The organism is Parvibaculum sp. MBR-TMA-1.3b-4.2, from assembly GCF_053628815.1.
Map to the genome: position 1 here is coordinate 3,478,063 of NZ_JBRJHC010000001.1, position 110,762 is coordinate 3,588,824.

The following is a 110,762-nucleotide window of genomic DNA, read 5'->3' on the forward strand; positions in this document are numbered from 1 at the left end:
TCGGCATCAGCGCGGCATAGGCGTCCGACGTATTGTCGCCCAGCATGGTGTAGGCGCGGGCGCGGGCCACCGTTTCCGGGTCGGAGAGGAGGCGGCGTCGCGTGCTGTCGTCGCCGTCATTCAGGCGCATGCTCTGCTCGTCGGGATTGTCGACGAAGCGCTCCGGCTTAATCGAGAAATCCACCTTGCCGTACATTTCCGGCAGGTTTTCGCGTTGCGCGGCGACGCGCGCTTCCAGAGCTTCCAGGCTCTCCATCCCATCCTCCAAAACTTACAATTCATAAGTTACAGATTGTAAGTTATGCTTTCCGGGTCAGCGGAGCAAGTATGCAGCAAACAAAAAATACAAGTCAGGCCACACGCCGCCAGCGCATGAATGTGGAGGACCGGCGCGAGCAAATCCTCGATGCGACGCGGGATATGGTCGATGCCGAAGGCTTTTACGCGGTCACGCTGGACCGGGTGGCGGGGGAATGCGGCATCACGCGGACCGTGATCTACCAGCAATTCGGCAATCTCTCCGACCTGCTGCTTGCCATGGTGGACCGGGAATATGAGCGGGCGGCGCGGAGTTTCGACAGTGCCGCCGAGCGGGCGCCCGCCAAAGGACAATCGCGCTACGGGGCCGGCGTTGCGGGCATGCTGGAGGCGGTGGACGCCTCGCCCGCAACCTGGCGGATGCTGCTCATGCCGAGCCAGGGCGGACCGCCGGAGCTTTATATCCGGCTGGAGCAGGGCCGCGCGCTGGCGCGGGCGCATTTCGCCGATGCGCTGGAGAAAGAGGGGATGAGTTCATCGTCCCGGGCCAATCCGGACTCGGAACTTGCCGTGCATATGCTGCTCGCGGTGTCGGAAGAGCTGGTGCATCTCAGGCTGACGGACCCGGAGGCCTATACGACCGAGCGCCTCATCGCGCAGGCGGAATGGCTCTTCAAGGCGATGTTTCCGGGGTAAAAAGGAGGTGGATGAGGAGGAAAGCCGCTCTCGTTGCCTGTCTGCGGTAGAAAGCGAGTAGAACGGCGCCCGAGGGGATGTTTCCGGGGAGGAGCGAGGAAGTGCAATATTTTCGTGCGAGTAGTCTGCCTGAGGGAGGCAGGAGAGAAACCGAATCCGAAGAGAAAGCACTTACGGAATTCGCCTTCATCAATGATGTCAGTGATCGTGGGATCGAGGAGGATGACTTCCACTGGATCGAAGGCGATGCCGGTAATGGCTGCGCAGTTGCCTTTCTCGTACCCTATATGGCGGGACGGTTGCATACGGTGAAATGCCGGCTGAAGCCCGGGTCGGTGCAGCGATTCCGGTTTGAGGTGCACGGCTTCGTCAGCCGCATGCAAAAAGCGGTGGCCGCGATCTCACGCGAAGGCGAGGTGCTTCATGACGCCGAGGAGATGGTCAGCGTCTCCGTGCAGCAGGTGTCATCCGACGGTTCGTTGGAAGTGACCCTTCAATTCGTTCCGTTTCGCTCTGCGAATGAATGGTTCTACATATTTCCTTTCGCCGATACGTCAGATGGGAAAGGGGAGAGCGATATCTCCTTCGGGTGGAAGGATGTCCGCTTTTCGGTGGATGCCTCCACGACGGAAAGACGGTCCGCAGCTCATCTGCCGATCCAGTTTGTGGAGGGAACGGCGGTTTCGTGCCAGCACATGTATTTCTTCCGGAACAGCCTTCATCTTCAGTTCGAGGTTTATCGTCCGGGGACAGATCTTGTCGCCTTGCGTGTCGAATTTCCCATGGCGATCGATCATTGCCAATGGTGGACGTCAAAGGAAGTACCCGTTCCCCGTGGGGAGGCCGTGGGAGGTCGGTGCATCAAGCTCGAGCCCCAGCTGGCGGCATCGCCCATCGCTTCGCCAGCCCTCATGGATCATTTCGGACCGGGTTTCGCCAATCGCGGACATGAGTTCGTTGCCTTGTTCAAGGACTATCGCGACCTTTCCCGTCTTTCCATGCAGGAGTCGGACGCGGTGCGAGACATCACCATTCACGCAAGATTTTCAGATCGAACCTCGCTTGCCGTGAAGCCGTTCACGCTGTTGCGGGCAAGCGACGAGAGCCTGGTCTGGTGGGAAGATGTCGTCGGGTATCTCGACAAGGCGAGCCCTTGCTGGCCGGGTGAAGACAACATCTTTCTTGAAGTGGGCGCGCGCGGAGAGAGGAGCCGGAGCTTGAAAACACGAGTCCCGGACTCCTGGCGATATATAGGAGTCGATACCGAAAAAGACGGCAATGTCGAACTCGTTGCCGATGCTCACAGCCTGTCTTCCTATCTGCAAGCGCAAAGCGTTGCTGCCATCTACTCGGCGGACGTGATGGAGCATCTGATGTCGCCGGCGTCGTTTGTCATCGAGGCGAACAAGGTGCTTAAAACCGGGGGCCTCTTTATCGCGAAGGCTCCATTCGCCTGGCCCCTTCATGCCGAGCCGCATGATTATTGGCGGTTTTCGTCCCATAGCTGGGTCAGTCTGCTGAACCGGCATACGGGCTTCGAAATCCTGGACGTAAGCGAACTTGGCGAGGCCTCGGTCGTGCCGGCGGCGCCGACAATCGATGGCATGACGCGAGCGCAATACGATCTGGCGCCGATGTGGACCTGCGTTGTCGCGCGCAAGATTTCCGAAAGTTCAGCCGATTGGCGGGGGTGGTCGCCCGATCTTGCTTTCGGGCAATACGATCCTGCCTTACGGGACTAGGCGCTTCGGGCGCGAATTTTTTCTCGAGAGTCTCGTAGCTCTCCGCGGAAAATTTCATTCGCGCTCCACCTAATCGTCCGGTAGGGGAGTGGCGGATTACCGAATTGCAACCAAATGTCACATTGCAAATGAGAGGGGCTTGCATTTAAGTGCCTTCAAAACTGCCCGCAGGCGGCAGGATGAAGGGCAGGCGCCATGACACTCGAGACCGCTGACCAACCCACCGTTCCCCATTGGCCGCTTGGCGAAGGCCGGGTGGGCGATGCCGGGATCGTGACCGATATCGTCACGGCCGACGATCAGCCCGAGCTTGAGCGCCTGTTGCTTGAAATGGGCTTTGTGGAAGGCGCGCGGGTGGAACTCATTCATGAAGGCCCGATGGGCCGCGATCCCATCGCCGTGAAGGTGGACGATATGCGCGTCGCGCTGCGCCGCCGCGAGGCAGGTTGCATCATGGTCGCTTCGGATAGCCGCCCGTCATGACCTCCGCGACGCTGCATCTCGGCCTTGTCGGCAATCCCAATTGCGGAAAGACGGCTCTCTTCAATGCGCTGACCGGCAGCCGGCAGAAGGTTGCGAACTATGCCGGCGTGACGGTGGAGCGCAAGGAGGGCAAGTTCGTTACGCCCGCGGGCCGCGAAGTCGTGCTGCTTGATCTGCCCGGCACCTATTCCCTGCGCGCGCGCAGCCCCGACGAGCAGATCACGCGCGACGCGGTTCTCGGCACGCTTGAAAACGAGTGCACGCTGGACGCCATCGTCTGCGTGGCCGATGCGACCAATCTTCGGCTGATGCTGCGGCTGGTGCTGGAGTTGAAGCAGACGGGACGCAAGCTGATTCTTGCGCTCAACATGTATGACATCGCGAAGCATCGCGGCATCGATATCGATATCGACAAGCTGTCCGGCGAGCTCGGCATTCCGGTGGTGCCTTCGGTGGCGGTGCGTCGCAACGGCACGAACGCGCTGCTGACCCTTCTCGACAAGATGCAGCCGGATGAATCCGATGCGGCGGCGGGCGCTCCCCTAAACACGAGTGCTCCCGTGAATACATGGGCCGCGCCCGATGCGAAGACCGTGCGCGAGATGCATCGCACCGCAGACCTCATTCTCAAGGATTGCGTGACGCGGCCCGAAGACAGCGACGAATGGACGGCGCGTGTGGACCGCGTGCTGCTGCATCCGGTTTACGGCATTACGATCCTGCTTGGCGTTCTCTTCCTGATGTTTCAGGCTGTGTTCAGCTGGGCGACGCCGCTGATGGATATGATCAGCGCGGGCTTCGAGTGGCTGTCGGCCCTGGTGCAGACCACGCTGCCGGACGGGATGCTGCGCAGCCTGATTTCCGATGGCATCATTTCCGGCGTGGGCAGCGTGCTCGTTTTCCTGCCGCAGATCGTGATCCTCTTCCTGTTCATCATCCTGCTTGAGGATGTGGGCTATATGGCGCGCGCGGCCTTCCTGATGGACAAGCTGATGGGCCGGGCGGGGCTTCACGGGCGGGCGTTCATTCCGCTGCTGTCGAGTTTTGCCTGCGCCATTCCCGGGATCATGGGCACGCGCGTCATCAATAGCTGGCGGGACAGGTTAGTGACCATTCTGGTGTCGCCGCTGATGACCTGCTCGGCGCGCATTCCCGTCTATACGCTCATCATCGCCGCCTTCATTCCGCGCGGCGCGGTGTTCGGCGTGGTCGACCGGCAGGGTCTCGTCATGTTCGGTCTTTATGCAGCGGGCATTGTGAGCGCGCTGGGCGTCGCCATGGTGATGCGTCTCTTCTTTCACCGGCATGCGTCCGAGCCCTTCATCATGGAGCTGCCCGACTACAAGCTGCCGAGCGTCAAGAATGTCGCCTGGGGTGTGTTCGAGCGGGCACGCATCTTTCTGCGCCGGGCCGGCACGATCATTCTCACCATGATGATCGTGATCTGGTTCCTGAGCAGTTTTCCCGCCCCGCCGCCCGGCGCCACGGAGCCGGCGATCCATTACAGCCTCGCAGGCATGATCGGCCATGCGGTGGAGCCGATCCTGAAGCCCATCGGGTTCAACTGGCAGATCGCGGTGGCGCTCATCACCGGCATGGCGGCGCGCGAGGTGGCGGTGGCCGCGCTCGGGACCGTCTATGCGGTGGGCGGTGAGAGCGGCGGATCGCTCACCCAGATTCTGTCCACGCACTGGTCGCTTGCCTCGGGGCTCGCCTTTCTGGCGTGGTACGTCTTCGCCCCCCAATGCGCCTCCACGCTTGCCGTGGTGAAGCGGGAGACGAATTCATGGCGCTGGCCCACGGTCATGTTCGTTTACATGCTGGTCATGGCCTATATCGCGGCGATGATCGTCTATCAGGCGACGGTATTTCTCGGCGGGTAGGCCCTGGCCCTATCCATGTCCGAAACTTCGGACGAGGCTGCCCGCGATCAGCGCCCATCCATCCACCAGCACGAAGAAGATGAGCTTGAACGGCAGTGAGATGATCACCGGCGGCAGCATCATCATGCCCATGGACATGAGGACGGAAGCGACCACCATGTCGATGACGATGAAGGGCAGGAAGACGAGGAAGCCGATTTCGAAGGAGCGGCGCAGTTCCGAAATCATGAAGGCGGGGACGAGTACCTGAAGGCCGATATCCTCCGGCTTGTCGGGTTTGCCCGCATCGGAGAGGTCGACGAAGAGCTGCAGGTCCTGATCGCGGACCTGGCTCAGCATGAAGGTCTTGAAGGGCTGGCTCGTCTTCTCGAAGGCTTCGCCGAATTCGATCTGCTGGTTCATCATCGGCTCGATGCCCTCATGATAGGCCGCCTTGAAGGTCGGCGTCATGATGAAGGCGGTGAGGAAGAGCGACAGGCTGATGAGGACCGCATTGGGCGGCGATTGCTGCATGCCGAGCGCGGTGCGCATCAGCGACAGCACCACCACGATACGCACGAAGGACGTCACCATGATGAGGATCGACGGGGCGAGGCTCAGAATGGTGACGAGGGCGACGATCTGGACGATGTGATCGGTCAGGCCGAGATCGCCGCCGAGATTGACGGTGATCGGGTCGGCGGCCATGGCCGGGCCCGCCGCGAAGAGGGCGAAAACAAAGGCGAGGGCGGCACGCCAAAGCGCCTTGCGGTCGACGGTGCTGCTCATGCCCGGCGCTCCTTCAGGCGCTGCACCAGACGGTGCATGTGCTGGGCGGGCACGGGAAGTTGTGCGACGAAGCGCTCGTTTGCGGTTGCCGGTGCGGTTTCCAGTGCTGTTTTGGGGGCCGGCTTTTCATCCGCGCCTGCATCATTGGCGGGCGCCGCAGCGGTTGCTTCGACCTTTCGGTCTTCAACGGGTGCGTCGATGCCGCTCTCTATGACGAGGCTTTGTTCCGCGCCGAGCAGGATCAGATGTTCCTTGCCGTCGCGACGAATGAGGACGATGCGGTTCTTCGTGTCGAGCGGTTTCGTTTCCACGATGGCGAGGCGCTTCACTGCGCCCGGCATGGTGTAGCCGCCGGTGAAGAGGCCGTATTTGCGCGCAGCAAAGCCGCACAGCCCGATCAGACCGATGATGAAAACGAGCGCGCCGACGAAGCGCAAAACTTCGGTGATGTCCATTGAATGCCCAAGCCCCACCCGACGATCCGAAGCTGCCCGCTTCGTGTCATCGTCCTTTCATTGCGGCGGTTCATCCTTGCAGGTGAACCACCGGGTGGCCTTCGCTTGCCCAACGCGCGACGCCACCGCCCATAGGCAGAATTTGCCGTGTCAGACTTAATGACGGGTTAAACGAACGGCGGCTCGCGGGTTTTTTAGGTAAATGCGAAATGAAGCGCCCGGCAGAATTTGCCGCTCGTTAGGGGCTTCTTAAGAACCGGAGGTCAACACTGCCCGTGCCGCCAAGGAATGCGTGGCTCTTTTTTCCGGCAGTAGCGGGCTTCAGAAGGAAGCGCGTGACGAGTTCCCCGGGCAGGGAACGCCGGTTGGTGGGGCAACGCACATGGCTTTGGGCGATCTTCCTCTTTTGTCGATGATGAAGCTGCGGCTGCAATGGCTCGGCGAGCGCCAGCAGGTGCTTGCGCAGAACGTCGCCAATGCGGACACGCCGGGCTACGACGCGAAAGATCTCAAGGAACTCGATTTCGGCGCGCTGGTGAAGCAGCAGAGCGGTATGCTGTCGCCCGTCGCCACAAATTCAGGACATATCGGTACGCCGGTCGTCGGCGCGTCGCTGACGGGCACCGCGGCAGGGCGCGCGGCGATCAGCCATGCGCGCGGCGGCGAAGTGCAGCGCGCACCGGACTTCGAAACCTCGCCGACGGGCAATTCCGTCGTGCTTGAGGAGCAGATGATGAAGGCCGCCCAGACACAGATGGACTATCAGGCGGTCACGGGGCTTTACGCCAAAAGCGTCGGGCTTATCAAAATCGCGCTGGGACGTGGCTAGGACGCCGGGCGCGGCCAGGGGATAAAGGAGAGACGGGCATGAGTGCGATGGATCTCATCAAATCGATGATGGTGGCGGCATCCGGCCTCAAGGCGCAGAGCGGCCGTATGCGCATCATCGCGGAAAATATCGCCAATGCGGACTCGACCGGCAACACGCCGGGCGCGGACCCGTATCGCCGCAAGATCGTGACCTTCGAGGATACGCTCGACCGGCAGATGGGCGTGGACAAGGTGAAGCTCGGCCGGCCGGAAACCGACAAGTCGGACTTCAAGCTCAAATACATGCCGGACCATCCGGCGGCTAATGCCGACGGCTATGTGAAGTTTCCGAATGTGAACGGCATGGTCGAGGCGATGGACATGCGCGAGGCGCAGCGCAGTTACGAAGCGAACCTGAACATCATTCAGGCCTCGCGCCGCATGATTTCGCAGACCATCGATATTCTGCGTGGATAAGGGGTAGGGGACCATGGCAACACCGGCTTCTCTTGCAATGAACGCCTATGCCCGCGCCGCGGGCATGGCGTCGAAGGGACCGCAGACGCAAGGCCCGAATGCCGGGCAGGCGGCGGGCGGTTTCGACAACATGCTGAAAAGCGCGCTCGACGAGGCGGTCGATACCGGCAAGGCGAGCGAGCAGAAGGTGGCGGCAATGACCGGCGCGAGGCAGGGCAACCTCGTGGATGTGGTGACGGCCGTTTCCGAAGCCGAGGCCACGTTGCAGACGGTGGTCACGGTTCGCGACAAGGTCATTTCGGCCTATCAGGAAATCCTGCGCATGCCCATCTGAGGGCGTGCGTTCCAGTTTTTAGTGGGGTGGGGGCATGACCGGACCTGAAGTTCTCGATGTTGGGCGGCAAGCGATCTGGGTGATGCTGGAAGCATCGGCTCCGATGATGATCATTGCGCTGCTGGTGGGCCTCGTCATCGCGCTCTTCCAGGCGCTGACGCAGGTACAGGAAATGACGCTGGTCTTCGTGCCGAAGATTGTCGCCATCTTCGTGACGCTGCTGATCTCGCTTCCCTTCATGGGCAGCGTCATGAGCGGGCTGATGCATCTCGTCGCCCAGAAGATCGTTTCGGGCTGACGATCCCGATGACCGGCGCTCCCGTCCTCACCATCAACCTCCTGCCGGATACGGCTTTCGTGTTCCTGCTCGTCTTTTCGCGGCTGGGGGCGATGGTGATGATGATGCCGGCGATCGGCGAAAACGGCATTCCGGCGCGGGTGCGCCTCATCATGGCGCTGCTGCTGACGATGATCCTCATGCCGCTTGTCGCCGACAGCTACGGCAAGCTGCCGGAAAGCGTGGTCGGCATGGCGACGATCATCGTCTTCGAGATAGCGGTCGGGATTTTCATTGGCATGGCCGCGAAGATCATCATGTCGGCGCTGCATGTGGCGGGCAATATCATTGCGCTTCAGATGAGTCTGGCCTTTGCGCAGAATGTCGATCCCACGCAGGGTCAGCAGGGCGTGCTGATCGCGAATTTTCTTAACCTGCTCGCCGTCGCGCTGATTTTTGCGACGGGTCTCGATCATCTGCTGATCGCGGCGATGCGCGACAGCTACGACCTGTTCAAGCCGGGCCATTACCTGCCGGTCGGCGATTTTTCGCGCATGGCGGTGGAAACCTTTTCCCACGCCTTTCGCCTGGGGTTGCAGCTTTCCGCGCCCTTCCTCGTTTTCGGTCTGGTCTTCTATATGGGCATCGGCGTGCTTTCGCGCCTGATGCCGCAGATCCAGATTTTCTTCATCGCCATGCCGGCGAACATCATGCTGGGGCTGTTGCTCCTCATGGTGCTGCTCGGCGCCATGATGACGTGGTTCCTCGATGCTTTCGAGTCCACGCTCACCCTCTTTCTGCATTAGGGGTGACGCATGGCGGAAGAAAACGATTCAGAAAAAACAGAAGAACCAACACACAAGAAACTCGAAGACGCCGCCAAGAAGGGTGACGTCCCCAAAAGCCAGGAGATCAACGCCTGGTTCGTGATGCTGGGCGGGGCGCTTGCCGTCATGATGCTGGGCAATTCCACGGCCGGGGCGCTCATGGACCAGTTGCGCATCTTCATCGCGCAGCCCGATGCGATCCCGATGGATGCCGAACATTTGCGGCTTGTCTGGCTTGGGCTTGGCAAGACGGTGCTGGGCGCCATCGCCATGCCGCTGCTGATCCTCATCGTCGCGGCGGTCGCGGGCAATGTGGTGCAGCACATGCCGGTGTTCAGCGGCGAGAACATGAAGCCGAGCTTCTCCAAGATTTCGCCGATGAAGGGGCTGGAGCGACTGTTCGGGCCCAAAAGCGTCATGAACCTGGTCAAGGGCATCGTGAAGATGGCCGTGGTCGGGCTCGTCACCTTCCTTATCGCCTGGCCGGAGCGCGACCGGCTCGGCCTGATGATGACATGGGATGTGACGCTGCTGCTGCCCGCGGTGCAGACCATGGCGCTGCGCATGCTGGGGGGTGTCATCGCCGTGATGACGGTGGTCGCCGTACTCGATTACATGTTCGAGCGCATGCAATGGATGAAGAAGCAGCGCATGTCCGTCCAGGAAGTGAAGGACGAGTACAAGCAGATGGAAGGCGACCCGACGGTGAAGGCGAAGCTGCGCCAGATCCGCGTGGAGCGCGGCCGCAAGCGCATGATGGCCGCCGTGCCGGAAGCGACCGTCGTCATCACCAATCCGACCCATTATGCCGTCGCGCTCAAATACGAGCAGGGCATGGGCGCGCCTATCGTGGTGGCCAAGGGTATGGACGCCATCGCCTTCAAGATCCGCGAAATTGCGCAGGCGCACGATATTCCCGTGCTCGAAAACCCGCCGCTCGCCCGTGCGCTGCATGCCAGCGTCGAGGTCGACCAGCCGATCCAGCCCGAGCACTACAAGGCCGTGGCCGAGGTGATTGGCTACGTGATGCGTCTTAAGGGTAAATTCGCTAAAAATTGATCCTATTCGCGATAGACTGCGATTCGGGCAGAGTGGTTCTGGGCGGGAGAATACAGCGCATGGCTGACGCGCCGGCCGACATGGCGAAGGGCGAGGAGACGCCCGGCGAGGGGATCGAGAAGGCCGGGTTTCGCCCCGGGCCTCGCAATTCCCTGCTGACGCCGCGTCTCGTCATCATCATCGCCGCCGTTTCCTTCGGTATCATCGCTACGCTTCTGGACCTTGCAGGCGTGCGCCTGTTCGATATGGGCGGCGCACTGATGGCGATGGGGTTGATCGCCATTGCGCTTGCGGCGTTTTTCGGTTTCGTCTCCGCGGGGGCGAACGATCTTACGCGCTCGCCGCTCGCGGCCGCCGAAGCCTTCAATGCGCTGCCCGATCCCTGTTACGTGACCGACAGGCGCGGCGCGGTGCTGTTTGCCAATGAAGCCTATCGCCATCTGGCGGGCGCCTATGCGCAGGACGAGCGCCCGGCCTCGCTTGAAAGGCTGCTGGCGGGGCGGACGGACGCAGCCGAGACCGCGTTCCGGCTCGCGCAGGCCGCGCGCACCGGTTTTGCGGCGGATGAAGAAGTGCGACTTGCGATTCGGAGCGGCTTTACCCGTATCTACAAGGTGATCGTGCGCCCCATGAGCGGAATGCGGGGCGGGGCGGTCTGGCTTTTCCGCGACCTCACCGTGGAGCGCGAGCGCCTGGAAGTCGCCGAGCGCCGGCTCATGGCCTTTACCTCCTATCTCGACGGGGCGCCGGCGGGGCTTTTCATCGTCGGGCCGACGGGCGAGATCGATTATGCCAATGCCACGCTGGCAGGCTGGCTGGGGCTCGATGCGGGGCATATTTCCGAACAGGGCACGACGCTCGATACGATCGCGGCAAGCGCGTTCTCCGACATTCTCGTCGCGGACGAAAACGGGCCCGGTTTCGTGGGGCCGGTGGATGCCGAACTGAAAAAGGCGGACGGTACGCTGCTGCCGGTTCGCGTGGTGGCGCGGCCGATCCGGCAGGATGGCGCGGAGAGCTGGTGCGTGCTGACGCTCGACCGTGGCATGTCCGGCGCGGGCCAGGACAATGCGCGGGATGCGCAGCTGCGCTTTGCGCGCTTCTTCAACAATGCGCCGATCGGTATTGCGACGGTCGATACGCAGGGCCGGATCGAGAATGCGAACAGCGCCTTCGTCGCCTATGTCGGCGGCGAGGCGGTGCGCGGGCAGGAGCTGGCCGAGCTGCTGGTCGAGGAAGACCGGCCCGGGGTGCTGGACACGCTGTCCGATACGGCTGCCGGGCAATCCGCCGGACCGGCCGTCGATATTCACCTGCAGAGCCATCCCGACCGCGTCGCGCAGCTTTATGCCGCGCGGATCGATACGGGGGAGGATGCGTCGCTCGTCGTTTATCTGATCGATGCGACGGAGCAGAAATCGCTCGAAATGCAGTTCGCCCAGTCGCAGAAGATGCAGGCGGTCGGCCAGCTCGCGGGCGGCGTGGCGCATGATTTCAACAATCTGCTGACCGCGATCATCGGCTTTTGCGACCTCTTGCTGGCGCGCCATCAGGCGGGCGATCCGAGCTTTGCCGATGTGGTGCAGATCAAGCAGAACGCCAATCGCGCGGCGAACCTGACGCGCCAGTTGCTTGCGTTCTCGCGCCGCCAGACGCTGCGCCCCAAGGTGCTGTCGCTGACGGACTCGCTTGCCGAACTGCAGAACCTGCTGGCGCGGCTGCTGACGGAGCAGGTGGAACTGAAGATCGTGCATGGGCGCGATCTCGGCCTTGTGAAGGTCGATCAGAACCAGCTCGAACAGGTCATCATGAACCTCGCGGTGAATGCGCGGGATGCGATGCCCGAGGGTGGGCGGCTTACCATCCGCACCGCCAATGTGAGCGAAGAGGACAGCCGCGCGCTCGACCATGCGCTGATGCCGGTGGGCGAATATGTTCTGATCGAGGTGTCGGATACGGGCGTCGGTATCCCTAAAGAAAATCTCGGCAAGATTTTCGAGCCTTTCTACACGACCAAGGATCCCAGCAAGGGAACGGGGCTCGGCCTTTCCACCGTCTATGGCATCGTCAAGCAGACGGGCGGTTACATCTTCCCGTACTCCACGGTGGGCAAGGGCACGAGTTTCCGCATCTATCTGCCGCGCCATGTGGAGACGGCAGCCGAGAAGGCGGCCAGCGAAGAGGAAGCCGCCGCGGTGCCGCAGGAGGCCGCCGACCTGACCGGCAAGGGAACGATCCTGCTGGTGGAAGATGAGGATGCGGTGCGCACCTTTGCCGCCCGGGCGCTGGAAACGCGCGGCTATGAGGTGTTGCAGGCGGAAAGCGGCGAGGCGGCGCTGGACCTCGTGGCCGGGTTCGACGGGCGGATCGACCTCGTCGTTTCCGACGTGGTGATGCCCAATATGGACGGGCCCACCATGGTGAAGGAACTCAAGGGCAGGATCCCCGATACGAAGATCGTTTTCGTCTCCGGCTATGCGGAGGACGCCTTCGCCAAGAGCCTCGACCCGGACCAGGAGTTCCACTTCCTGCCCAAGCCCTTCTCGCTGAAGCAGCTCGCCTCGATGGTCAAAGACGTGATGAACGGCTGAAACGGCGGCATTTCGTCCCGGTAGCAGCGTGTTTCATCGTCGAGACTGGTTCTTTAGGGGCAGCTGGCCTATTTTACTGGAACAGCCATGTATTCGGCCGGGCGGGCCGTGGATTGGCGGAGGGCTCTTTTGGCAATGACGACACTCGAAGCAGTGGAAGCGGGCAGTTCGCGCCCCGTGGCCGCGGCGTCGGACGCGCATATGGAACATCACCGGGCGGCGCTGACGATCGCGCGGCGCTATATGGGCGATGTCGCATGGGGCACGGTGGCCACCTCGCTGGGCTCGCTCGCCGCGCTGGGGCTTTCGACCTATGCCGCGCTTGCCGGCTGGTGGCCCTATTGGGCGGCGATGCTGGCCAATGGCTATCTGCTGCTGATGCAGTTCATGGCGGTTCACGAAGGGCTTCACCGCGCGATCGGCGGGGACGACCCGCGCTGGAAATGGCTGAGCCCGGCGCTCGCCTGGATTGGCGGTATCGCCACGCTCATTCCCTATCGCGGCTATGACACGATGCATATGGTGCATCACCGCTATACGAATGATTTCGAGCGCGACCCCGATACGTGGTGCTCGGGCCGCAACCCGCTGCTGCTTATCCTGCGCTTCTTCACCCAGACGCCGCATTACATCTATCTGATGACGAAGTTCGGTTTCTGGAAGGACCCCAAGGAGCGGACCGGCTACTGGATCGCGGCGGCGCATCACATCACGGCGTGGTCGCTGGTCGCCGCCGGGTTCTGGTTCGGCTATTGGCGCGAGATCCTGATGCTGTGGATCGTGCCGACCTTTCTCAATGTCGCGTTTATCGGGCTGATCTTCAATTACCTGCCGCACCATCCGCATGTGTCGCGCGAGCGCTATACCGATACCGCCGTCTTCCTGCTGCCCCGGCCCATTCACCGGCTGGTGACGGCGCTGGACATGTTCCAGACCTACCACCTGATCCATCATCTCTTCCCGCGCATTCCGTTTTACCGGATCGGTCGGGCCTTCGACGAGATGCGGCCCATTCTGGAAGCCGAGGGCGCGCCGATCCACGACTGGAGCGACGCCTGGAGCCGGACGCGGAAGCGGGCCCGGGCCTGACGCGGACCGGGCGCGGACCCGACGTGGAATCGGGGTGGCGGACAGGCATGTGCCGCCGGTGCTCCGGACGCGGGGCTGGCGTAGCGGGGCGGGCCTTTCGAGTCCGCAATTATATACTTGACGAAAGTGACATGACGACTCACATCCCCACAGACAGGACAGCGCTAGAAGTAGAGGAAGAGGGCAGGGAAGGTGTGACCGTAACGCCGGAGATGGTGGAGGCTGGCGCAGAGGTTATTTGGCGGGAGCTTGGTGACATCATTCCGTATCGGAATTCTTTTGGCCGAGACTTGGCATTGTGGGTTTTTCAGGCCATGAGCCGGGCCGTCCATCCATGAAGATTGATACCTCTTTCGCATACTCTGAAAGGGTGTCCGCGTAAGCCTCGTACCACTTGAAGTGCCGAACCACGTCCTTGTCTTTTAGTTTCATCGCTCGCGGGTTGCCGTAAAAATAAAATGGAGCGATCTCAAGCCCGTCGTATCCGGCAGCCATAGAGCACGGAGCATGGATGGCGTCGTTCCGTTGATCTGCTAGGGAGTTAGCTTTGTTGATGAGCCAGGTTAGGCCCTCGCCGACATATTCTGGATGTTCCCAATATTCCGACTTTGCATTGACCGCTGCTCGCAGCATTTCGCGTTGAGCGCGATCATTATTGGTTGAGTACCAAATGGCATACGCCACGCTATTGTCCATGCCTGTGACGCAGGCGAATAGAAAAGCCAGCTGCTCTTGCAGGTTGTTCCAAGAATGCGCTACACGCCCGAGAGCATTGACGTATTCGTTGTAAGTCGCCTCAATTTCTTCCTTTAGGAATTGCGGAATTTTGACCATGTGGAGCCTCGTGAGCTGATGGGCAAGGAAGATCAAAAATATTCAGAGGAAGAAGCGGCTAAGCGGCGCGACGATGCATTGCGGCGCGCGCTATCGACTCCCCCCAAACCAAAAAAGACTGACTCGGACGGGAGCAAAAAGAAAGACGGCTCTAAAAAGGAGAAGCCCGCCAAATAGGCGGGCTTTCTGATTCATGGTGCGGGAAAATCCTTATTTGCCGGAAGCTCTTAAGTCTCGCCTCGAAGATGATTGGCGTCGTATTCAAAATATTCCATTGAAAGGACGCTGTTCTTTCCGACGTAAATTGGTGATCCGCGCAAAACGCCTCTGTCTGCTAAGCAAACACAAATTGGATCGTTGCCAAGTATGGCAACGACTGGGCCGCCTGCTCTGAAATAGTCGGGCGCGGGTTGTCCGACTTCAACGTCATAGCGCACACCGTTGTGCTTAAACGAGAGCCGAAAGATGCGCCGTTCTGGCAGTGGCAGGCTGTTGAACTTGGCGATGGCTTCTAGAACAACATCTGCTTCCGCATCCGATTGCGCGGCAGGAATAAAGAATTTCATTTTTTGGCCCTCGGGTTGAAGTGCCGTTTCTTCCGAACGCGGAAGGGAGCCTTCTTCTTAGGCTTAGGCGGATTTGAGACTAGTTTGATGATAGACGAGCCGCTTGCCTTCCGCGCCCTTTAGCGCGAGGTCGGCCCGCTCCCTGTCGCTCACCTTTCGATAGGTGTAGCGGAAGTCAAACTCGCTCAGGTAGCGATGGACGTGCTGTTCTCCGCAGTGCTGGTAAACACCGTTCATGCCCCGTTTGAAGATCGAGAAGAAGCCTTCAACGGTATTTGTGGTGATGAAGCCCTTGGCGTATTCGTTCTTGGCATGGTTCACCGCGTAGTGACCGCGCAGCTTCTTACCGGGCTGGCGGTAGTGTCCCGCCTCGTCGGTCATAAGGAAGCTGTCGGGGTGAACTTGACGATTGATGAGCGCGCCTATGGTGCCGGAGTGAAGGCGATCCACAACGGTAGAGCGGGCCGCGCCATCACGTTCAACGAAGGTCACGATCTTGGATTTGTCGCCAAGGCCACGCTTTTTGCGCCAGCCCTTGTCATTGATGAACTCGTCGCCAGAGTTGCCATAGAAGGTTTCGTCAGCCTCAACGATCTTGCCCTTGCCGCCGATAGGGTCGGGGCTGTCATTGCGCATGGCTTCCCTGATCCGGTGGGCCATGAACCACGCGGATTTATAGGTGATGCCGAGCATCCGATGCAGTTGATGTGCGCTAATGCCCTTCTTGCTGGATGCCATGAGATGAAAGGCGAGAAGCCACTTGTTCAGCGGGATTTTGGAGCGCTCGAAAATGGTCCCGATGGTGACTGTGAACTGCTTCTTGCACCCGTTGCAGTAGTAGAGGCCCGGACGGTGGGACTTACCCCTGACCGGGCTTGTGTTCTCTGTCTCTCCACAGTGGGGGCAAAAGCGGCCTTCGGCCCAGCGGATAGACTCAAGGTGTTCCCGCGCCTTGGCTGAGTCCTGAAAGATGGGGTTAAGAAGGTCGGTCATGTCTGTATTCCTAAGCTGTTGAAACCAACTTAGGAATCACCGCCACTTGCGTCAAGTATATAATTGCGTTTCGAGTCGGCTCCGTTTTCGAGAACGTCACGCGAACTTGTTCTGAAAATTCCTTATAAAACAATGGCTTGAAAATACCATTGTCATTGAGAACAAAATAAGTACATTAACTGAAATTGCGCGGGACAATTCGGTATGAAATAAGGGGTGCAGGTCCATGTCCAAGAATGTTGTAGACCTCGTGGCAAAAGACGATTCAGAGAAGAAGAAGGCGCTCGATGCGGCTCTAAGCCAGATCGAGCGCAATTTCGGCAAGGGTTCCATCATGCGGCTCGGCAAGAACGAGCAGGTGGTGGAGATCGAATCCATTTCCACGGGCTCGCTCGGCCTCGACATTGCGCTCGGGATCGGCGGTCTGCCGCGCGGTCGCGTGATCGAGATCTACGGGCCTGAAAGCTCCGGCAAGACGACCATGGCGCTGCATACGGTGGCCGAAGCCCAGAAGAAGGGCGGCGTCTGCGCCTTCGTCGATGCCGAACATGCGCTGGACCCGGTCTATGCCCGCAAGCTGGGCGTGCATCTCGACGACCTTCTGATTTCGCAGCCCGATACGGGCGAGCAGGCGCTGGAAATCGCCGACACGCTGGTGCGCTCCGGCGCGGTGGACGTGCTGGTGGTGGACTCCGTCGCCGCGCTGACGCCCAAGGCCGAACTCGAAGGCGAAATGGGCGACTCGCTGCCCGGCCTGCAGGCCCGGCTGATGAGCCAGGCGCTCCGAAAGCTCACCGGCTCGATCTCCAAGTCCAACACCATGGTGATCTTCATCAACCAGATCCGCATGAAGATCGGTGTGATGTTCGGCAGCCCGGAGACGACGACCGGCGGCAATGCGTTGAAATTCTACGCCTCCGTCCGTCTCGACATTCGCCGCATCGGCGCGATCAAGGATCGCGACGAGGTGGTGGGCAACCAGACCCGCATCAAGGTGGTCAAGAACAAGGTCGCGCCGCCCTTCAAGCAGGTCGAATTCGACATCATGTATGGCGAGGGCGTGTCCAAGACGGGCGAGCTGATCGATCTTGGCGTGAAGGCCGGGATCGTGGAGAAATCCGGCTCGTGGTTCTCCTATAATTCCCAGCGCATCGGGCAGGGCCGGGAGAATGTGAAGAAATTCCTGAAGGAAAATCCGGATATGGCCGACGAGATCGAAGCGGCGATCCGTCAGAATGCGGGTATCATTGCCGAGAAGATCATGGATGTCGGGCCGGATACGGACGACGATGACGATCTGGACGATGCCGCAGGCCTGGAGGCCAACGGCTAGGCGACGGGCCGTCTTCGGCAAGTCCCATGAACAGAGCGGCGCCGGAGCTTCGGCGCCGCTTTTTTCGTCTATTTCGTTTCTATTTCACCTTTGGGGCCTTTGCTGGACAGCGCTGAGGGCGACAGGTAAAAGCGTGGGCCCTATATTGCCTTTAGAGAGAGGCAGTTAGCCCGTAGCGGGCGCAGCGAAGCGTATAATTTGCGAGACCCATTCCCATGTCCGGCCTAAACGAGATCAGAACCAGGTTTCTCGACTATTTCGCGTCGAAGGAGCACGAGATCGTGCCCTCCGCCTCGCTTGTGCCGAACAACGATCCGACGCTGCTCTTCACCAATGCGGGCATGGTGCCCTTCAAGAACGTCTTCACGGGGCAGGAGACGCGGCCCTATAGCCGCGCCACCAGCTCGCAGAAATGCGTGCGCGCGGGCGGCAAGCATAACGATCTCGACAATGTGGGCTATACGGCGCGCCACCACACCTTCTTCGAGATGCTCGGCAATTTCTCCTTCGGCGACTACTTCAAGGCCGAAGCCATCGAATTCGCCTGGGAGCTGGTGACGAAGGAATTCGGCCTGCCGAAGGACAAGCTCCTCGCGACCGTCTATTCGGAAGACGATGAGGCGTTCGAGCTGTGGAAGAAGATCGCCGGTCTTTCCGACAGCAAGATCATCCGCATTCCGACATCGGACAATTTCTGGCAGATGGGCGATACCGGCCCCTGCGGTCCCTGCTCGGAAATCTTCTACGATCATGGCGACCATATTCCCGGCGGCCCGCCCGGCAGCCCGGATGAGGATGGCGACCGTTTCATCGAGATCTGGAATCTCGTCTTCATGCAGTTCGACCAGCAGGGCGACGGCGAGCGGCTCAACCTGCCGCGGCCGTCCATCGATACCGGCATGGGGCTTGAGCGGATCGCGGCCGTGCTGCAGGGCACGCATGACAATTACGCGACCGACCTGATGCGCGCGTTGATCGAGGCGTCGGCCCATGCAGCCAATTCCGACCCGGAAGGCCCGCATGGGGTGAGTCATCGCGTGATCGCCGACCATCTGCGCTCCTGTTCCTTCTTGATCGCCGATGGCGTGATGCCGTCGAATGAGGGGCGTGGCTATGTGCTTCGCCGCATCATGCGCCGCGCCATGCGCCATGCGCAGATTGTGGGCGTGAGCGAGCCGCTGATGTGGCGTCTCGTGCCGGCGCTGGTGCAGCAGATGGGCGCGGCCTATCCGGAATTGCGCCGTGCGGAAGCGCTCATTACCGAAACGCTGAAGCTGGAGGAAACGCGCTTCCGCGAGACGCTGGCGCGCGGGCTGAAGCTGCTCGACGAGGAAGTGGAGAGCCAGGCGGCGAAGGGCGTGCTGCCCGGCGAGGTGGCCTTCAAGCTCTACGATACATACGGCTTTCCGGTCGACCTCACCCAGGATGCGCTGCGCGCCAAGGGAATGACGGTCGATATGGACGGGTTCGACGCCGCCATGCAGCGCCAGCGCGAAGACGCGCGTAAAGCCTGGGCGGGATCGGGCGAGCAGGCGACGGAGACGCTCTGGTTCGAGCTGCGCGACCGCGTGGGCGCGACCGAGTTTCTCGGCTACGAGACCGATGACGGCGAAGGCAAGATCGTCTCCATCATCATGAACGGGCAGGAGGTGGATGAAATCTCCGCCGGGGCGAGCGCGCAGATCGTTACCAACCAGACGCCTTTCTATGGCGAGTCCGGCGGTCAAGTCGGCGATACAGGCGTCATCTTCACGCCCAAGGGTGCGGAGTTCCCTGTCAGTGATACGCAAAAGAAGCTCGGTGCGCTGCATGTGCATGTGGGCGAGCTGACGCGCGGCACGCTGAAGGTCGGCGATGTGGTGGAAATGAAGGTCGATACGGCGCGGCGCGATGCGACGCGCGCGAACCACTCCGCGACGCATCTGCTGCATGAGGCGCTGCGCCGCGTGCTGGGTGATCACGTGACGCAGAAGGGCTCGCTTGTCATGCCGGACCGGCTGCGCTTCGACTTCAGCCACCCCAAGCCGATGACGCAGGAGGAGATCGGCCAGGTCGAGGAAATCGTGAACCGTATCGTGCGGCAGAACTCCGATGTCAGCACACGGATCATGACGCCGGACAAGGCGATCGAGGCGGGTGCGCTGGCGCTTTTCGGCGAGAAATACGGCGATGAAGTGCGCGTCCTCTCCATGGGGCTCGACGACGAAAAGGCGAACGGGGTCTACTCCGTCGAACTTTGCGGCGGCACCCATGTGCGCCGGCTTGGCGATATTGCGATCTTCAAGATCGTGGGCGAAAGCGCGGTGGCCTCCGGCGTGCGCCGTATCGAGGCGCTGACGGGCGAGGGCGCGCGGCGCTATCTGGCCGATCAGGAACGCATCGCGCGCGAGGCGGCGGGCGCGCTGAAAACGACGGTGGACGACCTGCCGGCGCGGGTGCATTCGCTGGTGGAAGAGCGGCGGCGCCTGGAGCGCGAGCTGGCGGACGCCAAGAAGAAGCTGGCTCTTTCGGGCGGCGGCGCCGGTGGCGGCGAGCGCCCGGCCGTGAAGGAAGTCAATGGCGTGAAACTGCTGGCGCGGCGCCTCGACGGGGTGAACCCGAAGGATCTGCGCGGGCTTGTCGATGAAGGCAAGAACCAGCTTGGCTCTGGCATCATTGCCTATGTGGCCGTGTCGGAAGACGGCAAGGTGGGCATCGCCGTCGGCGTGACGGACGATCTCACCGAGAGATACAATGCGGTCGACCTCGTGAAGACGGGCGCTGCGGCGCTTGGCGGCAAGGGCGGCGGCGGGCGGCCCGACATGGCGCAAGCCGGCGGGCCCGATGCAAGCAAGGCGGATGCGGCGCTCGACGCCGTCAGCGCCGCTGTCGGCGAGTTGGCGGGTGCCGCCTGAGCCGGGGCATACGCCCCCCGGGACCTCCGGCGGGGCGGATGATGGCAGGGAGCCTGCTCCCGGTCTCCTGAAACGATTGCGCAGCCGCCTCTACGTCATTCTGGAGGCGGGTCGTACAAGCGACTGGCCGAGCCAGGTCTTCGACTTTTTCATGGTGTCGCTGATCCTGGCGAATGCCGCGGCCTTCGCGCTGGAGACGGTGGACTCCCTCGCCGCGGCCTATGGCCCGTTCTTCGCGATCTTCAACATCGTTTCGGTTCTGATTTTCACGATCGAATATGCGGCGCGCATATGGGTCTGCGTGGAACATAGCGAGGATGAGGGCATACCCTCGTGGCGCATCCGGCTGCAATTTGCGCGGACCTGGCCGATGCTGATCGATCTCGCGGTCGTTCTGCCGTTTTGGCTGGGGATCTTCGTTCCGCTGGATCTGCGCATCCTGCGTGTTTTCCGGCTGATCCGGTTCCTCAAGCTCGGGCGCTATTCGCCTGCGCTCTCTTCGCTGGCCCGTGTCCTCTACAATGAACGCCACGCCATTACGGGCGCGCTCATCATCATGGGCGGTTTGCTGCTTTTGTCGGCGACGGTGATGTACGAGCTTGAAAAAGACGTGCAGCCGGAGGCCTTCGGCTCCGTGCCGGCGGCCATGTGGTGGGCGCTCGCCACGCTGACGACCGTCGGCTATGGCGATGTCGTGCCGGTGACGGTGCTTGGCAAGATCGCCGGCGGCATGGTGATGATCTTCGGTCTGGGCATGTTCGCGCTGCCCATCGCCATCGTGTCGGCGGGCTTTGCGCAGGAAATTCACCGGCGCGAATTCGTGGTGACCTGGGGCATGGTGGCGCGGGTGCCGCTGTTTTCGAAGTTCGACGCGCTCACCATCGCGCGGCTGGCGGAACATCTGAATGCGCGCGTGGTGGAGGCGGGCACGGTGATCGCGCGGAAGGGGGAGGAGGCGGATGCGATGTATTTCCTGCTCTCCGGCGAGGTGCAGCTCGACTTTCCCGACGGTCCGATAAAGCTGGAGGACGGCGCCTTTTTCGGCGAGATGGCGCTGCTTTATCAGCGGCGCCGGGCGGCGACGATCACGGCGCTCACGCGCTGTTCGCTGCTGACGCTGCAATCGGAAGATTTCGCGCGCTTCATGCGCGGTCACCCGGATGTGCGCAACACGGTGGCGCAGATTGCCGAGCGGCGGCTGACGGAACTCCGGCAACGCAGCGAGGCGGAGGCCGAAAGGCAGGAAGCGGAGCGCGCCCAGGAGGCGCACCCCGCTTCGGAGTAGGTTTACCTGATTTCGCGCCTGAGCCCGAAAGCTTCAATCCCCTCTATCTGTCATTGCCGGGCTAGGCCCGGCAATCCAGCGCATCATGTGCCGCAGGCACAGAACTGGATGCCCGGATCAAGTCCGGGCATGACATTGAGGAAGCGCTTACTTCTTCAGGGCTTTGGCGAGGTTTTCCGCGACCTTGTCGAGGAAACCTTCGGTGGAGAGCCAGGACTGCTCGGAGCCGACCAGCAGGGCCAGGTCCTTGGTCATGTGGCCGCTTTCCACGGTCTGCACGCAGACCTTTTCCAGCGTATGAGCGAACTCTGCCAGCGCCGGGGTGTCGTCCAGCTTGGCGCGATGGGCAAGACCGCGCGTCCAGGCAAAGATGGAGGCGATGGAGTTGGTGGAGGTCGCCTCGCCCTTCTGGTGGTTGCGATAGTGACGCGTCACCGTGCCGTGCGCGGCTTCGGCTTCCAGCGTTTCGCCATCCGGGGTCATCAGCACCGAGGTCATGAGGCCCAGCGAGCCGAAGCCCTGCGCGACCGTGTCGGACTGTACGTCGCCATCGTAGTTCTTGCAGGCCCAGACATAGCCGCCCGACCATTTGAGCGAAGACGCGACCATGTCGTCGATCAGGCGGTGCTCGTAGAGCGCGCCGACCTTTTCGAACTCGGCCTTGAATTCATTCTCATAGACCTCGGCGAAGAGATCCTTGAAGCGGCCGTCATAGGCCTTGAGGATCGTGTTCTTGGTCGAGAGATAGACGGGGTATTTGCGGGGCAGGGCGTATTTGAAGCAGGCGCGGGCGAAATCGCGGATGCTGTCGTCCAGATTGTACATGCCCATGGCGACGCCGGAACCGGGGAAGTCGAAGACTTCTTCCTCGATCGTCTCCGAGCCGTCTTCGGACACCCATTTCATCATCAGCTTGCCCTTGCCGGGCACGCGGAAGTCGGTGGCGCGATACTGGTCGCCATAGGCGTGACGGCCGATCACGATCGGCTCCGTCCAGCCGGGGACGAGGCGCGGAATGTTGCGGCAGATGATCGGCTCACGGAACACGGTGCCGCCCAGGATGTTTCGGATGGTGCCGTTGGGCGAGCGCCACATCTTCTTCAGGCCGAATTCCTCGACGCGCGCCTCATCGGGAGTGATGGTCGCGCATTTCACGCCGACGCCGTAATGCTTGATGGCCTCGGCGGAGTCGACCGTCACCTGGTCGTCCGTCTCGTCGCGGTGCTCGATCCCGAGATCGAAATATTTCAGATCGATGTCGAGATAGGGAAAGATGAGTTTGTCCTTGATCAGCTTCCATATGATCCTGGTCATCTCGTCGCCATCGAGTTCGACGACCGGATTTTTCACTTTGATCTTGGACATGGAGTTACCCTTCGAAACATAACGGACGGGGGGTCGGCGAGGACCTGCGGGGGCGGCCTTGAAACAAGACCGGGCGTGGCTCTCCTATAACACCGCTGGCGGATTGATTAAAGACAGGCGATCCCTTATTGACGCAGGCTTGTTTGATCAAAAACGCATGTCGGAGCAATGGCCGGAACGGATCGTAGAAAGTCGGGTATGACGCTGGGTGAAGAAGGCCCCGCCATTGTGCTGGTTGCGCCCCAACTTGGCGAAAATATCGGCACGGCTGCCCGCGCCATGCTCAATTTCGGGCTCACCGATCTGCGACTCGTCAGCCCCCGGGACGGATGGCCCAACAGCCGCTCGGTCGCGGCCTCGGCGGGCGCCGATATCGTCATCGACAATGTACGCGTTTTCGAGACGACGGCCGACGCGGTGGCCGATCTCGACTATGTGCTCGCCACCACGGCGCGCCCGCGCGACATGGTGAAGCTGGTCTATACGCCGGATCGCGCCGCCGCGCGGCTCAGGGAGGCCTTTGCCGGCGGGGGCAAGGCGGGCGTTCTTTTCGGGCCGGAGCGGACAGGGCTCCATAATGACGATGTGGCGCTGGCCGATGCGGTGCTGACGGTGCCGCTCAATCCGGCCTTTTCCTCGCTCAATCTTGCCCAGGCCGTGCTGCTGATGAGCTATGAGTGGCACAAGGCCGCGGACAGGACGGAGTCCGAAACGCTGGAGATGCGCGAGGGCAGGCTGGCCACCAAGGAAGAACTGCTCATGTTTTATGCGCATCTGGAGCGTGAGCTCGATGCACATGGCTTCTTCCGGACCGACGACAAGCGTCCCGGCATGGTGCGCTCGATCCGCAATCTATTCGGGCGGGCGAGCATGACCGAGCAGGAAGTGCGGACCTTCCGCGGCATCGTTGCCTCGCTGGTGCGCAAGGTGCCGAAGGGCAATGGGCCGGAAGAGGGGTGAACCCCCTGATTCTGCCGGGAAAACGCCTTCCTTAAGGCCGGACATGCCGATTGACACGGGCAGGGGCAGAGGCTAGAAGAACGCCCTTACGGGACTGGCCCAAGGCCGGTCCCCGTTTCATATGAGAATACGCACCCGAGGGCCGGATACGCTTTACGCCGGTTCCTGTCGGTCTCAGCTCCAAACGGGGATGAGGCAGAGGAGGGCGCGTTTCCTTGGTTTTTGAAAGGAAACAGCGATGTCAAAGCGCATTGCCGCCAAGCATAAACTCGACCGCCGTATGGGCGAGAACATCTGGGGTCGCTCCAAGAGCCCGGTGAACCGCCGCGATTATGGCCCCGGCCAGCACGGCCAGCGCCGCAAGGGCAAGCTCTCCGACTTCGGTGTGCAGCTCCGCGCCAAGCAGAAGCTCAAGGGTTTCTACGGCAACATCACCGAAAAGCAGTTCCGCGCCATCTACAAGGAAGCCGAGCGCCTTCGCGGCGATACGGGTGAAATCCTGATCGGCCTGCTGGAACGCCGCCTGGACGCCGTCGTCTACCGCTCCAAGTTCGTGCCGACCGTTTTCGCCGCCCGCCAGTTCGTGACCCATGGTCATGTGAAGGTGAACGGCAAGCGCGTGAACATTCCGAGCTATCGCGTCCGCGAGGGCGACGTGATCGAGGTCAAGGACGCCTCCAAGCAGATGGGTCTCGTGCTCGAAGCCATCCAGAGCCCGGAACGTGACGTGCCGGATTACATCGATGCCGACCATGACAAGCTGACCGCGAAGTTCGTGCGGACGCCGGGCTTCTCCGACGTGCCCTATGCGGTGCAGATGGAACCGAACCTCGTCATCGAATTCTATTCGCGCAGCTGATCCCAGCAGCGCGATACGCCGAATACGAAAAGGCCGCTCTTTCGAGCGGCCTTTTTTGTTTCGTCGTCATGCCCCGCTTCAGGCGGGGCATGACGGTAGGGGGGGGCAAAACAGAAAAAGGCCCCGGATTTCTCCGGGGCCTTTTCGTGTCGATGGCAGTTCGCTTATTGCTGCGCCGCTTCGGTTTCGATGCCCTTGGAGGCGAGATATTCGCGCAGTTCGCCCTGTTCGAACATTTCGCGGACGATGTCGCAGCCGCCGACGAACTCACCCTTCACATAAAGCTGCGGGATAGTCGGCCAGTCGGAGAATTCCTTGATGCCCTGGCGGATGTCCTCGTCGGCGAGCACGTTCACGCCATGGAAGGGGACGCCGAGATAGGTCAGCACCTGCACCACGGCGTTGGAAAAGCCGCATTGCGGAAAGACGGGCGTGCCTTTCATGAAGAGCACCACGTCGCTGTTATCGAGTTCGCCCTTGATGCGGTCGAAGACCGGATTGTCGCTCATCTTTTTGTCCTCTCGTCCCGCGGGCCTTGTGGGCGCCGACGGGCTATGCAGTTCAACTGTGTCGTTCAGTTTTCGGGGGCGCTGGTCTGAAGGGCGAGGGCGTGAAGCTCGTTGCCCATGCCGCCCTTGAGCGCGCCGTAAACCATCTGGTGCTGCTGTACGCGGGTCTTGCCCCTGAATGCCTCGGAGACCACGGTGGCGGCATAATGGTCGCCGTCGCCTGCCAGATCGCGGATTTCCACCACGGCGTCGGGAATGGCGTCCTTGATGAGACGTTCGATGTCAGAGGCGGTCATCGCCATGTTGCGCAGCGCTCCTTCGGCTTGGCCGAACCCTTAGAGTTCGGGGGCGGCGGCCATATAGGTCGGGAGCCAGCCTTCATGAGCGGCCTTCAGCCCCGCGACAGATATGGGTGTCCCGCCATCGAGTGTCAATTCATGGGTCCCGGTGGTGCCGACTCGCTCGGCCGGGATGCCGGCCTTTTGGGCCCGGGCGATGAGGGCGTCGGCTTCCGCCGTCGGGGCGGTCAGCACATAGCGGCCCTGATCCTCGCCAAAGGCCCATGCGTGGAGGGCCAGATCGGTTTTTGCGGTGAGTTCGGCGCCCATATTGCCGGCCATGGCCATTTCGGCGATGGCCACCAGCAGGCCGCCGTCCGACACGTCATGGACAGCAGTGACGCGGCGGGCGCGGATTTCCTCGCGCACGAAATCGCCATGGCGGCGCTCCAGCGCCAGATCGACCGGCGGCGGGGCGCTCGCATCGTCGCGGCCATCGGCCAGATCGCGATGGTAGATCGACTGGCCGAGATGGCCTTTCGTTTCGCCGAGAACGACGATCGCTTCATTGCCCGCCTTGAAGGCGATGGTGGCGCGCGCCGTGACATCGGGCAGCAGGCCGACCGCGCCGATGGCGGGTGTCGGCAGGATGCCCTTGCCGTTGGTTTCGTTGTAGAGCGAGACATTGCCGGAGACGACGGGGAAGTCGAGTTCGCGGCAGGCTTCGCCGATACCTTTAATGCAGCCCACGAACTGGCCCATGATGTCGGGCTTTTCGGGATTGCCGAAATTGAGATTGTCGGTGACGGCGAGCGGTTCCGCGCCGACGGCCGACAGGTTGCGCCAGCATTCGGCGACCGCCTGTTTGCCGCCCTCGAACGGATCGGCGGCGCAATAGCGCGGCGTCACGTCGACGGTGAAGGCGAGGCCTTTCTTTTCGGTGCCATCCACGCGCACCACCGCGGCGTCGCCGCCCGGGCCCACAGAGGTATTGCCTTGAATGAGGTGGTCGTACTGCTCCCAGACCCAGCGGCGCGAGCACATGTCGGGCAGGGCGAGCATCTTTTCGAGCGCCTTGCCGATGTCGTTGGGGGCGGGGAGGGATGACGGGTCGAGTGCCGCGGGCTTCGGGGCCGCTTCCCAGGGGCGATCATATTCCGGGGCTTCGTCGCCCAGCTCCTTGATCGGCAGGTCGGCCATGACATCGCCATGCTGGTGCACGCGGAAGCGCAGATCGTCGGTCGTGGTGCCGACAATGGCAAAGTCCAGGTCCCATTTGAGGAAGATGGCTTTCGCTTCTTCCTCCAGGGCGGGGTCGAGCACCATGAGCATACGCTCCTGGCTTTCCGACAGCATCATCTCATAGGCCGTCATGCCTTCTTCGCGGCAGGGCACGGCATCGAGGTTGAGGTCCACGCCGAGATTGCCCTTGGCGCCCATTTCGACCGCCGAGCAGGTGAGGCCGGCGGCGCCCATGTCCTGAATGGCGATGACGGCGCCCGATGCCATCAGCTCCAGACAGGCTTCCAGCAGCAGCTTTTCGGAGAAGGGGTCGCCGATCTGGACGGTGGGGCGTTTTTCCTCCGTATCCTGATCGAACTCGGCAGACGCCATGGTCGCGCCGTGAATGCCGTCGCGGCCGGTCTTCGAGCCGAGATAGACGATGGGCAGCCCCACGCCCTTGGCTTCGGAATAGAAGATCTTGTCGGCGTCCGCGAGGCCCGCCGCAAAGGCGTTGACCAGGCAGTTGCCGTTATAGGAGGGGTCGAAATTCACTTCGCCGCCCACAGTCGGCACGCCGAAGGAATTGCCGTAGCCGCCGACGCCGGCGACGACGCCCGAGACGACATGGCGGGTGCGGGGATGGTCCGGCTCGCCGAAGCGCAGGGCGTTCAGCGCCGCGATGGGACGCGCGCCCATGGTGAAGACGTCGCGCAGAATGCCGCCCACGCCCGTCGCCGCGCCCTGATGGGGCTCGATATAGGAGGGGTGGTTGTGGCTTTCCATCTTGAAGATGACAGCCTGACCGTCGCCGATGTCGACGACGCCCGCATTTTCGCCCGGGCCGCAAATGACGCGCTCGCCGGTGGTGGGTAGCGTGCGCAGCCATTTCTTGGAGGATTTATAGGAGCAGTGCTCGTTCCACATGGCCGAGAAGATGCCGAGCTCGGTGAGCGTCGGTTCGCGGCCGATGAGGTCCAGAATGCGCTGATACTCGTCCGGTTTCAGACCGTGCTCGGCGATGAGTTCCGGCGTGATTTCGATATCGTTACGGATCACGCCACAGCCTCCAGCACGCTTTCAAACAGGGCCCGGCCATCCATGCAGCCGTTCAGCTCTTCGATCATGTTTTCCGGGTGAGGCATCATGCCGAACACATTGCCGCGTTCGTTGAGGATGCCTGCGATGTCGTTGATGGAGCCGTTGGGATTGTCGCCCTTCGCATAGCGCAGGCCCACGCGGCCTTCGCCTTCGAGGCGCTCGATGGTGGCTTCATCGGCAAAGTAATTGCCCTCGCCATGGGCGACGGGGCAGCGCCAGACCTGGCCTTGCGCATATTTGCGGGTGAAGTCGGTATCCGCATTGGCGGTTTCCAGCATCACTTCGCGGCAGACGAATTTGAGATCGGCATTGCGCATCAGCACGCCGGGCAGGAGCCCCGTCTCGCAGAGGATCTGGAAACCGTTGCACACGCCCAGCACACGGACGCCGCGTTCGGCAGCTTTCGCCACGGCGGGCATGATATGCGCGCGGGCGGCGATGGCGCCGGTACGCAGATAGTCGCCATAGGAAAAGCCGCCGGGGACGACGATCAGATCCACATCGGGCAATTCATTATCGGCGTGCCAGACCGCGGCGGGACGCGTGCCGGAAATCATTTCCAGCGCATTCAGCATGTCGCGTTCGCGGTTGGAGCCGGGGAAGACGATGACGGCCGATTTCATGCTTACTTCTCGTCCAGCTCGATGGCGTAATTTTCGATCACCGTATTGGCGAGCAACTGGCGGCACATCTCGTCGAGCGCGGCCTCGGCCTTCGCCTTGTCGGTTTCGGCGAGTTCGACTTCGATGAACTTGCCCTGACGCACACCCTCCACGCCGTCGAACCCGAGCGCGCCGAGCGCGTGCTGGATGGCTTTCCCTTGCGGATCGAGAACGCCGTTCTTGAGCGTGACTTTGATACGGGCCTTCATGCGGTTTTGATACCTTCCGTTGGTCCGGCATCCGCCAGGAAGCGGAAAACCGTCGATCTGTCTGTTTCGTCATGGCCCGGCTCGTCCGGGCCATCCACGCCTTGACGGCGTGACAGGAAGACGTGGATGACCCGCATAAAGCGGGTCATGACGCGACTAACCAAGCGTCATTTCACCAGCGTCGGGCCGCGGCGCTTGGGCTCGTTCTCGTAGAGAATGCCGAGGCGGCGCGCGACTTCCTGATAGGCTTCGATGAGACCGCCCATGTCGCGGCGGAAGCGGTCCTTGTCGAGCTTGTCGTTCGATTTGATGTCCCAGAGGCGGCAGCTGTCCGGGCTGATTTCGTCGGCGAGCAGAATGCGCATCATGTCGCCTTCATACTGGCGGCCGAACTCGACCTTGAAGTCCACCAGCCGGATGCCGATGCCGAGGAAGAGGCCGGTCAGGAAATCGTTGATGCGCAGTGCGAGCGCCATCATGTCGTCGATTTCCTGCGGCGAGGCCCAGCCGAAAGCGGTGATGTGCTCTTCGGAGACCATCGGGTCGTGCAGTTCGTCCGACTTGTAATAGAATTCGATGATGGAGCGGGGGAGCTGCGTGCCTTCCTCAAGGCCGAGGCGCTTTGCGAGCGAACCCGCCGCCACGTTGCGCACCACCACTTCAATCGGAATGATCTCGACTTCGCGGATCAGCTGCTCGCGCATATTGATCGAGCGAATGAAATGGGTGGGGACGCCGATCTCGTTCAGCCGCGTGAAGACGAACTCCGAGATGCGGTTGTTCAGGACACCCTTGCCCTCGATGACGGCATGTTTCGTCGCGTCGAAGGCGGTGGTGTCGTCCTTGAAATGCTGGACGAGCGTGCCCGGTTCCGGGCCTTCGTAAAGGACTTTGGCCTTGCCTTCGTAAACGCGTCTGCGCCGGCTCATATTGTTGAATCCATTCGGTTGGCGCCCCTCGGGCTCATGGGCCTTGAGGGCGAGATGCGGGGCAGGTCTCTCGATCCGGGCCGCCGGGCCCCGGGAAAAAGGGTCCTTCGGAATCGCCCTTTCGGCAGGCGCAAATTAGCGCAAGGCAGGGGGGGATACAATCGGCGCCTTTCGCGGCTGCGTAAAACCTTGTTCCCGGATAAAAAACCTTTCAGAACAAGATGTTATATCTGGTGGTAGGTGGCCGGGTTCAAGGGGCGGCCCGGCTCGTCTGGTATCGGCGGGCATCCGTGCCTATGTCCAGTAATGCGAGCGGGAAATCTGGCCGGATCGGCCGGTCAGTGGCACCCGAGAGATGGAGCAGCGTCCACATGTCCAATATCGACAAGCGTGGTGAAGCCTATGAGAACAAATTCGCCCATGACGAGGAAACGCGCTTCAAGGCCACGGCCCGGCGCAACAAGCTGCTGGGGCTCTGGGCGGCGGAGCTGATGGGGATCACCGGCCCCGAGGCGGAGGCTTATGCGCAGGAGGTGGTGGCTGCCGATTTCGAGGAAGCGGGCGAGGAAGACGTGTTCCGCAAGGTGCGCCGTGACTTGGACGAGAGGGGCGTCGAGCAATCCGACCACCAGATCCGCCGGACCATGGCGGAACTGATGGAAGAGGCGATCCGCCAGATCACGAGCTGAATTGAAGGTCGCGCATATCGGCCCGGCCTTCGGTCGCGGCCGATATCAGCGTCGAGGCGAAGCTGTGGGCGGCGGTCTCCCGGGCCATTTTCTCGGTGAGGCCTTCAATCGCATTGGCCGGCGTTTCGCGCATGCGGTGCATGGCCGTCCATGACACCGCTTCCAGCGCGATGCGGGCGGCCAGCTTGAGGTCGGGCCCCGGCTTGCCGCGCCGGCCGACGATTTTCAGCGCGACGGCCGCCAGATCGTCGCGGAAGTCGCCGCGCATGGCCGCCGCCTGGAGGGCGTCGATTTCCGGTATTTCCTGGGCGAGGCGGTTCATGAGCCAGACGGCGCGGCGGACTTCATGCAGCAGGTCGTAAAACTCTCCGCCGATCGCTTGCAGGTCCGCGGCGCCGGGCTTTGCGCCCTTGCCGAGGGCGGCGACGAGGGAGGGGAGCCTCACGACTTCAGCCCGCCGGGCGGCGACCAGTTTCACCGTTTCCTGCATGGAGGGCGCGCGTAGCGGCAGGGTGAGGGTATCCAGCGGTCGCTCGCAGACGCGCAGAATGGCGAGGTGGAGCAGGGCTTCCTTGCCGGTCACGTAGAGATAGAGGGTGCCGACGGAAACGCCCGCCGCTTTCGCGATATCGGCCATCTGGGCGCGGCGAAAGCCCAGCTCCGTGAAGCAGTCCACGGCGCCCTCGGCGATCTGTTCCAGACGTTTTTCGCTCTTTTTCCGCATCCCGCTCTCAATCGGAAATCATTGCCTTCCCGTGCAGGGTATAATATATGAATGAATGGTTCATTATAAAAATTGGGAAACGGCCATGCGCGCCTTTCGGATTACCGGTGTCTGCGTCCTGCTCTGCCTGCTGATCGCGCCGGCCTGGGCGGCGGAAGGGGTGGCCGATGTCGCGGTAGACGGGGGGTGGGCCTCCTATGGCGGAGATGCGGGCGGGCAGCGCTATGTCGCGGCGGACCAGATTGCGCCCGACAATGTGTCGAAGCTGACGCTGGCCTGGAAATTCCGGACCGGGGCGCTGGAGGGGAAGCCGAAGAATGTGCTGGCGCGCACGGCTTTCGAGGTCACGCCGATCCTGGCGGCGGGGAGCCTGATTTTCTGCACGCCCTATAATGAGGTGATTGCGCTCGACCCGGCGACCGGCGATGAAAAGTGGCGGTTCGATCCGCATCTGCCGCTGACGCTACGGCCGGCCAACCAATATGTCTGCCGGGGTGTGGCCTATTGGAAGGACAAGTCCGCGCCGGAGGGGCAGGCCTGTTCGGAGCGCATTTTCGTTGCGACCAATCATTCGCGACTGATCGCGCTCGATGCGCATAGCGGCAAGGTGTGCAACGGCTTCGGCTCGCGCATCACGCCCGGTATGGTCGATGCGGGGCCGGACAGGCTTCTGATCTGGCCCGGCGAATTCCAGATCACCTCGCCGCCGGTGACGGTCCATAATGTGGTGATCGTCGGCTCTTCCATTTCGGACAATGCGCGTACCGATGCGCCGTCCGGCGTGGTGCGCGCTTTCGATGCGCGCAGCGGCGAGCCCATCTGGACGTTCGATCCGCTCGATCCGAACAATCAGGAACCGGGGCTTGCCAAGGTGGGCGCGGCCAATGTCTGGGCGCCCATGTCGGTGGACAAGGAACGCGGCCTCGTCTTCCTGCCGACGAGCAGCGCAAGCCCGGATTTCTACGGCGGCGGCCGGCCGGGCAACAATGCGCTTGCCGATTCAGTCGTCGCCGTGGATGTGGAATCCGGGCAGGTGGTCTGGTCTTTCCAGACCGTGCATCACGATGTCTGGGATTACGACCTTCCCGCGCAGCCGACGCTTGCCACCATCATGCATGACGGCAAGCCGGAAGATGTGGTCATTCAGGCGACCAAGACCGGCTTTCTCTTCGTGCTCGACCGCGATACGGGCAAGCCCGTTTTCGGTGTGGAAGAGCGCAAGGTGCCGCAATCCGACGTGCCCGGCGAGAAGCTGTCGCCGACGCAGCCTTTTCCGGTGAAGCCGCCGGCGCTCATTCCGCAGAAGCTCAAGAAAGGCGGGAGCTGGGGTGTGCTCGCCTTCGACCAGCTTTCCTGCAACCGCCTTCTGCAACATTATCGCAGCGAGGGGCTTTTCACGCCGCCTTCGCTTCAGGGCACGATCCTCTATCCCTTCAACGGGGGCGGGGCGAACTGGGGCGGGCTTGCCTTCGACCCGAAGCGCGATATCGCCGTGGTGAACATGAACAGCATGGCGCATGTCGTGACGCTTATTCCGCGCGACAAGGTCAAGGGCGAGAAGGAAACGCATGAGGGCGCGGAGATTTCACCGCAGACCGGCGCGCCCTATGGCATGCGGCGCGATCTCTTCATGTCGCCGCTGGGACTTCCCTGCACGCCGCCGCCCTGGGGCTATCTCATTGGGGTGAACATGAAGACGGGCGAGATCGCCTGGCGCAAACCGTTCGGCACGGTGCGCGACATGACGCCTCTTGCGCTGCCGCTGGAATGGGGCGTACCGAGTTTCGGCGGGCCGCTCGTCACCAAAACCGGGCTCATCTTCATCGGCGCGACGATGGACAATTACCTTCGCGCCTATTCAACGGAGACGGGCGACGAAATCTGGAAGGCGCGGCTTCCCGCGGGCGGGCAGGCGACGCCCATGTCCTATACATGGAAGGGGCGGCAATATGTGGTGATCGCGGCCGGCGGTCATGCGCGGGCGGGGACCAAGCTTGGCGACTACATCATGGCCTATGCGCTACCGGAGAAGGGCAAGGCCGACAAAGATTGATTTCTTGTGTCGGCTTGCCGACGGGCTACATCGCTGCCGAAGGCAACCGGGAGGTCGGCCCTCAGTTCACATCCCATATTGATGAGGCCCGCCAACTGAACTCTCCCACCTTGCCTATCACGACATGTTCTCTTTGATACGCCGTCATCTCGACAAGCCAGGGCAGTCTTTTTTCAATACCGGTGGAGACGGGCGTATCGAGTATCCGGTCGGAGATCTCAACGGTCGCTGAGCGAAGATGAACATCCGGCCCAATGGCCGTCGACAACTCCGAAGGCAGAGCATATCTGCCCGAATCCGGATCGGATGGGTCAGGCAGCCATATGAAAAGCGGGAGAAGGTCTTCCGACACCTCGACAGTTCCGCGTTTTTTGAGAAAAGCACGCATTTCCTCCGGGGTGCGTGGGACACGTCGCCATGCAGGCAAGGTGTCTTTGAACGCAAGAAAAGGAATCTTGCTAACCTTTCCTCCCTTGGGGACAAGCAGAAGCCCGCGTTCTCCGAGATCCACGACGACCGCCTGACCATGGGCTCTCAGGCTGTAAACGAAAACATCCGGCAGCACACGAACCTGCTTTGCCCATGTGATGCGGATAATGCCCGTTCCGGTATGGACTTTACCGTCGGCCTCTACGTTGACTGTCAAACGGTAGCGGAAGGAGTAGGCCGGATAGTTCATCCGGTACCACACTTCAATACCGACAATTCCGACCAGCAAAAAAAGCCCAAGCGATACTGCGGCGATGATTAAAACACGCTTCATTGCGTTGTCCCGAAAAGGAAGGAATTGGCGTATGTCGATCGGGGGTGTGGGGTGACGATTGCGGCAACCATGAGGTATCCATCGGACATGCTTGACGGAGAATAATGGACTCATGTTCATGAAGAAACCGCAACCGGAACGCCTTTAATTATGAGACGATCCTTAAGCTGATGGCGGCGGCCGTCAGGCGGAAGGAGGCATTATGTTCAGCGTTAAACCCTATGAACCCATCGATGCTCTCAAGCCGGTGGCGGAGGATCTCTGGATCGTGGACGGGCCTGTGATCCATATGAGCTATCTGCTGGGCTCCACCATTCCTTTTCCGACGCGCATGACCATTATCCGGCTTTCCGACGGCGGGTTGTGGGTGCATTCGCCAACGGAGCTGACCGATAAGCTCAAAGCGGAGGTCGAGGCGCTGGGGCCGGTGCGTTTTCTGGTGGCGCCCAACAAGATCCATTACTGGTGGGTGGGCGACTGGCAGAAGGCATTTCCCGAGGCGCTCTCCCTTGCCGCGCCGCGCGTGGACGAGAAAGCGGGCCCGCATGGCATCAGTTTCGACCGTGTGCTGACGAATGAGGCCGAGCCGGAATGGACGGGCGAGATCGACCAGCTTCTCGTGCCGGGCGGCTATCTCACCGAGGCGGATTTCTTTCATCGGAAGTCGAAGACGCTGATCCTCACCGACCTCATCGAGAATTTCGAAGAGGAGAAGGTGGGCGGATGGTTCGGGCGGCTCGCCATGAAATGGAGCGGGGTGATGCATCCGCATGGCTCCATGCCGAAGGATCTGCGGATGACTTTTTCCGGGCATAAAGACGAGATCAAAAAGGCCGTCGAAACCATGATTGGCTGGGCGCCGGACCGCATCGTCATTGCGCATGGACGCTGGTACGAAACGAATGCAGTGGCGGAGCTGCGTCGGGCCTTTGCATGGGCGGGTGTGCGCTAAGTTCTTGCGTGCATGGTGCTCCAGACGCCAAACTCTCCTCACAACAAGAAAAGGGAGGAGAGATAATGGGCGACTACAAGAATGTGACGGTGGAACGCGACGGGCCGGTGGCGCTGGTGCGATTCGACCGCAAGGGCAATCGCAACGCTTTCAATCAGGAAACGATTCTCGAGCTGACGGATGTGGCGCGGCGCTTTCAGGACGATCTGGAGGTGCATGCGGTCGTGCTGACGGGCACGCAGGAAGCCTTTTCCGGCGGGATCGACCTCAAGGAGCGCTCCACGCGGGACGAGGATGCGGAGGGCGATCTTGAGCGCCGTCAGGTCTATTACCGTGGCGTGAAGCTCTGCCAGGCCTGGGAGGACATGCCGCAGGTGACGATCGCGGCCATCGAAGGCATGGCGGTGGGCGCGGGCATTGCGCTGCCGCTGGCGCTCGACTGGCGCGTGATGGGGAAGGACGCCTTTCTCTATGTGCCGGAAGTGAAGATCGGCATCAATCTGCAATGGGGCGCGCTGCCGCGTCTCGTGACGCTGGTGGGACCGGCGCGCGCCAAGCGCATCTGCATTCTCTGCGAGCGTATGGGCTCGGCCCATGCGCTGGACTGGGGTGTCGTCGACGAGCTGGCCGAGGACGGCAAGGTGGTGGCGCGCGCGATGGAAATGGCGCGCGAGGCCGCGTCCATGCCGGCGCCCGCCGTGCGCATGGTGAAGGAGGCGGTGAACGCGACCGCCAATGCGCTGCACAAGGCGGTGAGCTATGCCGATGCCGACCAGAGCCAGCTCTCGTCGAGCTTTACCTCGGCGAAGTCGGAGAGCGACAAGTTCGTGAAGAAGACGGGCTGAAGAGCCGTTGCGCTGGATTGCCGGATCTTCGTCCGGCAATGACAAACTTTCAAATTGTCATGCCCGGGCGGAGACCCGGGCATCCAGGCGCGTTGTGCGAAGGGCTGGATTGCTTCGCTTCGCTCGCAATGACGAACTTTTACTTGAAGGGAATAGTCAGTCGGGCAGCGCCTTGGCGCGGAGGCGGGTGGCGATCTGCTCCAGCGAGAGCAGATGGTTGCCTTCCTTCACCACGTCATAAACGGTGACGTTCACGGCGCGGAGTGTCTTGCGGGTGATCTCGCGCGTTTCCGGATGTTCGTCGAAATCGATCACATTGACGCAGCATGTGTTCTGGTCGAGCGCGCAGAAGGTGGAGAGGCCGGTGTCGAGCGCCCAGCCGATGACGAGGCGGTTGATGCCGCCATGGGCGACGAGGGCCAGCGTGTCCCACGCCGGATCTGCGATCACGTCTTCCAGCGCATTGACGACGCGCGCATTCACGTCCTCGAAGCTGTCGCCGCCATTGTAGCGCGCGCCCGGCACATGGGCCTCGCGGAAGGAATAGGCGATGTCGTTGAGGTCGGTGATGGCATTGCGGAATTCGGGATCGCCTTGAAACTCCACGAAACGGTCATGCGGTTCGATGTCGAGGCCGCGGCCCTGAAGGATCAGGCTTGCCGTTTCCTGCGAACGCGGAAAGCTCGACGCCACGGCACGGTCGAAAGGGATGTTGGCCAGCGCCTCGCCGGTGCGGGTGGCCTGTTCGCGGCCCCATTCGGTGAGCTGCACATTGGCCGGGTCCGCCACGCGGTTTCCCTGCTCATCGACATAGGACACGTCGCCATGGCGGAAGAGATAGATGCGGCGGCGGCGCGAGCCGTCGAAGGCGGTGCGCAGGAAGTCGGTCATATCGGGCCTCGTGAGTTGCGGTTGGGCCCGAGTATAGGACCGAATATGACGGCGGGGTGAAGGGCTATCTCAAGGTCAACGATTGGTCGATTGACGCCTCGCCCATACAAATGATGTCACCCCGGGCTTCGTCCCGGGGTCCAAGGCCGCAACCGCCGGATTCGACGCCCCTGGATCCCGGCACAAGGCCGGGATGACAGGCAGGGCTTAGCGCGTTTCCTCTCGTCTTCGCCGTGCGTCATGGACATGACGTCATGCGCCGAAGCCTTCAGATATGGCCGATCAGGGCCTTAGGCGATTTTGCTCATCGCGTCCTTGCCGAAGACGCGGGCGAAGATCGTGTCGACATGCTTGGTGTGGTAGCCGAGGTCGAAACGTTCCTCGATTTCGGCGTCCGTCAGATATTTCTTCACATCCGGATCGGCCTTGAGCAGCTCCAGGAAATTACCTTCGCCGCGCCAGACCGGCATGGCGTTGCGCTGGACGAGGCGATAGGCGTCTTCGCGGCTCGCGCCCTTTTGCGTGAGGGCGAGGAGGACGCGCTGCGAGTGCACGAGGCCGCCGAGCTTGTCCATGTTCTTCTGCATGTTTTCCGGATAGACGAGCAGCTTGTCGATGACGCCGGTAAGGCGCGACAGCGCGAAGTCCATGGTGACGGTCGCATCCGGGCCGATCATGCGCTCGACGGAGGAGTGCGAGATGTCGCGCTCATGCCAGAGGGCGACGTTTTCAAGCGCGGGCGTGACCATGCCGCGCACGATGCGGGCAAGGCCGGTGAGGTTTTCCGTCAGTACAGGGTTCCGCTTGTGCGGCATGGCGGAGGAACCCTTCTGGCCTTCGGAGAAATATTCTTCCGCCTCAAGCACTTCCGTGCGCTGAAGGTGGCGGATCTCGGTGGCGACGCGCTCGACCGAGCTGGCGACGACGCCGAGCGTGGCAAAGAACATGGCGTGGCGGTCGCGCGGGATGACCTGCGTGGAAACGGGTTCCGGTTCCAGCCCCAGCGCCTCGGCGACATGTTCTTCGACGCGCGGGTCGATATTGGCGAAGGTGCCGACCGCGCCGGAGATCGCGCAGGTGGCGACTTCCTTGCGGGCATTCACGAGACGCTCGCGGCAGCGCTCGAACTCGGCATAGGCTTCGGCCATTTTCAGGCCGAAGGTGACGGGCTCGGCATGGATGCCGTGGCTGCGGCCGATGGTGACGGTGTCCTTGTGCTCGAAGGCGCGGCGCTTGATGGCGGCCAGCAGCTCGTCCATGTCCTTCAGCAGGATGTCGGCGGCGCGCACGAGCTGCACATTGAAGCAGGTGTCCAGCACGTCCGACGAGGTCATGCCCTGATGGACGAAACGCGAATCCGGCCCGATGAATTCGGCCAGATGCGTCAGGAAGGCGATGACGTCATGCTTCACCTCGCGCTCGATCTCGTCGATCTTGGCGACATCGAAGACGGCAGCGTCGCCCTTTTCGCGGATGTTCTTCGCGGCTTCCTTCGGGATCACGCCCAGCTCGGCCAGCGCCTCGCAGGCATGCGCCTCGATCTCGAACCAGATGCGGAACTTGGTCTCGGGGGACCAGATGGCGACCATTTCGGGCCGCGAATAGCGCGGAATCATCGGCTGCGTCTCATGATGCGTGAAGGAATGGGCAGGGTGTAGCACCCGGGGGGCTGCCCCTCAAGTAGGCCCCGGCGTGAGCCGGGCTCGCTTCGGGCGCCGCCAGCCGGTAAGCTCGGCTTTCCTTAGGAAAAAGCCAAAAATTGAGGGTGCGTAATGGACGAACTGGCAAAGCTCGATGCGACGGCGCAGGCCGAACTGGTGGCAAAGGGCGAGGCGAGCCCGCTGGAGCTGGTGGAAGCGGCGATTGCCCGCATCGAGAAGGTCAATCCGCAGGTCAATGCGGTCGTCACCACCTTCTATGACAAGGCGCGCGAGGAGGCGAAGGCGGGGCCTGCCAAGGGGCCCTTCACCGGCGTGCCGAACCTCGTCAAAGACCTCGACAACCTGAAAGGCACGAAGGCGACCTCGGGCTGCCGGTTGCTTGCCGAAAACATCTCGCCCGAAACCGATCCCGTGATCGCAGGGTTCGAGGCGGCGGGCTTCGTGATGCTCGGCAAGAGCAATACGCCTGAATTCGGGCTGCTGGGGACGACCGAGTCCGTGCTGCTCGGGCCCTGCAACAACCCATGGAACCTCGAGCATTCGCCGGGCGGGTCTTCGGGCGGCGCGGCGGCGGCGGTCGCGTCCGGCATGGTGCCGCTTGCCCATGCGACGGATGGCGGCGGGTCGATCCGCATTCCGGCGTCCTGCTGCGGCGTGTTCGGGTTGAAGCCGAGCCGGGGGCGCATCGAACTCGGCGAGCGGCAATTGCCGGGCGATATCGGCTTCCAGCATTGCGTGAGCCGCAGCGTGCGCGACAGCGCCACTGCGCTTGCCGTGAGCGAGAAGCAGGGCGCGAATGCCGTGCTGCCGCCGGTCGGCCGGGTGGAAGGGCCGGGCAAGAAGCGGCTGAAGATCGCCTTCAGCACGGCGGATTATACGGCGCGCGAGCCCGATGCCGATGTGAAGGCGGCAACCGAGAGCGTGGCGAAGCTCTGCGAAGAGCTCGGCCATGAGATCGTGCCGGCGACGAGCGAGGTGAATGGCGAGGCATTCAAGGATGCTTTTCTTGCCGCCTGGGCGTCCGGTCCGTCGCAGCTTCTGGCGCTGGTGAAGCAGATGGGGCTCGACCCGGAAGCGGTGCTGGAACCCTGGACGATCGGCCTTGCCAATCTTTTCGACAGCAAGCCCGCCGATACGCTGGAAAAGGCGCTGGCGGAATTTGCGATCGTGACCGCCGAGACGGCCTCTTTCATGGCCGATTACGATGTATGGCTGACGCCGATGCTGTCCGCCGCGCCGCCGAAAACGGGCGAGCAGGGGCCGAGCGTGCCGTTCGATACGCTTTACGAGCGCGTCTTCAACTATGTGACCTATACGCCGGTTCACAATGTGGCGGGGACGCCCGCGATGTCGGTGCCGCTGTCGTGGAACGAGGCGGGGCTTCCCATCGGGGCGCAATTCGCCGCGCCGCTGGGGCAGGAGCGCGTGCTGCTCGAACTGGCTTACGAACTGGAACAGGCGCGTCCGTGGGCGGACAAATATCCTCCTGTCTTTGCCGGGTAAACTATCCGGCCTCTTCCACCAGAATGTCTAGAAACCGCCTGGCCGCCGGGCCGGGCGGGGCCTTGACGCGCCACAGCGCGGCGAAGCGGCTGGTGGAGGGATGAGCGATGTCGGCGCAGGAGATTTCGACGAGGCGGCCGGTTTTCTCTTCCTGCCGGAGTGTCGGGGCCGGAATATAGGCCCAGCCGAGCCCGGCCTTGAGCATGGTGACCGCCATTTCCATATTGTCGGCGATCAGAATATCCGTGCCGTGGAAGCGGTAGTCGAAATCCTGCCGGTCGGTCAGATGTGAGGCGACGACGATCTGGCGGTGATCGTCCAGCGCGCTCAGCGGGATGGGCTCGTTGCGGCAGGCGAGCGGATGACCGGGCGCGGCGGCGATGGCGAGCGAATAGACCGCGACCTCGCGCCCGTCCAGCTCCTTGGCAGGCATGCCGGCATTGAGTTCCACCAATGCGACCTGACATTCGGCCCGCATCACGGCGCCCCAGGCTTCCTTGTCGATGGCGGTGTGGAGGCGGTAGTCGAGATGCGGGATTTCCTCATCCAGCCGGGCCAGCGCGCGGGCGAGCAGGCAGCGGTCGAAATTGGTATCGACCGACAGGGTAAGTTCCACTTCCTGCCCGGTCTTCATGGCGCCGACGCGCGCATTCAGCCGGTCGAGGCGGCGGAAGACGATTTCCGCATCGGTGAGGAGGGCGCGGCCTTCCTCCGTCAGCACGGGGCGGTAGCCGGAGCGGTCGAAGAGCGCCACATCCAGATGCTGCTCCAGATTGGCGATGGCATAGCTCACCGCCGAAACGGCCCGGCCTGCCCGTGTGGCGGCGGCGGAAAAGCTGCCGGTTTCCGCCACGGCGCGGAAGACCTCCAGCTGGCTGATGAGGTTCGGGTGGAGCGTGTTCTGCGTCATGGCAAGATGTTCGGATAAGCTGAACAAGATTGCCAATCTTTTCTCGTTTTTTCACTAGAGATGTGACGCTAGTTTCTCCTCACCCGGTGGCAGACCGGAATCAGGGATTTAAGGGAGGAACATCATGAGCATTCAGCTTTCGCGGCGCGGGTTCCTCGCGTCGGCAGCGGTCAGCGCGCTTGCGGTGGGCATGGCAGGCGTGAAGGTCCGTTCCGCATTCGCCGCGGAGACGGCCGGTCTCGACGCCATTTCGCAGGCCAAGCTCGTTGCCAAGGGCGAGGCGACCTCGCTGGAACTGGTGAACGCGGCCATCGACCGGATCAAGGCGGTGAACCCCAAGGTGAATGCGGTGGTGACCGAGACGTTCGATGCGGCGCGCGAGAAGGCGGCGAAGGGCGTTCTGCCCGAGAGCCCGCTTTCCGGCGTTCCCTATCTCATCAAGGATCTCGACGATGTGAAGGGCGTGCGCACGACGCATGGCTCCCGCCTGATGGCAAAGACCATTGCCAAGGACAATTCGGCGATGACGACTTATGCCGACGAGGCGGGGCTCGTCATTCTGGGCAAGACCAACACGCCGGAATTCGGCCTGCTGGCGACGACGGAATCGCTGCTGCTCGGCCCGGCGCATAATCCTTGGGGCCTCGATCATTCGACGGGCGGGTCGTCCGGCGGGGCGGCGGCGGCGGTTGCCTCGGGCATGCTGCCGGTGGCGCATGCGACGGATGGCGGCGGGTCGATCCGCATTCCGGCGTCATGCTGCGGCGTCTTCGGCCTGAAACCCAGCCGGGGCCGGATGGACCTTGGCGGGCGCCCCATGCCGGGCGATATCGGCGTGCAGAATTGCGTGAGCCGCAGCGTGCGCGACAGCGCCATGGTGTTTTCGCTGTCGGAAGACCGCAGCGACAAGGCCGTGTTCAAGCCGGTGGGTTATGTCTCCGAGCCGGTGAACCGGAAGCTGAAGATCGGGTTCGGTACGGCGAATTATTTCGGCGAAGAACCCGATCCGGAAGTGAAGGCGGCGCTGGAAAGCACGGCCAAGCTTTGCGCCGATCTCGGCCATGAGATCGTGGAGGTGAAGAACCCGCTCAATGGCGAGGAGTTCATCACCAAGTTCCTGACCGTGTGGGCGTCCGGCCCGGCGCAACTCGTCGCCACGGCGAAGGAGAAGGGGCTCGACCCCAATCAGGTGCTGGAGCCCTGGACGGTGGGGCTCGCCGAGTTCTATGCGAAGAAACCGAAAGATGCGATGCAGACCTCGCTTGCCTATTTCAAGCAGGTGGAAGCGCAGATGGACAAGTTCATGTCGGGTTTCGATGTGTGGCTGACGCCGGTGCTTACTTCGCCGCCGCCCAAGCTCGGCCAGCAGGCGCCGACCGTGCCTTTCGACACGCTTTACGAGCGGACCATCCAGTATGTGGCCTATACGCCGGTGCATAATGTGGCGGGAACGCCGGCCATGTCCGTGCCGCTCTCATGGTCGAAGGCGGGGCTTCCCATCGGCAGCCAGTTCGCGGCGCGCAAAGGGCAGGAGGGCCTTCTCTATGCGTTGGCACTTCAGCTCGAACAGGCGCGTCCCTGGGCGGACAAGCATGCGCCGGTGTTTGCGGGGTAAGAGCAATCATTCTCTCATCGTCATTCCGGGCTCGACCCGGAATCCATTCGGCGCTGCCTGCCGAGCGGTGAAGCCGGAGTGGACCCCGGATCAGGTCCGGGGTGACGAGGGAGAAAGGTACTTTAGCAGGTCGCGCGTCATATAATACAATCATTGTATCATTTGGGCGTCCGCGTTATAGATGCCGGGACAAGAGGAGGAGCTTATGTCCCGGACAAGTGCCAAAAACCGCAAATATAATGTGCTGATGATCCTGACCGATCAGGAGCAGAGCCTGGCGAGCTGGCCCGAGGGGCTGCTCGACAAGCTGCCGGGGCATCGCGAGCTTCTGGAGCGCGGGCTGCTGGTGGAGAATTATCACGTGCAGACGACGCCCTGCAGCCCGTCGCGCTCGACGATCTTTACCGGGCAGCACACGCAAACGACGCGCGTCTATCAAAATACCGATACGCCGCCCAATCCCGGTCTTCCCGAGGCGCTGCCGACGCTGGGCACGATGATGCAGGCTGCAGGATATTATTGCAGCTACAAGGGCAAGTGGCACCTGTCGCAGATCAACCGGGAGCGGAACTGGAACCAGGTGCCGGGCGGGCTCTATCCGAATACGCAGAACGCCATGGAGAAATACGGCTTCCACGACTATGGCTTCGACGGGGAGGCCGTGGGGTTCACATGGGACGGGTATCGCTCGGATGCCTTCACGGCGGCGGATGTGGGCCGCGCGCTTTTCGATTATGCGCGGTACGACAAGGCGGGCGGCAAGCCGTGGTTCCAGGTGGCGGGGCTCGTCAATCCGCATGACATCATGTTCTACGATGCGACGGGCAAACAGTCGGAAAGCCGGTTGCATCCCGACCTGCTGGCGCCGCTTCGCCGCGAGCCGGGCGATCCGATCTACGAGACCGATAACGGGTTCGATCTGCCGGAAAGTTTCTACAAGGATGATCTCAGCACCAAGCCGGAAGCGCATAGCGGGATCGTGCGGCAGACCGACGGTTTTTACGGCAAGATCGAGCGGAGCGACCATGCGTCATGGCGCCGTCTGGTGAATTATTACTACAACTGCATCCGGGACGTGGACCGGCGTCTGGAACAGATCCTCTGGGCGCTCGAAGAAAGCGGCCAGATGGAAAATACGATCATCATCTATACGTCCGACCATGGCGAGCGTGCGTCGGCGCATGGCATGCACCAGAAGGCGGGGTCCGTTTACCGGGAAGAGGTGAATGTGCCGATGATCATCGTTCACCCCGATATTCCCGGCGGGCGGCGGACGAAGCGGCTGATGAGCGCCGTCGACATTGCGCCGACGCTGATGGGGCTGGCGGGCATGACGGGTGCGGAACAGGAGGCGAAATTCCCGGGGCTGCCGGGGATCGACCTTTCCGACATGATCGCCGATCCCTCCCAGCCGAGCGAGCGCGATCGGCGCGGACACCTCTTCGACTATGCGGTCGCCTATATGTGGGAGCCGCTGGGCGCTTTCGCAAATTATCCGAAGGGCGTGGACGGGCTCGACAAGATTTTCGATCTCATGAAGCGGCGGCTGCATCGCGGCGTGCATGACGGGCGATGGAAATTCGCGCGCTATTTCGCGCCCGCCCAGCACCACATGCCGGAAGACTGGGAGACGCTCAGCCGTCTGAACGATCTGGAACTCTACGACACCGAAGCCGATCCGAACGAACTCAACAACCTTGCCGCCGATCCCGCGCAGCGCGACAACATCATGCGGCTCAATGCGATGGTGAACGCGCTTGTCGCGCGCGAAGTGGGCGAGGATGACGGGAGCGAATATCCCGGGGACAAGGCGATCTATAACCAGGTCGCTTGAGGAGGGTTGCCTGAAGCCCCGTTACCCGGCTTTCGTTTTCCGCCGGGCTTTCGTTTCCCCTGACGGGGCGGCGGGCGGCAGGTCGATGATGGCCGGCTCGCCCCAGTCCCGCGAAAGGCCTTCATTCAGACTTTTGAATGTGTCGGCGCCGATCCGGCGCTTCAGGAGCTTTTCAAGTTCCGCGACGGCGGTGTGCGCGGCCCCGCGCACATCGTTTGCGCCGTCGGCATATTGCACGATCCGTCCGCGTGCGTCCTTCGGGTCCACCGCCAGCGTGATAAGGCCGCGCTGACTGAGTTCGGCAATGATATGGCTGACCGCCTGCCGGCTGACGCCCAGTTGCGTGGCCAGGCGGGAGGGGCGGTTTTCGCCTGCGGCAAGGCAGAGCAGAAACATGGACTGGGAGCGCGTCGCCGGCTTGTAGCCCGCCCTGGCGAGGCTTTTCTGCAGCGACTCGTCAAACCAGAAGAGCAGGCCGGACAGGCGGATCATCAATGCGGGCTTGGTGGTCATGGGTCACATCTAGCAGCAGTTCGGATGTGCTGACCAGCGCCTTGTCGTTTCGTCAGATGAGGCCCAGCGAGCGGAAGCTGGCGTGCCTTCCCTTGCCGATGACGAGGTGGTCGTGGAGTTCGATGCCGAGCGGTTTTGCGGTTTCGGCGATGCGGCGCGTCATCTCAATGTCCGCGCCGGAGGGCGTGGGGTCGCCGGACGGGTGGTTGTGGACGAGGCAACTTAAACTAAGCATGTTATTGAATTATATGTAGGAACTGCAATTCGGAAGATGCGTTGGTGCCGGTATTCGGGATCGGTATGGAATGCCTGATCGTGAGCATCACGGTTCGTCCTGGTTCGCCACTCCCGAGCTTCGAGGGGCACGGCAAGTCACGAGGTTCTTTCTATCCCATTCCTCGAGCTCTTGAATAGGATAGAGAACTGCCTTGCCGATTTTCACGAACGCTGGGCCAACGCGCATAGCACGCCAATTGCGAAGGGTGCCGACACTGATTTCCTCGCGGTAGCGCTTCGCGACTTCCTCTGCTGTTAAATACTTCTGCTCTTCCATCGTTATCACTCCCGAGCACTGTACCTCATGGGCATAGGATGACAGTCCCGGCAGATCATGGAAGACCTTGATGGACGGAGTAGTGCAAAGACAGGCAATCGGCGGTGAAAGGCGATGGAAGCAGGCCGCCATGTACACGAATGTTTCAGTGTTTATTTGTCTGTGTAGCTATCCGACGCGATTGATCGAGCGTTGCCCTCCGAAGGCAGAGGTCACAGGTTCGAATCCTGTCGGGTGCGCCAAAATTCTACCGACATTGCAACTATTTAGCGCCGCAGTTGGGATTGCGGCCTTTCCGTGTTATAGCGCTTGGGACAATTTTGGGACACTCAGGCGGAGCCAGGGACAATGGCGTCCATCACCAAACGCGATAACGGACAGTGGCAGGTCAAAGTCCGCCGCAAGGGCTGGCCTGCGCAATCGGCAACCTTTCGCACCAAGAAACTTGCCGAGGATTGGGCGCACAAGATCGAAAGCGAAATGGCCTCAGGCCACTTCGTTGATCGCACCGAAGGCCAGCGTACAACGCTCGGCGAGCTGATCGACATTTATCTGCGCGACGTAACGGACAAGCGCCCCGGCGAGCAGTCCCGCATCGCCGAGCGGTTGCGGCTTGAGCGCTTCAAGCGCGAAGAGGCGGAGCTTTGCGCCTATGCTGTCGCCAACCTCACACCATCGCAATTCGAGGAATATCGCGATCGGCGGCTTGCGGTGAAGAACCGCAGCGGTAAGCCTCTCTCCCCAGGAACGGTAAAACGCGAGCTCACGCTCTTGAAGCGCGTGATCGACTACCGCAAGCGCCGCCTTGGCCTGCTCATCAATCCCGTGAACACCGAAGATGTGGCGCGGCCTGCCGTCAATGACGAGCGGGACGTGCGCCTCACCGCCGAAGAGATCGCAAACTTGCTCGATGCATGCGAGCAGGCGCGCAATCCGTGGCTGCGCCCCTTCGTCGAGCTTGGCTTTGAGACGGGCGGGCGGCGCGGTAGCTTACTCGCGCTCGATTGGAAGGACGTTGACCTTGCGGGGCGCAGCCTCACCTTCCGCGCGGTGAAGAACAGCCGCAATCCAGACAAGGTGATTGACCACACCGTGCCGCTCTCACCCCGCGCCATCAAAGTGCTGAAAGCCTTGCCGTATAAGGAAGGCCGCGTCTTCCCGATGTCGCCCAATGCTTTCCGTCAGGCATTCGCGCGGGCGCGGAAGAAGGCAGGGCTTGAGCATTTCCGCTTTCACGACACACGTCACGAGCGCGTTTCCTCGCTCTTTGAAGCGGGCTGGTCTGATACCGCCGTCATGGCGATGTCAGGCCATAAAGACCCAAAGAGCCTCAAGCGCTACGCCAACCTTCGTCCCGATCATCTTGCCGACGAACTCGCCAAGCTTGGCAGAAAGAAGAAGCGGAAGAGCGCCTAGCGCATGCCCGCTTCGCGGTGCGCGTCCACGAACGCCTCCAAATCCTTGACGGCGAAGAAGGTGCGGTTGCCGATCTTGGTCACGATCGGTCCGCGCCCCTTATAGACCAGATCACGGAGCGCACCGCGCGACATCGACAGTGCTTCCGCCGCCGCCGGATAGTCGAGCAGTAGCTTGATGCTGCGCTCCGTATGTGCCTTGCCGTGCATAATGCGGCCATTCTGGCGTCGGGCAAGCATTTTGTATTGGCCACAGGCTGGACACGCTGCGTGCGGCAGGGTGAAGCGACACCGATTAGCTGAAAGCCCCTGTCAGAGCGGGCTTGCGGATTGTGCGCTGCAATATATTTTAAACTATCGTTAAGTATTAAATAGGTACAATACAACTATAAGTATATATTTTACGTAGGTTTGATTTGATGGAAGAGGATTTGGGTGAAGAAGAAAAAGCACCAAAGGCTATAACGATAAGTTACAAGGAATTGGGAACGGTCAGCATTGACGAAATGATTCATGCGCTGATCGAGGACATGAAGGCCTTGCAGGGCATTTACAATGTCCAATACCTGAAAGGATCGACTCTCACGGTACGTCCTACCAACGAGTATGGCGAAGATATCCGCGTCAGAAGGCCTACAGGCGGCCCGATCAGCGACATCGACACCCATCATTATCGCCCCGCCTGCAAAGATTACGAGTTGTGAGGCCAAGATGAAGATGCCGCACTACATCAATCTTGAAGAGGCCAGGGACGAGGTGCTGAATCTGACACCTCATAGGCTCTATTGCAGTCCAGGTTGCCAAGCATGACACTTGGGATCGATCGTTGTCGCACCGGAAGCATTGACCGACGCATAAGGCAGAATGGGCTCAATTGCCTTTTTTGTCGGTCAATCCTTGACGGGGGATGCGCATTCCATGTAAAATGACCTATATGTAAGGCAATTCTTATCGAATTGGCCGACATGCAGGTCAAAACGAGATGGAACGATGGCTGTCCAGAAAAGAACATATGCGCGCTACACGCTCGAAAGCATCATCTTGCTCGGCAAGATGATCCGCCTTGGCCGCAAACAGCGCATGATGACCGAGCATGAGCTTGCCGACAGACTCGGCATAGCCCGCAGCACCTTGCAACGCATGGAAAAGGGCGATCCCAAAGTGGAGATCGGCCTGATGTTCGAGGCCGCCGCTCTCGTCGGCATCAAACTCTTCGAAAGCGATGAAAGGGAAGTGCGGGCGCTGTCCGCGCGCACGGACGACCGCATCGCCGTCCTTCCCAAGCATGTCTATAAGACCGGAAAGAAGGTCGTCGATGAGTTCTAAGCTCCCCAAATACGACGAGGCCTATGTTTGGGTGTGGCTGCCCGATGCCACCGAACCTGTCGTTGCAGGGCGGCTGAGTGCGCGCGATGGATTGGTGCCTTTCAACTACGGTAAAAGCTATTTGGAGCGGAGCGGTGCCATTCCGATCTATCTGCCCGAATTGCCGCTAGAGGCAGGTGAACTCGAAATTCCGGCAGGGCTCACCATGCCGAGCAGTATCCGTGACGCCGCGCCCGATGCCTGGGGACGGCGCGTTATTCTCAATCGCAAATTCGGCGTCAAAGGTGACGAGCTCGATAAGCTTGAACTCTCCGAATTGACGTTCTTGCTTGAATCAGGCTCCGATCGCATCGGGGCGCTGGACTTCCAGTTGTCACCGAGCGTCTACGAGCCGCGCGCACCCGTGAATGCGACCCTGGATGAATTGATCGAGTCAGCGGAGCGCGTCGAAAAAGGCATACCGCTCTCGCCCGAACTCGATCAGGCGCTCCATCACGGCAGCTCGATCGGCGGGGCACGGCCAAAGGCGCTGATCGAAGATCATGACGTGAAACTCGTTGCCAAATTTTCATCGTCCTCGGATGTCTACAGCGTCGTGAAGGCCGAATTCCTCGCCATGCGCCTCGCAAAGCTTTGCGGCATCAATGCCGCGCCCGTTTCGCTTGTCTCTGCGTCCGGCAAGGATGTGTTGCTGGTCGAGCGCTTTGACCGTGAGAGGGTAGAAGCGGGCTGGCAGCGCAAGATCATGGTTTCGGCCCTGACCATGCTCGGGCTTGACGAAATGATGGCGCGCTATGCCAGCTATCCCGATCTGGCCGCGATCATTCGCCACCGTTTCACGGATGCCTCGGCGACCTTGCGCGAGCTATATTCGCGCATTGTCTTCAATATTCTGTGTGGCAACACAGACGACCATGCACGCAATCATGCCGCCTTTTGGGATGGCACAATGCTGAGCCTCACGCCCGCCTATGACATTTGTCCGCAAGGGCGGTCGGGTCAGGAGGCAAGTCAGGCGATGCTCATTGCCGACAATGACAGGCTCAGCCGCATCGCGACATGCCTTAACGCTGCCCATCACTTCCTTCTCTCCGAGCAGGAAGCTATTTCAATCGCGCAAGAGCAGATATCCTGCATTGCAGAAAACTGGCGTGCGGTCTGTGATGAGGCACAGGTAAGCGAAACGGATCGCAACCTGTTTTGGGGGCGGCAGTTTCTCAACCCTTACGCCTTCACGGCACTTGACGGCGCAGCTGCGCGGCTGGAAACACTGGCCGCAGATGCGCGCGTGCAGAATGGCTGATACATATGAATGCCCTGAGAAATCCGCCAGATCGGGTAATATTTGCCCCTCGATCTTGGGACAAATTTGGGGCACTCGGTAGCCGATTCGGGCGACATAGAGCGACACGCAGCGACACTTAAGCCACTGAAATTAAATGAAAACAGTTTCACGCCAACGCCTTATGATCGCCCTCCGAAGGCGAAGGCCACAGGTTCGAATCCTGTCGGGTGCGCCAACTTCAGCTTACCTCCCGTCGGCGCATCGGTCTTGGTCACGAATCGGCCATTTTATGCGCTGACCTGCCACTGAACTGTCATCCAGCGGCGATTAGAGCCTTCTTCCAAGCGGTCGCGCGAGCGGTCACCGCAGTGCCGCCTGCTGAACTGGCCGAAGCAGGCGCGGAATCTCCATGTCTTGAGACTTCCCTTGCTACGATGTTCCGACCGAGCCTGGACGATCGATACGCAGTCGTGGAATATGCCGACAGGTGCAAGTTCCAGGCCCGCGCCGCCGAGAAACTGATATCATTGCCGGATGGCTCGGCCACTGCCGAGATGCTGAGCTACTATGCTGTACTGCGCGACCAGGTCCGCGTGTGTTCTCGCATCTGACTGAATGCCAGTCTTGCCGGCTCAGGCGTCAGACAGCCGAATAGCTGGCATAGACTTCGGTCGAACCGTCCCGTCGGATCAGGAACACTTCATAGGCTTCGCGCTCGCTTTCCGGCCCCATGCCCGGAGAGCCGTAAGGCATCCCAGGCACGGCAAGTCCGACGGCGTCAGGGCGTTCTTCGAGAAGACGACGAATGTCGGCAACAGGCACATGACCCTCGATCATGTAGCCCTCGATCCTGCCAGTATGGCAGGACACCATCTCCTGCGGGATACCGTTGTCGAGCTTGTAGCGGGCAAGCAGCGTCCCCATGCTCGCCTCGACAGGTCGCGGCGCTGCCAGCGCTCATAGTCGGCCTGCCACTCCTCCTTCAGCCGTCCGATCACCGAGGGCGACAGGTTCGGCGCGCCCTTGCCGAGCAGCGCGGCAAGCGCCTCCTGGAAGTCGCCGGTCGAGATGCCGCGCAGGTAAAGGACCGGCAGCAGCGCATCGAGGCTCTTCGTCCGCCGCGCCCATTTCGGCAGGATCGCCGAAGTGAAGGTGATGCGATCCTCGCCGGACACCTCCGCGGCCCGGTCGCGCAGCTTGGCGCGCTTCACCGGCACCGCACCGATACCCGTCTGGATCGTCCTCTCGGGACCATGGCCGTGGCGCACCAGGCGGGCACGCCCATCGGCCAGGCGTTCGTCGGCCATGGCCGCCAGGAACGCCTCTGCTTCCGCCTCGACCGCCTGCGCCAGAAGCCGGCGCGCGCCTTGGCGTAAAACTGATGTCAGGGGATCGTCGAATTCATCGGGATGTGGAAAGGCAAGGATGCTGTTATCTGTCGTCATGGCGTATCGCTCCTTCGGGAGGTTCTGGCAGGCTTCGTCACCCGCCTCGATACGCCGCCTCTTTCAAACCGTCATCACCCATCTTCCGCCATAGCTCCCCGGAACAGGCAGAGGACCGCAAGCGAGATCCAGCCGAACGGCGAGATGATCTCAAGCCTCCCTTTCGGTATTGAAGGCCAACAGACGCAGCGCATTGAGCGTGACGAGAACCGTGGCTCCGGTGTCGGCGAGGATCGCGAGCCAGAGCCCGGTCACGCCCAGCACGGTCGTGACAAGGAACACGCCCTTGAGGCCGAGCGCGATGGCCACGTTCTGACGGATGTTCGCCATGGCCGCGCGGGAAAGCCGGATCGTCCCGGCTATGTCCGTCACCCGGTTGCGCAGCAGCGCCGCGTCGGCAGTTTCGAGCGCCACGTCGGTGCCCGAGCCCATGGCGACCCCGACATGGGCCGAGGCCAGCGCGGGGGCGTCGTTGATCCCGTCGCCCACCATCATCACGCGGGCGCCCGCCGTCATCTCGCGGATGGCGGCGACCTTGTCTTCCGGCATCAACTCGGCGCGGTGATCCATGCCAAGGGCCTGCGAAATCGCAGCGGCGGTGCGCGCGTTGTCGCCGGTCAGCATCACAGCGCCAATGCCGAGCGCCTTCAGCTGGCGTACCGCGTCGCCTGCGTCCGGGCGCGGCTCGTCCCGCAAGGCCAGAAGCCCGACCAGTTGATCCGGCCGGAAGACCGCGACGACGGTCTTGCCCTCGTCCTCAAGCGTCGCAGCGGTCTGGCGCGCGGCATCATCGAACACACCCGCCGCTTCGGCAAAGCGCGGCGAGCCGACCCATGCAAGTCCGTCGCCGACCATCGCTTCGGCGCCCTTGCCGGGCAGTGCGCGGGCGCCGGATGCGGGTAGGGTCGCGACACCGTCGGCTTCGGCGCGGGACAGGATCGCCTGGGCCAGCGGATGGCTGGAGCCCGCCTCGATCCCTGCGGCTAGCGACAGAACCTCCGCCGCGGATCCGCCGATTGGCACAATGTCGGTGATCCGGGGGCGTCCAAGGGTCAGCGTGCCGGTCTTGTCGAAGGCTACCTGCGTGGTTCGGGCCGCGGCTTCGATCACCGCACCGCCCTTCATCAAAAGCCCGCGCCGTGCTCCCGCGGACAATGCCGAGGCGATGGACGCCGGAACCGAGATGACCAGCGCGCAGGGACAGCCGATCAGCAAAAGCGCCAGCGCGCGGTACACCCACGTGTCCCAAGCCTGGACGAATGCCAGCGGCGGCACGATGGCCACCATGAGGGCCAGGCCCACCACCGCGGGCATGTAGATGCGGCTGAACCGGTCGATGAACCGTTCAGTCGGGGCTCGGGCGCTTTCCGCTTCCTCGACCAGACGGATGATGCGGGCAATCGTATTGTCCTCGGCCGCCTTCGTCACGCGCACGCGCAAGGCAGTTTCGATGTTGATCGATCCTGCGAACACCGGTTGGTCAGGTTCCTTCAGGTTGGGCACGCTCTCGCCCGTGACCGGGCTTTCGTCCACACCCGAGACGCCCTCGATCACCTCGCCGTCGGCGGACACCCGGTCGCCCGGCCGCACCAGAACCGTCTGACCGATCTTCAGGTTTTCAGCGGGCACCTCGCGCGTCTTGCCAGAGACCTCCAGAAGGGCCGTTTTGGGAACCAGCCGGGCCAGCGCTCTGATCCCGTCGCGGGCCTTGTCCGCCGCGACCCCTTCCAGCACTTCGCCCACCGCGAACAGGAAGACCACCAGCGCCGCTTCCTCGGCGGCGCCGATGACCATCGCGCCGGTGGCCGCGATGGTCATCAGCATCTCGATTGTGAAGGGCATGCCCGCGCGTGCCGCGTTGATGGCGCGAAGGGCAATCGGTGCGACGCCGATCAGCGTCGCCAGGATGAAGGCCCAGTTCGCGATCCCGCCCGAGGCCAGAAGCTTGACAGCCCAGGCCGCGACCAGCAGGGCGCCGGTGCCGATCACCAGGCGGCCCTTGCCGGTCTGATACCAGGAGGGGTCGCGTGCAGCCGGGCCGTCGGAATGACCCGAAGCGCCTTGCGGAGTTTCGGGTGCAAGGGCGGCATCGCGGGTGGCGCCTGCAGAAAAGGCGCCAACGGGCAGAACGAAGCCCTTGCGCGGGGCGGCACTACCTTTCGGCGCGATGCCGAACCCCAGCTTCTTCACCGCGGTCTCGACGTGATCGCGGGACGTCTGATCCTCGTCCAGCGTAAGGCGAAGCCGCTCGGTCATCAGCGCCACATCGACATCGGCGACCCCTGGCAGGCGCTCGAGCGCGCCCCTGATCTTGCCGGCGCAGGAAGCGCAGTCCATGCCGGTGACCGTCCATTCACAGCTTGTCGCATTGCGCGTCGTCATCGTGCTTTCCCGTCCCGCCAAACGTGGCGATTGTCTCCATCAAGTCGATAACCTAATGTCTCTAGCAACTATAGCTTCAAGAGGTATTCGATGCTGACCATCGGAAAACTGGGCGAAGCGGCGGGCGTCAAGGTTCCGACCATTCGCTATTACGAGCAGATCGGGCTTCTGCCGGAACCCGAGCGCAGCGCCGGGAACCAGCGGCTCTACGGAGCAAAGGTGCTCGACCGACTGGCTTTCATCCGTCACGCGCGCGATCTCGGATTTCCGCTCGAGGCTATCCGCGACCTGCTCAGCCTCTCCGACAAGCCCGACCAGTCCTGCGCCGCTGCGGACATCATCGCGACCGAGCAGCTCGCAGCAGTGAAGGCCCGGATTGCTCGGCTGACAGCTCTGAAGGCCGAACTGGAACGAATGATCACGCAATGCGCCCAAGGCACGATCGCGAATTGCAGGGTGATCGAGGTGCTGAGCGACCATGCGCTTTGCGCCGACGACCATCGTGCCCAGACCGGTTCGGGGGCGGCCACATGACCGCGATCCCGACATTGGCGGTCTACGCCGCAGCGGCGCTTGCCGAGATCGCCGGTTGCTTCGCCGTCTGGGCATGGATGCGGCTCGGGGCCTCGGCGCTGTGGCTACTGCCTGGCCTCGTCTCTCTTGCGGCCTTTGCATGGGCGTTGACGCTCGCCCCGTCTGACTTCGCTGGTCGAGCCTTTGCGGCTTATGGCGGGGTCTATATCGCGGCCTCTCTGGTCTGGCTCTGGGCGGTCGAGGGCCAGCGGCCCGATACCTGGGACCTGACCGGTACGGCCCTTTGTCTACTCGGCGCCGGGATCATCCTGCTTGCGCCGCGTGCCGCCTGAAAGGTTCACCTCATGCTGCGATTGCTCGCCAACCGCGCCTATCGCCACCTGTTCGCGGCGCAGGTCATCGCGCTCCTCGGCACCGGACTTGCGACGGTGGCCCTCGGCCTGCTGGCGTATGATCTGGCTGGGGCGGACGCGGGGGTGGTTCTGGGCACCGCTCTGGCGATCAAGATGGTAGCCTATGTCGGGCTGGCTCCGATCGCAGCAGCCTTTGCCGATCGGCTGCCGCGCCGCAGAATGCTGGTCTCTCTGGATCTGATCCGCGCAGGGGTCGCGCTCGCCTTGCCCTTCGTGACCGAGGTCTGGCAGGTCTATGTGCTGATCTTTCTGTTGCAGGCGGCGTCGGCCGGGTTCACGCCGACGTTCCAGGCCACCATCCCCGACATTCTGCCCGACGAGAAAGACTATACGCGGGCGTTGTCGCTGTCGCGGCTGGCCTATGACCTGGAGAACCTGATCTCGCCAATGCTGGCGGCGGCCTTGCTTACGTTGGTGAGTTTCCCCGCGCTGTTCGGGGGCACGGTCGTTGGCTTCGTTGCCTCGGCGGCGCTGGTCGCCTCGGTAATGCTTCCCAGCCCGAGGCCGGGAGTCCCGCGCGGGATCTGGGACCGCACCACGCGAGGTATCCGTCTCTACCTGGCGACGCCGCGGCTGCGGGGGCTGCTGGCGCTGAATCTTGCCGTTGCCGCGGCCGGTGCCATGGTGATCGTGAATACGGTGGTGATCGTGCAGGCCGGTCTGGGCCTTGGGCAGTCGCAGGTCGCCCTGGCGCTGGCGGCCTTCGGGGGCGGGTCGATGCTGGCGGCGCTGACCCTGCCGCGCCTGCTCGACCGCGTGCCCGACCGTCCAGTGATGCTGGCGGGGGCTGCGGTGCTGGCGGCGGGGCTGATCGCCGGGCCATTTCTCATACCGGCCGGGCTTTCAGCGTTGATGGCGCTGTGGGTCCTTCTGGGCCTCGGCTATTCGGTCGTGCAGACACCCTCAGGGCGCCTCTTGCGGCGCTCAGCCTTGTCCGAAGATCGCCCGGCGGTGTTTGCCGCGCAGTTCGCATTGTCGCATGGATGCTGGCTGATCACCTACCCATTGGCGGGCTGGCTCGGCGCGCGCATGGGCATGGGGCCGACATTCGCCGTGTTGGCACTGATCGCTGCCGCTTCGGTCGCGCTGGCCTTGGCCGTCTGGCCTTCGGCGGAAGAAGAACCGGTCCCGCATCGCCATGAAAATCTGCCGCCCGATCATCCGCATTTGCGCGAGGGGAAGCACGCTCGGGGGCACGCCCATCCCGCCATTGTCGACGATCTGCATCCGCAATGGTCGAAGCTGGCCTGAAGATCCGGCTCTGGCAGGTCGGGCAAAGAGCTGGTCGGATGGATCAGATCTTTCTGAACAGGCCGAAATGGAACCGCTGCACGCTGCCCCAAGGCGTCACGTGATCGTGCATCAAGGACTGGATCAGCCGGTAGCCTGGGCCCAGCCGCTCCGCGAGAAGGGTCGCGTCGTAGCGGGCGACCGGTAGGCCGCTGCATTTTTCCGGGCCATCCGGCGCAAACGTGCCGATGATGGCATGGCCACCCGGGACAAGACTCTGGTCCATGACCCTCAGATAGGCGTCCTGGTCGGGCGCGTCGGTCAGGAAATGGAACGCAGCCCGGTCATGCCAGACATCGAAGTGCACTGACGGTTGCCAGTCGAGGACGTTGGCCATGACCCAATCGACGGGCACATCGTCAGACAGTCGGGCGCGGGCCTTTGCCAGCGCGGTGTCCGACAGGTCGAGCACGGTGATCCTGCGGAAGCCCTGTTCCAGCAGGCAATCCACCAGCCGCGACGCCCCCGCGCCAACATCGACGATGGCGGCATCGATGGTTGCCCCAGTCGCCGCGATCAGGTCGAGCGAGACCTGCGGACGATCCTCGTACCAGCTCGTCTCGGCCTCGTCCTTGCTCTGATAGACGTCTTCCCAGCGGTTCGGTTCTTCAGCCATGGTCGTTCCCTCACAGATCGACCCGACGCAGCCGCAGCGCGTTGGTGATGACCGACACCGACGACAGGCTCATCGCTGCCGCCGCAATCATTGGCGACAGCAGAAGGCCGGTCACGGGGTAGAGCAACCCGGCCGCGATGGGGACGCCAAGAGCGTTGTATGCGAAGGCGAAGAACAGGTTCTGCTTGATGTTGCGCAATGTGGCGCGGGCGAGCTTGCGGGCCCGCACGATGCCCATCAAGTCGCCGCCCAACAGGGTGATGCCTGCGCTTTCCATCGCCACATCGGCCCCGGTGCCCATGGCGATGCCCACATCGGCTGTGGCCAGTGCGGGCGCGTCGTTCACCCCGTCCCCCGCCATGGCGATCTTGTGGCCGTCGCGGCGCAACTGGTCGATCAGGTCCTTCTTGGCCTCGGGCAGGATGCCAGCGCGGACCTCGTCGATGCCAAGCTTGCCCGCCACCGCCTGTGCCGTGCGCTCGTTGTCGCCGGTCGCCATGATGACGCGCAGCCCTTGCGCGTGCAGTTCGCGGATCGCCTGTGCCGTTGAGTCCTTGATCGGGTCGGCCACCGCCACGATGCCCGCCAGCGCGCCATCGACCGCAATGAACATCGCCGTCTTTCCCTCGGTGCGCAGCGTGTCGGCTTTCGCCTCGGCCGCACCCGTGTCCAGGCCCATCTCCTGCATCATCGCTGCATTGCCGAGCGCCACCGCGCGGCCGCCGACACGGCCCCGCACGCCCTTGCCGGTGACGGCGTCGAAGTCCGCAGCCTCCTGACGCGGGGCATCCTGCGCCTCGGCGCCCTCGACGATGGCCTCGGCGAGCGGGTGTTCCGAGCCGCGTTCGAGGGCGGCCGCCAGCGACAGAAGGTCCGCTTCCGTCACATCGCCGAGGACCACAGTGTCAGTCAGCTTCGGCCTGCCCATGGTCAGGGTGCCGGTCTTGTCCACGATCAGCGTATCGACAGCCGCCATACGTTCCAGCGCCTCGGCATCCTTGATCAGCACACCCGCCTGTGCACCGCGTCCCGCCGCCGTGGTGATCGAGATCGGCGTGGCCAGCCCGAGCGCGCAGGGACAGGCGATAATCAGCACCGAGACAGCCGAGGCGATGGCAAAGACCAGCGCAGGTTCTGGCCCAAAGATCATCCACACGACGAAGGCGAAGACCGCCACCGCGACCACCGTCGGCACGAACACCGCCGACACGCGGTCGGCCAGACCCTGGATCGGTGCGCGCGAGCGGCGCGCGTTCGACACCATGGTCACGATCTGTGCCAGCACTGTATCGGCCCCGACCTTGCCCGCCTCCATGACCAAGGAGCCGTTCTTGTTGATGGTGGCCCCGGTCACTGCGTCGCCGGGGCCTTTTTCGACCGGCATCGACTCGCCGGTCAGCATGCTTTCATCGAGAGATGAGCGCCCCTCGATCACCGTGCCGTCGACTGGCACCGCATCACCGGGGCGCACGCGGAGCCGGTCGCCCTCCATGATGTTCTCCAGCGGGGCGTCATATTCCGTGCCATCGGGCAGGATGCGCCGCGCGGTCTTCGGCGCTAGGTCCAGAAGCGCGCGGATCGCGTCGCCCGTGCGTTCGCGTGCGCGCAGTTCCAGCACCTGGCCAACGAAGACCAGCGCCACGATCACAACCGCCGCCTCGAAATAGGTGCCCACGCCATGGCCCATCCGGTACTGTTCCGGAAACACACCCGGCAGGAAGGTGGCGACGATCGAATAGATATAGGCTGCACCCACGCCGAGGCTGATCAGCGTCCACATGTTGGGGCTGCGGTTCACGATGGACTCCCGGCCGCGCTTGAAGAACGGCAGCGCCGCCCAGAGCACGATGGGCGTCGCCAGCAGGAACTCGAGATAGCTCGCGGTCTGGTGCCCGATCCAGTCGCGCACCGGCAGGGCGATCAGCTCGCCCATCGTCAGTATGATGAGCGGCACCGCAGCCGCCGCCGAGATCCACATCCTCCGCGTGAAGTCGGTCAGCTCCTCGCTGGGCTCATCCGAAGGGACCATCGGCTCCAGCGCCATGCCGCAGATGGGGCAGGCCCCGGGCGCGTCACGCACGATCTCGGGGTGCATCGGGCAGGTGTACTGGACGTTGGCTGGAGCAGCCTTCTTCTGCCCGGCGGCGCGACCCGAGGCATAGAACCACGGATCCGCCTTGAACTTGGTCCGGCACTTCTCCGAGCAGAAATGGAAGGTCTCACCTTTGAACTCGGCGTGACGTCCGTCCGGCTTGACCGCGACCGTCATCCCGCAGACCGGGTCCTTCGCCTTCTCGGTTCCCGCCGGAATGTCGGGCGCCGCTTGATGATGATCGTGCTCCATGGGGTGCCAACCTTTCAATTGTTTCTCAGCCTAAGGCTTCCAGTCATTGGAAGCTCAAGCCATTTCTCAATGGTCATCGTGAGCACCCTCCCTGACCGGATTGCGCGCGAGAAAAGCCCGCACGAACAGGAACACCAGCGCCATGCCGACGATGCCGATCACGACAATCAGCGGGTCGGACTGCCATTTCATTGCGGCGAAGGCGGCCAGTACCACGGCATCGAGCGCAATTGCTGTCAGGAGCACCCAGCCACGTGCGCCGATCTCCTCGCGCAGATGCCGGAACACGCCCAGGTGGATGATGATGTCCATCACCAGATAGAAGAAGGCGCCAAGCGAGGCGATCCGGCTGAGGTCGAAGAAGACCGTCAGGAAGCCTGCGATCACGACGGTGTAGACAAGCGTATGGTCTTTGATCGTGCCGGGCATCCCGAAATGGCTGTGAGGGATCATCTTCATGTCCGTCAGCATCGCCAGCATCCGCGAAACCGCGAAAACGCTGGCAATCAGACCCGAGGCAGTGGCCACCAGCGCGAGGGCCACCGTCAGATAGAAACCGGTCTGTCCCAGTGCGGGCTGGGCGGCCTCGGCCAGCGCGTAGTCCTTCGCCGCCACGATGCTGTCGAGCGGCAGGCTGGAGCCGACCGCGAACGCGACAAGCAGGTAGACGACGACACAGATCGAAATGGACAGGACAATGGCCCGGCCCACGTTTCGGTGCGGATTGGTCACCTCGGCGCCGCTGTTGGTGATGGTCGTAAACCCCTTGAAGGCGAGGATGGAAAGCGCAACCGACGCCACGAACCCACTTGCGCTAGAATCTCCGCCCGACGCCTCGAACGAGATGCCGCTGGCCCAAAGTCCGGCCGCCCCGAACAGCGCGATGCCGCCCACCTTGAGAACGGCCATGACGATGGACAACAGCCCGACCGATCGGTTGCCCGAGACGTTCGCGAGATAGGCGAAAACAATCAGCCCGACGCCGAGGACCGGCACGAGAACGCTGTCCGGGTCGCCGCCGAATGCTCGCAGGGTGTAGGTTCCGAAGGTGCGCGCGACGAGACTTTCGTTGATGACCATCGACAGCGCCATCAGGAGGGCTGCACCCGCCGCGACTGTCGTCGGTCCATAGGCATTCTTCAGGATCATCCCAATGCCGCCCGCGGACGGGTATGCGTTCGACATCTTGATGTAGGTGTAGGCGCTGAAGGCGGTCACGATGGCGCCTACGACGAACGAGAGCGGGAAGAGCGGCCCGGCAAGCTCGGCGATCTGGCCGGTCAGCGCAAAGATGCCCGCGCCGATCATCACGCCGGTGCCCATGGCCACCGCGCCCAGCAGGGTGATGCTGTTCTTCTCGTAATCGCTTCTCGTCATGGATTTTCCTTTTCGGGCCTCTTCCGCATGGCCACCCAGAGCAGCGGCAAACCCGTCACGAGCCCGAGGCCGAGCACCGCCCATGTCGTGCGGCTCAGATCTCCGCTGACCGCCTCGCCGCCGAAATGTGCCAGCAGGAAGCTCGCCGGGACGATGCCGGCCAGTGTCGCGAGGGCGAACCGCCAGGCGTGCAGTCGGCTGAATCCTGCGGCGTAGCTGATCATGTCGAAGGACACGAAGGGCATCAGGCGGCTGGCGAAGACCGTCACAGTCAACGCGGACTGCGACCCGAGAAGCCCGGCATCCACGCGGTCGCCGAACACCCGCCGCAAGACGTCATGCCCCAGAATCCGTGCCAAGCCGAAGGCGATCAGCGCCCCGAGCTCGGCGCCGATCACGACCTGCAACGTTCCCCAGAGATGTCCGTAGGCCGCTCCGGCCGCCAGCGCGATCGGTGCGCTCGGGATCGGGCTGGCCACGACCGCGACGGTCATGAGCGTTACAATCAGAACCGGCCCCCAGAGACCCGCGCGCGCCACCAGCACTTCCAGACGCTCGCCGCCCAACAATCCGCGTGCCTCGTTAAACACCGAAGGCGCGAACTGCCAGACACCGAGCAGCCCGATCCCAAGGATCGCCAGACCTGCAACAACGCCGGCGCGCAGGCTCATCTCAGATCGCCTCGACGGCCTTCGCCAGAAGGTCGCGGACATCACCCGCCACTGCGGTCAGTTCGGCGTTATCGATCGCCTGCATCGACGCCACCGGGTCGATGGCGCTTACCTCGACGCCGCCGTCGACTTCGCGCAGGATGACATTGCAGGGCAGCATCGCGCCCACACGCGGCTCGATCCCGATGGCCTGATGCGCCATCTTTGGATTGCAGGCCCCAAGGATGCGATAGGCCGACATCTCGACGTCGAGCTTCTTTTTCATCGTCGCCTTGACGTCGATCTCGGTCAGGACGCCGAAGCCATGGTCCGCCAGCGCTTTCCGTGTGCGGGCATCGATGTCGTCGATACCCGCGTCGGAGAAATTTCGATTGATCGTATAAGTCATTCAGAAGTCCTTTCGTTCATTTCCGAAGATATTTTGCCAGGGCGGCTATGGCCAAAACCACGAGTACAAGAATCAGGATCCATGTGATCCAGCCAAAACCAATTCCAAAGCCCATGCCGTCGCCCATATCATTCCAGTTCATCATCACGCCTCCTTCATTTCTGCTGCATGATGCGCCCTTCGTGCGACCTTTGCGACAACATGGTGCAGGACGGCACGGCACACGGTGGGTGTCTGGACTTCGGGGCGCCCCAAGAGGGCACCCCGTCCCGGGTCAGACCGACGCCGTAACCGCGAACTCGGTCATCATGCCCGAGGCCAGGTGCAGCATGTTATGGCAGTGCAGCATCCACCGCGCGGCCTCGCCCGCATTGAGGGCGACGGTGACCATCGACATCGGCGGGACATCGACCGTGTCGCGCAGCGCATCTGCGACGCGGCGGCCGTTCAGACCGGATGGTGGGTGAGGTGATGCCGCGCGTGTGAGAGACATGGACATCCAGTCCGGCACGAACGAGGCCATGGCCGCGATCGACATAGGCGCGGGCGGGCTTCTTTCCGGTGATACGGGCGACCTGGTCGAGCTGGGCGCCCGTCATACGGATTGCCCCGGCAAGGACAAGGCACCGAGCACGAACTGGCCGCCCCTGCAGCGCTCGTTGGTCGTGGCAAAGGAGGTCTTCACGCCGAACTCGTATCGGGTTGCGGTCCTTTCCCTTGCCGATGCGACGAAGGCGCTTCAGCTTATGGATGGACGCGTGATGTTTATTGCTGATCAAGTTGTGGCAGCGGAGGGGCGTAAGAAGAAACGGAAGAAGCCAAGCCGGCTCACGCCGGTCAGTTCGCGGCCGAAGGTGCGGAATAACATTCCGAAATTATAGCATCGAAACAAGCACATACGAGTTCCCAGTTTCATCCTCTCCGGCGCGCCAACCTGCTAAGGTTGGGGTCGAGGGCCGAATCTCTTCGCCTGCTCAAAACTTCCCAAAAAAATCAAGCGTTTGAGAACGGCCCTGTGGGACCGTCTTTTGCTTAGAGCGCCCAATCCGTCGTCATCTAGGCACCATCTATGCACCAGGGCGAAAGTCGCCGGATACCGTAGCGCGCTTACGGCGGTCCGCTGACTCTGGTGACCCGAGTCGGTTGCACGGTCGGGGCGGTCACAATTCCTTCGCGTCAACGGCATACAATTGAAAAGGTCGCGCATCGGCCGAACACAAAGTCTCCCGGTGACGCCAGGCTGGGCGGGGCCGGAAGCGCCAGGAGGAGTTCCGATCACTGGCAACGGGTATCGAACTGAGACATTTGCGCTATGCGGTCGCCGCTGCTCATTTCCGGAGCTTCCGGCGTGCGGCTGAGGAACTTGGCGTCAAGCAGTCGACGCTGAGCCGCTGCATTCGCCAGATGGAATACCGACTGGGCGTTAAAGTGTTCGAGCGAACCAGCGGCGGTGTGCACCTGACGACCGCAGGCGAAGAAGTATTGCGCACCTCCCGCCATCTAGTTGAGACCGTCGATCACATGGCGGCGACCGCCAGGGACATGGGCAGGGGCGAATCCGGCCAGCTCACCATCGGGTTCTACACGTCGCTCTCGGCCGGAAACCTGCGTGCCAGCCTGATGGAGTATGCGGCCCGCTTCCCGATGGTGGACATCCGAACGGTCGAGGGTGCGCGAAGATGCCTGTTCGCCAGCATGGAGCGCGGCACGCTCGACGTGGCCATCGTCACCGGAGAGCCGAGCACGCGCGACGTGAAGACCATGCCGCTTTGGAGCGAGCGTGTCATGGTCGCGCTGCCCGAAGGCCACCGGCTGGCGAGCAACAACATCGTCTACTGGACCGATCTCAAGGACGAGACGTTCCTTCTTAGCCAGCGCGATCCGGGACCGGAGATCCAGGACATCCTTCTGGCGAAGCTCGCCGCGCCCGGCGAGCGGCCAAAGGTGATCAGCCATGATATCAGCCGCGAGAACATCAAGAGCCTGGTCGGCGCGGGATTCGGCGTCGGCCTGATGTGCGAGGCATGCATTGGCGCCAGCTATGTGGGCGTCGTCTATCGCGAGGCGCGCGACGGCAACGGCCCGAGCCGGATCAGCTATGCCGCCTACTGGCAAGGCGACAACGACAATCCGGCGCTGGCGCATTTCCTCAAGCTGCTCGAGGAGCGCTACCCCTTGCTGTCCAACGGCGAATGAGAGTTCCGCCGCGCCTTGGCGAAGGCGCGATCGGTCGCCATGAAGCGTTCCACCATCGGGGCGATCAGCTTGGCCGGTTCGCCGACAGGCTGGCCCGTCTCCCGGCCCAGGACCTCGGCATAGGCGACGAGGTCGCGATGCACTGCGGCGGGAAGCTCGATGGTGAGTTTGACGGGCCGGTCGTCGGCAATGGGGCCGAGTTTCAGTTTCGCCATGGATCATCCGCCATAGGGTTCGAGGACAAGGTCGCGCGTAACGATCACGCGGACGGGAAAACCGGGCCGGATGGTCAGCGTCGGCGCAATATTGAGCTGGCGCCGAACGATCTGCTGGCCGACATCGTTGATGGTGTCCTGCGCACCGCCGCGAATGGCGCTGATCAGGCGATCGTTCTCGTCGGCGGCCAGTTCCGCCCCGACGCCGAGCAGGGTCGAGAGTGCAGCCGCCTTGGCGATGTCCCACCAGTGATAGTCGACGCCGTCCTCAAGCCCAGCATAGCCTAGCGTGTCGGCTCCAGATTGACGCTCCAGTACAATGGAACGCCCGTTCGGAAAAATCAGCCGGTTCCAGACGAGCAATACCCGACGCTGGCCGAAGCCCACATCATTGCTGTACTCACCGATGATGCGGGTGCCCTGGGGGATCAGGAGCATGCTGCCCGTCGGACTGTCATAGATGTGCTGGGTGACCTGCGCGGTGATCTGTCCGGGCAGATCGGAGCGAATGCCGGTGATGAGCGCGGCCGGAATCACGGACCCGGCCTGTAGCACGTAGGGCGACACCGGCGGCATGACGCGATCGGGCGCAACGGTGCGCCGGTCCACGGGACCGCTGAGGAATGCGACATCGCTGTCTTGAACGGCGGGCGGCTGACCGCCGAGACTGAGACCCACGGTTTCGGGCGCAGGCGTGGCATTCGCCGTGGCCGGGGCGGTTTGGAAGAAGACCCGGCTGGTGCGCGCCGCCTCTTCTTCGGCAAGGCGTCGTTGTACTTCCGGATCGACTGCCGGCGTGTTCATCGTGGGTGGGACGACGGGCCGCCCACGCTCCTGGGCGTCGAGGATCGGCCGGCCGAGATCGCCGGGCAAGGCGGGACCGAGCACCGGGCCGGTATAGTCGCGTGGCAATTCGTTGAGCCCATCCGCGGTGCTGCGGTTCTCGGTCGAATAGAGCTCCTCGCTGCCAACTCCGTCCTTCGGGGTCTGAAGCGCATAGATGAGCGCACCACCGACGCCGAGCGCGGCGACGAGGCCAATGCCGGCCAATACCCGACGAGAGAGACGCGTGACGCGCGGAGGATTGCCGCGCAGCCGCATCGGTTCGGCCGTGTCGGCGGGCGATGCGGTGAGCGGAGCGCTTTCGTCTTTATTGTCATCGATATCGCTCATGACGCAGGCCTCCCGTCGATTCGCACGATCCTGACTGTCTGCTGCCGGTCGCCGCTGCCGAGACGCAGCTCGGCGGCCGCGAAGATTCGGTCCACGATCAGGATGTTGCGATAGATGCGGCTGTTGACGATCTCCGGCTCTCCATCGGAGCCGAGCACGAAGAGCGGCGGCATCTCGCCCTGCACGATTCCGGCGGGGAACACGATGTAGACGCGCCGCCCGTCGTCGAAGACCGACACCGGCCGCCAGGGCGGGCTGTCGCCTTGCAGGCCGTAGCGATAGTGTCGCGCCGAGGTTGCTGGAATGGTCGGGGTGGCCGGCGTCGCGCGCTGCGCGGCGGGCGGCTGCGGATAGGCCCAGGCGACCGCCGGCATGTAAGGTTCCTCTTCGGCGCGCAGTTCGATCATATACGTGCGGCGATCGGTGGTGACGACGAGGTTGGTCGTGATGTCCGGACGCGTCGGCTTGACGAGGATATGGACGCGCCGCGTCGCGCCGGAACCGCTTGTCGTGTCGCCGATGATCCATCGCGCGGTATCGCCGGCGGCGATCGGTCCCGCGCCGGTGAGGGCCTCGCCCGGCTCGAGCGCGATGTTGGTGATCTGGCCTGGCGCCGCATAGACCTGATAGAGCGCGCCTTCGCTCCAGGGATAGATCTGGATCGCGTTGTAATAGCCTTCCCGGCGGGGTTCGATGCGCGCTGCCGCATTGGCGCTCTCGACCTGGCCGGTCGGCGTGGACGCCGCTGAACCACCTCGGGCAGCGGTCCAGGGCGGCGGCGTGTGCAGTGGCCGCGGGCGCTCGTCCGTGGCCGGCGCCTCTACCGTCGGCAGAGGTGGCACGCTGTCGTCGTAGCGGATCTGCGGCGGGCGATAGGTGGCGCATCCGGCGAGCGCCGATGCGGAAATCAGCACAAACGGCAATGCGGTTTTACGGAAAACCGGAAGTACGGGTTTGCGGACGATCGTATTCACTGACCCATCTCCCGCGACCAGTTGATGGCGTTGACGTAGATGCCGAGCGGATTGGCGCGCAGCCTTTCGGCGTCGCGCGGTGGCTGGATGACGATGGTCAGGATCGCCGTCCATCGCTCAGTGGTGGAGAGTTGGCCGTTCTCGAAATGCCGCTCCGTCCAGGCGACGCGGAAGGAGTTCGGCGAGGCCCGGATGACGCTGGAGACCTCGACGGAAACCTGACTCTGTCCGACCCGCGTGAAGGGATCGTTGGCCCGTGCATAGTCATTGAGGGCGAGCGCCCCGCGATCAGTAGTGAACTCGTAGGCGCGCAGCCAGTTCTGGCGCACCACGATCGCATCGGCGGGGATCGAGCGCACCTGCTCGATGAAGCGCGCCAGATGAAACGCGATCTGCGGATCGCTGGGCTGGTAGTCGGCAGTGGCAGGCGCGACGGCCTGCGCTTGGCCGAGATTGTCGACCTGTACCACCCAGGGCACGATTGAGCCGGTGGCAGACTGCCAGACCAATGCTCCAGCGAAGCCGCCGGACAGGATCAGGCAGCCGAATGCCATCAGCCGCCAGTTGCGCGCCTGCACACGGGCCGAGCCGATGCGCTCGTCCCAGACTTGAGCCGCTCGCTGATAGGGCGTTTCAGGCTCGGGAGATTTGCCGTAGTGGGTCGAGGATCGTTTGAAGAAGCTCATGAGCGGTTCCCTTCGGAAAGGTTGACGGAACTGGCGCCGCCATGGCTGTCGCCCGAGCGCACGGCATGGGCAACGGCCTGGACGCCATGGGAGAGCCGCTGAGAGCGCTTCATGCGCTTGGCCCAATCCGGAGGACCGTCGGAGGCGGATGAGGGGGATGGTGCAGCCGCGGCGGTTGCTGCACTGCCCGCATTGCCTACAGTGCCGCCAGTCGTCTCGAAGGCGGCTCGCCCGCCGGCTTGAAAGCTCTGCCTTAGGCTGCCGGAGGCGTTGGCGCCGGCGCGCCGCAATGGAGAGACGGCAGCGCGCGCGCCTGTGCTCGCTACAGCGCCGAGCCCAGAGGCGACGCCTGCGGCGCCCGACTGACCGGCCGAGCCAAGGCTGTAGGCGGTCGCCGCCCCTCCCGCCGCGGTGACGCCGCCGCGAGCAGCGGCCGCCGTTCCGGAGAGCGCCATACCGCCACCACGCGCTGCCAGACCAGCGGCACCCACGCCGGCGAGCGCGGCGCCGCCGACGGCAAGGCCGGTGCCGACTGCGGCCCCAGCACCGAGCTGCGGTCCGCCGGACACGATGCCGTTCGCAATGCCAGGTCCGAAGATCCCAAGGCCGAGCAGCGACAGCGCGGCCAGCACCACGGCCATCGCCTCGTCAATGGTCGGTGTGACCCCACCGAAGCCGGCGGTGAACTGCGAGAACAGCGTGGAGCCGATGCCGATGATGACGGCGAGCACCAGAACCTTGATGCCGGACGAGATCACGTTGCCCAGCACCCGTTCGGCCATGAACGCGGTCTTGCCGAAGAGGCCGAAGGGAATGAGGACGAATCCTGCCAGCGTCGTCAGCTTGAACTCGATCAGGGTGATGAAGAGCTGGATGGCGAGGATGAAGAAGGCGAGAAGAACCAGCGCCCAGGCAAAAAGCAGGCAGGCGATCTGGATGAAGTTCTCGAAGAAGGCGACCCAGCCCATGAGGTCAGAGATGGACTCGAGCAGCGGCCGGGCGGCATCGAGTCCGGTCTGGGCGACACGGCCCGGCCGCATCAGGTCGGCCGCGGTGAAGCTGGTACCGGACGCCATCAGGCCGAGGCCGGCAAAGCTCTCGAAGACGATGCGGGCGAGGTTGTTCCAGTTGCCGATGATGTAGGCGAATACGCCGACAAACAGGGTCTTCTTCACCAGACGGGCGATGATGTCGTCGTCGGCGCCCCATGACCAGAACAGCGCGGCCAGCGTCACATCGATGACGATCAGCGTCGTGGCGATGAAGGCCACCTCGCCGCCGAGGAGGCCGAAGCCGGAGTCGATATAGCTGGTGAAGACTCCGAGGAAACTGTCGATGACGCTCGTGCCGCCCATGGATCGTTAGTCCTCGCTGCTCTGGGGGGTGACGGGGGTCGGCGTGCGACCGAGGAACCGGTCGCGGGTCTCTGCCCAGATGCGCAGACATTCGGGATCGTTCGCGGCGGCCTCTCCCATCTGCTGGCAGCGGCGCTGTTCCGCGCGCAGCGGGTCGGCGGAAGGAGCCAGTGCCGGCGCGGAGGCCGGTCGCACCGGCTCATCCTTGCGCGTCATCTCGATCACCGTCGCCGTGATGGCGAAGGCAACGAAGATGATGGCCGCGATCCGCGTCAGCATCTTGCCCTCCATCGGTTTCCCCTTTCCGGCCGTCTGGCTCGTCAATTGCCGTTGTTGAACATCTGTGCGTTGCCGGGCTGGTAGCCGGTGCCCGGTGTGAGGAAGCGCTCGCGCTGGACACGGCCCTGTTCGGCCGCCGCTGCGCGCTCGGCATCGGTCAGCGCCTGTGCCCGGCCGTTTGCGGCAATGACAGCGGTGAGGTCGGCGAGCTGCTGCGCCTGAAGCGCGAGGAGCTGGTTGCCGGCCTGGGTCGCCTGCAGGGCGCCGGTCGCGCCCTGGCTTTGACCGACCAGCGCCGACATCTGCGCGCGATTGGTCTCGATGTTGCCGACGACGCCGGCCTGGACGCGCATGGCGTCCTGAAGCCCGCCGACTGTGTTCTGCCAGCGCGATCGCGCGTCGGCGACGAGCTGCTGTTCCGACGTGCTCAGATCGATGTTGCGGTAATTCTGCTGGAACGCCTGGTCGATCTGCTGGACGTCGAAGGCGATGTTCTGGGCCTCTTGGAGCAGGGATTGCGTTCGGCCCACCGCCTGCTGGAGCTGCTGGAGGGACGAGTGAGGCAGGCTCGCGAGGTTGCGGGCTTGGTTGATGAGCATCTGCGCTTGGTTCTGCAGCGAGGTGATCTGGTTGTTGATCTGCTCGAGCGCCCGCGCCGCCTGGAGCACGTTCTGCGCATAATTGGTGGGGTCATAGACAATCCACTGTGCCTGCGCCGGCGGCGCCAGCACCATCGGCAACGCCGTGATCGGCGCGGCGATCAGAGCGGCGGCAAAGCGGGCCGCACGTGTGTGAGGTTTACGGGTCTTCATGGCAGGGTTTCCTTCTCGGCTTGGGGGATGAGATTGCTGAGGTCGGGAATGAGGTCGGCGGCCCAGTCGACGCCGCGATGGCGCAGCCAGGCGTCGAGGAATTCGCCGCGACCATGTTCGGCCAGGACGCGGGCGATGGCGGCTTGATCGGTCTTGGCGGAGGTGGCGCAGAGCGCGAGCGCCACTTCGCTGAGCCCCAGCTCGAACAGTCGGTTGCCGCGCCGCGACTGGCAGTAATAGTCGCGCTTGGGCGTCGCTCGCGCGAGGATCTCGATCTGCCGGTCATTGAGGCCGAAGCGCCGGTAGATCGCGGTGATCTGCGGCTCGACCGCCCGTTCGTTGGGCAGGAGCAATCGCGTTTGGCAGCTCTCGATGATGGCGGGCGCAATGGCGGACCCGTCGATATCGCTGAGGCTCTGCGTGGCGAAGACGACGGACGCGTTCTTCTTTCTGAGCGTCTTCAGCCACTCGCGGAGTTGGCCGGCGAAGCCTTCGTCGTCCAGCGCCAGCCAGCCCTCGTCGATGATGATGATGGTAGGCGACCCGTCGAGCCGATCTTCGATGCGGTGGAAGAGGTAGGCGAGCACCGCAGGCGTCGCCCCGGTGCCGATTAGGCCCTCGGTCTCGAAGGCCTGCACAGAAGCCTCGCCGAGATGCTCGGCCTCCGCGTCGAGGAGCCGGCCATAGGCGCCGCCGACGCAATAGGGCCGCAGCGCCTGCTTGAGGTCGTTGGACTGAAGCAGCACGGCAAGGCCGGTGATCGTGCGTTCTTCGACAGGCGCGGAGGCGAGTGAGGTCAACGCCGTCCAGAGGTGTTCCTTCACTTCCGGCGTGATCTCGACGCCCTCACGCATGAGAATCGCCACGACCCAGTCGGCGGCCCATGCGCGCTCGGCCGTCTCCTCGAGGCGGGAGAGCGGTTGCAGCGAGACGCTGTGCTCGTCGCCTTCGGTGAGACCGCCGCCGAGATCGTGCCAGTCGCCGTCCATGGCAAGTGCCGCGGCGCGGATCGAGCCGCCGAAATCGAAGGCGAAGACCTGGGCGCTCGCATAGCGGCGGAACTGCAGCGCCATCAGCGCCAGAAGCACGGACTTGCCCGCGCCGGTCGGACCGACGACGAGCGTGTGCCCGACATCGCCGACATGAAGGGAAAACCGGAACGGGGTAGAGCCTTCGGTCTTGCCGAACAGCAGTGGGGGCGCTGCAAAGTGCTCGTCCCGTTCCGGCCCCGCCCACACGGCACTCAGGGGGATCATGTGGGCGAGATTGAGCGTGGAGATCGGTGGCTGGCGGACATTGGCGTAGACATGTCCGGGCAGCGAGCCGAGCCAGGCATCCGCGGCGTTGATGGTCTCGGGCATCGCGGTGAAGTCGCGGCCCTGGATGACCTTCTCGACGAGACGCAGCTTCTCGTCGGCCACACGGGGGTTGGTATCCCACACCGTCACCGTCGCCGTGACATAGGCGACACCGGCATAGTCCGCGCCCAGTTCCTGAAGCGCGAGATCGGCGTCCGCCGCCTTGTTCGATGCGTCGGTGTCGACCAGCACCGAGGCCTCGTTGGTCATCACCTCTTTCAGGATCGCGGCAATCGACTTGCGCTTGGCGAACCATTGGCGGCGGATGCGTGTCAGCAGCTTCGTCGCATCGGTCTTGTCCATCAGGATGGCGCGGGTTGACCAGCGATAGGGAAAGGCGAGCCGATTGAGCTCGTCGAGCAGGCCAGGCGTGGTGGCCGTCGGAAACCCGGTGATCGTCAGGACGCGCAGATGCTGGTCGCCAAGACGCGGTTCGAGCCCGCCGGCGAGCGGCTGATCGGCGAGCAGCGCGTCCAAATACATCGGCGTTTCCGGCACGCGGACGCGGTGGCGCTGGGTGGAGACGCAGGCGTGCAGATAGGTCAGCATTTCGGCGTCATCGAGCCAGTGGCATTCGGGCATGAAGGCTTCGACTAGGCGTAGAACGCGGTCGGTCCGGTCGGCGAAGCCGGCCAGCACCTCATGCGGGTCGACGCCCTTGGTCTCGCGGCCTTCATAGAGCCAGCCCTCGGCGCGGGCGGCGTCCTCGACCGGCGGCAGGTAGGTGAGGGTGAGGAAATAGCTCGACTCGAAATGCGCGCCAGCCACCTCAAAGCTCGCCTTGCGCTCGGCATCGACCAGCGCCGACGCGGCATCAGGAAAGCGGCCGTCGGGATAGCTGTTCGACGGATGGCGCTGCGCCTCGACGAAGATCGCCCAACCCGAGCCGAGACGGCGGAAGGCGTTGTTGAGGCGTCCTGCGACCGCGACGAGTTCGGCTGGAACCGCTGAATCGAGGTCCGGTCCGCGAAACTGCGCGGTGCGCTGGAAGCTTCCGTCCTTGTTGAGGACGATCCCTTCGCCGACCAGCGCCGCCCAGGGCAGGAAATCGGCGAGCCGGGCGTTGCGATTGCGGTATTCGGCGAGGTTCATCATGGGCGGTTCCTCACGCTCAGACCGACAGATGCGCGGGAATGCGCAAGTGCCGGCGGCCAACCTCGACGAAGAGCGGGTCGCGCTTGGCGGCCCAGACGGCGGCCAGATGACCGATGGCCCAGATCGCGATGCCGGCGAGCCAGAGCCGCAAGCCAAGCCCGATGGCGCCCGCGAGCGTGCCGTTCATGATGGCGATGGCGCGCGGCGCACCGCCGAGCAGGATCGGATCGGTCAATGCCCGGTGGACCGGGACCGAAAAGCCGAGCACCTCGCCGTCCTGTTCGCCAAGGCCCGCCATCAGACGAGCGCTCCGCCGCCGAAGGAGAAGAAGGACAGGAAGAACGAACTTGCCGCGAAGGCGATCGACAGACCGAAGACGATCTGGATGAGGCGCCGGAAGCCGCCCGACGTGTCCCCGAAGGCGAGCGTCAGGCCGGTGATGATAATGATGATGACGGCGAGGATCTTGGCGACCGGCCCCTCGATCGATTCGAGGATGGACTGGAGCGGTGCCTCCCATGGCATGGAGGAACCGGACGCATGAGCGGCAGGCGTGGTCATCAAGGCGATGACCGCGACCGAAGCCGCCGCAGCCAGGCGATGGTAGGCGTTACGCAGGGTCTGGTGCATGTGGACTTTCCTTTGCGGCTGGTGTGAGAAGAGCTGCGCCAGGCGCGACGACGGCTGTCACGACGCGGTAATCGCCATCCGGCCCGAGGCCTTCGACGCGGGCGAGTTCGGAAAGACGGCGGGCCGAGCCACGGCCTGACAGCACCGCCAGGAGATCGATGGTCTCGGCGATCAGCGCGCGCGGAACGGTGACAACGGCTTCCTGGATAAGCTGTTCGAGACGGCGCAGCGCGCCGAGGGCCGAGCCCGCGTGGATCGTGCCGACGCCGCCCGGATGGCCGGTGCCCCAGGCCTTCAGAAGATCAAGCGCCTCACTGCCGCGGACCTCGCCGATGGGAATGCGGTCGGGACGCAGGCGCAACGAAGAGCGGACGAGATCGGAGAGAGAGGCCACGCCATCCTTCGTCCGCATGGCGACGAGGTTGGGTGCGGCACACTGCAGTTCGCGTGTGTCCTCGATGATGACGACGCGGTCGGAGGACTTCGCTACCTCGGCCAGGAGAGCGTTGGTCAGCGTCGTCTTGCCTGTGGAGGTGCCGCCGGCGACGAGGATGTTGGCTCGGGCCGCGACTCCGTCGCGCAACGCGGTGGCCTGTTCGGCCGTCATGATCCCGGTCGTGACGTAGTCGTCGAGGGTGAATACCGCGACGGCGGGCTTGCGGATCGCGAAGGCCGGGGAGGCTACCACCGGCGGCAGGAGTCCTTCGAACCGCTCCCCCGTCCCGGGCAGCTCTGCCGAGACGCGCGGGCTCCCGGTATGGACCTCCGCGCCAACATGATGGGCGACGAGACGGATGATCCGCTCGCCATCCTCCGGCGCCAGGCGTTCGCCGGTATCGGATAGGCCTTCGGAAAGGCGGTCGATCCAGAGCCGTCCGTCCGGGTTCAGCATCACCTCGACGACGCCTGCGTCTTCGAGAAAGCGGCCGATGGCGGGACCGAGCGCGGTGCGTAACATCCGCGCGCCGCGCGCAATACCTTCCGAATTGTGATGCGAAGCCGCCATCTGATCCCCGATTTCGACGGGGACAAACCAGATGGTCCCCATGCGGGGATGATTAAAAGGGCCTGATTTAGGGCCGATTCAACAAGGAATTAGCGTCGTCGTAGTGTGGCGTGCAAAGACAGGAGAACGGCGGCGGTTTCCTTTGCCGAAGAGTGACGGCGGAACACATGGGATTCGAACTACGTCATCGCTCGGCGCTATTGACTGCTTGAACCGCTGACATCCTCGGAAACCTCCTGCCTGAGCTTCGGCCCTTTGGCGAGGCGCCGGCCGAGAGCGGTAATGAACGCCTCATAGCGCTCGCCGGCTTTGGCACGCGCGGCCTGTGCAGCCGGTTCCGGCAAAGCCGGTGTCGTCGCGAGCCAGAACCGGACGAAGATTGCAAGGGTCTCGACGGAAATCCCGATATCGCGCTCCAAGCGGGTCATGCGGCGGTCGAGCTGGTCGAGGCGCTTGGCGATCGCAGCCTCGCGCCTTTCAGCGTCATCCGGCGACAGGAAGGAGGCGATCGCGGCTTCTGCGATCATGGACTGCGATTGCTCGCGACGGGCGGCATAGTCCGCCAGCATCGTCATGATGTCCGGGTCGATATAGACGGAGATCTGCACTTTCTTCTTGCGGCTGGACATGGCCTAGAGCTCCATGCCGTCGTTGGGGTCCAGTGAAACCTGCCGCGCCACACGCTGCATCATGCGGTTCATCCCGCTCGTGCGCGCAGTCTCCTCCTGATCGTCATCGGCGGGATCGATTTCGAACTCGTTTTCAAGTGGGGCCTTCTTCTCGATGGGTGTCGTGCGGCTGAGTTCGGGTTGGCGCCGCCGTTCGGATTCGGTCGTGTCCTCGTCCTGCGCAGCGCTGGCAGTGGTGTTGGCGGTTTCCTCCGGGCTCGCCGGCAATGGCAGCATCGTCCAGTCATCGGCCTTGGCCTGCGTGGATGCGGTCTTCGGTGGCGGCAGGATGCGCTCTTCGAAGCGTCGATCCTCATAGTAGCGGACCTTCTTCGCTCGAATAGGCGATGTCCCGGCGACCATGACGATCTCATCGGCTGGCGGAAGCTGCATCACTTCACCTGGGGTTAGGAGTGGCCGCGCGGTTTCTTGCCGCGACACCATCAGGTGGCCAAGCCAGGGCGAGAGTCTGTGCCCGGCGTAGTTCTTCATCGCCCGCATCTCGGTCGCAGTGCCGAGCGCGTCGGAAACTCGCTTGGCCGTGCGCTCGTCATTGGTCGCGAAGCTCACGCGCACATGGCAGTTGTCGAGGATCGAATTGTTCGGCCCATAGGCCCTTTCGATCTGATTGAGCGACTGGGCGATGAGGAAGCTCTTGAGCCCGTAGCCGGCCATGAAGGCGAGCGCGCTCTCGAAGAAGTCGAGGCGACCGAGCGCCGGAAACTCGTCCAGCATCAGCAACAATCTGTGTCGTCTTGTCTTGGCGTGCAGGTCCTCGGTTAGGCGCCGACCTACCTGGTTAAGGATCAGGCGGATCAGCGGCTTTGTGCGGTTGATGTCGGAGGGAGGCACGACAAGGTAGAGCGTCGTCGGGTGCTTGCCGCTGACAAGATCGGTGATGCGCCAATCGCAGCGACGCGTCACCTTCGCGACGACAGGATCGCGGTAGAGGCCGAGGAAGGACATGGCGGTGGAGAGCACGCCGGAACGTTCGTTGTCCGACTTGTTCAGCAGTTCCCGCGCAGCGCTGGCGATGACAGGGTGCGGACCGGCCTCACCCAGATGCGCGGTCTTCATCATGGCGGCAAGCGTCGACTCGATGGGGCGTCTCGGATCGGAGAGAAAGGCGGCGACACCGGCGAGCGTCTTGTCCTTTTCTGCGTAAAGGACATGGAGGATCGCGCCGACGAGCAGCGCGTGGCTGGTCTTTTCCCAGTGATTGCGCTTTTCGAGGGAGCCTTCCGGATCAACCAGGATGTCGGCGATATTCTGGACGTCGCGCACCTCCCATTCGCCGCGACGTACCTCAAGAAGCGGATTGTATGCCGACGATTTCGGGTTGGTCGGATCGAACAGCAGCACTCGCCCGTGTCGAGCGCGGAAGCCGGCGGTGAGCTGCCAGTTTTCGCCCTTGATGTCATGGACGATGGCGGAGCCCGGCCAGGTTAGCAACGATGGAATGACGAGCCCGACGCCCTTGCCGGAGCGGGTCGGCGCAAAACAAAGGACATGCTCCGGTCCCTCGTGGCGCAGATAGTCGTCCTTGAGCTTGCCGAGAACGACGCCGTCGGGTCCGAGTAGACCGGCAGTCTTGACCTCATCGGACCGCGCCCAGCGCGCCGAGCCATAGGTATCGACACTCTGCGCTTCGCGCGCGCGCCAGACGGACATGAGGATTGACACCGCAATCGCAATGAAGCCGCCCGAGGCTGCGATGATGGCGCCCTCGATGAAGATCGGCGGGGCATAGGCGTCGTAGAAATACCACCACCAGAAAAAGGCCGGCGGATAGTAGATCGGCCAGCCTGCAAACTCGAACCAGGGCGCGCCGAGCTGTGGCTGAAAGCCGAGTTGCCATGCCGTCCACTGCGTCGCTGCCCAGGTCGTGGTGAGCACGATCATGAGAACGGTGAGGATCTGGCCCCAGAGAATTTTCGTCGCTGACACCCATAATTCTCCTTCCGGAGAATAAGTCGGGTGTTGAACCGGATGATTTCAAGGCGGCAATAATGATGATCGCGTCGTGGCGAGCCGGGGCGAAAAAAAACAGGAAATAGCGGAAAATGATGCAATTGTTAGTCGTATCTTCGGAGAAACTCCTGGGGCAAGCAATGACCCAACCGCGACCTATACGCTCTGGCCACTATTGTCGGCCCCTTTGGTCGGCGCGGTCAGCGGGGACAACCGGTATACTCCACTATACGATCTGGGGCTGACGCGCTCTTCGGCTCCGATCGCTTCCGCCTCGCGGTCTCGGCCGACGGCAGCACCTTCTTCGACGGGCTGAGCGTCGACAATGCCACCGGGATCGTCGACCAGCCCCGCGCCGCGCTTCAAGGCCTACACCAACGACGACAACTACGCAGGCGTCGGTACCTGGACAAAGATCGGGATCAACAACACTGACTACAACGATCAAGGCGCGTTCGACGCCGCGAACAATCGCTTCGTGGCCCCTGCCGACGGTACCTAACTCTCGGCCCGCCGCTGCTCTAAAAGGTCAACGCCAGCACGACGGCGCGCATGCGCGGGCGGCTGGTCCTGAACGGTACGACCGAGATCCGCGGCTCCCTCGGCGAAATCTCCGCGACGCATGTCTCGCTCGCGACCGCGATCTGGCTGCAGACCATGGTGCCACTGACCGCGGGAGATACCGTCGAGCTGCAGGGGTATTTCCGGGTCGCGGACGGCTACTTCGCGGCTGACCATACGTCCTTCTGGGGCTGCAAGGTCGGGTAAGGCACGGGGTTGTCCGCGCCCGGCAGAGTGATGCTGTAGTTCTTGCCGGTCCGCCATCAGGTTTCATGCGCCGCTTGCCGATGCCGGCAACAACGAAGATGCTTAAACCGGATATCGAAGGATCGCTGCAAGGTCTCCATTACCGGGCAGGTCGGCTTTTCTCACGCCCAGAACGCGGGCGCCGCTCGCCAGTGCGCGAGCGGCGATCTCATCGTCCACGCCGTAAGTTGTCGCATCGGACTCGTCCGCGAAGGTGATGACGCCGGTCTGCTGGTCCACGATACCAGGAACGACCGCATCGATGTCGACCAGCAGCGTGTCGATCGCCCCATGGGTTGCAGCGCGCGCCGCATCCGAAAGATCGCTGGTGGCACGGCCATCTCCCGCGCGCGCCTCGTACAGATCTTTCAGGTCGGAAATCTCCGCCGCATGCGCGGCATCGAGCACAGGGCGTGCCAAATCGGCGAGGTCCGCGTCGCTGATCCGGTCCGGACTGTCCTCGATCCCGTCCGCAAGCAGCTTCGGATAGCTGTTGACTTCGCGGAACACAGCGGCGAGCCGCCCGGTGGCCGCCAGGATCAACGGGATTTCCCGCCCCGCGAGCACGGGCCGCAGCGCGGCATCCACCTTGCGCGCGAACTGGCGGAACCTGACGTTCTGTCCTTCGGCCCCCTGGATGCGGCCACTGGGCGAGCGGTCGTTCAACGTGGCCTTGCCCAGCGCACTTGCGGCGTCCTTCGGCAGATCCTCGACCTTGACCGTGCCAGCGGGCAGTTCGCCATGAACCTCGATCAGCCGCACCGCATTTTCCGACAGCGCCAGGACGAAGGCCGAAGCCGGAAATGTGATTGCGCGCAGGAGCGGCTTCAGGTGGAAACGGTCCGAGACCGCGACCATTGACGAGAGGCCGTTTGGCAGCCGGAACGTGCGCAGCCTGTCCGGCGTGGCAAGCAGGGCCAGGCTGTTGGCTTGCAAGCGCCAGAAGTCGTCATCCTCCGCCAGATCGTCGAATTGCTCCATCAGGGAGGCAAGCCGGCGCTTGTCGAACCCCGCGGCCTCCAGCTGCTCGCGCGCCTGCCTTGCCAGATTTCCCAGTTCGATGCGGCTGGCGTCCGACGCCTGCGTCAACGGCGTGGTCTTGAGATAGATCGAGACACAGGCATCGGCCCGGACGTCATTCAACGCCCTTATTTCGGGCCGGGTGGGAATATCGACATAGAGCATTCTATCTTCCTTTTACTGCAAGCTGGATCGCGATGACCATGTTGGCGCCATCGGAGATGGTTTCATGGTGTCTCGTCGTGATGTGTCACTGACGGGGTCCCGCGACAAGGACGTCGCAGGACGCTTCCCTGAGCACGCGTTGCGTGACGCTGCCGAGAAGGGTCTGGAGAACGACGCCTCGCCCGTGTGGCCCCAGGGCAAGCAGATCCACGCTTTTGCTTCGTGCAAGGCGGACCAGAGCAGGGCCGGGATCTCCCTCAAGAATTTTCGTGGCGGCATCGTCGATTCCCACCGCATCTCGCGCGAATGTCTTGATTTCGTCGCGAGCCGTGGCAACTCTCGTCAGACGGTATCGCTCCATCTCGGCCTGCGGTGTCCCGACACGAAGCATTGCCTGTTCGAACGTGAGCGGGACGCCGACAACATGGATCAACCGCAGCCTTGCATTAGGGGCCAGATTGCGTGCGTCCTTTGCGGCCGATGCCGATTGGGGTGAAAAATCGATGGCGACGGCGACCTTACGATAGGGCTCGGCCGCCTGGGTCTTGACCACGAGGACCGGCGCGGGCGACGTCCTGATGACCCTGTCCGCGGTCGAGCCCAGAACTTTCGCGCGCAATGACTTGCCGGGGCTTTTGCCCGGACCGAGCACGACAAGGTCGGCTGATCCCTCATCCGCTACCCGGGTGATAACTTCGTGCGGTGATCCGAATTCAACCCGCACATCGGTGCGCCGGGTGCGTCCGAGGTCCAACAAGGAAGCATCGATGCGCGCAGCCGCCTGCCGTCTCAGTTGGTCCCTTAGATCGCTTTCACCTTGTCCCGATACCTTGGCGACCTGCGCCAAGGCTTCCGTTTCGATGACATGAAGCAGCACAAGCCACGCGCCATGCTCGCCGGCCAACTGGACTGCCCGGTCCAGTACCGCGTCGCTTTCTCCCGCCAGATCCAGTGCTGCCAGTATGGTTTTCAACGCCATCTCACTCCCAATCGCCGCTCTCGATTTCATCAATACGCTATTTTCCCGACGATTACTTCCCTTCACGGGTTCTCCAGATTGAACATCTGGGTCTGGTCGTCATAGGCGAAAACCTCGCCGAAGCGTCCCCAACTGATGACGGCGCGCAAGGTCCGTTCTGCCGCGTCCGGCGACATGTGGTCTTCAAGTTCGTCGGAAAACCTGCTCCAGGGCGCGCGATGGTCCGGGCGTTCATCCAGGACGCGGCGGATATGTGCGGCGAGCGCGACATAGCTGAGCAGGTGTCTGGCAAAGAGTTGCTTGCGCGCGTCCAGGTCTGCATGGGCGAACTGCTTTCCCTCCACGCTCAGCCTAATGTCGCCGCCGACCAGTTCCGCGAACCGGAGCATCTGAAGCGTCTCGGCCACGGGAAACAGGTCATCGATCTCCATGTACAGCGCCGCCGCGATAACCGGCAGGTCGGCCTCGCCGTCGTAGGGCGGCGCGGCAACGGCTTCCAGCAGACCCGACAGGAGGTTCGAGGAGATGCGCGGCAGAACCGTCCCGATCCCGGTGCCCGGGAACCGCTCGGCCCGGGTTTCGGGCGGCCTGGCTGCATCGCTGGCCGTCATTGCGACATAGATGCGCTCGACGACTTCACGGAACGCGGGATCAAGACGGCTGCGCGGCTGGGGCAGATCGACAGCGATCTCGGTCAGGATGCGCCCCGGATTGCTGCCGAAGACCAGGATGCGATCGCACATCAGGACCGCTTCCTCGATATTGTGGGTGACGATGAGCACCCCCTTGATCGGTAACTGGCCTTCTGCCCAGAGATCGAGAAAGTCGGTGCGAAGCGTCTCGGCGGTCAGGATGTCGAGCGCCGAAAACGGCTCGTCCATCAGGATGATGTTGGGATGCACGACGAGCGCCCGGGCGAAACCGACGCGCTGGCGCATGCCGCCGGACAATTCCCGCGGATAGGCCGACTCGAAACCGTCGAGCCCGATCATGTCGATCGCCGAGAGCGCGCGGCGGTGGATCTCGTCGCGGGGCAGACCGAGTGCCTCCAGTCCGATTTCGACATTCTCGAGCACGGTCAGCCAGGGAAACAGCGCAAAGCTCTGGAACACCATGGCGATGCCCTCGGGCGGCCCGGCAACGGGCTGGCCAAGATAGGTCACCGATCCGCTCGCGGGGCTCGACAGCCCGGCAATGAGCCGCAGGAGCGTCGACTTTCCCGACCCCGACCGGCCGAGCAGGCCAACGATCTCTCCCTCGTGCAGCGTCAGCTCGATGCCGTCGAGAACAAGCAGTTCGCCCCCGTCCGGTTTGGGGAAGGATTTGCGAACTTCGTGAATGTCCAGCAGTGAGACCTGATCCATGGCGGGCTCCCTTCAGCCGAGGCGGAACTTGCGTTCAGCATAATTGTAAAGCGGCCGCCAGAACGCGCGATTGATGACGACGACGAAGGCGCTCATCACCGCGATGCCGAGCACGATGCGGTGGAAGTCCCCCGCCGCCGTCGCATTGGCGATGTAGGCGCCCAGCCCGCGCGCTTCGAGCCGGTCCGGCCCCCAGCTCACGACTTCGGCCACGATACTGGCGTTCCACGAACCGCCCGACGCGGTGATGGCGCCGGTGACGTAGAACGGAAAGACGGCGGGCAGCGCGATGCGTCGCCACCACAGCCAGCCACGGATGCGCAGGCTGGTGCCGATGTCGCGCAATTCGCTGGGGATGGTGGATGCCCCGGCCACCACATTGAACAGGATGTACCACTGTGTGCCGAGGATCATCAACGGGCTGAGCCAGATGTCGGGATCAAGGCGGAAGGCCACGATGGCCGAGACGGCGACGGGAAAGAACAGGTTGGCCGGGAAGGCCGCCATGAACTGAATGACGGGCTGCGCGATGCGGGCCACGCCGGGGCGCAGCCCGATCCACACGCCGACCGGAATCCAGATGACACTGGCGATGGCAATCAGCACGAACACCCGGATCATCGTGGCGCATCCCAAAAGCACCGCCGTTCCCGCATCCGACAGCGTCACGCCCGCCGACAGGAAGCGGACGATGTGCCACAGGGCAAACAGGGCGATCCCCGCGACGGTCCCGAACCAGATGCGATCGAGCCAGAGGGCGGCACGTTTGGGGCTGACGGGTGCCACGACCTGCCGCGCAGGCTTCGGGACCCCGCGATAGGTCCATCGCCATGCCGCGCCGAACGGCGCTGTCGCCATCGCCACCAGCCGCGAGCGACGAAGCGTCATCAGCACCCAGGACCGTGGCGGTGCGACGCCGGTTTCCTGCTCGAAGCGGAAACGGTCCGCCCATGCGACAAGAGGCCGGAACAGAAGCTGGTCATAGATCAGGATCACCACGAGCATGACGCCGATGGCCCAGCCGACGGCGCCAAGATCGCGCTGCTCGATGGCCAGAGCGATGTAGGATCCGATCCCCGGCAGGGTCACGGTCGTATTGCCGACGCTGATCGCCTCGGAGGCCACCACGAAGAACCAGCCGCCGGACATCGACATCATCATGTTCCAGACCAGCGACGGCATGGCGAACGGCACATCCAGACGCCAGAACCGCATCCAGGGGCCGAGGCGGAACGAGCGCGAGGCCTCGGAAAGTTCCTCCGGGACCGTGCGCAGCGACTGGTAGAAGCTGAAAGCCATGTTCCACGCCTGGCTCGTGAAGATGGCAAAAACGGCCGCGAACTCGGCGCCCAGAACCCGGCCGGGGGCGAGCGACATGAAAAACACGACCGTCACCGAGATGAATCCGAGAATCGGCACCGACTGCAGGATATCGAGCAGCGGGATCAGGATGGCACCGGCGCGACGGCTTTTTGCCGCCCAGGTCGCATAGGTGAAGGTGAACAGCAGCGACAGCCCCATCGCCGCCAACATGCGCAGGGACGTCCGGGCCGCATATCCGGGCAGATTGGCGGGATCGAGCGTGACCGGACGCTGTGCCAGGTCCTGCAGCGGGAGCACCAGTCCGCGACTGGCTTGCGCCAGAACGACGAGTGCGCCGAGGACGAGAAGAACGGCGATCAGGTCCCAAACGCTCAGGAAACGTCGCGTCTTGCCTGACGCAGATGGAGGGAGCGGTCCGGTCATTCTGCCCTCGCATCGGAACTTGCCGCGCATGAGATCGCGCCGAAACGCCGAGCAATCGGCTCGGCGTTGGACGGTTCGGCCAGGGACTTGATGGCAATCAAGATCATGCTCGGTCACATCCTCATGCGCCAGGATGCGCCGGGCGGATGGCCTTGGCCTAGCCTCGAGGTGCTACCTGCTTGCGATCAAGTCGACTGCCGTCATCCATGGTTGGTTTCCGGGGTTCGTCGAGAATTATTTACGCTTTGTAATCTGATTGGGGAACAGCGCCAATGCTTGCGTAGTCACAAGGCTCTGTTTCCGACGTCAATGCCCCTTCAAAGGATTGACTTCGAGGCCGCGCTGGCACGGTCGAACGCTGGCATGTCGGGAACACCACAGGCGCCCACCCGCCACATGTCCACTGTGTACGATTGCTGGGGAGCCCGAGAACGGCACGCAGCCGAGGCCCGAAACCACCGGATGGACAAACTCCATGTCGGCGCTCACGAAGACCGACATCTGGCAGGGTTCAGCCAACGGTGATCACTGGAGAGCAATATTTGCACGCATTTTCGTCTGGCGAGGCCGGTCAGTCGCCGATGCGCGTCATCGCTCAATAGCCAATTGCGCGATGCGCCAGTCAGACAAGCTTTCGAACAGTGCAAGCTTTTGTCTTCCCTCCGGTTCACGGATAACGTCGCCATGAATAGTGCCGGTTGGCATGACGAACTGAAGAAGCGAAAGGACGCAGAGATGATCCGTGGGTACCGCAATGAGGCTGGACGGCTGCGTCCGCAGGAGGGCGCCCAGGAGCCGCTCGATACGCTGGTCTGGCTCGACCTCGTCAACCCCACGGATGCGGAAGAGGCCGACATCGAGAAGCGGTTGGGAATCGACGTTCCAACCCGCGAGGAGATGGAGGAGATCGAAATCTCGTCACGTCTTTACAACGAAGACGGCGCCGCCTTCATGACTGCGACGTTGCCGGCGCAAGCCGATGGCGACGATCCCCAGATGCTGCCCGTCACTTTCGTGCTCGCCGCCAACCGTCTCATCACGGTGCGCTATCACGAACCGCGGGCATTCCAGACATTCCCGCAGCGTGCCGAAAAGTTGGCGATGGGCTGCGAGACCGGCGAAGGTGTTCTTGTGGCCCTGCTGGAAGCGATCGTGGACCGCCTTGCGGATATCCTCGAACGCGCCGGGCGCGAGATCGACATAATTTCGCGCGACATTTTCCGGCACAAGGGTGCCAAGCCAAGCAAAAGCCAGGATTTTCAGAAGGTTCTGGAAACCATCGGTCGCAAGGGCGACCTCATCTCGAATATCCGCGACAGCCTGGTGACGCTCGAACGATTGATCGGATTTCTCGGCCAGGGTGCCATCCAGCGCAAGACCGACAAGGAGACTCGAGAGCGGATCAAGACGCTGTCGCGCGATGTCCGCTCGCTGTCCGACCATGACAGTTTCCTGTCGCAAAAGATCACGTTTCTGCTGGATGCGACCCTTGGCATGGTCAATATCGAACAGAACGCCATCATCAAGATATTCTCAGTGGCCGCCGTCGTCTTTCTTCCGCCCACGCTCATCGCATCCATCTACGGCATGAATTTCGAGCACATGCCCGAGCTCGAATGGTTGTTGGGCTATCCCTTTGCGCTCGGCCTCATGGTTTTGTCTGCGGTCCTGCCCTATCTTTTTTTCAAAAATCGGGGCTGGCTTTGAGTAATAACTGTTGGAACATTGATTGCGCCGGCACGGGGTCGGAAACGTCAGGCGGTCGCGCACGGACTTCTCGTCTGCACACGTCCTTTGCCCTGTTCATGCTTGCGCAAGCTCAGGCCATCATTCCGACCAAAGGCGAGGCGTTCCGACGGCGGCAGGGTGGGCTGCCGGATTTGAAAGGGCTACACACATGAGCAGGCTGTCGCATTCCGAAGTCCATATGGTTCATCGCATCGGCTGGCTGCGGGCGGCCGTTCTCGGAGCCAACGACGGCCTCGTCTCCACTGCCAGCCTCGTGGTCGGGGTTGCAGCCGCGGGATCGGGGCGTCCCGAAATCCTGATCGCCGGACTCGCTGGTCTTGTAGCAGGGGCGATGTCCATGGCGGCGGGCGAATATGTCTCCGTCAGTTCGCAGACCGATGCGGAGCAGGCCGATATCGCACGCGAGACCAGGGAGTTGAAGGAGACACCCGAAGCGGAGCTCCATGAACTGACGCGCATTTATGTCCAGCGTGGGCTCGACGAAGGCCTGGCCCGTCAGGTCGCGGTCCAACTTACCGAGAAGGACGCCCTTGCGGCCCATGCGCGCGACGAACTGGGCATCTCGGAAACGGTGACCGCGCATCCGGTTCAGGCCGCCCTCGTGTCAGCGGCGACTTTCGCTGTTGGGGCCGTCGTGCCGCTGATCATCGCAGTGCTCGCACCTACCGCCCAGATCACGCTGATCGTTGCGATCACGACACTGGCAGCACTTGCGGTGCTCGGCGGCCTCGGGGCATCGGCCGGAGGCGCAGGCATCGTCAAGGGCGCCATTCGAGTTACCTTCTGGGGCGCGCTTGCCATGGCCGCAACCGCAGCGGTGGGGATGCTCTTCGGTGTGACTGTCGGGTAGGCCGGTGGTGCGTAGTGAATGATGGGGGACGGCAGTAAGGGATCAAAGCGCTTCCTGGAAGACGCCTGTTCGGCCAAGGTGACTCAATAATTTCAATGGGTTGTGGTTGGAGAAGGTTGGATATCAGGCCCATCCCCTCCGTCAAATGTCTGTTTCTCTCTGGCAGATTACCCGGCGCTTGACGCTTTCGAATGTCGGCGTTTGGCGCAACGTGCTCGTTTCGATCGGTGATCCATCCAAGACGCCGTGCCTACAACCCGAGCCCCCGCTTTCGGCCGAAGCCCCAGTCGACGCCCCCATCGCTGCGCGCGACGCCGGAGACATGGCGGCCCAGGTGCTTTTCCAGCGAAGGTGTCCAGGGCACGAGTTGGAAGCCGAGGCCATCGTCGATCATCGCGAAGCGACCGGATGAAAGTGTGAAGCGCTGGCGATAGGCGCCGACGACATACTCACCGCTGTCGGCACGCTGGAAAGACTGCCCGTTCTGGATTGCGAGCTTCTCGCCGAGCGCTTCCACTTCGCGCCGGCGGAGCGTGTTGAGGAGATTGCGACTGAAGATGATCCGCCGGCCCTGCCGTTCGGCGAAGCCTTCCTCGATCAGGTGATCTGCACGCCGGTCCAGGGCATCGCGGACTTCGGCGCCGAAGCCGCCTTCCGACAGAGCTACGGGATCACGCGCGATGTTTTGCCGATCGAGCCAGGTCGCGCCCGACGCGGTCACCTGGCGTTCGACGTCGAGATCGGAGCGTATCGCAAGGGCGACACGCCGCTGTCCGCGGGAATCGTCATAGGCGCGCAGCTCGACGATCGAGCCTGGCGTGCTGTCGCCGGCCGCATCTAGATCGGCGAGCTTGATGTGGTGGGTCCGTCCGTCGACGCCGTCGACCACGGCATAGGCCGTGCCCTTCAGTTCGTCGTCGAGTCCACGTTCGACCAGGCGGCCGACGATCGGCGTGTCGAGACTTTCGGCGGCCAGCACGTAATCCGCCGATCCGCGCCCGATGCCGCGCTCGGTCAGCGCCCGGTGCATGCGCTTGATGATGTCACCGCGTTCGCCAAGTTCGCGCAGCGTCGCCTCGGCCTTGTCGTCGATCATCCATTGGCCGGGGCCGATCTGCTCGGCCAGGCCGAGCGTCTCCAGCTTGCGCAGCCGCCCGACCTTCAGCGCGTGAAACTCGTCAGGCTGCCGGTCGGGATCGGGTGCGAGATCGACAACGCCGGTGCGCCGGCTGTCACGAACGAGCTGGCGGTCGAGCTGCGTCCAGCGCTCGGAGGCGATCTGGTTCTCGAGGCTGCGTCGGATGTCGAGGTCGGTGCGCGGACCGAGTTCCTGGGTGATGAGGTCGCGCGCCCGATCGCGCATGCCCTCCTTGATATAGTCGCGCGAGATGACGAGGTCCTGGCCGTCGTCGCGCACACCGCGCACGATCAGATGGACATGCGCGTGTTCCGTGTTCCAGTGATCGACGGCCACCCAATCGATCTCAGTGCCGAGATCCTTCTCCATCTGGCCGACAAGATCGCGGGTGAAGGATTTGAGGTCCGACATTTCGAGCGCGTCGTCGGGCGAGACGATGAAGCGGAAATGGTGGCGGTCGTCCTCGCAGCGCTCGGCGAAGGCGCGGCCACCCGCATCCTCCTCTCCCGGCCCGAACAGCCGCGCCTTCTCGCCATCGCGGGTTACTCCGTCGCGGCGCAAATAATCGAGATGCGTGCCGAGCGGCGCGGTGCGCGCGGAATGCCGGACCACACGCGCCTTGATCACCGCGCCGCGCGAGCGCGCCGTGATGAGCCGGTTGGCCTGGATGCTGGCGCGCTGGCCGTGCCCGAAGCGCGAGCGGTTGCCGGAAACGACGCGGCCGGAGCGCGACACGCCTCCGCCCGCCTTCTTTGCGGCCGCGAGCGCCTGGGCGATGAAGGGGCGCGCGGCCTGTGCACGCGTCGAGCGGATGCGGCCGGGACGGATGCGGAACTCGCGATCATCGGCCATGGGATCGCTCCGCAATGTGCGAAAACCCGTTTAGACACAGGCCCTTGAGCGGTCCGCGCACATTGCGCCAAGGCCCGGAAATGTGCGGAACGCGCCAGAAAATCCAAGCAAAACAACCGACCGACCGGCGCGCAAAGTGCGCCCTTTTATCCTGCCATCGTTCGGTTGTTGAGACTGCCGCCCCCACTTGCGCTCGCCATGATACGCCAGAGCCCGACAGGGTGCGAATGCACATGGCGTCGGTCATGACGAGCCCCCTGTGCTGCCATCGGCGACGAATATCGGTTCCGACTGTGGCTGTTGATTGTGTTCGCGCTGCTCCGGGACGGGGGAGTGGGACGTCTTCGACGGTTCCTCGGAGGCACGGTTGTCGACACTCCGGCGGTTGTTTGAACGCGGCACGAACAGCGGTGCCTCGCGCCAGTCCGGAGGCGATGGCGGTGCGGCCGGAGCGTTCAGCGACGGCGCAGCGACACCAAGCGCGGGTGCAAGCAAATCGACATAGGCGCGCGTTTCGGTAGGCAATGGCCGACCGGTTGCAAGATACTCGTCGTAGCGGGCTGGCCCCGCATTGTAGGCCGCCAGCATGGCCGGAATGGCGCCGTAGCGGTCGTACATCTCGCGCAAATAGGCTGTGCCCGCGAGGATGTTGTCGCGCGGATCGAACGGATCGCGGCCGAGGCGATAGCGGGCGCGCAGGTGATCCCAGGTATCGGGCATGACCTGCATCAGCCCCATCGCGCCCGCGGATGAGACGGCACGCGTAGCGCCGGCGCTCTCGGCGCCCAAGACGGCGACGATCCAGTGTTCGGGAATGCGAAAGTGCTGCGCTGCCTCGGCAATATGAGCGGCGAATGGATGACCGATCTGCTGCTGCCCGGTGGTTGCCGGCTGAGCAAAGACGGCGCCGCTTTCGACCAGGCTGAGGGACAGGCCGGAAAGGAGAAGGAGGGCAATGCGGCCGCAAGGGCCGCACCGCCGCAGTGCTGGGGACAGGCGGACGCAGCGCATCGTTCAGTCCTGGTCGTCGCGCTTTTTCGGGCGGGTCCAGTGCAGGCCCCAGTCGCGTCCGTCCTCATCCGACTGGAACAGCCGGGCGCGGACCGGAAACGGAAAGGCCGGATCGTCCAGGACGACCGAGATAAACGTGCCCGCCCGTTCGCCGGAGTGTTTCCAGCCCGCGCCGACCTCCGGGCCGTCCTCGTCACCGAGATGAACCCGGTAGGCGGGCGCGTTGTCGCTGTCGGCGTTGTCGGCGGTGACAAAGGTGAGTTCGCAGTCGAACCAGAGGGTGCGGAGCCGGCCCGAATATCCTCCGGGCGTGCGTGTGAATTGACCGATCTGGGGCATGGGAATCTCCTTTTGGTTGCGGTGGGATTGCAGGAAGGCGCGCGTCATCACCGCGTCGGCGCGCGCCAGACGAAGCGGCCGTTTCCGTCCTCGTCGGTGTAAAGGGGGACGGCCCGGCCGATGACGGTGGTGGCCGGGAGCGGGCCGAAGTAGCGACCATCGAGACTGTCGGGGACGTCGATGTTCATGAGGAACAGCTCGTCCGGCTGAACGCGGCGGCAGCCGTGCCAGACCGGCAGGGGGCGGTCGTGACTGTCGCGGTCGCGCGCTTCGCCGAGAGGGATGTCATCGACGGTGATGGCGTGGCCGGTGCGACACACCCGCTGCCCGGGACGCCCCATGACGCGCTTCAGGAGCGGCACGTCGCGGCCGATATAGCCGCGCTCGACCATGAAATCTTCGAGCGGCTCGGGCGGCATCACCGCGACCAGGTCGGGAACTTCGAGACGCTCGGCCGGATCGATCCGATAGAGCCCGATCGGCGCGCTGGCCGACACGTTCCAAACGAGCCTGGTCGATGTCGGAATGACCGCTGCTGCGGCAACGCCCATCGCGGTGAAGTAGGTGAGCATGACATAGCCAAAGCGAGTCATAGTTCGATCTCCCGCCGCTTGAGCCATGCCTGATGGCGCTCCTGGGTGTAGGGGCGCGGTGCGTGACCGGCGTTCATCCTGTGCGCCACATGACGCCAATGGTCGGGAGCGACGTCGCAGGGATCGACGCCTGCAGCTTCCACCGCGTCGATGTGCAGGAGCACTTTCTCGACCTTGGGCCAGCCTTCGATCTTGAGAAGGATTTCACCGCCGGGACGCACGAAGGGCAGCGTCTGATAGGCGACGCCGAGTTCGACGGCGCGCACGATGTCGATGCGCGAGATGACCGTGCCGAAATCGTTAGCCGCCCATCGGACGAAGGTGAAGACGGCGCCAGGGCGGAACGACACGACACGCCGACGGCGGTCGATGATCCGCTCACCGGCCTGACGGCCGAAGCGGATCCAGTATTCGATCCGGTTCTCGATCCAGGTCAATTCGACATCGGTGAGCGCATCGGGACTGTTGGCGGACGGCATCGGGCCGCCGCGCGCGCGGGAGGCCGCGGTGCCGGTCATGAGGGGTCTCCTTCGTCTGCGGGGAATTCGCGGGCGAGCAGGTCGCGGAGCATGTCGGCGACGGTCTGTCCGCGCCGGAACGCCGCGATCTTGATCCGGCCGCGCAGTTCGGGCGTGACGTCGATCGTCAGCCGGGCGGTGAAACCGGCGGCGTCCGCGCCGCGCGCCGACGGTGCATCCGACGCCTTGATCCAGCGCTCGGGATTGGCGGGGCGTGACGCGAAACCGCGTTTCGGAGCGCGCCCGCTCATGGCGCAAGCCTCCCCACCTCGGCGCCAAGGGCCGCGACCTCGCACGCGGCCGGGCTGTCCTCGTCGATCTCGAAGACGAGCCGCCCGGATTGCGCCGTATCGGCGAAAGCGACGCGCTGACCGATCCGCGCCGTCAGCACCGGCGGATCGTGATCGGCGAGCGTCTCGGCCGTTTCGCGGGCGATGACGGTACGCGCGCCGCAGCGGTTCAGAACGAAGCGGGCGGCAAGCTGCGGGCGATAGATGCGCGCTTCATGCAGGAGCGACAGCATCTCGGCAGAGGCCCAGCCATCGAAGGGCGACGGCTGCACCGGGATCAGCACCAGATCGGCGGCGAGCAGCGCCGAGCGCATCAGCGAGGCGACACGGGGCGGTCCGTCGATGACAATGTGATCGGCGTCCCGCGCCAGCTCCGGCGCCTCGCGATGCAGCGTGTCACGCGCGAGGCCGACGACGCCGAACAGGCGTGGCAGGCCTTCGCGCGCCCGCTGCTGCGACCAGTCCAGCGCCGAGCCCTGCGGATCGGCGTCGATCAGGGTGACGCGCCTTCCCTGCCGTGCCCATTGTCCCGCGAGATGGAGCGCCAGCGTCGTCTTGCCGACGCCGCCCTTCTGGTTGAGGAACGCGACGATCATCGTGCCCCTCCCGGCTTGCGCCCGAGGGGGAGTCGCGATGGGTGAGCGGCGTCGCTGCCGGTTGGGCGCGCCCCGGATGTCTTTCGGAGGAGACCGTTGATGGCGGCAGCGACGGTGTTTTCCACATCGCTGCGCGCAACATAAGAGTTAGATTCTCTGTTAGATTCTAAGTTAAGACCCGGAATCGTCGTTTCCGGCCAGAGACTTAACTGCGATCTCTGCGTGCGAAGTCCCGATGGTCCCGCGTGCGAAATCCCGATACCGCTTGCGTGCGAAGTCCCGACCGCGTCCACAGCGTCGTCCACAGGTACGGCGGATGGCTTCGCCGGCAGGATGCGCAGCAGCTCGCGCCGGCCTTTGCGCTCGATGTGCAGGCGGTAGCCGGGCAGCGGCTGGCGCGGGACGATGCGCCGGAGCTGGAGCGCGAAGTCGGAGACGCGCATGAGGCTGCCGGACTTTTCGTGGAGATGGGCGAACTCGAAAATCCAACCCCGTGGCTGGCGGCCGGCATGCTTGCGCGCGACACGGTAGAGCCAGCGTTCGATGCCGCCCGTCAGCCGGAAATAGGCCGGGTCGATGGTGAGCACCAGCGAGCGGTCGGTGACGCCGCGATAGAACCAGTCGGGCAGCACGAACTCCATGCCCTCGACGCGGCCGTCGCGCGTGACGCATTCCTCCCATTCGTTGATCCAGGAGAACTGGTGGCGGCGCCAATGTTCGCCCTGGCGGATGGTGGTGCGGATGACGGTCGATTGCAGGCGGGCGAGCGCCCCCTTCATCAGCTTGTAATCACGCTGGCCAGTTTTGCGGCCGATCGATGTCAGGAGCTGATAGGGCGTGAAGCGCAGGAAGCGGGAGGTCTTGAAGCCCAGATTCTCGGCCTCGACGATCTGCGAGGCGGCCCAGATGAGGACATCGGCATCCCAGATGGTTGCCATGCCGTGCTCGGGCACGGCGAAGACCTCGACGCGGACGCCGCCGGCCTCATAAAGGATCGGTCTGATGCGCTTGGCCTTGGCGAGCGAGAAGAACGGCCGCTCCATGAGTTCGCGCTGGTCGCGCGGGCTGGCGTCGCCGGTCGCAACGATGAAGGGATCGAGCTTGGCTCGCTCGGTCGAGGTGATGAGGCGACGCCGCTTCATGATCGGACGTCTCAGCGACGGGTGCGGCCGGCGTGGGCCGCCGGCATCGGTTCATGGCGCTTGGCGGGCAGCACTTGTCCGCGTGGGTCGGAGGTCGAAGTGACGGCGCCCCGATCGGCCCAGGCCTGGAGGTCCTCGATCGCATAGACGACGCGGCCGCCGAGCTTGCGATAGGCCGGGCCGGTTCCATAGGTGCGGTGCTTTTCCAGCGTGCGGCCGGAGAGGCCGAGGAAGCGCGCGGCTTCGGGAGTTCTGAGAAAGCGCGGCGGCAAGCCGGCGAGATTGGGCGACATGATCGGGCCTCCGTGGGTTGGTTGAGGCCGCTGGCAATGAGCGGCGGACGCAGGCCACGGTGGCGAAGGAGAGCCGCGAGGGGGGAGTGCGAACAAGGGAATGCCAAAATCGCACCCCCTCTGCCGACATCGGATCAGGATCGGCGGCGATGGCGCAGGAGAACGCGATAGCCGCCGGCGATCATGGCGAGGGCATCCTTGACAAGGTCCATGGTAGCGTCGCGCAGCGCCGAGGACTTCCAGGGATCGGACGCAACGCGGGACACGCCGTAAATGACGTTTGCGATCTCACGGTAGGTCGCGCCATTCATGCGCCCGTCGACCGCCTGCAGCATGTGGCGGATACGCCGGCGCTGCTGGCTGGTCAGGCGGGTATCGGCCGGTACGGCGCGGCCAAGCAGGGATTTGAGCAGACGCTGAACGGCTTCGAGCCGGTCGAGGCCGTCGAGATCGAGCGGGATCAGCGCGGCAAGGGGTTCGCCGCCGGCAACGCCTGCCAGCCGCAGGAGATGGAGAACCTGCCCATCTCCGGGATCGTGCAGGAAATGGACGCCCTGTTCGTCGGAGCGGGCGGCGGTTTCCTGAACGACGGTGAAGAGATTGCTATCGGCGGGAAGTATGGAAGGCGCGGCCGTCAGCAGCACGGTGCTGGTGTCGTCCTCGGGGCACCAGAAGACGGGGATTTCGGTCGCGTTGAAAGTAGGGCGGACAAGGAAATTGCAGCCCCCAGCGTCTGCGGACCCGGTTCGTCAGTTCGTTGAGATCGCACGCCGGACGCCTGGTCTCGGCATAGTCGCGCTGATAGTCGCCATTGCGCCGCAGCCATTCCCAGCCGAGATCGGGCGATACGAGATCGTCGAGATAGTCGTAGGTCGATGTCGACCGCCACCGGGATATGTCAGGGGTCATGGGCGTCCTCTGCGCGCTGTCTACCGGGAGGCGCACCATTCCCGGTTGCAGAGGTCGCCGGAAGCCCCGAAGGTGGCAACGGGCGATGCCTGACCGGCATCGCTATTCCGGCTAGTGGGGACGGCCCTCGTGCACGAGCAGGCGATAGCCATGCTCGGTCATCCAGCGGGCGCGGGCGAGATGGGTGTCATGGACATGGCGCGCGCGATCCGGCTCGCGAGCCGGATCGAGGCCGAACAGGATCGTGACGGCCTCGCGCCAGTCGGCGCCGTCGGTCGCCGCATCGAGCAGGCGCATGTAGAGCTTCATATGCTCACGGTCATAGGCCGTGAGCGCCGCGCTCTGCGGCGGTTCATCGAGGAATTGTACTTGCGTCACCCCAGCCCCCAGAGCCACACCATATCCGCCCGCGCCCCATTTGTTAACCAGGCGTTCGACGGGCGGCGGGAGAGGACGTTGGCGCATCGCGTGATGCATGGCAGGCATCGCAAAGGTGCCTTGCGGGCGATGTCAGGGTGATTTGCGACTGTCGATCTTCGCACGAACGAACATCACTCCTTCCCCCTGGTCGGAGTTGAGGAAGACGATGCCATTGGCCTCGAACGCCCGGCGCACCTGATCGCGCGTCGTCTCATACACCTTGAGTCCGCTCTCGGACTCAAGGCGCTTCAACGCGGTCAGGGATACCAGGGCCTTTTCAGCGAGCGTCTCCTGCGTCCAACCAAGCAACGCGCGTGCGGCCCGCGTCTGTCGGGCGGTGATCATGCATGATCACCTCCTACGGACACGAACGTGCGCGCCAGAACTACGACTATAATAGTCGTTCTGGAGATGAAGCGCCAGCTGTAATGGGCTGTTTGGGCATTCGTTGGCGGGTTCCCCGGGTGACTGATTCGGTCGCTCCCGAACGGCGAAAGGCCCCGCCCGGATCGTCCGGGCGGGGCGTCGCGGCAGCTCAGTCGCCGTTGCGGCGGCTGGGGCGGGACCAGATGAGGCTGTAGCCTTCGCCGTCCTCGTCGTCGAAGAGGTTGGCGAAGATCGGGGCGGTGAAGCTCGGATCGTCGAGCTTGAGGCCCAGATAGTCGCGGCCCTCGTTGGAGCGCTTGGACCAGGCGGCGCCGATCTCCGCTCTGCCAACGAAGACGCGGTGGCTGGGGGCGTTCTCGCCGGTGGCGCGGGCCTCGGGAACGATGCGGACGTTCCTGGCCTGGACGCCGAGGGTGACGATGTCGCCGGTAAATTCGTTGTTGCCGGTCTTCTTGAAGGTGCCGATGGTCGCCATGGTGGTTCTCCTTGATCTGAGCTTCCGAGCCCGCACCATTGCGGCCTCGATGGCGATCCACAGGCCGGAGGCGATCGACGCCGCACCCGTCAGGGCCGCAGCGTCAGCGGAGGATGGCGCAAGAGCGACTTTGTTGTTCCGCGAGGAATGACGGCGTAGCCGGCAGGGGAAGAAAGTCGATCGGCGCCGTTGCGGCATAGGCGATCGAGGCGAAGCCGTGCTTCGGCCAGATCAGCCCATTGAAGAGGCCGTGTTGGAGCGGTCGACCTGACGAAGAGCGATCAAGGGAGAACGTGGCGACCCAATGCTCCCGCCGGGATCCCGGCACGGATCGCTGCCGGTGATGACGTCCCGCCTGTCCCGGCGATGACCGCGATGGGCTTACCTCGGCCATCGGCTCATGAGACGCCGTCCGCCCCTTCGTCATCGACAGGCTGTGCGGGGCTGCCCACCCATCCAGCGCCACTTCAACGTGGCTTGCGCTGATCGCTGGTCCGCGTTTGTGATCACTGTCTGCCGGCCCGCTCCGTCCATTTCCGACGTCGACGATGGCAGCCATGCCGGCTTGCTGGTCATGCTCCGACGGCCGTGTCGGTGTCAGCCTCGCGCCATGCCCTGTCCAGCCGGTTCGGGCGCGGCCATCGCCGCGATCCGCAGGAATGCCGCAATGCCGACCGCGATCGCGCCGACTACAGAAAAGGCGATCTGCCAGGTCTCCGACGGCATGGCGTGCTTCACGATGCCATGGGTCGCATGATAGCCCGCGATGGCTGCCGGGGCGACGAAAGCGAGCGCGATGGCGATGCGCAGCCAGAGCGGCCGCACGACGGCGAGGAGCAGTTGGCCGACGCCGAAAATCAGCCCGGCCGCGACCAGGCCGATCGCGATGCTGCCCGGCCAGCCGGCGCCGGTGTCATAGGCCCACATGCTGGCGGTGACGCCGGCGAAGGCTGGGAGCGCGTAGATAGCAAGCGTGAACAGCAGCCAGCAGAGAACGCCGATGGCCGCGACACTGAAGATGATGCCAAGGAAGATCATGGTGGTGGTCTCCGTGAGAAAAGGTCTGACGGTCGCGCCTTCCACCACCACCACGGCGCAATGCGAAGCATAGCTGAAGATGAGCGGTCACGGGAGCGGAAATCGGCTAGGAAGTTCCGCTCGCCGGACCGGGCGCTCCCCTCGTCAGGGCTGGAAGGGATCGAATTCATGGATGATGGCGGCGGTGTCGCCGTCGTATTCGTTGGCGGGAACGACCGAAAGGCTGCCGTCGCCGGCCCGGAAGATGATGATGGCGACCATGAGTGTGGTGGCGAGGCTGAAGGCGAAGGCATGAGCGTCGTTGAGGGACATCGTTCCGGCTCCTGTCTGGAGGCGGGGGACCATCCCCCGCGCGACAGGCGCCCGATGTGTCCGGCCGAGGGCCGCAATCACCGCGGAGGCGGAGCCTCGAGGCCGCACGCTTGCGTGGCGGACCCTTCACGGGTTGATGGCGTCAGGCCATCGGCTGGACCAAGGATCAGCGCATTGGAAGCGGGGGTGGAGATCGCTTGCTCAGGAGGCGTTGTCACGAGCCCGGAAGGTCCGCTGTTCCATCTGAATCGGCGCTGGGTAGGGTCGGGCTGATCGTCCCAGAGGATGGGTGTCATGGCGGAATTCAAGGATCGCGATCTGCACCTGGTGAAGAAGACGTTGGCCATCGCAGTGCTGGCGATCGAGCGACAGCCGGAGTCATTGCAATCAGCGTCGGATCAGAGCGACATGAAAGCGCTGCTGGACAGGTTGATCGAGGGTGACGTGGAGCTGGAGCAATATGCGCGTGCGGCCCGCATCGCCGTGACGGGCGATACGGGCTGAAAGCCCGCTTTCAGTGGAAAAGGCGATACGGCTTTACGGAAGTGCGGCGGCGCTCACGCGCCGCCCTTCCGGTGCAAATCATCGGGCTCGCCGCCAAATTGGCGCGCCTTGTCGATGAACCATCAATCGTCTTCAGCAAGCCCTACTTCCCCACCACTGGCTTCAATCGCACCGATCACTATGCGGCGTACCTCGGTAAGGAATTGCTTTGATGGCGGGGGCATGACAGCGTCTGGGATCGGAGCGGCTTCATCGTAAATGCCGCGGATCGTCCGGGCCCGCCGGAAAGTCGATCCCGTCCCGCGGAGGTCATATGCCTCCCGCCATTCAGTGAGGTGCTGTTCCACAACGCGCCGAAGCGCCAACTCGTGCATCGCTGCCGACACGGCTCTGCGGATTCGGGCAATCGAAGCTTGGCGCTGTTGGTCGTCCGTGGGCTCTCGCGTCCAATCGATTGGTTCGTCAAGGAAGCGCGATACCGATTCAGTCATTCTGGCCACAAGGTCGGCGACCGGTCGAAGATTGTCGTATTCATCGTCGAGTTCCCCGGCGATGCGACGGTTGAGAGCCTTCACCCGCGTCCAATGCTCTTTCCCCACGCCGTCATAAGCCGCCAGACCGAGCCGGGCGAGCCAGGGGGCCTGGAAGTTCGACACCGCCTCCCGAACAGCGAAGGAGATACCGGTAGGATCATAAATCGGACTTGCCTCTGGCGGCGGAGGCGGAAGGATCGCCTCCTGACAAAACTGCACTAAGTTTGCGAGCTCGCCCCTCATGTATTCCGCAGCTCGCCCTGGTAACCGCGAGAGATTTTGGTCGACACCACCAAGCATGAAGCATCGGTCCTCAATCCCGTGCTCAATGCTTCTGACGACAGGGGCGCCGAGAACGTCGCGGAGATTGGACAAGGCGTTCAGCACCGACGCCATCACATGGCCGCGCTTGTCGGCCGATGTCCGAAGGTTTGGGCCTTTGATCTGATCGAAGTGGGTGAATGCCACCGCCAGCTTGTCGCTGTGCCCGCTGGCAGCGACGGAGCGGAGAACCGAGAGCGGCGCCGCCTGCATCGGTTGCTGAGCGTTGTCCACGACAAGGATGACGTCCACGCGATCAAAGCGTTTCGTGATGTGCGTCGTTACGCTCGATGAGGAGTCCGGCGTGTGGCCTAGGCCCTGACCGTCGATCAAGGCGAGGCGGGGCGACGTCTCTGCAAACTTAGGAAATAAGGGGCCTTTGACGCGGATGCCCGATACCAGCGGCGTCAGGAGCCGACCAAACTGTGGCCAATAGTTGCTGGAGAACCAGCGGATCTGTTCAATGAATTGCTCTCGATCGCGAGACTCGAACTGCCATCGCTTTGGCCAGCCCGAACGATGCCGCTCCAAGGTTCCTTCGGCGATTAGATCGAAACGCTCCCGGATGCGGTCGAGAACATCCTGAACGAGTTCGTGGAAGGTCTCGTTTTCGGCCAAGTACGCCTCAAAGTTTTCGACGATCAATTGTTCTGCGGCTTCGCGGTCGGCGCCTATGGGTTTGCCGGGTTCGAGGCCGAGATCATCGGACAAGCGCTTCAAAACCTTCGCCGTCAGCTTGCCGATCCGGTCTACAAAGTCTCCAAGCACTTCGCGGTTCTTGGCTCGTTCGGACGTATCAAGACCACCGTCTTCTTGCTCATCAGCGACTGCACCGGGCTCGTCATCGAACGAAAACTCGTCATCGTCTGCTTCCTGATCATCAGCCTTGCGCCACCCGCCAAGGACATAACTGAGCCGGAACTTCTGGTCTCTGTGGTTCAAGAATCGGTCTGCGATCTTGTCAATTGGTGCGCGCTCGGAGACAGCGATACATGCGTCGGTGATGCACTCCTCTACGCTCGCTTGAGTCTGGAACTCCGAGAAGAAAGTAACAACAGCCTCAAAGTCCCCTTCGCTTTGGATAACCTCAATGTCAGCGATGGTCGTCTTCGCGGGAGCCGTTGAAGGAAATCGATCTTTGTCGGGATCAGAACCGATAAGCTGCCTGAGCAGTGAGGTCTTGCCGGCCCCTGTCGTTCCAACGAACAGAACGCGGGAATAGCCATTTTCCGCAGTGGGCAGCGGAATGAGTTCCTCACGGAGAGACTCTGGATCTTCTCGGCCAGCTTGGATTTCGTCATAGAAGGCGTCAACGATCACCTTCGAGAACTTCAGTTCTGCCTCGGCGCGTTTGCTGGCGTTCCACCACGTGCGATCCGCCAAGAGGGTGTTCATTTCCGCGATGAGCAGGTCTGCTTCGGCTTCGTCGGTCGTCCCGAGGCCTCGGCGCATCTTGAGACCGGGCCCGCCCCGAGCATCGCGTCGGAGCGGATGGCGAAAGCTAACGGACCAACCGGGCCGGTTGGACCGTGTCTTGGAGGCCAAGTAGGGCATATCAGGCATAGTGTTGTTCCGCGTTGTTCCCATTCGCAAGCTGTATCAGCGCTCACATAGCCAGTCAATAGTTATGGAACAACGCGGAACAACACCATGCTTGCCGGTTTGGGGGAAAGTGAGATCGTCAAATTCCGCCCATCGTGGCGGCAAAAGCGACACTCACGCGCCGCCGTTGCCGAACTTCCAGACGGGAATGCCCATCTTGCGGGCCTTGTCGGCGAGATTGTCCTGGATGCCGGTGCCCGGGAGCACCATCACGCCGATCGGCAACACCGCCAGCATGGAGTCGTTGCGCTTGAACGGCGCCGCCTTGGCGTGCTTCGTCCAGTCGGGCTTGAAGGCGACCTGCGGTACCTTGCGGGTGTCGGCCCAGCGGGCAGCGATGCGCTCGGCGCCCTTCGGCGATCCGCCGTGCAGCAGTACCATGTCGGGGTGTTTGGCGTGGACCTGATCGAGCTTGGCCCAGATCAGGTGGTGATCGTTAAAATCGAGCCCGCCGGTGAACGCGATCTTCGGTCCTGCCGGCAGCAGCACCTCGGTTTCGGCCCGTCGTTTGGCTGAGAGAAAGTCGCGGCTGTCGATCATGGCCGAGGTCAGGGTGCGGTGGTTGACCATCGATCCGCTACGCGGCCGCCAGGATGAGCCGTTGTGGCGCTCGAAATGCTCGGCGGCCTGGTCGCGCATCAGTTCGAAGGCGTTGCGGCGCTCGATCAGCGTCTGCCCTTCGGCGATGAGGCGCTCCAGTTCGACCGACTTCACCTCCGAGCCGTCCTGTTCGCGCTGGCCGCGGCGCTGCGCCTGCTCGTTGTCGTCGAGCTCGCGCTCGATCCGGCCGGTGGCCCGATGGAAGAGGTTGACGGCCGACCAAAGAAGGTCGTCGAGGTCGGGCTCGAGGCGGGTGTCGTCGAGTGTAGCGATCAGGGCGTCGAAGATATCGGCGATGGCCCCGGCGACCATGTTCCCCTCCGGGAGTGGCCTCGGATCGGGTTCGTCCTGGAAGGGGCGGAAGCCGTAGAGTTGGAGTTCGGTGAGGACGTGGTCGGTGGGGGATGAGGCGTGTTGAGGCTCGAAGCCGTCGTCGTGTTCGCTCGCCATGGGATGCTCCTTCGTCGGATTGACCGCGACCCTCGCGGCCTTCTGGCGACGAAAGCCGTCGGGCGGTCCGGACCTGCACCCGGAGCGCAAGCGCAGGGCCAAGCATCGCGCCGGATGGCGAAGGCCGGCTATTTTGTTTCGCGATGGAAAGCGCTCCCCTGGAGCGCGCCGGAAAATAGCCGGGCGCAGCCATTGCCGGTCCGGGCCGCTTGACGGCCGATCGCCCTCTCGAAGGCCGGGTCGCGGTCCTCTCCGCCGCAACGGGATGCAGCCTGGTGCGATGCGGCGATGGCTGCCGCTGCCCCGCGCTTGCCCCCTCCGGCTATGCCGACAGGACAAGAAAACGGGCGACGTCCTCCGGGGCGAGCTGCTGGCGGACCGCTGCCCGCAGAGCGTCGATGCCGAAGGTGCGGAGGTCCTCGTTGAAGTCCCCGAGCGCCGGCGACAGCACGATCGCCTCGACCCCGGCGGCGTTCGCCCGCTCGATCAGGCTGTCGCGCGCGCCATCGCCGGCCGGATCGTCGTCGCGGACGATGTAGAGTCTGCGCAGTGGCGCCGGGAACAGGATGGCGGCAAGGTGGGCGGCCGAAAGCGCTGCGACCATCGGCATGTGGGGCAGGACACAGTGCAGCGACAGGATCGTCTCGATGCCTTCTCCCGCCGCTATCACGTCGTGCGCCACGCCGAACCGGACCGCATGGCCGAGAAGGTCGCCCATTGCCCGCCTCGGTGTGTCGATCGGCGCCTTGCCGTCGCCATCGGGGGAAAGCCAGGTGCGATGCGCGCCGGTGATCCGGCCGTCGAGGTCGGTGACGGAAGCGATCATCGCCGGCCAGGTCTCGGTCGGCGAATGCTCGTCGGGCCGATAATAGCAGCGCGGGTGGAAGCGGAGTGATCCGGCTCCGTGCAAAACCGTGATGCCGCGCTTCCGCAAGTACGCTTCTGCGACTGTGCCCGTGATCGGCTGCGACATGGCGAAGAGTCGGCGTGCGGCCTCCGGCGATCCGGTTGGCGCGGACGTCGGCCTATGCCTCGGTTGCGGCGCCGGCTCGGAATGCGGCAGACTGAGGAAAGTCCGCGCTTCGTCGGCGACGTCCTTGAAGTCGACCAGCCCGCAGCTCTCTCGAATGACGTCGAGCAGGTCGCCATGCTCGCCGGTAGCGGCGTCGGTAAATTTGCCCGCCGCGCCCTTGCCAGACTCCGGTCCCTTGAGCCGGACGAACATGGAGCGACCTGGCGTGCCCTGCACATCGCCGACCAGCCAGTAGCGGCCCTCGCGATGACCGGCGGACAGATAGTGCCGGCACACCGCCTCGGCCTGGCGAGCAAGGCGCCGCGCCAGTTCGGAAGCGTCGTGGCGAGCCATTTACGCAGCCTCCCGCTCGCCGATCCGCTCGACCGGGTAACGCTCCATGATCCTTGCCAGGATGGCGGGACCGGTCGCGTCCGTCGGCACGAACATGCGCAAGGTCCACGAAATGATCTCGTGGAACAGCCCATAGGCGGCCAAGCGATCGCGCATGGTGTCGGTGAACCCGCTGAGTTCGATGCGATGGGCGCCCATGACGCGGACCCGGCGTAGTTGGAGCCCTTCAGCAAGGTCGAGTATCGTCCGGCCGTCCATCAGGGCCGCGAAGGCATCGTCCGGCGTCAGCGTCGTCGCGCCTGTAGCGGTCGCTCCTCCCACCCATGCCGGCGAAACCCGGCGGCCGACGATGCGCTCGCCGTCATCGGTCTGAAGCCGATAGACTCGCGTCGACTCGTTTGGCAGGCGCTTCCAGATCGGCAATAGCAGCCCGGCGACGACATGGATGGTGCTGTCGGAGAATTCCGGCACGTCAGCCAGTTCGGCGTTCCATGCTTTTGCGAACGTGCCTTCGTCGGCCTCGATCCAGTGCGTCTCGCCCATCATCTTCACCGGGATATTGTGCGCCTCCATCGGCCGGATCAGGCGGATACGCCGTTCGATCTCGCCATCGTCGAGCATGACGCTGCTGGTCGGGATCTGAACGGCGGCCCGGCCCGAACGCTCGTTGACGAGCAGCATGGCGCGACGATCCGAGAGGAGGGCAAGGGCCTGGTCGAGCGCGACAGGCCGGTTGCGTTCGCGCTGGGTGATGGTCAGCAGGCGGGTTTCAGCCCCAGTGCCGAGATGGACATGGATGGTGCGCCGGCCGGTGACGACGAAGCTCTCGGCCTTGAGCGTCTCCAGCCCCATGTCATAGGCTCCGCAAGCGATTGCGCCTTCGATCCTGGCATTCAAAAGCTGCTCGAACGCCGTGAACAGGATGCCCTGCAGGTCGATGGTCAGCGCCAGCAGTCGGTTGAGGAAGGTGGTGATCGGCGGCAACTCGTCCTTGATGCCGTTCGCGTCCATGAGCGACAGGCCGGTGGCCTCTTCAAACATCTGCAGCGAGCAGCCCTCGACCTTGCCGCGCGCCAGGAGATGATAGAGTTGCCGCAGCGCGTCGCGGGCATAGGGACTTTCCAGATTGTCCTCGGGCCGGAACAGGCCCTGGCCGCCGGTCTGGCGTTGGCCGCGCGTGATCGCGCCGAGCGTGTCGAGCCGCCGCGCGATGGTCGACAGGAAGCGTTTCTCCGCCTTCACGTCGGTCGCGATCGGACGGAAGAGCGGGGGCTGCGCCTGGTTGGTGCGGTTGGTCCGCCCCAGTCCCTGGATGGCGGCATCGGCCTTCCAGCCCGGCTCGAGCAGATAATGGACCCGCAGCCGCTGGTTCCGCGCCGACAATTCGGCATGGTAGCTCCGGCCCGTCCCGCCCGCATCGGAGAAGACGAGCACACGCTTCTGATCGTCCATGAAGGCGGCCACATCGGCGAGAGAGGCCGAGGCAGCACGATTCTCGACCATCAAGCGGTCGATCCCGTCCGCGCCGGTCTTGCGCACGATGCGACGCGAGCGGCCGGTGACTTCCGCCACCGTGTCGGTCCCGAAATGCTGAACGACCTGGTCGAGCGCGCCGGGAACGGGCGGCAGGCTCGCGAGCTTCTCGATCAGGCGGTCGCGGCGGGCGGCGGCCTCGCGGCTTTCGACCGGCTGGCCGTCACGGAAAACCGGCCGGGACGAGAGGTTGCCCTCGCTGTCGGTGAAGGGTTCATAGAGCTGCACAGGGAAGCTGTGCTGCAGGTACGACAGAACATATTCGCGCGGCGTGATGTCGACCCGGACGTCGTTCCATTCCTCAGTTGGGATTTCCGCCAACCTGCGCTCCATCAACGCCTCGCCGGTCGAAACGATCTGGATGACCGCGGCGTGACCTTCCTCGAGATCGCGCTCGATCGAGCGGATCAGCGTCGGGGTTTTCATCGAGGTCAGGAGATGACCGAAGAAGCGCTGCTTGGTGGATTCGAAAGCGGAACGCGCCGCCGACTTCGCCTGCCGGTTCAGCGTGCCATGCTCGCCGGTGATGTTGGCGGCCTGCATCGCCGCGTCGAGATTGTTATGGATGATGGCGAAGGCCCCGGCATAGGCGTCGTAGATGCGCGTCTGCTTCTGCGTAAGCTGGTGCTCGACCAGCTCATATTCGACGCCGTCATAGGAGAGCGACCGGGCGGTGTAGAGGCCGAGCGCCTTGAGGTCGCGTGCCAGGACTTCCATCGCCGCGACGCCGCCGGCCTCGATCGCCTCGACGAACTCGGCCCGCGTCACGAAGGGGAAATCCTCGCCGCCCCAGAGGCCGAGCCGCTGCGCATAGGCGAGATTGTGGACGGTGGTCGCGCCCGTGGCGGACACGTAGACGACACGGGCATTGGGCAGTGCGTGCTGGAGGCGGAGGCCAGCGCGTCCCTGCTGCGAGGCGGCCTGCTCGCCGCGGTCACCCTTGCTGCCAGCGGCATTCTGCATGGCGTGGCTTTCGTCGAAAACGATCACTCCGTCGAAGTCGGAGCCCAACCATTCGACGATCTGTTTGACCCGGGAAAGCTTCTCGCCACGCTCGTCGGAGCGCAGCGTGGAATAGGTGGTGAATAGGACGCCTTGCGTGAGCGTGATGGGCTTGCCCTGCGGGAAGCGGGAAAGCGGCGTCACCAGCAACCGCTCCATGCCGAGCGCCGACCAGTCGCGCCGGGCGTCCTCGATGAGATCGGCCCTGGAGATCCAGACCGCCTTGCGACGCCCTTGCATCCAGTTGTCGAGGATGATGCCGGCCGACTGGCGGCCCTTGCCGGCGCCGGTCCCGTCGCCGAGCATGAAGCCGCGCCGGAAACGCACGGCATTCGGCGCATCGTCGCGCGCAGCCGAAACGATGTCGAAGGTCTCGTCCACGGTCCAGGACCCGGCGAGGAATTCGCCATGGGCATCGCCGGCATAGATCACCGTCTCGAGCTGGGCGTCCGACAGCAGGCCATCGGTGACGATGTTGGCCGGCAGGCGCGGCCGATAGCTCGGCTTCGGCGGCGCGACCGAGGCCATGGCCGCCGATTGCACCAGCTTGGTGGGATGAGCTTGCGCGCCGGGAATGCGGATCGACTGAAGAGCGTATTCCTCATAGATCGCGTCCGTCAGCCGGGTGTTCTCAGGCGGCGTCAAATCCACCGTCTCATAGTCGATCTCGACCCCGTCGGGCTCGGTGAGGCTGGCCGGAACGGGAGTGGATGGCCGTGAGGCAAATCCCCGGACGGGGCGCGCAGCGACGGCACACGCGGCGGCGGGAATGGCGGTAACGCCGGCGGAGGCCGCGACCGGCAGTCGCGCCGGAACATGGGCGTCGATCCAGCCAAGCAGCGTGGCGACGTCGGGCGCGACGCCTGGCGGGACCGGGAACACCGCCGGATCATCGGCGGGTAGCTTGTCGATGACGGTCAGCCGCGTATCGATGGTGGTGCCGTGCCTGGCATAGACCGAGCCGTCGATGGTGGCGGTGAACACCACGCGCCCGCGCGCCTGCAAGCGGGTGAATGCCGCCACCCATGCCGGATTGTCGGGAGAAAAGTTCGCGCCGGTGATCGCCACCAGCCGCCCGCCGTCAGCCAGGCGTGTCAGCGCCGAGGCGACATGACGACAGGCGGCGTCGGCCATGCGGCCTGAGACGTTCGCCATTGCCGAGAATGGCGGGTTCATCAACACGACGGACGGCACGATGCAGGCAGCGATATGATCGTCGATCTGCGCCGCGTCGAAGCGGGTGACGGGAATGGTCAGAAAGAGGTGGGTGAGAAGACCGGCGCGGGTCTCGGCCAGTTCGTTCAAGACCAGCGATCCGCCCGCGATCTCGGCCAGGATGGCGAGCAGGCCGGTGCCGGCAGAGGGCTCCAGCACGCGGTCGGCGGCGGTCATCGACGCGGCGGTTATGGCCGCGAGTCCCAACGGGATCGGGGTGGAAAATTGCTGGTAGGTCTCGCTTTCGGCCGAACGGCGCGTGTGGGTGGGAAGAAGGCCGGCGATTTTCGCCAGCATCGGCAGCATGGCAGCCGGAGAACCGGCTTTGCGGGAAAGCGCCTTTCCGTATTTGCGCAGGAACAGCACGGTCGCCGCCTCGCAGGCGTCATAGGCGGTCTTCCAGTCCCAGGCGCCGGTCGCATCGGAGGCGCCGAAGGCCGTCTCCATGGCGGTACGCAGGACGCCTGCGTCGATGCGCTGGCCGCATTCGAGATGGGGAAGGAGAAGCCGCGCCGCCTCGGCGATGCGAGCGGCCGGATCGGCGGCGGGAACGAGCGGGATGGACGTGGCCGCGCGAGCGGCCGCGGAAGCGGAGACAGTGGTCATGGAGGGAACCTCGAGGAGAGCGGGACGGGACGAACCGGCTGGCGCTCTCTCTCGACCGTACCGGCTCAAACCCGTCCCGGCCGTCCTCTTCCTCTAACCGGACCGCGATCGCGATGTTGGAGCCCCGACGCTCAGCCGAAGCGGCGCCCGGAATTGGTAAAGGTGTATGCGTTGGCGATGATCGCCTCGTCGACCACGGCGTCCGACGCCTGATACTCATACTCCCGCTCGAGCTGGCGGTAGAGCCAGCGGGCGAGATCGCGCAGCGCCTCCGTCACGGCTTCCTCCGCATCGGCGGTCATGTCCTGATAGGTCGGGCCGTCGCGCTCGACCGAGATCGCCATGCAATATTCATGGGTATAACGGCCGCGATGGCTGGCATCAGCATGAAGCTGATAGAAGTTCCGCTTCTGGACCGCCTGCAAGGCGTCCGCGATCCGGTGAAGCTCGCCATCTTGCGGCGCGTGCGCCCTGATCTTGTGAGGGGCGCCTTTCGCATGGGAATAGAAGGCCTCGAAGCAGGCGCCATCGCCCTGCGACCAGAAACCGCGGAAATAGACGCACGGCTTCTGCCGCGTACCGCCGCCATGGAGGCGCACGGCGCGGGTCTTGAGCCGCACCCCGAGAATGGCGCAGATCGCCTCGAAATCGTCGTAGACGAATTCGTACCAATCATCGGTGTCCATGCTTTCGCGGAACCAGGCACGCGCCTTCTCATGCGCCTCCACGTACAGCTCGCCGAGCTGATAGACGGTGGTTTCAACGATCCTCGGCATCGTCCGACCCTCCCGTCGTAAGCACATCGGCGAGCCATCCGTGCGTGCCGATCCAGGCGACGGATTGGCCGGCGCCGAGATCGAGCACATGCGCGCCGCCGCCGAAGGCATCGATCCCCGCCTTTGAGCAGGTGTTGGCGTACTGGAAACCCCAGCGGCCGGTGAGGCCGAAGGTCTTCGCGCAGAGCAGCACGAAGTCGATGACGTGCTGCGGATCGCCGGTCACATCATCGCGGATCCAGAGCCGGGTGCCGCCATGCTCGGGCTGGATCGAAAGCAGGAAACCGTCGGACGGCGGGTCTTCCGACGCGCCATCTTCGGACAGCCTGTTGTAGAGGTCGAGCGCGCGGGCGGCATTCTGCGGCGTGCCAACATCGAGCAGGCATGAGAAATGGGTGAAATAGTCGGCCATGCGAGGCTCCTGAAACGAGAGGAGCCCGGCTGTTCCCCCTTGCGAGGGGCCGGGCTCGGATGCGTGGATGGGTGGAGGAATGCGAGGCGGCCGGAGCCGCCCCGCGGGGTTCGGCTATTCCGCAGCGATCATGCGGGCCGGGTCATCCTCGCTCTCGGCGCTGGCGGGAGACTCGTCGTCATCGCCGGCGAGGAAGTCGGGCAGCGCCTCGGTTTCTCCCTCGGCTGTCGCCACGTCAGGAGCCGGCTCGGCGTCGGCAGGGCGCAGGGGTTCGGGCAGCCAGCCGGTGTCGGCGAGCAGCCGCTCGGCTTCCTTCGCCATATCGCCCTTCTTCAGATGATCGATGAGCTGGGCGGCCTGTTCCCCCCGGGCCTCGCGCACGGCTTCCAGGATGCGGGCCTTGGTGACACGGCCGAGATAGTTCTCGACCATCGGCTTCCAGCCGGCCTCCACCATGTCGAGCCCGCAGGCATGGGCCAGCCGGTCAGCCTGGCCGAGGCGGCGTTCGAGCCCATGCTGCGAGAGGCCGGAGCCGCCATAGCGGTCGACCTTCTCGTAGAGGGCGTTTACGCCGTAGCTGACGCAATGGGCGAGCATCGCCATGCGGCTGGCGTCATCGAGCGCGTCGAGCCAGTCCCACAGGGCCTGATCGTCCTGCGGGACGTCGGTTTTCCATGCCTCCTGCCGCTCATTCACCGACTTCGCGGACGGGCTGTCCTTCAGGTCGGCGGACTGGGCGGGGAAGAAGACATGGTGGATGGAGGCCTCCAGGCACCCGCCGGCGCTCGACATGCGCTGGAAGGCATCGGTGACGAGCTTGTGCAGGAGCGCCGTCATGGCGACGCGGGGATTGTTGGCCATGGCGTCGCGCAGCGCCAGCGTGCGGTGCGCGGTCAGCTCCATCACCAGGCGATCGGGCAGCGGCTTGATGACGTCGTCCTCATCCTCCTCCGGCTCGGCGGGCTGGCCGCCGATGGTGATGACGGCGCGCTGGACGGAAGGCGCCGCAGGATCGGTCGCGTTGGCCGGTGCGTCTTCGCCGTCCTCACCCTCGATGGCGACCGGCGCTTCGTCCTCGGGGCGGACATAGCCGCGGTCGACGAGGAGCGAGCCGTCCGCATCGATGCTGACGAAGACGCCCGCGCGGACGATATCGGCCGGATCATATTGGACCGGTCGGTTCTCGAAATTGGCGAGCGCCGTCTCGATCTCGCCGAGCCGCTCGTCCACCTCGTCGGGCAGTTCGTCCGCGCCGTCATATTCGGCCTCCAGCTTCGCATATTCGGCGTTCAGGGCGTCGATCGTCGCCTGCTCATCGGTAGTGAGGTCGATCGGCGTGCCGACGAGCGCGCGCAGACCGCGGGCGTTGTCGTAGGGAAAGCTGACGGCAACCTCGATCCACTTCCAGCCTTCATTGGCGATCTCGTCGGCCATGACCTTCAGCTTCTCAGCGGCCAGCTGATCGAGAAGGCCCGCATCCTGCAGCCAGCCGCCATCGTCGGACTGGAACAGGTCGCGCAGGACGATGCCATCGGCCGCCTCATAGGCGTCGATCCCGACGAACACGGCGCGCTTGTCGGAGGCTCGCACCGTCGATTCCGTCAGCATGCGGCGGATCTGATACGGTTCCTTCGACCAACTATTGTGGATCGCCTCCCAGACCTGTTCCTGTCGGGCATGGTCGGAGGAGACGGTGAAGGCCATCAACTGCTCGAGCGACATGCCGTCCTCGGCATAGGTTTCGAGCAGCGTTGGCGAAACCGAGGCGAGCCGCAGCCGCTGCTTGACGACGTTGACGGGCACGAAGAAGGCGGCGGCGATCTCCTCCTCGGACTGACCCTTCTCGCGAAGGGTCAGGAAGGCGCGAAACTGGTCGAGCGGATGGAGCGGGGCGCGCTGGCAGTTTTCGGCGAGCGAATCGTCCTCGGCGAGGATGCCGGTCGAGGCATCGCGCACGACGCAGGGGACGGGCGCGGTCTTCGCCAGACGCTTCTGCTTGACCAGCCGTTCGAGCGCGCGGTAGCGGCGGCCGCCGGCGGGAATCTCGAACATGCCGGTTTCCTTGCCTTCGGCATCGAGCACGGGGCGGACATTGAGGCCCTGAAGCAGGCCGCGCCGGGCGATGTCTTCGGCCAGCTCCTCGATCGAGACGCCGGCCTTCACGCGCCGGACGTTCGACTGGCTCAGCACCAGCTTGTTGAAGGGGATGTCGCGTGAGGACGACAGGGTGATCTTCTGAACGGCAGTAGCCATCGGGATTTTCTCCGCGACGGGCGGCCGAAAGCCTCTCTCCCGGCCTCCAACCCGTCACGAAAACCCCCTCGGCCCTCTTCCTCTCGCGGCGGCGAAAGCGAAGGCCGAGGGGGCGGAGAAGCGAGGATCGGCGGCCGGCGCGCAGCAGACGCGGGCTTCCGGTCAGCGCCCGGAACGGGGAGGTCCCGTCACTGCGGCCAGGACATCGTCCAGCAATCCTTCGGCTGCCTGCAACGCCCGTTCGGGCGATATCGGCGCCGGGTCGCGCTTCGCCAGCTCGCGGATGCGATGGCAGCGGTAGTAGGGCGACAATATCCGCGTCAGCATCCGCACATCCGGATGATGTGGATGCAATCCGAGCCGTTCCGCTGCGACGAGCGCCTTGACCAGATCGTGCCGAACCTCATGGCGGCACCGGTCATCGTTCCACCCCCGGAAATGCAGATAGGACTTCAGCGACAGCTCGACGGCGCATCCGATGAGATGAAATAGGGCTTCGCGAGAGTGTGGATCGCCCGCCGTCGCGAGGTGGCGCGCCCCGGCGAGGAACTCAACTGCATTGTCGAAGAGATACCTCCCCCGCCAGCGCGTCGATGAGCTGCGCGCCCGTGCGGACGCATGACAGGACTCGGGAGATGACGAGGATTCCTGCCGGAAGCGTCGCCGGCCTGCTGGAGACGGCGCGCGCATCAGGCTGCCTCCCGCTCGCCGGCGTCGGCGGAGACCGGAGCAAGCCGTTCGTCTTCGGGCAGGAAGCCGAGCAGGAAATCGGCAGCCTTGCTGGCTTGCGACGCTGCGCGGACGATGGCGCGATTGTCCTCGCGCAGAACCTCGGCCCAGGATCCGATGTAATCGGCGTGCCGCACGGTCGGCACGATGCCGAGCGCAGCACAGCAGAATGCCGCTGAAATCTCGGCTATCATCTCCTCGAAGGCGTACTTCTTCGTGCCAAAGGAACCGGAGAGGTCGCGATTCAGGCGATCCGGCGCCCCGCTGGCATGGGAGCATTCATGCAGGGCCGTGCGGTGCCAGTTGATGGGCTCGAAGAAAGCCTGGGGCGGCGGGACCATCACATAATCGCGCGCTGGCACGTAGAAGGCACGGTCGCCGCCGATCCGGAAATCGATCCCGCTTGCCTTGATCAGCGCCTCCACCTTCGGCTCGATCAGGCCGGGTTCGGGCGGCGGCGCGACAATCGCGAGGTCGTCGGGTAAGCCCTCGCATTGCGCCAGGTTGAAAACCGTGAAGCGCTTCAGGAACGGGATCGCCTGGGCTTCCTCGCCGGTCTCGCGGGCGCGTCGCTTCTCGTCGTCGGGGACGAAGCGATCGGCATAAACGACCGTCGTTCCGCGCTCGCCTTTACGCACATGCCCGCCGACCACGAGCGCCTGCCTGAAGGTGAGCCAGCTTTGGCCGGGGAAGCCATGCTCGATCACAGCGCCCCAGAGGATCAGCACATTGATGCCGGAATAACCTCGGCCGGTGGCGGCGTTCTTCGGCATGGCGAGCGGCGCTTTCGCCGCCGCTGTGCCCCAAGGCTGAATCCAAGGTAACCGGCCGGCCTCCAGCTCGGCGAGGATCTTTCCGGTGATTTCGTCATAGAGGCTCGTCCGGTCGGAGCCGGAACGGGCGTGAGCGGCATGTCTGGACATCGCGGGTCTCCGCGACGGGCGCCGGGAGCCTCTCTCCCGACCCTCAACCCGTCACGGCAATCCGGTCCGCACTCTCACTCTCGCCTGTCCGAAAACGTAGAGACGCAGAAGCGGATTCGCGGGAATACGGCTGCCCCTACTCTTGCGTCAGGGATGGAAGCCCGGAGGGGGAAGCCCAGCAAGGCAGGGCTTCAGCTTTGCCGAGAGCCCGGCCCGAAGGGCGACGCCCCATTCATTCAGGCAGGACAGTGATCTCCCCGCGACCTCACCTAGCGCAGGTCTCTGGTTTCCTTTTTGTTCTTGCGCCGCTAGGGTATCCTATGGTGCCTGATTCTTCGCTACGTTGAGCGGAGATGCACGGTCGTTCCCTTGTCGTGGCTATTGAGAAAGGAAGCCCTCGAGCTTGTACGGATCCAACGTCAACGATCTCGTCGGCCCTTCTGTCGACCGGGATAGCTCGGTCGAACCCTTGGCAGTTGCCTCAATGATGGATCTGCCCTCATTTTTGCGGCTTTTCCAGTTGAGGGGCTCGCAGATCATGTGGTTCCTGGGCGCGGGTGCTTCGCGTTCGGCTGGCATCAAAACGGCCGGCGACATGATTTGGGACTTCAAGCAGCGACTCTACCGTTCACAGAAAAAGCTGTCGCCATCCGCCATAACCGACATCGGGGAGGTGGTAGTCCAACGAAAGCTGCAAGCGCATTTCGATACGATTGGCACGCTTCCACCGGCGGGGTCGGAGACAGAGTATTCTGCCTATTTCGAGGCGACATATCCGTCCGCAAAGGACCGGCGGGCCTACCTGGACGAGTTGCTCAGTCGTGGTAAGCCTTCATTCGGCCATCTGGCTCTCGTCCTGTTGGTGCGCGAGAAACTCTGCCGCATCATCTGGACGACCAATTTTGATCGAACGGTCGAGGACGCAGCCGTTCAGGTATTGGGGAGTACAGGGTGTCTGGTCACGGCCGATCTCGGTGAGCCCGAGAAATTCCGACGTGCCCATGATGAAGGGCGTTGGCCAGTCTATGGTAAGCTGCATGGCGACTATCATTCCGACGCGCTGAAGAATACCGATGCGGAATTGCGTGCGCAGGACGCGGAGATGCGGCGCAGTCTGATCGATGCGTGTCGTCGCCAAGGGCTCGCCGTGGTGGGTTACAGCGGGCGCGATGCCTCGATCATCGAGGCACTGACCGAGGCCCTGGATGAGGGCCGTGGTTTCCCCGGTGGGCTGTTTTGGTTCAAGCGCAGCCAGGATGAGCCTTATCCTGCGGTTGATGCACTGCTCCAGCGCGCTCGGGCGCTGGGCGTCGAGGCGCATTTCGTCGAGACCGAGTCGTTCGACGAATTTTTCTCCGATCTCGTGCGCTATTTGCCGCAGACAGCGGACAAGGTGCAGGCACTGGCAGGCGCGACACGTCCACGACTTGTGAAATCGACACCGCGCACGAGTACGGGAAGCACGCCTGCCATCCGAACCAACGCGCTTCCACTCGTCTCTCAGCCAGCCCTGTGCCGCCTCGTGGATTGCCAGATCGGCGGCTATAGGGACATTCAGGACGCGATTAGCGCGGCGGGCGTAGATATCGACGCACATAGAATACGTGATGGCGTGCTCGCTTTCGGACGCGACACTGACGTTCGAAAGACCTTCGAACCATTCGCGATCAAGGTGTTCGATACCCACCCGCTGGCTTCCCGGCGTCTCGTCAAGGAAACGGGAGAGCGAGCGATCGTTCGCGACGCCTTGTTTCGCGCGCTCGGCAAGCGTCCGGGACTGACTTTCC

112 protein-coding genes, 1 tRNA gene and 2 pseudogenes (2 of these 115 only partly in view) are annotated in these 110,762 nt (G+C 63.5%); 41 read left to right on the forward strand and 74 right to left on the reverse strand.

Features of this window, described 5'->3' with window-relative positions; genetic code table 11:
- Nucleotides 1-256: the 5' end (the start) of an oxygenase MpaB family protein gene (locus ACSSVQ_RS16635; RefSeq protein WP_454184426.1), read on the reverse strand. 1,103 nt of this gene lie to the left of the window's left edge; the window shows 256 of its 1,359 coding nt (coding positions 1-256); its start codon is at nt 254-256; its stop codon lies beyond the left edge, outside the window.
- 71 nt (nt 257-327) lie between these two features.
- Here ACSSVQ_RS16635 and ACSSVQ_RS16640 point away from each other — a divergent pair, with 71 nt between their 5' ends.
- From ACSSVQ_RS16640 to feoB, 4 genes are all read left to right on the forward strand, one after another.
- Entirely contained in the window at nt 328-954 is a 627-nt protein-coding gene (locus ACSSVQ_RS16640) for a TetR/AcrR family transcriptional regulator (RefSeq protein WP_454184427.1), read from the forward strand.
- Between the two features lie 101 nt (nt 955-1,055).
- Nucleotides 1,056-2,696: a methyltransferase domain-containing protein gene (locus tag ACSSVQ_RS16645; protein ID WP_454184428.1), complete on the forward strand. Its 1,641-nt coding sequence runs from the start codon at nt 1,056-1,058 to the stop codon at nt 2,694-2,696.
- Between the two features lie 195 nt (nt 2,697-2,891).
- A complete protein-coding gene (locus ACSSVQ_RS16650; RefSeq protein WP_293329370.1) occupies nt 2,892-3,179 on the forward strand; it encodes a FeoA family protein in 288 nt (95 codons plus the stop codon).
- Nucleotides 3,176-5,062, forward strand: a complete 1,887-nt coding sequence (gene feoB / locus ACSSVQ_RS16655; RefSeq protein WP_454184429.1) for a ferrous iron transport protein B — start codon at nt 3,176-3,178, stop codon at nt 5,060-5,062. Before ACSSVQ_RS16650 ends, feoB begins: the two co-directional genes overlap by 4 nt.
- Before the next feature lie 9 nt (nt 5,063-5,071).
- On the opposite strand, the gene fliP is transcribed toward feoB, so the two are convergent.
- The gene (gene fliP / locus ACSSVQ_RS16660; RefSeq protein WP_454184430.1) at nt 5,072-5,830 is read right to left on the reverse strand and encodes a flagellar type III secretion system pore protein FliP; all 759 of its coding nucleotides are present in this window, start codon (nt 5,828-5,830) and stop codon (nt 5,072-5,074) included.
- A complete protein-coding gene (locus ACSSVQ_RS16665) occupies nt 5,827-6,285 on the reverse strand; it encodes a flagellar biosynthetic protein FliO (protein ID WP_454184431.1) in 459 nt (152 codons plus the stop codon). The genes fliP and ACSSVQ_RS16665 overlap by 4 nt, the downstream gene beginning before the upstream one ends.
- A gap of 292 nt (nt 6,286-6,577) precedes the next feature.
- On the opposite strand from ACSSVQ_RS16665, the gene ACSSVQ_RS16670 reads away from it, so the two are divergent.
- The 8 genes from ACSSVQ_RS16670 (at nt 6,578) to ACSSVQ_RS16705 (ending at nt 13,749) form a co-directional block, all read left to right on the forward strand.
- Nucleotides 6,578-7,114: a flagellar basal body protein gene (locus ACSSVQ_RS16670; RefSeq protein ID WP_454184432.1), complete on the forward strand. Its 537-nt coding sequence runs from the start codon at nt 6,578-6,580 to the stop codon at nt 7,112-7,114.
- 47 nt (nt 7,115-7,161) lie between these two features.
- Entirely contained in the window at nt 7,162-7,572 is a 411-nt protein-coding gene (gene flgC / locus ACSSVQ_RS16675) for a flagellar basal body rod protein FlgC (protein ID WP_293329379.1), read from the forward strand.
- Nucleotides 7,573-7,585: 13 nt separating this feature from the next.
- Nucleotides 7,586-7,906 (forward strand): flagellar hook-basal body complex protein FliE, encoded by a 321-nt coding sequence (fliE, locus tag ACSSVQ_RS16680; RefSeq protein WP_293329374.1) that lies wholly within the window; start codon nt 7,586-7,588, stop codon nt 7,904-7,906.
- Between the two features lie 34 nt (nt 7,907-7,940).
- Complete coding sequence (gene fliQ / locus ACSSVQ_RS16685) at nt 7,941-8,204, forward strand: flagellar biosynthesis protein FliQ (RefSeq protein ID WP_293329375.1); 264 nt, start codon at nt 7,941-7,943, stop codon at nt 8,202-8,204.
- An 8-nt stretch (nt 8,205-8,212) separates the two neighbouring features.
- Nucleotides 8,213-8,989: a flagellar biosynthetic protein FliR gene (gene fliR / locus ACSSVQ_RS16690; RefSeq protein WP_293329376.1), complete on the forward strand. Its 777-nt coding sequence runs from the start codon at nt 8,213-8,215 to the stop codon at nt 8,987-8,989.
- A 9-nt stretch (nt 8,990-8,998) separates the two neighbouring features.
- Nucleotides 8,999-10,069: a flagellar biosynthesis protein FlhB gene (gene flhB, locus ACSSVQ_RS16695; RefSeq protein ID WP_339614307.1), complete on the forward strand. Its 1,071-nt coding sequence runs from the start codon at nt 8,999-9,001 to the stop codon at nt 10,067-10,069.
- Nucleotides 10,070-10,128: 59 nt separating this feature from the next.
- On the forward strand, nt 10,129-12,660 hold the full coding sequence (locus tag ACSSVQ_RS16700; RefSeq protein ID WP_454184433.1) for a PAS domain-containing protein: 2,532 nt from the start codon (nt 10,129-10,131) through the stop codon (nt 12,658-12,660).
- Nucleotides 12,661-12,795: 135 nt separating this feature from the next.
- On the forward strand, nt 12,796-13,749 hold the full coding sequence (locus ACSSVQ_RS16705; protein ID WP_454184434.1) for a fatty acid desaturase family protein: 954 nt from the start codon (nt 12,796-12,798) through the stop codon (nt 13,747-13,749).
- Nucleotides 13,750-14,007: 258 nt separating this feature from the next.
- Here the strand turns inward: ACSSVQ_RS16705 and ACSSVQ_RS16710 are convergent, their stop codons facing one another.
- Nucleotides 14,008-14,583, reverse strand: coding sequence for a hypothetical protein (locus ACSSVQ_RS16710; protein ID WP_454184435.1), 576 nt, complete (start codon nt 14,581-14,583; stop codon nt 14,008-14,010).
- A gap of 18 nt (nt 14,584-14,601) precedes the next feature.
- Between ACSSVQ_RS16710 and ACSSVQ_RS16715 the strand changes: the two genes are divergently transcribed.
- Entirely contained in the window at nt 14,602-14,760 is a 159-nt protein-coding gene (locus ACSSVQ_RS16715) for a hypothetical protein (protein ID WP_454184436.1), read from the forward strand.
- 50 nt (nt 14,761-14,810) lie between these two features.
- Here ACSSVQ_RS16715 and ACSSVQ_RS16720 read toward each other — a convergent pair whose 3' ends face one another.
- Both ACSSVQ_RS16720 and ACSSVQ_RS16725 read right to left on the reverse strand, forming a co-directional pair.
- Nucleotides 14,811-15,149, reverse strand: coding sequence for a hypothetical protein (locus ACSSVQ_RS16720; RefSeq protein ID WP_454184437.1), 339 nt, complete (start codon nt 15,147-15,149; stop codon nt 14,811-14,813).
- Between the two features lie 63 nt (nt 15,150-15,212).
- The gene (locus tag ACSSVQ_RS16725; RefSeq protein WP_454184438.1) at nt 15,213-16,142 is read right to left on the reverse strand and encodes an IS1595 family transposase; all 930 of its coding nucleotides are present in this window, start codon (nt 16,140-16,142) and stop codon (nt 15,213-15,215) included.
- A 226-nt stretch (nt 16,143-16,368) separates the two neighbouring features.
- On the opposite strand from ACSSVQ_RS16725, the gene recA reads away from it, so the two are divergent.
- From recA to ACSSVQ_RS16740, 3 genes are all read left to right on the forward strand, one after another.
- On the forward strand, nt 16,369-17,475 hold the full coding sequence (gene recA, locus ACSSVQ_RS16730; protein WP_293324759.1) for a recombinase RecA: 1,107 nt from the start codon (nt 16,369-16,371) through the stop codon (nt 17,473-17,475).
- Nucleotides 17,476-17,690: 215 nt separating this feature from the next.
- Nucleotides 17,691-20,369, forward strand: coding sequence for an alanine--tRNA ligase (gene alaS / locus ACSSVQ_RS16735; protein ID WP_454184439.1), 2,679 nt, complete (start codon nt 17,691-17,693; stop codon nt 20,367-20,369).
- 76 nt (nt 20,370-20,445) lie between these two features.
- Nucleotides 20,446-21,654 carry a cyclic nucleotide-gated ion channel gene (locus ACSSVQ_RS16740; RefSeq protein ID WP_454184440.1) on the forward strand — a complete coding sequence of 403 codons (1,209 nt, stop codon included), beginning with the start codon at nt 20,446-20,448 and terminating at the stop codon, nt 21,652-21,654.
- A gap of 147 nt (nt 21,655-21,801) precedes the next feature.
- Here the strand turns inward: ACSSVQ_RS16740 and ACSSVQ_RS16745 are convergent, their stop codons facing one another.
- The gene (locus tag ACSSVQ_RS16745) at nt 21,802-23,019 is read right to left on the reverse strand and encodes an NADP-dependent isocitrate dehydrogenase (RefSeq protein ID WP_454184441.1); all 1,218 of its coding nucleotides are present in this window, start codon (nt 23,017-23,019) and stop codon (nt 21,802-21,804) included.
- Between the two features lie 168 nt (nt 23,020-23,187).
- Between ACSSVQ_RS16745 and ACSSVQ_RS16750 the strand changes: the two genes are divergently transcribed.
- The gene (locus ACSSVQ_RS16750; protein WP_454184442.1) at nt 23,188-23,979 is read left to right on the forward strand and encodes an RNA methyltransferase; all 792 of its coding nucleotides are present in this window, start codon (nt 23,188-23,190) and stop codon (nt 23,977-23,979) included.
- Nucleotides 23,980-24,217: 238 nt separating this feature from the next.
- Nucleotides 24,218-24,838 carry a 30S ribosomal protein S4 gene (gene rpsD / locus ACSSVQ_RS16755; protein ID WP_293324747.1) on the forward strand — a complete coding sequence of 207 codons (621 nt, stop codon included), beginning with the start codon at nt 24,218-24,220 and terminating at the stop codon, nt 24,836-24,838.
- A gap of 164 nt (nt 24,839-25,002) precedes the next feature.
- On the opposite strand, the gene grxD is transcribed toward rpsD, so the two are convergent.
- The 6 genes from grxD to purC all read right to left on the reverse strand — a co-directional run bounded on the left by grxD (nt 25,003) and on the right by purC (nt 29,747).
- Nucleotides 25,003-25,347: a Grx4 family monothiol glutaredoxin gene (grxD, locus tag ACSSVQ_RS16760; RefSeq protein WP_454184443.1), complete on the reverse strand. Its 345-nt coding sequence runs from the start codon at nt 25,345-25,347 to the stop codon at nt 25,003-25,005.
- Between the two features lie 65 nt (nt 25,348-25,412).
- Nucleotides 25,413-25,649: a BolA family protein gene (locus tag ACSSVQ_RS16765; RefSeq protein ID WP_293326036.1), complete on the reverse strand. Its 237-nt coding sequence runs from the start codon at nt 25,647-25,649 to the stop codon at nt 25,413-25,415.
- A 33-nt stretch (nt 25,650-25,682) separates the two neighbouring features.
- A complete protein-coding gene (gene purL / locus ACSSVQ_RS16770; RefSeq protein WP_454184444.1) occupies nt 25,683-27,905 on the reverse strand; it encodes a phosphoribosylformylglycinamidine synthase subunit PurL in 2,223 nt (740 codons plus the stop codon).
- Nucleotides 27,902-28,570, reverse strand: coding sequence for a phosphoribosylformylglycinamidine synthase subunit PurQ (gene purQ / locus ACSSVQ_RS16775; protein ID WP_454184445.1), 669 nt, complete (start codon nt 28,568-28,570; stop codon nt 27,902-27,904). Before purQ ends, purL begins: the two co-directional genes overlap by 4 nt.
- 2 nt (nt 28,571-28,572) lie before the next feature.
- Nucleotides 28,573-28,818, reverse strand: coding sequence for a phosphoribosylformylglycinamidine synthase subunit PurS (gene purS / locus ACSSVQ_RS16780; protein WP_293326028.1), 246 nt, complete (start codon nt 28,816-28,818; stop codon nt 28,573-28,575).
- A gap of 167 nt (nt 28,819-28,985) precedes the next feature.
- Nucleotides 28,986-29,747 (reverse strand): phosphoribosylaminoimidazolesuccinocarboxamide synthase, encoded by a 762-nt coding sequence (gene purC / locus ACSSVQ_RS16785; RefSeq protein WP_293326025.1) that lies wholly within the window; start codon nt 29,745-29,747, stop codon nt 28,986-28,988.
- 371 nt (nt 29,748-30,118) lie between these two features.
- On the opposite strand from purC, the gene ACSSVQ_RS16790 reads away from it, so the two are divergent.
- Nucleotides 30,119-30,436, forward strand: a complete 318-nt coding sequence (locus ACSSVQ_RS16790; RefSeq protein WP_293326022.1) for a DUF1476 domain-containing protein — start codon at nt 30,119-30,121, stop codon at nt 30,434-30,436.
- Here ACSSVQ_RS16790 and ACSSVQ_RS16795 read toward each other — a convergent pair.
- A complete protein-coding gene (locus tag ACSSVQ_RS16795; RefSeq protein ID WP_454184446.1) occupies nt 30,426-31,160 on the reverse strand; it encodes a TetR/AcrR family transcriptional regulator in 735 nt (244 codons plus the stop codon). The two genes, ACSSVQ_RS16790 and ACSSVQ_RS16795, sit on opposite strands and share 11 nt — an antisense overlap.
- 85 nt (nt 31,161-31,245) lie before the next feature.
- On the opposite strand from ACSSVQ_RS16795, the gene ACSSVQ_RS16800 reads away from it, so the two are divergent.
- Nucleotides 31,246-33,213, forward strand: a complete 1,968-nt coding sequence (locus tag ACSSVQ_RS16800; protein WP_454184447.1) for a pyrroloquinoline quinone-dependent dehydrogenase — start codon at nt 31,246-31,248, stop codon at nt 33,211-33,213.
- Nucleotides 33,214-33,274: 61 nt separating this feature from the next.
- On the opposite strand, the gene ACSSVQ_RS16805 is transcribed toward ACSSVQ_RS16800, so the two are convergent.
- On the reverse strand, nt 33,275-33,976 hold the full coding sequence (locus tag ACSSVQ_RS16805; RefSeq protein ID WP_454184448.1) for a hypothetical protein: 702 nt from the start codon (nt 33,974-33,976) through the stop codon (nt 33,275-33,277).
- Nucleotides 33,977-34,178: 202 nt separating this feature from the next.
- Between ACSSVQ_RS16805 and ACSSVQ_RS16810 the strand changes: the two genes are divergently transcribed.
- Entirely contained in the window at nt 34,179-34,928 is a 750-nt protein-coding gene (locus ACSSVQ_RS16810; RefSeq protein WP_454184449.1) for a DUF4336 domain-containing protein, read from the forward strand.
- Nucleotides 34,929-34,993: 65 nt separating this feature from the next.
- The gene (locus ACSSVQ_RS16815) at nt 34,994-35,773 is read left to right on the forward strand and encodes an enoyl-CoA hydratase/isomerase family protein (protein ID WP_454184450.1); all 780 of its coding nucleotides are present in this window, start codon (nt 34,994-34,996) and stop codon (nt 35,771-35,773) included.
- A 156-nt stretch (nt 35,774-35,929) separates the two neighbouring features.
- Here the strand turns inward: ACSSVQ_RS16815 and ACSSVQ_RS16820 are convergent, their stop codons facing one another.
- Together ACSSVQ_RS16820 and purB are read right to left on the reverse strand one after the other, a co-directional pair.
- Complete coding sequence (locus ACSSVQ_RS16820; RefSeq protein WP_454184451.1) at nt 35,930-36,664, reverse strand: histidine phosphatase family protein; 735 nt, start codon at nt 36,662-36,664, stop codon at nt 35,930-35,932.
- Between the two features lie 290 nt (nt 36,665-36,954).
- The gene (gene purB / locus ACSSVQ_RS16825) at nt 36,955-38,280 is read right to left on the reverse strand and encodes an adenylosuccinate lyase (RefSeq protein WP_454184452.1); all 1,326 of its coding nucleotides are present in this window, start codon (nt 38,278-38,280) and stop codon (nt 36,955-36,957) included.
- A 156-nt stretch (nt 38,281-38,436) separates the two neighbouring features.
- Between purB and ACSSVQ_RS16830 the strand changes: the two genes are divergently transcribed.
- Nucleotides 38,437-39,828, forward strand: coding sequence for an amidase (locus tag ACSSVQ_RS16830; RefSeq protein ID WP_454184453.1), 1,392 nt, complete (start codon nt 38,437-38,439; stop codon nt 39,826-39,828).
- Nucleotide 39,829: 1 nt separating this feature from the next.
- Here the strand turns inward: ACSSVQ_RS16830 and ACSSVQ_RS16835 are convergent, their stop codons facing one another.
- Nucleotides 39,830-40,774, reverse strand: a complete 945-nt coding sequence (locus ACSSVQ_RS16835; protein WP_454184454.1) for a LysR family transcriptional regulator — start codon at nt 40,772-40,774, stop codon at nt 39,830-39,832.
- Nucleotides 40,775-40,862: 88 nt separating this feature from the next.
- Here ACSSVQ_RS16835 and ACSSVQ_RS16840 point away from each other — a divergent pair, with 88 nt between their 5' ends.
- The gene (locus ACSSVQ_RS16840; protein WP_454184455.1) at nt 40,863-42,353 is read left to right on the forward strand and encodes an amidase; all 1,491 of its coding nucleotides are present in this window, start codon (nt 40,863-40,865) and stop codon (nt 42,351-42,353) included.
- Between the two features lie 205 nt (nt 42,354-42,558).
- Nucleotides 42,559-44,187: a sulfatase-like hydrolase/transferase gene (locus tag ACSSVQ_RS16845; RefSeq protein ID WP_454184456.1), complete on the forward strand. Its 1,629-nt coding sequence runs from the start codon at nt 42,559-42,561 to the stop codon at nt 44,185-44,187.
- A gap of 21 nt (nt 44,188-44,208) precedes the next feature.
- On the opposite strand, the gene ACSSVQ_RS16850 is transcribed toward ACSSVQ_RS16845, so the two are convergent.
- From ACSSVQ_RS16850 to ACSSVQ_RS16860, 3 genes and pseudogenes are all read right to left on the reverse strand, one after another.
- Complete coding sequence (locus ACSSVQ_RS16850) at nt 44,209-44,700, reverse strand: MarR family winged helix-turn-helix transcriptional regulator (protein WP_454184457.1); 492 nt, start codon at nt 44,698-44,700, stop codon at nt 44,209-44,211.
- Nucleotides 44,701-44,752: 52 nt separating this feature from the next.
- A pseudogene (locus tag ACSSVQ_RS16855) lies at nt 44,753-44,917 on the reverse strand (JAB domain-containing protein); the annotation flags it as partial.
- Nucleotides 44,918-45,022: 105 nt separating this feature from the next.
- Entirely contained in the window at nt 45,023-45,253 is a 231-nt protein-coding gene (locus ACSSVQ_RS16860) for a helix-turn-helix domain-containing protein (RefSeq protein WP_454184458.1), read from the reverse strand.
- A gap of 348 nt (nt 45,254-45,601) precedes the next feature.
- On the opposite strand from ACSSVQ_RS16860, the gene ACSSVQ_RS16865 reads away from it, so the two are divergent.
- Nucleotides 45,602-46,669, forward strand: coding sequence for a tyrosine-type recombinase/integrase (locus ACSSVQ_RS16865; RefSeq protein WP_454184459.1), 1,068 nt, complete (start codon nt 45,602-45,604; stop codon nt 46,667-46,669).
- Here ACSSVQ_RS16865 and ACSSVQ_RS16870 read toward each other — a convergent pair.
- On the reverse strand, nt 46,666-46,878 hold the full coding sequence (locus ACSSVQ_RS16870) for a helix-turn-helix transcriptional regulator (protein ID WP_454184460.1): 213 nt from the start codon (nt 46,876-46,878) through the stop codon (nt 46,666-46,668). The two genes, ACSSVQ_RS16865 and ACSSVQ_RS16870, sit on opposite strands and share 4 nt — an antisense overlap.
- 221 nt (nt 46,879-47,099) lie before the next feature.
- On the opposite strand from ACSSVQ_RS16870, the gene ACSSVQ_RS16875 reads away from it, so the two are divergent.
- From ACSSVQ_RS16875 to ACSSVQ_RS16890, 4 genes are all read left to right on the forward strand, one after another.
- Nucleotides 47,100-47,372 (forward strand): hypothetical protein, encoded by a 273-nt coding sequence (locus ACSSVQ_RS16875; protein ID WP_454184461.1) that lies wholly within the window; start codon nt 47,100-47,102, stop codon nt 47,370-47,372.
- Between the two features lie 286 nt (nt 47,373-47,658).
- Nucleotides 47,659-47,994, forward strand: a complete 336-nt coding sequence (locus tag ACSSVQ_RS16880) for a helix-turn-helix transcriptional regulator (RefSeq protein ID WP_454184462.1) — start codon at nt 47,659-47,661, stop codon at nt 47,992-47,994.
- Nucleotides 47,984-49,297 (forward strand): type II toxin-antitoxin system HipA family toxin, encoded by a 1,314-nt coding sequence (locus tag ACSSVQ_RS16885; RefSeq protein WP_454184463.1) that lies wholly within the window; start codon nt 47,984-47,986, stop codon nt 49,295-49,297. Before ACSSVQ_RS16880 ends, ACSSVQ_RS16885 begins: the two co-directional genes overlap by 11 nt.
- A 71-nt stretch (nt 49,298-49,368) precedes the next feature.
- Nucleotides 49,369-49,514: transfer RNA gene (locus ACSSVQ_RS16890), tRNA-Arg, on the forward strand.
- A 404-nt stretch (nt 49,515-49,918) separates the two neighbouring features.
- Here ACSSVQ_RS16890 and ACSSVQ_RS16895 read toward each other — a convergent pair.
- The 3 genes and pseudogenes from ACSSVQ_RS16895 to ACSSVQ_RS16905 all read right to left on the reverse strand — a co-directional run bounded on the left by ACSSVQ_RS16895 (nt 49,919) and on the right by ACSSVQ_RS16905 (nt 53,106).
- Nucleotides 49,919-50,116, reverse strand: coding sequence for a DUF411 domain-containing protein (locus ACSSVQ_RS16895; RefSeq protein ID WP_454184464.1), 198 nt, complete (start codon nt 50,114-50,116; stop codon nt 49,919-49,921).
- An 83-nt stretch (nt 50,117-50,199) separates the two neighbouring features.
- Nucleotides 50,200-50,724 (reverse strand): annotated as a pseudogene (locus tag ACSSVQ_RS16900) (transposase); the annotation flags it as partial.
- A gap of 150 nt (nt 50,725-50,874) precedes the next feature.
- On the reverse strand, nt 50,875-53,106 hold the full coding sequence (locus tag ACSSVQ_RS16905) for a heavy metal translocating P-type ATPase (protein WP_454184465.1): 2,232 nt from the start codon (nt 53,104-53,106) through the stop codon (nt 50,875-50,877).
- A gap of 90 nt (nt 53,107-53,196) precedes the next feature.
- On the opposite strand from ACSSVQ_RS16905, the gene ACSSVQ_RS16910 reads away from it, so the two are divergent.
- The 3 genes from ACSSVQ_RS16910 to ACSSVQ_RS16920 are packed head-to-tail and all read left to right on the forward strand — an operon-like array spanning nt 53,197 to nt 55,304.
- Entirely contained in the window at nt 53,197-53,640 is a 444-nt protein-coding gene (locus ACSSVQ_RS16910; RefSeq protein ID WP_454184466.1) for a MerR family transcriptional regulator, read from the forward strand.
- 5 nt (nt 53,641-53,645) lie between these two features.
- Entirely contained in the window at nt 53,646-53,972 is a 327-nt protein-coding gene (locus tag ACSSVQ_RS16915) for a YnfA family protein (protein ID WP_454184716.1), read from the forward strand.
- A gap of 12 nt (nt 53,973-53,984) precedes the next feature.
- Nucleotides 53,985-55,304, forward strand: coding sequence for an MFS transporter (locus ACSSVQ_RS16920; RefSeq protein WP_454184467.1), 1,320 nt, complete (start codon nt 53,985-53,987; stop codon nt 55,302-55,304).
- A 43-nt stretch (nt 55,305-55,347) separates the two neighbouring features.
- Here ACSSVQ_RS16920 and ACSSVQ_RS16925 read toward each other — a convergent pair whose 3' ends face one another.
- The 7 genes from ACSSVQ_RS16925 to ACSSVQ_RS16955 all read right to left on the reverse strand — a co-directional run bounded on the left by ACSSVQ_RS16925 (nt 55,348) and on the right by ACSSVQ_RS16955 (nt 61,232).
- On the reverse strand, nt 55,348-55,959 hold the full coding sequence (locus ACSSVQ_RS16925; RefSeq protein WP_454184468.1) for a class I SAM-dependent methyltransferase: 612 nt from the start codon (nt 55,957-55,959) through the stop codon (nt 55,348-55,350).
- Between the two features lie 10 nt (nt 55,960-55,969).
- Nucleotides 55,970-58,303: a heavy metal translocating P-type ATPase gene (locus ACSSVQ_RS16930; RefSeq protein ID WP_454184469.1), complete on the reverse strand. Its 2,334-nt coding sequence runs from the start codon at nt 58,301-58,303 to the stop codon at nt 55,970-55,972.
- A 66-nt stretch (nt 58,304-58,369) separates the two neighbouring features.
- On the reverse strand, nt 58,370-59,680 hold the full coding sequence (locus tag ACSSVQ_RS16935; RefSeq protein ID WP_454184470.1) for an APC family permease: 1,311 nt from the start codon (nt 59,678-59,680) through the stop codon (nt 58,370-58,372).
- The gene (locus tag ACSSVQ_RS16940) at nt 59,677-60,351 is read right to left on the reverse strand and encodes a TVP38/TMEM64 family protein (RefSeq protein WP_454184471.1); all 675 of its coding nucleotides are present in this window, start codon (nt 60,349-60,351) and stop codon (nt 59,677-59,679) included. The genes ACSSVQ_RS16935 and ACSSVQ_RS16940 overlap by 4 nt, the downstream gene beginning before the upstream one ends.
- A 1-nt stretch (nt 60,352) precedes the next feature.
- A complete protein-coding gene (locus tag ACSSVQ_RS16945; protein WP_454184472.1) occupies nt 60,353-60,739 on the reverse strand; it encodes a DUF302 domain-containing protein in 387 nt (128 codons plus the stop codon).
- Nucleotides 60,740-60,755: 16 nt separating this feature from the next.
- The gene (locus ACSSVQ_RS16950) at nt 60,756-60,884 is read right to left on the reverse strand and encodes a hypothetical protein (RefSeq protein ID WP_454184473.1); all 129 of its coding nucleotides are present in this window, start codon (nt 60,882-60,884) and stop codon (nt 60,756-60,758) included.
- Nucleotides 60,885-61,013: 129 nt separating this feature from the next.
- Nucleotides 61,014-61,232: a multicopper oxidase domain-containing protein gene (locus ACSSVQ_RS16955; protein WP_454184474.1), complete on the reverse strand. Its 219-nt coding sequence runs from the start codon at nt 61,230-61,232 to the stop codon at nt 61,014-61,016.
- Between ACSSVQ_RS16955 and ACSSVQ_RS16960 the strand changes: the two genes are divergently transcribed.
- Nucleotides 61,231-61,620 (forward strand): hypothetical protein, encoded by a 390-nt coding sequence (locus ACSSVQ_RS16960; protein ID WP_454184475.1) that lies wholly within the window; start codon nt 61,231-61,233, stop codon nt 61,618-61,620. The genes ACSSVQ_RS16955 and ACSSVQ_RS16960 overlap by 2 nt on opposite strands.
- 424 nt (nt 61,621-62,044) lie before the next feature.
- Nucleotides 62,045-62,935: a LysR family transcriptional regulator gene (locus tag ACSSVQ_RS16965; protein ID WP_454184476.1), complete on the forward strand. Its 891-nt coding sequence runs from the start codon at nt 62,045-62,047 to the stop codon at nt 62,933-62,935.
- Here the strand turns inward: ACSSVQ_RS16965 and ACSSVQ_RS16970 are convergent.
- The 13 genes from ACSSVQ_RS16970 to ACSSVQ_RS17030 form a co-directional block, all read right to left on the reverse strand.
- The gene (locus ACSSVQ_RS16970; RefSeq protein ID WP_454184477.1) at nt 62,908-63,150 is read right to left on the reverse strand and encodes a DUF2274 domain-containing protein; all 243 of its coding nucleotides are present in this window, start codon (nt 63,148-63,150) and stop codon (nt 62,908-62,910) included. The genes ACSSVQ_RS16965 and ACSSVQ_RS16970 overlap by 28 nt on opposite strands.
- Before the next feature lie 3 nt (nt 63,151-63,153).
- A complete protein-coding gene (locus tag ACSSVQ_RS16975) occupies nt 63,154-64,323 on the reverse strand; it encodes a TrbI/VirB10 family protein (protein ID WP_454184478.1) in 1,170 nt (389 codons plus the stop codon).
- On the reverse strand, nt 64,320-65,297 hold the full coding sequence (gene trbG, locus ACSSVQ_RS16980) for a P-type conjugative transfer protein TrbG (protein ID WP_454184479.1): 978 nt from the start codon (nt 65,295-65,297) through the stop codon (nt 64,320-64,322). Before trbG ends, ACSSVQ_RS16975 begins: the two co-directional genes overlap by 4 nt.
- On the reverse strand, nt 65,294-65,983 hold the full coding sequence (gene trbF, locus ACSSVQ_RS16985; protein ID WP_454184480.1) for a conjugal transfer protein TrbF: 690 nt from the start codon (nt 65,981-65,983) through the stop codon (nt 65,294-65,296). Before trbF ends, trbG begins: the two co-directional genes overlap by 4 nt.
- On the reverse strand, nt 65,980-67,338 hold the full coding sequence (gene trbL / locus ACSSVQ_RS16990; RefSeq protein WP_454184481.1) for a P-type conjugative transfer protein TrbL: 1,359 nt from the start codon (nt 67,336-67,338) through the stop codon (nt 65,980-65,982). Before trbL ends, trbF begins: the two co-directional genes overlap by 4 nt.
- 6 nt (nt 67,339-67,344) lie before the next feature.
- On the reverse strand, nt 67,345-67,629 hold the full coding sequence (gene trbK-alt, locus ACSSVQ_RS16995) for a putative entry exclusion protein TrbK-alt (protein ID WP_454184482.1): 285 nt from the start codon (nt 67,627-67,629) through the stop codon (nt 67,345-67,347).
- 29 nt (nt 67,630-67,658) lie between these two features.
- Complete coding sequence (trbJ, locus tag ACSSVQ_RS17000) at nt 67,659-68,429, reverse strand: P-type conjugative transfer protein TrbJ (protein WP_454184483.1); 771 nt, start codon at nt 68,427-68,429, stop codon at nt 67,659-67,661.
- Nucleotides 68,426-70,882: a conjugal transfer protein TrbE gene (gene trbE / locus ACSSVQ_RS17005; RefSeq protein ID WP_454184484.1), complete on the reverse strand. Its 2,457-nt coding sequence runs from the start codon at nt 70,880-70,882 to the stop codon at nt 68,426-68,428. Before trbE ends, trbJ begins: the two co-directional genes overlap by 4 nt.
- Before the next feature lie 16 nt (nt 70,883-70,898).
- Nucleotides 70,899-71,180 (reverse strand): VirB3 family type IV secretion system protein, encoded by a 282-nt coding sequence (locus tag ACSSVQ_RS17010; RefSeq protein ID WP_454184485.1) that lies wholly within the window; start codon nt 71,178-71,180, stop codon nt 70,899-70,901.
- Entirely contained in the window at nt 71,180-71,512 is a 333-nt protein-coding gene (locus ACSSVQ_RS17015; protein ID WP_454184486.1) for a TrbC/VirB2 family protein, read from the reverse strand. Before ACSSVQ_RS17015 ends, ACSSVQ_RS17010 begins: the two co-directional genes overlap by 1 nt.
- Complete coding sequence (gene trbB / locus ACSSVQ_RS17020) at nt 71,493-72,518, reverse strand: P-type conjugative transfer ATPase TrbB (protein ID WP_454184487.1); 1,026 nt, start codon at nt 72,516-72,518, stop codon at nt 71,493-71,495. The genes ACSSVQ_RS17015 and trbB overlap by 20 nt, the downstream gene beginning before the upstream one ends.
- Before the next feature lie 197 nt (nt 72,519-72,715).
- A complete protein-coding gene (locus ACSSVQ_RS17025) occupies nt 72,716-73,147 on the reverse strand; it encodes a CopG family transcriptional regulator (RefSeq protein ID WP_454184488.1) in 432 nt (143 codons plus the stop codon).
- 3 nt (nt 73,148-73,150) lie between these two features.
- Complete coding sequence (locus tag ACSSVQ_RS17030; protein ID WP_454184489.1) at nt 73,151-75,133, reverse strand: conjugal transfer protein TraG; 1,983 nt, start codon at nt 75,131-75,133, stop codon at nt 73,151-73,153.
- A 349-nt stretch (nt 75,134-75,482) separates the two neighbouring features.
- Here ACSSVQ_RS17030 and ACSSVQ_RS17035 point away from each other — a divergent pair, with 349 nt between their 5' ends.
- Together ACSSVQ_RS17035 and ACSSVQ_RS17040 are read left to right on the forward strand one after the other, a co-directional pair.
- Entirely contained in the window at nt 75,483-75,659 is a 177-nt protein-coding gene (locus ACSSVQ_RS17035; RefSeq protein WP_454184490.1) for a hypothetical protein, read from the forward strand.
- A gap of 50 nt (nt 75,660-75,709) precedes the next feature.
- Entirely contained in the window at nt 75,710-75,925 is a 216-nt protein-coding gene (locus tag ACSSVQ_RS17040) for a hypothetical protein (protein ID WP_454184491.1), read from the forward strand.
- Between the two features lie 102 nt (nt 75,926-76,027).
- Here ACSSVQ_RS17040 and ACSSVQ_RS17045 read toward each other — a convergent pair whose 3' ends face one another.
- The 4 genes from ACSSVQ_RS17045 to ACSSVQ_RS17060 all read right to left on the reverse strand — a co-directional run bounded on the left by ACSSVQ_RS17045 (nt 76,028) and on the right by ACSSVQ_RS17060 (nt 81,238).
- Entirely contained in the window at nt 76,028-77,149 is a 1,122-nt protein-coding gene (locus ACSSVQ_RS17045) for a baeRF11 domain-containing protein (RefSeq protein ID WP_454184492.1), read from the reverse strand.
- 85 nt (nt 77,150-77,234) lie between these two features.
- The gene (locus ACSSVQ_RS17050) at nt 77,235-78,194 is read right to left on the reverse strand and encodes a universal stress protein (RefSeq protein WP_454184493.1); all 960 of its coding nucleotides are present in this window, start codon (nt 78,192-78,194) and stop codon (nt 77,235-77,237) included.
- Nucleotides 78,191-79,492 (reverse strand): ABC transporter ATP-binding protein, encoded by a 1,302-nt coding sequence (locus ACSSVQ_RS17055; RefSeq protein WP_454184494.1) that lies wholly within the window; start codon nt 79,490-79,492, stop codon nt 78,191-78,193. Before ACSSVQ_RS17055 ends, ACSSVQ_RS17050 begins: the two co-directional genes overlap by 4 nt.
- Nucleotides 79,493-79,504: 12 nt before the next feature.
- On the reverse strand, nt 79,505-81,238 hold the full coding sequence (locus tag ACSSVQ_RS17060) for an ABC transporter permease (RefSeq protein WP_454184495.1): 1,734 nt from the start codon (nt 81,236-81,238) through the stop codon (nt 79,505-79,507).
- 735 nt (nt 81,239-81,973) lie between these two features.
- On the opposite strand from ACSSVQ_RS17060, the gene corA reads away from it, so the two are divergent.
- Together corA and ACSSVQ_RS17070 are read left to right on the forward strand one after the other, a co-directional pair.
- Nucleotides 81,974-82,945, forward strand: a complete 972-nt coding sequence (gene corA, locus ACSSVQ_RS17065; RefSeq protein ID WP_454184717.1) for a magnesium/cobalt transporter CorA — start codon at nt 81,974-81,976, stop codon at nt 82,943-82,945.
- Between the two features lie 190 nt (nt 82,946-83,135).
- Nucleotides 83,136-83,837, forward strand: coding sequence for a VIT1/CCC1 transporter family protein (locus tag ACSSVQ_RS17070; protein WP_454184496.1), 702 nt, complete (start codon nt 83,136-83,138; stop codon nt 83,835-83,837).
- Between the two features lie 250 nt (nt 83,838-84,087).
- On the opposite strand, the gene ACSSVQ_RS17075 is transcribed toward ACSSVQ_RS17070, so the two are convergent.
- The 16 genes from ACSSVQ_RS17075 to ACSSVQ_RS17150 form a co-directional block, all read right to left on the reverse strand.
- The gene (locus ACSSVQ_RS17075) at nt 84,088-85,827 is read right to left on the reverse strand and encodes a relaxase/mobilization nuclease domain-containing protein (RefSeq protein WP_454184497.1); all 1,740 of its coding nucleotides are present in this window, start codon (nt 85,825-85,827) and stop codon (nt 84,088-84,090) included.
- Nucleotides 85,828-86,070: 243 nt separating this feature from the next.
- Nucleotides 86,071-86,838 (reverse strand): lytic transglycosylase domain-containing protein, encoded by a 768-nt coding sequence (locus tag ACSSVQ_RS17080; RefSeq protein ID WP_454184498.1) that lies wholly within the window; start codon nt 86,836-86,838, stop codon nt 86,071-86,073.
- Between the two features lie 3 nt (nt 86,839-86,841).
- The gene (locus tag ACSSVQ_RS17085) at nt 86,842-87,177 is read right to left on the reverse strand and encodes a DUF736 domain-containing protein (RefSeq protein WP_257806845.1); all 336 of its coding nucleotides are present in this window, start codon (nt 87,175-87,177) and stop codon (nt 86,842-86,844) included.
- Nucleotides 87,178-87,224: 47 nt separating this feature from the next.
- Nucleotides 87,225-87,770 carry a S26 family signal peptidase gene (locus ACSSVQ_RS17090; RefSeq protein WP_454184499.1) on the reverse strand — a complete coding sequence of 182 codons (546 nt, stop codon included), beginning with the start codon at nt 87,768-87,770 and terminating at the stop codon, nt 87,225-87,227.
- Nucleotides 87,767-88,288, reverse strand: coding sequence for a DUF2840 domain-containing protein (locus ACSSVQ_RS17095; protein ID WP_454184500.1), 522 nt, complete (start codon nt 88,286-88,288; stop codon nt 87,767-87,769). Before ACSSVQ_RS17095 ends, ACSSVQ_RS17090 begins: the two co-directional genes overlap by 4 nt.
- The gene (locus ACSSVQ_RS17100) at nt 88,285-88,539 is read right to left on the reverse strand and encodes a hypothetical protein (protein ID WP_454184501.1); all 255 of its coding nucleotides are present in this window, start codon (nt 88,537-88,539) and stop codon (nt 88,285-88,287) included. The genes ACSSVQ_RS17095 and ACSSVQ_RS17100 overlap by 4 nt, the downstream gene beginning before the upstream one ends.
- Entirely contained in the window at nt 88,536-89,174 is a 639-nt protein-coding gene (gene parA, locus ACSSVQ_RS17105; RefSeq protein WP_454184502.1) for a ParA family partition ATPase, read from the reverse strand. The genes ACSSVQ_RS17100 and parA overlap by 4 nt, the downstream gene beginning before the upstream one ends.
- Complete coding sequence (locus ACSSVQ_RS17110) at nt 89,171-90,316, reverse strand: replication initiator protein A (protein WP_454184503.1); 1,146 nt, start codon at nt 90,314-90,316, stop codon at nt 89,171-89,173. Before ACSSVQ_RS17110 ends, parA begins: the two co-directional genes overlap by 4 nt.
- An 11-nt stretch (nt 90,317-90,327) precedes the next feature.
- Nucleotides 90,328-90,609 carry a helix-turn-helix transcriptional regulator gene (locus ACSSVQ_RS17115; RefSeq protein ID WP_454184504.1) on the reverse strand — a complete coding sequence of 94 codons (282 nt, stop codon included), beginning with the start codon at nt 90,607-90,609 and terminating at the stop codon, nt 90,328-90,330.
- A 134-nt stretch (nt 90,610-90,743) separates the two neighbouring features.
- Complete coding sequence (locus ACSSVQ_RS17120) at nt 90,744-91,253, reverse strand: DUF2285 domain-containing protein (RefSeq protein ID WP_454184505.1); 510 nt, start codon at nt 91,251-91,253, stop codon at nt 90,744-90,746.
- Complete coding sequence (locus ACSSVQ_RS17125) at nt 91,213-91,518, reverse strand: transcriptional regulator domain-containing protein (RefSeq protein WP_454184506.1); 306 nt, start codon at nt 91,516-91,518, stop codon at nt 91,213-91,215. Before ACSSVQ_RS17125 ends, ACSSVQ_RS17120 begins: the two co-directional genes overlap by 41 nt.
- 111 nt (nt 91,519-91,629) lie before the next feature.
- A complete protein-coding gene (locus ACSSVQ_RS17130) occupies nt 91,630-91,896 on the reverse strand; it encodes a DNA -binding domain-containing protein (RefSeq protein ID WP_026014862.1) in 267 nt (88 codons plus the stop codon).
- Between the two features lie 132 nt (nt 91,897-92,028).
- On the reverse strand, nt 92,029-92,283 hold the full coding sequence (locus tag ACSSVQ_RS17135; RefSeq protein WP_454184507.1) for a helix-turn-helix domain-containing protein: 255 nt from the start codon (nt 92,281-92,283) through the stop codon (nt 92,029-92,031).
- A 190-nt stretch (nt 92,284-92,473) separates the two neighbouring features.
- Nucleotides 92,474-92,800 (reverse strand): DUF736 domain-containing protein, encoded by a 327-nt coding sequence (locus ACSSVQ_RS17140; RefSeq protein ID WP_454184508.1) that lies wholly within the window; start codon nt 92,798-92,800, stop codon nt 92,474-92,476.
- A 597-nt stretch (nt 92,801-93,397) separates the two neighbouring features.
- On the reverse strand, nt 93,398-93,838 hold the full coding sequence (locus ACSSVQ_RS17145; protein WP_454184718.1) for a hypothetical protein: 441 nt from the start codon (nt 93,836-93,838) through the stop codon (nt 93,398-93,400).
- A 144-nt stretch (nt 93,839-93,982) separates the two neighbouring features.
- The gene (locus ACSSVQ_RS17150) at nt 93,983-94,150 is read right to left on the reverse strand and encodes a hypothetical protein (RefSeq protein ID WP_173402568.1); all 168 of its coding nucleotides are present in this window, start codon (nt 94,148-94,150) and stop codon (nt 93,983-93,985) included.
- Nucleotides 94,151-94,444: 294 nt separating this feature from the next.
- Here ACSSVQ_RS17150 and ACSSVQ_RS17155 point away from each other — a divergent pair, with 294 nt between their 5' ends.
- A complete protein-coding gene (locus tag ACSSVQ_RS17155) occupies nt 94,445-94,654 on the forward strand; it encodes a hypothetical protein (protein WP_454184509.1) in 210 nt (69 codons plus the stop codon).
- A gap of 122 nt (nt 94,655-94,776) precedes the next feature.
- On the opposite strand, the gene ACSSVQ_RS17160 is transcribed toward ACSSVQ_RS17155, so the two are convergent.
- The 9 genes from ACSSVQ_RS17160 to ACSSVQ_RS17200 form a co-directional block, all read right to left on the reverse strand.
- Entirely contained in the window at nt 94,777-96,891 is a 2,115-nt protein-coding gene (locus tag ACSSVQ_RS17160; RefSeq protein WP_454184510.1) for a Rab family GTPase, read from the reverse strand.
- A gap of 333 nt (nt 96,892-97,224) precedes the next feature.
- Nucleotides 97,225-98,160 carry a DUF2493 domain-containing protein gene (locus ACSSVQ_RS17165; RefSeq protein ID WP_454184511.1) on the reverse strand — a complete coding sequence of 312 codons (936 nt, stop codon included), beginning with the start codon at nt 98,158-98,160 and terminating at the stop codon, nt 97,225-97,227.
- A gap of 322 nt (nt 98,161-98,482) precedes the next feature.
- Nucleotides 98,483-99,526 carry a DUF7146 domain-containing protein gene (locus ACSSVQ_RS17170; RefSeq protein ID WP_454184512.1) on the reverse strand — a complete coding sequence of 348 codons (1,044 nt, stop codon included), beginning with the start codon at nt 99,524-99,526 and terminating at the stop codon, nt 98,483-98,485.
- Nucleotides 99,527-103,882: a strawberry notch-like NTP hydrolase domain-containing protein gene (locus tag ACSSVQ_RS17175; protein ID WP_454184513.1), complete on the reverse strand. Its 4,356-nt coding sequence runs from the start codon at nt 103,880-103,882 to the stop codon at nt 99,527-99,529.
- Between the two features lie 131 nt (nt 103,883-104,013).
- Nucleotides 104,014-104,658 (reverse strand): antitoxin of toxin-antitoxin stability system, encoded by a 645-nt coding sequence (locus ACSSVQ_RS17180; RefSeq protein ID WP_454184514.1) that lies wholly within the window; start codon nt 104,656-104,658, stop codon nt 104,014-104,016.
- Nucleotides 104,642-105,070, reverse strand: a complete 429-nt coding sequence (locus ACSSVQ_RS17185) for a hypothetical protein (RefSeq protein ID WP_454184515.1) — start codon at nt 105,068-105,070, stop codon at nt 104,642-104,644. The genes ACSSVQ_RS17180 and ACSSVQ_RS17185 overlap by 17 nt, the downstream gene beginning before the upstream one ends.
- A 114-nt stretch (nt 105,071-105,184) precedes the next feature.
- Entirely contained in the window at nt 105,185-107,323 is a 2,139-nt protein-coding gene (locus tag ACSSVQ_RS17190) for a ParB/RepB/Spo0J family partition protein (protein WP_454184516.1), read from the reverse strand.
- Nucleotides 107,324-107,485: 162 nt separating this feature from the next.
- Nucleotides 107,486-108,013 (reverse strand): hypothetical protein, encoded by a 528-nt coding sequence (locus ACSSVQ_RS17195; protein ID WP_454184517.1) that lies wholly within the window; start codon nt 108,011-108,013, stop codon nt 107,486-107,488.
- Entirely contained in the window at nt 108,013-108,975 is a 963-nt protein-coding gene (locus ACSSVQ_RS17200; RefSeq protein WP_454184518.1) for an ArdC family protein, read from the reverse strand. Before ACSSVQ_RS17200 ends, ACSSVQ_RS17195 begins: the two co-directional genes overlap by 1 nt.
- Before the next feature lie 403 nt (nt 108,976-109,378).
- On the opposite strand from ACSSVQ_RS17200, the gene ACSSVQ_RS17205 reads away from it, so the two are divergent.
- Nucleotides 109,379-110,762: the 5' portion of an SIR2 family protein gene (locus tag ACSSVQ_RS17205; RefSeq protein ID WP_454184519.1), read on the forward strand. The gene runs 437 nt beyond the window's last position; the window shows 1,384 of its 1,821 coding nt (coding positions 1-1,384); its start codon is at nt 109,379-109,381; the stop codon falls past the right edge of the window.

Coding starts and splice junctions, on each gene's coding strand:
- ACSSVQ_RS17060 (WP_454184495.1), bottom strand. CDS start 81,238: ATGACCGGACCGCTCCCTCCATCTGCGTCAGGCAAGACGCGACGTTTC.
- ACSSVQ_RS16905 (WP_454184465.1), bottom strand. CDS start 53,106: ATGACGACGCGCAATGCGACAAGCTGTGAATGGACGGTCACCGGCATG.
- ACSSVQ_RS16930 (WP_454184469.1), bottom strand. CDS start 58,303: ATGGAGCACGATCATCATCAAGCGGCGCCCGACATTCCGGCGGGAACC.
- ACSSVQ_RS16750 (WP_454184442.1), top strand. CDS start 23,188: ATGGCCGGAACGGATCGTAGAAAGTCGGGTATGACGCTGGGTGAAGAA.
- ACSSVQ_RS17035 (WP_454184490.1), top strand. CDS start 75,483: ATGCCACCGGGATCGTCGACCAGCCCCGCGCCGCGCTTCAAGGCCTAC.
- purS (WP_293326028.1), bottom strand. CDS start 28,818: ATGAAGGCCCGTATCAAAGTCACGCTCAAGAACGGCGTTCTCGATCCG.
- ACSSVQ_RS17145 (WP_454184718.1), bottom strand. CDS start 93,838: ATGATCTTCCTTGGCATCATCTTCAGTGTCGCGGCCATCGGCGTTCTC.
- ACSSVQ_RS17100 (WP_454184501.1), bottom strand. CDS start 88,539: ATGAGCGGGCGCGCTCCGAAACGCGGTTTCGCGTCACGCCCCGCCAAT.
- ACSSVQ_RS16850 (WP_454184457.1), bottom strand. CDS start 44,700: ATGACCACCAAGCCCGCATTGATGATCCGCCTGTCCGGCCTGCTCTTC.
- ACSSVQ_RS16765 (WP_293326036.1), bottom strand. CDS start 25,649: ATGGCGATGACCGCCTCTGACATCGAACGTCTCATCAAGGACGCCATT.
- ACSSVQ_RS17180 (WP_454184514.1), bottom strand. CDS start 104,658: ATGCCGAGGATCGTTGAAACCACCGTCTATCAGCTCGGCGAGCTGTAC.
- ACSSVQ_RS17085 (WP_257806845.1), bottom strand. CDS start 87,177: ATGCCCCAGATCGGTCAATTCACACGCACGCCCGGAGGATATTCGGGC.
- ACSSVQ_RS16860 (WP_454184458.1), bottom strand. CDS start 45,253: ATGGAAGAGCAGAAGTATTTAACAGCAGAGGAAGTCGCGAAGCGCTAC.
- ACSSVQ_RS16920 (WP_454184467.1), top strand. CDS start 53,985: ATGCTGCGATTGCTCGCCAACCGCGCCTATCGCCACCTGTTCGCGGCG.
- ACSSVQ_RS16790 (WP_293326022.1), top strand. CDS start 30,119: ATGTCCAATATCGACAAGCGTGGTGAAGCCTATGAGAACAAATTCGCC.
- trbL (WP_454184481.1), bottom strand. CDS start 67,338: ATGGGCGGCACGAGCGTCATCGACAGTTTCCTCGGAGTCTTCACCAGC.
- ACSSVQ_RS17110 (WP_454184503.1), bottom strand. CDS start 90,316: ATGAAGCGGCGTCGCCTCATCACCTCGACCGAGCGAGCCAAGCTCGAT.
- ACSSVQ_RS17200 (WP_454184518.1), bottom strand. CDS start 108,975: ATGTCCAGACATGCCGCTCACGCCCGTTCCGGCTCCGACCGGACGAGC.
- ACSSVQ_RS17175 (WP_454184513.1), bottom strand. CDS start 103,882: ATGACCACTGTCTCCGCTTCCGCGGCCGCTCGCGCGGCCACGTCCATC.
- fliE (WP_293329374.1), top strand. CDS start 7,586: ATGGCAACACCGGCTTCTCTTGCAATGAACGCCTATGCCCGCGCCGCG.
- parA (WP_454184502.1), bottom strand. CDS start 89,174: ATGATCGTCGCGTTCCTCAACCAGAAGGGCGGCGTCGGCAAGACGACG.
- ACSSVQ_RS16805 (WP_454184448.1), bottom strand. CDS start 33,976: ATGAAGCGTGTTTTAATCATCGCCGCAGTATCGCTTGGGCTTTTTTTG.
- purQ (WP_454184445.1), bottom strand. CDS start 28,570: ATGAAATCGGCCGTCATCGTCTTCCCCGGCTCCAACCGCGAACGCGAC.
- ACSSVQ_RS16830 (WP_454184453.1), top strand. CDS start 38,437: ATGGACGAACTGGCAAAGCTCGATGCGACGGCGCAGGCCGAACTGGTG.
- ACSSVQ_RS16910 (WP_454184466.1), top strand. CDS start 53,197: ATGCTGACCATCGGAAAACTGGGCGAAGCGGCGGGCGTCAAGGTTCCG.
- ACSSVQ_RS17015 (WP_454184486.1), bottom strand. CDS start 71,512: ATGCACCAGACCCTGCGTAACGCCTACCATCGCCTGGCTGCGGCGGCT.
- ACSSVQ_RS16945 (WP_454184472.1), bottom strand. CDS start 60,739: ATGACTTATACGATCAATCGAAATTTCTCCGACGCGGGTATCGACGAC.
- ACSSVQ_RS17170 (WP_454184512.1), bottom strand. CDS start 99,526: ATGGCTCGCCACGACGCTTCCGAACTGGCGCGGCGCCTTGCTCGCCAG.
- ACSSVQ_RS17080 (WP_454184498.1), bottom strand. CDS start 86,838: ATGCGCTGCGTCCGCCTGTCCCCAGCACTGCGGCGGTGCGGCCCTTGC.
- ACSSVQ_RS16815 (WP_454184450.1), top strand. CDS start 34,994: ATGGGCGACTACAAGAATGTGACGGTGGAACGCGACGGGCCGGTGGCG.
- ACSSVQ_RS16925 (WP_454184468.1), bottom strand. CDS start 55,959: ATGGCTGAAGAACCGAACCGCTGGGAAGACGTCTATCAGAGCAAGGAC.
- alaS (WP_454184439.1), top strand. CDS start 17,691: ATGTCCGGCCTAAACGAGATCAGAACCAGGTTTCTCGACTATTTCGCG.
- ACSSVQ_RS16880 (WP_454184462.1), top strand. CDS start 47,659: ATGGCTGTCCAGAAAAGAACATATGCGCGCTACACGCTCGAAAGCATC.
- ACSSVQ_RS17075 (WP_454184497.1), bottom strand. CDS start 85,827: ATGGCCGATGATCGCGAGTTCCGCATCCGTCCCGGCCGCATCCGCTCG.
- rpsD (WP_293324747.1), top strand. CDS start 24,218: ATGTCAAAGCGCATTGCCGCCAAGCATAAACTCGACCGCCGTATGGGC.
- ACSSVQ_RS16935 (WP_454184470.1), bottom strand. CDS start 59,680: ATGACGAGAAGCGATTACGAGAAGAACAGCATCACCCTGCTGGGCGCG.
- ACSSVQ_RS16940 (WP_454184471.1), bottom strand. CDS start 60,351: ATGAGCCTGCGCGCCGGCGTTGTTGCAGGTCTGGCGATCCTTGGGATC.
- ACSSVQ_RS16810 (WP_454184449.1), top strand. CDS start 34,179: ATGTTCAGCGTTAAACCCTATGAACCCATCGATGCTCTCAAGCCGGTG.
- ACSSVQ_RS16865 (WP_454184459.1), top strand. CDS start 45,602: ATGGCGTCCATCACCAAACGCGATAACGGACAGTGGCAGGTCAAAGTC.
- ACSSVQ_RS17150 (WP_173402568.1), bottom strand. CDS start 94,150: ATGTCCCTCAACGACGCTCATGCCTTCGCCTTCAGCCTCGCCACCACA.
- trbB (WP_454184487.1), bottom strand. CDS start 72,518: ATGGCGGCTTCGCATCACAATTCGGAAGGTATTGCGCGCGGCGCGCGG.
- ACSSVQ_RS17155 (WP_454184509.1), top strand. CDS start 94,445: ATGGCGGAATTCAAGGATCGCGATCTGCACCTGGTGAAGAAGACGTTG.
- ACSSVQ_RS16885 (WP_454184463.1), top strand. CDS start 47,984: ATGAGTTCTAAGCTCCCCAAATACGACGAGGCCTATGTTTGGGTGTGG.
- ACSSVQ_RS16840 (WP_454184455.1), top strand. CDS start 40,863: ATGAGCATTCAGCTTTCGCGGCGCGGGTTCCTCGCGTCGGCAGCGGTC.
- ACSSVQ_RS17165 (WP_454184511.1), bottom strand. CDS start 98,160: ATGGCGAGCGAACACGACGACGGCTTCGAGCCTCAACACGCCTCATCC.
- ACSSVQ_RS17070 (WP_454184496.1), top strand. CDS start 83,136: ATGAGCAGGCTGTCGCATTCCGAAGTCCATATGGTTCATCGCATCGGC.
- ACSSVQ_RS16705 (WP_454184434.1), top strand. CDS start 12,796: ATGACGACACTCGAAGCAGTGGAAGCGGGCAGTTCGCGCCCCGTGGCC.
- ACSSVQ_RS16650 (WP_293329370.1), top strand. CDS start 2,892: ATGACACTCGAGACCGCTGACCAACCCACCGTTCCCCATTGGCCGCTT.
- flgC (WP_293329379.1), top strand. CDS start 7,162: ATGGATCTCATCAAATCGATGATGGTGGCGGCATCCGGCCTCAAGGCG.
- ACSSVQ_RS16665 (WP_454184431.1), bottom strand. CDS start 6,285: ATGGACATCACCGAAGTTTTGCGCTTCGTCGGCGCGCTCGTTTTCATC.
- trbK-alt (WP_454184482.1), bottom strand. CDS start 67,629: ATGGAGGGCAAGATGCTGACGCGGATCGCGGCCATCATCTTCGTTGCC.
- ACSSVQ_RS17040 (WP_454184491.1), top strand. CDS start 75,710: ATGCGCGGGCGGCTGGTCCTGAACGGTACGACCGAGATCCGCGGCTCC.
- ACSSVQ_RS17090 (WP_454184499.1), bottom strand. CDS start 87,770: ATGACTCGCTTTGGCTATGTCATGCTCACCTACTTCACCGCGATGGGC.
- fliQ (WP_293329375.1), top strand. CDS start 7,941: ATGACCGGACCTGAAGTTCTCGATGTTGGGCGGCAAGCGATCTGGGTG.
- grxD (WP_454184443.1), bottom strand. CDS start 25,347: ATGAGCGACAATCCGGTCTTCGACCGCATCAAGGGCGAACTCGATAAC.
- ACSSVQ_RS16870 (WP_454184460.1), bottom strand. CDS start 46,878: ATGCACGGCAAGGCACATACGGAGCGCAGCATCAAGCTACTGCTCGAC.
- ACSSVQ_RS16725 (WP_454184438.1), bottom strand. CDS start 16,142: ATGACCGACCTTCTTAACCCCATCTTTCAGGACTCAGCCAAGGCGCGG.
- ACSSVQ_RS16960 (WP_454184475.1), top strand. CDS start 61,231: ATGGACATCCAGTCCGGCACGAACGAGGCCATGGCCGCGATCGACATA.
- corA (WP_454184717.1), top strand. CDS start 81,974: ATGATCCGTGGGTACCGCAATGAGGCTGGACGGCTGCGTCCGCAGGAG.
- ACSSVQ_RS16710 (WP_454184435.1), bottom strand. CDS start 14,583: ATGGTCAAAATTCCGCAATTCCTAAAGGAAGAAATTGAGGCGACTTAC.
- ACSSVQ_RS16955 (WP_454184474.1), bottom strand. CDS start 61,232: ATGTCTCTCACACGCGCGGCATCACCTCACCCACCATCCGGTCTGAAC.
- purB (WP_454184452.1), bottom strand. CDS start 38,280: ATGATTCCGCGCTATTCGCGGCCCGAAATGGTCGCCATCTGGTCCCCC.
- ACSSVQ_RS17025 (WP_454184488.1), bottom strand. CDS start 73,147: ATGTCCAGCCGCAAGAAGAAAGTGCAGATCTCCGTCTATATCGACCCG.
- ACSSVQ_RS17125 (WP_454184506.1), bottom strand. CDS start 91,518: ATGACCCCTGACATATCCCGGTGGCGGTCGACATCGACCTACGACTAT.
- purC (WP_293326025.1), bottom strand. CDS start 29,747: ATGAGCCGGCGCAGACGCGTTTACGAAGGCAAGGCCAAAGTCCTTTAC.
- recA (WP_293324759.1), top strand. CDS start 16,369: ATGTCCAAGAATGTTGTAGACCTCGTGGCAAAAGACGATTCAGAGAAG.
- trbE (WP_454184484.1), bottom strand. CDS start 70,882: ATGATGAACCTCGCCGAATACCGCAATCGCAACGCCCGGCTCGCCGAT.
- ACSSVQ_RS16745 (WP_454184441.1), bottom strand. CDS start 23,019: ATGTCCAAGATCAAAGTGAAAAATCCGGTCGTCGAACTCGATGGCGAC.
- ACSSVQ_RS17135 (WP_454184507.1), bottom strand. CDS start 92,283: ATGATCACCGCCCGACAGACGCGGGCCGCACGCGCGTTGCTTGGTTGG.
- ACSSVQ_RS16895 (WP_454184464.1), bottom strand. CDS start 50,116: ATGATCGAGGGTCATGTGCCTGTTGCCGACATTCGTCGTCTTCTCGAA.
- ACSSVQ_RS16950 (WP_454184473.1), bottom strand. CDS start 60,884: ATGATGAACTGGAATGATATGGGCGACGGCATGGGCTTTGGAATTGGT.
- ACSSVQ_RS16975 (WP_454184478.1), bottom strand. CDS start 64,323: ATGAGCGATATCGATGACAATAAAGACGAAAGCGCTCCGCTCACCGCA.
- ACSSVQ_RS16845 (WP_454184456.1), top strand. CDS start 42,559: ATGTCCCGGACAAGTGCCAAAAACCGCAAATATAATGTGCTGATGATC.
- ACSSVQ_RS17140 (WP_454184508.1), bottom strand. CDS start 92,800: ATGGCGACCATCGGCACCTTCAAGAAGACCGGCAACAACGAATTTACC.
- ACSSVQ_RS17055 (WP_454184494.1), bottom strand. CDS start 79,492: ATGGATCAGGTCTCACTGCTGGACATTCACGAAGTTCGCAAATCCTTC.
- feoB (WP_454184429.1), top strand. CDS start 3,176: ATGACCTCCGCGACGCTGCATCTCGGCCTTGTCGGCAATCCCAATTGC.
- ACSSVQ_RS16715 (WP_454184436.1), top strand. CDS start 14,602: ATGGGCAAGGAAGATCAAAAATATTCAGAGGAAGAAGCGGCTAAGCGG.
- ACSSVQ_RS16720 (WP_454184437.1), bottom strand. CDS start 15,149: ATGAAATTCTTTATTCCTGCCGCGCAATCGGATGCGGAAGCAGATGTT.
- trbJ (WP_454184483.1), bottom strand. CDS start 68,429: ATGAAGACCCGTAAACCTCACACACGTGCGGCCCGCTTTGCCGCCGCT.
- ACSSVQ_RS16970 (WP_454184477.1), bottom strand. CDS start 63,150: ATGGCGAAACTGAAACTCGGCCCCATTGCCGACGACCGGCCCGTCAAA.
- ACSSVQ_RS17115 (WP_454184504.1), bottom strand. CDS start 90,609: ATGTCGCCCAATCTCGCCGGCTTGCCGCCGCGCTTTCTCAGAACTCCC.
- ACSSVQ_RS16820 (WP_454184451.1), bottom strand. CDS start 36,664: ATGACCGACTTCCTGCGCACCGCCTTCGACGGCTCGCGCCGCCGCCGC.
- ACSSVQ_RS17190 (WP_454184516.1), bottom strand. CDS start 107,323: ATGGCTACTGCCGTTCAGAAGATCACCCTGTCGTCCTCACGCGACATC.
- ACSSVQ_RS17185 (WP_454184515.1), bottom strand. CDS start 105,070: ATGGCCGACTATTTCACCCATTTCTCATGCCTGCTCGATGTTGGCACG.
- trbF (WP_454184480.1), bottom strand. CDS start 65,983: ATGAGCTTCTTCAAACGATCCTCGACCCACTACGGCAAATCTCCCGAG.
- fliR (WP_293329376.1), top strand. CDS start 8,213: ATGACCGGCGCTCCCGTCCTCACCATCAACCTCCTGCCGGATACGGCT.
- ACSSVQ_RS17195 (WP_454184517.1), bottom strand. CDS start 108,013: ATGCGCGCGCCGTCTCCAGCAGGCCGGCGACGCTTCCGGCAGGAATCC.
- ACSSVQ_RS16795 (WP_454184446.1), bottom strand. CDS start 31,160: ATGCGGAAAAAGAGCGAAAAACGTCTGGAACAGATCGCCGAGGGCGCC.
- fliP (WP_454184430.1), bottom strand. CDS start 5,830: ATGAGCAGCACCGTCGACCGCAAGGCGCTTTGGCGTGCCGCCCTCGCC.
- ACSSVQ_RS17045 (WP_454184492.1), bottom strand. CDS start 77,149: ATGCTCTATGTCGATATTCCCACCCGGCCCGAAATAAGGGCGTTGAAT.
- ACSSVQ_RS16700 (WP_454184433.1), top strand. CDS start 10,129: ATGGCTGACGCGCCGGCCGACATGGCGAAGGGCGAGGAGACGCCCGGC.
- ACSSVQ_RS17095 (WP_454184500.1), bottom strand. CDS start 88,288: ATGACCGGCACCGCGGCCTCCCGCGCGCGCGGCGGCCCGATGCCGTCC.
- ACSSVQ_RS16800 (WP_454184447.1), top strand. CDS start 31,246: ATGCGCGCCTTTCGGATTACCGGTGTCTGCGTCCTGCTCTGCCTGCTG.
- ACSSVQ_RS16640 (WP_454184427.1), top strand. CDS start 328: ATGCAGCAAACAAAAAATACAAGTCAGGCCACACGCCGCCAGCGCATG.
- flhB (WP_339614307.1), top strand. CDS start 8,999: ATGGCGGAAGAAAACGATTCAGAAAAAACAGAAGAACCAACACACAAG.
- ACSSVQ_RS17010 (WP_454184485.1), bottom strand. CDS start 71,180: ATGGCGGGCCTTGGCGAACAGGACGGCGAGGTGCTCGGCTTTTCGGTC.